Annotated in this window: 101 protein-coding genes, 1 tRNA gene, 4 pseudogenes and 1 riboswitch (2 of these 107 cut by a window edge); of the genes and pseudogenes, 36 read left to right on the top strand and 70 right to left on the bottom strand. The window is 64.9% G+C overall.

What is annotated here, in order from left to right:
* From trbE to ACYVB7_RS13445, 8 genes are all read left to right on the top strand, one after another.
* Positions 1 to 298 carry the final stretch of a conjugal transfer protein TrbE gene (trbE, locus tag ACYVB7_RS13410; protein WP_460508481.1) on the top strand. The gene continues 2,153 nt to the left of window position 1, outside the view, so only the last 298 of its 2,451 coding nucleotides appear in the window; the start codon falls outside the window, past its left edge; it ends in the stop codon at positions 296 to 298.
* A complete protein-coding gene (gene trbJ, locus ACYVB7_RS13415) occupies positions 295 to 1,023 on the top strand; it encodes a TrbJ/VirB5 family protein (protein ID WP_460508483.1) in 729 nt (242 codons plus the stop codon). Before trbE ends, trbJ begins: the two co-directional genes overlap by 4 nt.
* 11 nt (positions 1,024 to 1,034) lie before the next feature.
* Positions 1,035 to 2,414: a P-type conjugative transfer protein TrbL gene (trbL, locus tag ACYVB7_RS13420; protein ID WP_460508486.1), complete on the top strand. Its 1,380-nt coding sequence runs from the start codon at positions 1,035 to 1,037 to the stop codon at positions 2,412 to 2,414.
* A gap of 24 nt (positions 2,415 to 2,438) precedes the next feature.
* The gene (gene trbF, locus ACYVB7_RS13425) at positions 2,439 to 3,143 is read left to right on the top strand and encodes a VirB8 family type IV secretion system protein (protein ID WP_460508488.1); all 705 of its coding nucleotides are present in this window, start codon (positions 2,439 to 2,441) and stop codon (positions 3,141 to 3,143) included.
* Positions 3,140 to 4,165, top strand: a complete 1,026-nt coding sequence (gene trbG / locus ACYVB7_RS13430) for a TrbG/VirB9 family P-type conjugative transfer protein (RefSeq protein ID WP_460508490.1) — start codon at positions 3,140 to 3,142, stop codon at positions 4,163 to 4,165. Before trbF ends, trbG begins: the two co-directional genes overlap by 4 nt.
* Before the next feature lie 2 nt (positions 4,166 to 4,167).
* Positions 4,168 to 5,457, top strand: a complete 1,290-nt coding sequence (locus ACYVB7_RS13435; protein ID WP_460508492.1) for a TraB/TrbI/VirB10 family type IV secretion system protein — start codon at positions 4,168 to 4,170, stop codon at positions 5,455 to 5,457.
* Positions 5,454 to 5,723 carry a DUF2274 domain-containing protein gene (locus ACYVB7_RS13440; RefSeq protein ID WP_460508494.1) on the top strand — a complete coding sequence of 90 codons (270 nt, stop codon included), beginning with the start codon at positions 5,454 to 5,456 and terminating at the stop codon, positions 5,721 to 5,723. Before ACYVB7_RS13435 ends, ACYVB7_RS13440 begins: the two co-directional genes overlap by 4 nt.
* A 105-nt stretch (positions 5,724 to 5,828) precedes the next feature.
* Positions 5,829 to 6,179 carry a helix-turn-helix transcriptional regulator gene (locus ACYVB7_RS13445; RefSeq protein WP_460508496.1) on the top strand — a complete coding sequence of 117 codons (351 nt, stop codon included), beginning with the start codon at positions 5,829 to 5,831 and terminating at the stop codon, positions 6,177 to 6,179.
* On the opposite strand, the gene ACYVB7_RS13450 is transcribed toward ACYVB7_RS13445, so the two are convergent.
* The 3 genes from ACYVB7_RS13450 to guaB form a co-directional block, all read right to left on the bottom strand.
* Positions 6,157 to 7,410, bottom strand: a complete 1,254-nt coding sequence (locus tag ACYVB7_RS13450; protein WP_460508498.1) for a tyrosine-type recombinase/integrase — start codon at positions 7,408 to 7,410, stop codon at positions 6,157 to 6,159. The two genes, ACYVB7_RS13445 and ACYVB7_RS13450, sit on opposite strands and share 23 nt — an antisense overlap.
* A gap of 296 nt (positions 7,411 to 7,706) precedes the next feature.
* The gene (gene guaA, locus ACYVB7_RS13455) at positions 7,707 to 9,317 is read right to left on the bottom strand and encodes a glutamine-hydrolyzing GMP synthase (protein WP_460508500.1); all 1,611 of its coding nucleotides are present in this window, start codon (positions 9,315 to 9,317) and stop codon (positions 7,707 to 7,709) included.
* Positions 9,318 to 9,392: 75 nt separating this feature from the next.
* Entirely contained in the window at positions 9,393 to 10,865 is a 1,473-nt protein-coding gene (gene guaB, locus ACYVB7_RS13460; protein ID WP_460508503.1) for an IMP dehydrogenase, read from the bottom strand.
* A gap of 130 nt (positions 10,866 to 10,995) precedes the next feature.
* Here guaB and ACYVB7_RS13465 point away from each other — a divergent pair, with 130 nt between their 5' ends.
* Positions 10,996 to 11,487, top strand: coding sequence for a DUF4124 domain-containing protein (locus tag ACYVB7_RS13465; protein ID WP_460508505.1), 492 nt, complete (start codon positions 10,996 to 10,998; stop codon positions 11,485 to 11,487).
* 13 nt (positions 11,488 to 11,500) lie between these two features.
* Here ACYVB7_RS13465 and ACYVB7_RS13470 read toward each other — a convergent pair whose 3' ends face one another.
* Both ACYVB7_RS13470 and ACYVB7_RS13475 read right to left on the bottom strand, forming a co-directional pair.
* Entirely contained in the window at positions 11,501 to 11,845 is a 345-nt protein-coding gene (locus tag ACYVB7_RS13470; protein ID WP_460508507.1) for an RnfH family protein, read from the bottom strand.
* Positions 11,842 to 12,285 (bottom strand): type II toxin-antitoxin system RatA family toxin, encoded by a 444-nt coding sequence (locus ACYVB7_RS13475; protein ID WP_460508509.1) that lies wholly within the window; start codon positions 12,283 to 12,285, stop codon positions 11,842 to 11,844. The genes ACYVB7_RS13470 and ACYVB7_RS13475 overlap by 4 nt, the downstream gene beginning before the upstream one ends.
* 101 nt (positions 12,286 to 12,386) lie before the next feature.
* Here ACYVB7_RS13475 and smpB point away from each other — a divergent pair, with 101 nt between their 5' ends.
* Entirely contained in the window at positions 12,387 to 12,899 is a 513-nt protein-coding gene (gene smpB, locus ACYVB7_RS13480; RefSeq protein ID WP_460508512.1) for an SsrA-binding protein, read from the top strand.
* Positions 12,900 to 12,918: 19 nt separating this feature from the next.
* On the opposite strand, the gene ACYVB7_RS13485 is transcribed toward smpB, so the two are convergent.
* The 21 genes and pseudogenes from ACYVB7_RS13485 to ACYVB7_RS13585 all read right to left on the bottom strand — a co-directional run bounded on the left by ACYVB7_RS13485 (position 12,919) and on the right by ACYVB7_RS13585 (position 39,984).
* The gene (locus ACYVB7_RS13485; RefSeq protein WP_460508514.1) at positions 12,919 to 14,046 is read right to left on the bottom strand and encodes an enoyl-CoA hydratase/isomerase family protein; all 1,128 of its coding nucleotides are present in this window, start codon (positions 14,044 to 14,046) and stop codon (positions 12,919 to 12,921) included.
* Positions 14,047 to 14,079: 33 nt separating this feature from the next.
* On the bottom strand, positions 14,080 to 14,976 hold the full coding sequence (locus ACYVB7_RS13490; protein WP_460508864.1) for a DMT family transporter: 897 nt from the start codon (positions 14,974 to 14,976) through the stop codon (positions 14,080 to 14,082).
* 43 nt (positions 14,977 to 15,019) lie between these two features.
* Positions 15,020 to 16,849, bottom strand: coding sequence for a GTP-binding protein TypA/BipA (gene typA, locus ACYVB7_RS13495; protein WP_460508517.1), 1,830 nt, complete (start codon positions 16,847 to 16,849; stop codon positions 15,020 to 15,022).
* A gap of 28 nt (positions 16,850 to 16,877) precedes the next feature.
* Positions 16,878 to 17,861 carry a tRNA pseudouridine synthase B gene (gene truB, locus ACYVB7_RS13500; protein WP_460508520.1) on the bottom strand — a complete coding sequence of 328 codons (984 nt, stop codon included), beginning with the start codon at positions 17,859 to 17,861 and terminating at the stop codon, positions 16,878 to 16,880.
* Positions 17,862 to 17,863: 2 nt separating this feature from the next.
* Positions 17,864 to 18,238, bottom strand: coding sequence for a ribosome-binding factor A (gene rbfA / locus ACYVB7_RS13505; protein ID WP_460508522.1), 375 nt, complete (start codon positions 18,236 to 18,238; stop codon positions 17,864 to 17,866).
* Between the two features lie 12 nt (positions 18,239 to 18,250).
* The gene (gene lepB / locus ACYVB7_RS13510; protein WP_460508525.1) at positions 18,251 to 18,943 is read right to left on the bottom strand and encodes a S26 family signal peptidase; all 693 of its coding nucleotides are present in this window, start codon (positions 18,941 to 18,943) and stop codon (positions 18,251 to 18,253) included.
* Positions 18,944 to 18,966: 23 nt separating this feature from the next.
* Complete coding sequence (gene infB, locus ACYVB7_RS13515) at positions 18,967 to 21,954, bottom strand: translation initiation factor IF-2 (protein WP_460508527.1); 2,988 nt, start codon at positions 21,952 to 21,954, stop codon at positions 18,967 to 18,969.
* 26 nt (positions 21,955 to 21,980) lie between these two features.
* Positions 21,981 to 23,474 carry a transcription termination/antitermination protein NusA gene (gene nusA, locus ACYVB7_RS13520; RefSeq protein WP_460508529.1) on the bottom strand — a complete coding sequence of 498 codons (1,494 nt, stop codon included), beginning with the start codon at positions 23,472 to 23,474 and terminating at the stop codon, positions 21,981 to 21,983.
* A 54-nt stretch (positions 23,475 to 23,528) separates the two neighbouring features.
* Entirely contained in the window at positions 23,529 to 24,113 is a 585-nt protein-coding gene (gene rimP, locus ACYVB7_RS13525) for an LSm family protein (protein WP_460508532.1), read from the bottom strand.
* 176 nt (positions 24,114 to 24,289) lie between these two features.
* Positions 24,290 to 24,511, bottom strand: coding sequence for a DUF2788 domain-containing protein (locus ACYVB7_RS13530; RefSeq protein ID WP_460508535.1), 222 nt, complete (start codon positions 24,509 to 24,511; stop codon positions 24,290 to 24,292).
* 57 nt (positions 24,512 to 24,568) lie between these two features.
* Positions 24,569 to 25,312 carry a DUF2189 domain-containing protein gene (locus ACYVB7_RS13535; RefSeq protein WP_460508538.1) on the bottom strand — a complete coding sequence of 248 codons (744 nt, stop codon included), beginning with the start codon at positions 25,310 to 25,312 and terminating at the stop codon, positions 24,569 to 24,571.
* A gap of 116 nt (positions 25,313 to 25,428) precedes the next feature.
* Positions 25,429 to 27,108, bottom strand: coding sequence for a dipeptide ABC transporter ATP-binding protein (locus tag ACYVB7_RS13540; protein WP_460508865.1), 1,680 nt, complete (start codon positions 27,106 to 27,108; stop codon positions 25,429 to 25,431).
* A gap of 108 nt (positions 27,109 to 27,216) precedes the next feature.
* Positions 27,217 to 28,245, bottom strand: a pseudogene (locus ACYVB7_RS13545) (ABC transporter permease); the annotation flags it as partial.
* Positions 28,246 to 28,256: 11 nt separating this feature from the next.
* Complete coding sequence (locus ACYVB7_RS13550) at positions 28,257 to 29,291, bottom strand: microcin C ABC transporter permease YejB (protein WP_460508540.1); 1,035 nt, start codon at positions 29,289 to 29,291, stop codon at positions 28,257 to 28,259.
* Positions 29,292 to 29,355: 64 nt separating this feature from the next.
* A complete protein-coding gene (locus tag ACYVB7_RS13555) occupies positions 29,356 to 31,185 on the bottom strand; it encodes an extracellular solute-binding protein (RefSeq protein WP_460508543.1) in 1,830 nt (609 codons plus the stop codon).
* A 166-nt stretch (positions 31,186 to 31,351) separates the two neighbouring features.
* Positions 31,352 to 33,640 carry an Orn/Lys/Arg family decarboxylase gene (locus tag ACYVB7_RS13560; RefSeq protein WP_460508546.1) on the bottom strand — a complete coding sequence of 763 codons (2,289 nt, stop codon included), beginning with the start codon at positions 33,638 to 33,640 and terminating at the stop codon, positions 31,352 to 31,354.
* A gap of 139 nt (positions 33,641 to 33,779) precedes the next feature.
* Positions 33,780 to 33,869, bottom strand: a tRNA-Ser gene (locus tag ACYVB7_RS13565).
* 44 nt (positions 33,870 to 33,913) lie between these two features.
* Positions 33,914 to 35,236, bottom strand: a complete 1,323-nt coding sequence (locus ACYVB7_RS13570; RefSeq protein WP_460508548.1) for a sugar transferase — start codon at positions 35,234 to 35,236, stop codon at positions 33,914 to 33,916.
* A gap of 178 nt (positions 35,237 to 35,414) precedes the next feature.
* Positions 35,415 to 36,611: a branched-chain amino acid ABC transporter substrate-binding protein gene (locus ACYVB7_RS13575; RefSeq protein ID WP_460508550.1), complete on the bottom strand. Its 1,197-nt coding sequence runs from the start codon at positions 36,609 to 36,611 to the stop codon at positions 35,415 to 35,417.
* A gap of 131 nt (positions 36,612 to 36,742) precedes the next feature.
* Positions 36,743 to 39,019 carry a RelA/SpoT family protein gene (locus tag ACYVB7_RS13580; protein WP_460508867.1) on the bottom strand — a complete coding sequence of 759 codons (2,277 nt, stop codon included), beginning with the start codon at positions 39,017 to 39,019 and terminating at the stop codon, positions 36,743 to 36,745.
* 35 nt (positions 39,020 to 39,054) lie between these two features.
* Positions 39,055 to 39,984, bottom strand: coding sequence for an alpha/beta fold hydrolase (locus ACYVB7_RS13585; RefSeq protein WP_460508869.1), 930 nt, complete (start codon positions 39,982 to 39,984; stop codon positions 39,055 to 39,057).
* A 144-nt stretch (positions 39,985 to 40,128) separates the two neighbouring features.
* Between ACYVB7_RS13585 and ACYVB7_RS13590 the strand changes: the two genes are divergently transcribed.
* The 3 genes from ACYVB7_RS13590 (at position 40,129) to ACYVB7_RS13600 (ending at position 43,146) form a co-directional block, all read left to right on the top strand.
* On the top strand, positions 40,129 to 40,899 hold the full coding sequence (locus ACYVB7_RS13590; protein ID WP_460508871.1) for a 3-hydroxybutyrate dehydrogenase: 771 nt from the start codon (positions 40,129 to 40,131) through the stop codon (positions 40,897 to 40,899).
* A 140-nt stretch (positions 40,900 to 41,039) separates the two neighbouring features.
* Positions 41,040 to 41,798, top strand: a complete 759-nt coding sequence (ompR, locus tag ACYVB7_RS13595; RefSeq protein ID WP_460508552.1) for a response regulator transcription factor family protein — start codon at positions 41,040 to 41,042, stop codon at positions 41,796 to 41,798.
* Positions 41,791 to 43,146, top strand: coding sequence for an ATP-binding protein (locus ACYVB7_RS13600; RefSeq protein ID WP_460508554.1), 1,356 nt, complete (start codon positions 41,791 to 41,793; stop codon positions 43,144 to 43,146). Before ompR ends, ACYVB7_RS13600 begins: the two co-directional genes overlap by 8 nt.
* Positions 43,147 to 43,162: 16 nt before the next feature.
* On the opposite strand, the gene ispF is transcribed toward ACYVB7_RS13600, so the two are convergent.
* Entirely contained in the window at positions 43,163 to 43,690 is a 528-nt protein-coding gene (gene ispF / locus ACYVB7_RS13605; protein ID WP_460508556.1) for a 2-C-methyl-D-erythritol 2,4-cyclodiphosphate synthase, read from the bottom strand.
* Positions 43,687 to 44,463 carry a 2-C-methyl-D-erythritol 4-phosphate cytidylyltransferase gene (gene ispD, locus ACYVB7_RS13610; RefSeq protein WP_460508558.1) on the bottom strand — a complete coding sequence of 259 codons (777 nt, stop codon included), beginning with the start codon at positions 44,461 to 44,463 and terminating at the stop codon, positions 43,687 to 43,689. Before ispD ends, ispF begins: the two co-directional genes overlap by 4 nt.
* A 46-nt stretch (positions 44,464 to 44,509) precedes the next feature.
* Between ispD and ACYVB7_RS13615 the strand changes: the two are divergent.
* Positions 44,510 to 45,292 (top strand): annotated as a pseudogene (locus ACYVB7_RS13615) (cyanophycinase); the annotation flags it as partial.
* A 165-nt stretch (positions 45,293 to 45,457) separates the two neighbouring features.
* Here ACYVB7_RS13615 and ACYVB7_RS13620 read toward each other — a convergent pair.
* On the bottom strand, positions 45,458 to 46,597 hold the full coding sequence (locus ACYVB7_RS13620) for a branched-chain amino acid ABC transporter substrate-binding protein (RefSeq protein ID WP_460508560.1): 1,140 nt from the start codon (positions 46,595 to 46,597) through the stop codon (positions 45,458 to 45,460).
* A gap of 167 nt (positions 46,598 to 46,764) precedes the next feature.
* Here ACYVB7_RS13620 and mfd point away from each other — a divergent pair, with 167 nt between their 5' ends.
* Complete coding sequence (gene mfd, locus ACYVB7_RS13625) at positions 46,765 to 50,286, top strand: transcription-repair coupling factor (protein ID WP_460508563.1); 3,522 nt, start codon at positions 46,765 to 46,767, stop codon at positions 50,284 to 50,286.
* A 32-nt stretch (positions 50,287 to 50,318) separates the two neighbouring features.
* Here mfd and ACYVB7_RS13630 read toward each other — a convergent pair whose 3' ends face one another.
* Positions 50,319 to 51,317, bottom strand: a complete 999-nt coding sequence (locus ACYVB7_RS13630; RefSeq protein WP_460508565.1) for a ParA family protein — start codon at positions 51,315 to 51,317, stop codon at positions 50,319 to 50,321.
* Positions 51,314 to 52,552 (bottom strand): ATP-binding protein, encoded by a 1,239-nt coding sequence (locus tag ACYVB7_RS13635; RefSeq protein WP_460508567.1) that lies wholly within the window; start codon positions 52,550 to 52,552, stop codon positions 51,314 to 51,316. Before ACYVB7_RS13635 ends, ACYVB7_RS13630 begins: the two co-directional genes overlap by 4 nt.
* Positions 52,553 to 52,695: 143 nt before the next feature.
* On the opposite strand from ACYVB7_RS13635, the gene ACYVB7_RS13640 reads away from it, so the two are divergent.
* The 4 genes from ACYVB7_RS13640 (at position 52,696) to ACYVB7_RS13655 (ending at position 55,433) form a co-directional block, all read left to right on the top strand.
* Positions 52,696 to 52,839 (top strand): hypothetical protein, encoded by a 144-nt coding sequence (locus tag ACYVB7_RS13640; RefSeq protein ID WP_460508891.1) that lies wholly within the window; start codon positions 52,696 to 52,698, stop codon positions 52,837 to 52,839.
* 218 nt (positions 52,840 to 53,057) lie between these two features.
* Positions 53,058 to 53,975 (top strand): hypothetical protein, encoded by a 918-nt coding sequence (locus tag ACYVB7_RS13645; RefSeq protein WP_460508569.1) that lies wholly within the window; start codon positions 53,058 to 53,060, stop codon positions 53,973 to 53,975.
* Positions 53,976 to 54,036: 61 nt separating this feature from the next.
* Positions 54,037 to 54,777, top strand: coding sequence for a phosphoserine phosphatase SerB (gene serB / locus ACYVB7_RS13650; protein ID WP_460508571.1), 741 nt, complete (start codon positions 54,037 to 54,039; stop codon positions 54,775 to 54,777).
* Positions 54,774 to 55,433 carry a thioredoxin domain-containing protein gene (locus tag ACYVB7_RS13655; RefSeq protein WP_460508573.1) on the top strand — a complete coding sequence of 220 codons (660 nt, stop codon included), beginning with the start codon at positions 54,774 to 54,776 and terminating at the stop codon, positions 55,431 to 55,433. Before serB ends, ACYVB7_RS13655 begins: the two co-directional genes overlap by 4 nt.
* A 47-nt stretch (positions 55,434 to 55,480) precedes the next feature.
* Here ACYVB7_RS13655 and ACYVB7_RS13660 read toward each other — a convergent pair whose 3' ends face one another.
* Together ACYVB7_RS13660 and ACYVB7_RS13665 are read right to left on the bottom strand one after the other, a co-directional pair.
* Positions 55,481 to 55,651 carry a LiaI-LiaF-like domain-containing protein gene (locus tag ACYVB7_RS13660; RefSeq protein WP_460508575.1) on the bottom strand — a complete coding sequence of 57 codons (171 nt, stop codon included), beginning with the start codon at positions 55,649 to 55,651 and terminating at the stop codon, positions 55,481 to 55,483.
* Between the two features lie 17 nt (positions 55,652 to 55,668).
* Positions 55,669 to 56,907 (bottom strand): aminotransferase-like domain-containing protein, encoded by a 1,239-nt coding sequence (locus tag ACYVB7_RS13665; RefSeq protein WP_460508576.1) that lies wholly within the window; start codon positions 56,905 to 56,907, stop codon positions 55,669 to 55,671.
* A 79-nt stretch (positions 56,908 to 56,986) separates the two neighbouring features.
* Here ACYVB7_RS13665 and nth point away from each other — a divergent pair, with 79 nt between their 5' ends.
* From nth to ACYVB7_RS13695, 6 genes are read left to right on the top strand one after another with little or no spacing between them, the layout of a single operon-like run.
* Positions 56,987 to 57,640: an endonuclease III domain-containing protein gene (gene nth, locus ACYVB7_RS13670; protein WP_460508578.1), complete on the top strand. Its 654-nt coding sequence runs from the start codon at positions 56,987 to 56,989 to the stop codon at positions 57,638 to 57,640.
* A 51-nt stretch (positions 57,641 to 57,691) separates the two neighbouring features.
* Entirely contained in the window at positions 57,692 to 58,777 is a 1,086-nt protein-coding gene (locus ACYVB7_RS13675) for an SLBB domain-containing protein (protein WP_460508580.1), read from the top strand.
* 22 nt (positions 58,778 to 58,799) lie between these two features.
* Positions 58,800 to 60,173 carry a Wzz/FepE/Etk N-terminal domain-containing protein gene (locus ACYVB7_RS13680; protein WP_460508582.1) on the top strand — a complete coding sequence of 458 codons (1,374 nt, stop codon included), beginning with the start codon at positions 58,800 to 58,802 and terminating at the stop codon, positions 60,171 to 60,173.
* Positions 60,170 to 61,240: a polysaccharide biosynthesis tyrosine autokinase gene (locus ACYVB7_RS13685; protein ID WP_460508584.1), complete on the top strand. Its 1,071-nt coding sequence runs from the start codon at positions 60,170 to 60,172 to the stop codon at positions 61,238 to 61,240. The genes ACYVB7_RS13680 and ACYVB7_RS13685 overlap by 4 nt, the downstream gene beginning before the upstream one ends.
* Entirely contained in the window at positions 61,237 to 63,567 is a 2,331-nt protein-coding gene (locus tag ACYVB7_RS13690) for a capsular biosynthesis protein (protein ID WP_460508586.1), read from the top strand. Before ACYVB7_RS13685 ends, ACYVB7_RS13690 begins: the two co-directional genes overlap by 4 nt.
* Positions 63,564 to 64,859: a hypothetical protein gene (locus tag ACYVB7_RS13695; RefSeq protein ID WP_460508588.1), complete on the top strand. Its 1,296-nt coding sequence runs from the start codon at positions 63,564 to 63,566 to the stop codon at positions 64,857 to 64,859. The genes ACYVB7_RS13690 and ACYVB7_RS13695 overlap by 4 nt, the downstream gene beginning before the upstream one ends.
* A 27-nt stretch (positions 64,860 to 64,886) precedes the next feature.
* On the opposite strand, the gene ACYVB7_RS13700 is transcribed toward ACYVB7_RS13695, so the two are convergent.
* From ACYVB7_RS13700 to ACYVB7_RS13720, 5 genes are read right to left on the bottom strand one after another with little or no spacing between them, the layout of a single operon-like run.
* Entirely contained in the window at positions 64,887 to 66,080 is a 1,194-nt protein-coding gene (locus tag ACYVB7_RS13700) for a glycosyltransferase family 2 protein (protein ID WP_460508591.1), read from the bottom strand.
* The gene (locus ACYVB7_RS13705; RefSeq protein ID WP_460508594.1) at positions 66,071 to 67,414 is read right to left on the bottom strand and encodes an O-antigen ligase family protein; all 1,344 of its coding nucleotides are present in this window, start codon (positions 67,412 to 67,414) and stop codon (positions 66,071 to 66,073) included. The genes ACYVB7_RS13700 and ACYVB7_RS13705 overlap by 10 nt, the downstream gene beginning before the upstream one ends.
* 7 nt (positions 67,415 to 67,421) lie before the next feature.
* Complete coding sequence (locus tag ACYVB7_RS13710) at positions 67,422 to 68,681, bottom strand: MATE family efflux transporter (protein ID WP_460508596.1); 1,260 nt, start codon at positions 68,679 to 68,681, stop codon at positions 67,422 to 67,424.
* Positions 68,681 to 69,811, bottom strand: coding sequence for a UDP-N-acetyl glucosamine 2-epimerase (gene wecB / locus ACYVB7_RS13715; RefSeq protein WP_460508598.1), 1,131 nt, complete (start codon positions 69,809 to 69,811; stop codon positions 68,681 to 68,683). The genes ACYVB7_RS13710 and wecB overlap by 1 nt, the downstream gene beginning before the upstream one ends.
* Positions 69,812 to 70,579, bottom strand: a complete 768-nt coding sequence (locus tag ACYVB7_RS13720) for a WecB/TagA/CpsF family glycosyltransferase (RefSeq protein ID WP_460508600.1) — start codon at positions 70,577 to 70,579, stop codon at positions 69,812 to 69,814.
* A 145-nt stretch (positions 70,580 to 70,724) separates the two neighbouring features.
* Between ACYVB7_RS13720 and ACYVB7_RS13725 the strand changes: the two genes are divergently transcribed.
* Both ACYVB7_RS13725 and ACYVB7_RS13730 read left to right on the top strand, forming a co-directional pair.
* Complete coding sequence (locus ACYVB7_RS13725; protein ID WP_460508602.1) at positions 70,725 to 71,699, top strand: NAD-dependent epimerase/dehydratase family protein; 975 nt, start codon at positions 70,725 to 70,727, stop codon at positions 71,697 to 71,699.
* Positions 71,696 to 72,631 (top strand): glycosyltransferase family 2 protein, encoded by a 936-nt coding sequence (locus tag ACYVB7_RS13730; protein WP_460508604.1) that lies wholly within the window; start codon positions 71,696 to 71,698, stop codon positions 72,629 to 72,631. The genes ACYVB7_RS13725 and ACYVB7_RS13730 overlap by 4 nt, the downstream gene beginning before the upstream one ends.
* On the opposite strand, the gene ACYVB7_RS13735 is transcribed toward ACYVB7_RS13730, so the two are convergent.
* The 16 genes from ACYVB7_RS13735 to ACYVB7_RS13810 are packed head-to-tail and all read right to left on the bottom strand — an operon-like array spanning position 72,610 to position 88,631.
* On the bottom strand, positions 72,610 to 74,280 hold the full coding sequence (locus tag ACYVB7_RS13735) for a GMC family oxidoreductase (protein ID WP_460508606.1): 1,671 nt from the start codon (positions 74,278 to 74,280) through the stop codon (positions 72,610 to 72,612). The two genes, ACYVB7_RS13730 and ACYVB7_RS13735, sit on opposite strands and share 22 nt — an antisense overlap.
* Before the next feature lie 19 nt (positions 74,281 to 74,299).
* Positions 74,300 to 75,781, bottom strand: a complete 1,482-nt coding sequence (locus ACYVB7_RS13740; protein WP_460508873.1) for a cobyric acid synthase — start codon at positions 75,779 to 75,781, stop codon at positions 74,300 to 74,302.
* Between the two features lie 47 nt (positions 75,782 to 75,828).
* Positions 75,829 to 76,872, bottom strand: a complete 1,044-nt coding sequence (locus ACYVB7_RS13745) for an aminotransferase class I/II-fold pyridoxal phosphate-dependent enzyme (RefSeq protein ID WP_460508875.1) — start codon at positions 76,870 to 76,872, stop codon at positions 75,829 to 75,831.
* A 1-nt stretch (position 76,873) separates the two neighbouring features.
* A complete protein-coding gene (gene cbiB, locus ACYVB7_RS13750; protein WP_460508877.1) occupies positions 76,874 to 77,878 on the bottom strand; it encodes an adenosylcobinamide-phosphate synthase CbiB in 1,005 nt (334 codons plus the stop codon).
* 38 nt (positions 77,879 to 77,916) lie between these two features.
* On the bottom strand, positions 77,917 to 78,150 hold the full coding sequence (locus ACYVB7_RS13755) for a toxin-antitoxin system HicB family antitoxin (protein WP_460508609.1): 234 nt from the start codon (positions 78,148 to 78,150) through the stop codon (positions 77,917 to 77,919).
* Positions 78,147 to 78,572, bottom strand: a complete 426-nt coding sequence (locus ACYVB7_RS13760) for a PIN domain-containing protein (RefSeq protein ID WP_460508611.1) — start codon at positions 78,570 to 78,572, stop codon at positions 78,147 to 78,149. The genes ACYVB7_RS13755 and ACYVB7_RS13760 overlap by 4 nt, the downstream gene beginning before the upstream one ends.
* Positions 78,573 to 78,605: 33 nt before the next feature.
* The gene (bioB, locus tag ACYVB7_RS13765) at positions 78,606 to 79,673 is read right to left on the bottom strand and encodes a biotin synthase BioB (protein ID WP_460508613.1); all 1,068 of its coding nucleotides are present in this window, start codon (positions 79,671 to 79,673) and stop codon (positions 78,606 to 78,608) included.
* Positions 79,674 to 80,378: a nitroreductase family protein gene (gene bluB / locus ACYVB7_RS13770; protein WP_460508616.1), complete on the bottom strand. Its 705-nt coding sequence runs from the start codon at positions 80,376 to 80,378 to the stop codon at positions 79,674 to 79,676. It lies immediately after the preceding gene.
* Between the two features lie 11 nt (positions 80,379 to 80,389).
* Positions 80,390 to 80,959 carry a cob(I)yrinic acid a,c-diamide adenosyltransferase gene (gene cobO, locus ACYVB7_RS13775; RefSeq protein ID WP_460508618.1) on the bottom strand — a complete coding sequence of 190 codons (570 nt, stop codon included), beginning with the start codon at positions 80,957 to 80,959 and terminating at the stop codon, positions 80,390 to 80,392.
* A gap of 23 nt (positions 80,960 to 80,982) precedes the next feature.
* A complete protein-coding gene (locus ACYVB7_RS13780) occupies positions 80,983 to 81,801 on the bottom strand; it encodes an ABC transporter ATP-binding protein (protein WP_460508620.1) in 819 nt (272 codons plus the stop codon).
* 5 nt (positions 81,802 to 81,806) lie between these two features.
* Entirely contained in the window at positions 81,807 to 82,898 is a 1,092-nt protein-coding gene (locus ACYVB7_RS13785) for a FecCD family ABC transporter permease (RefSeq protein WP_460508623.1), read from the bottom strand.
* A complete protein-coding gene (locus tag ACYVB7_RS13790) occupies positions 82,895 to 83,878 on the bottom strand; it encodes an ABC transporter substrate-binding protein (RefSeq protein ID WP_460508626.1) in 984 nt (327 codons plus the stop codon). The genes ACYVB7_RS13785 and ACYVB7_RS13790 overlap by 4 nt, the downstream gene beginning before the upstream one ends.
* Positions 83,875 to 84,495 (bottom strand): bifunctional adenosylcobinamide kinase/adenosylcobinamide-phosphate guanylyltransferase, encoded by a 621-nt coding sequence (locus ACYVB7_RS13795; RefSeq protein ID WP_460508628.1) that lies wholly within the window; start codon positions 84,493 to 84,495, stop codon positions 83,875 to 83,877. The genes ACYVB7_RS13790 and ACYVB7_RS13795 overlap by 4 nt, the downstream gene beginning before the upstream one ends.
* Positions 84,488 to 85,348, bottom strand: coding sequence for a TroA family protein (locus ACYVB7_RS13800; protein WP_460508630.1), 861 nt, complete (start codon positions 85,346 to 85,348; stop codon positions 84,488 to 84,490). The genes ACYVB7_RS13795 and ACYVB7_RS13800 overlap by 8 nt, the downstream gene beginning before the upstream one ends.
* Positions 85,345 to 86,742: a cobyrinate a,c-diamide synthase gene (locus tag ACYVB7_RS13805; protein ID WP_460508632.1), complete on the bottom strand. Its 1,398-nt coding sequence runs from the start codon at positions 86,740 to 86,742 to the stop codon at positions 85,345 to 85,347. The genes ACYVB7_RS13800 and ACYVB7_RS13805 overlap by 4 nt, the downstream gene beginning before the upstream one ends.
* Positions 86,742 to 88,631 carry a TonB-dependent receptor family protein gene (locus ACYVB7_RS13810; RefSeq protein ID WP_460508635.1) on the bottom strand — a complete coding sequence of 630 codons (1,890 nt, stop codon included), beginning with the start codon at positions 88,629 to 88,631 and terminating at the stop codon, positions 86,742 to 86,744. Before ACYVB7_RS13810 ends, ACYVB7_RS13805 begins: the two co-directional genes overlap by 1 nt.
* Before the next feature lie 75 nt (positions 88,632 to 88,706).
* Positions 88,707 to 88,989, bottom strand: a riboswitch (cobalamin riboswitch).
* A gap of 26 nt (positions 88,990 to 89,015) precedes the next feature.
* Between ACYVB7_RS13810 and ACYVB7_RS13815 the strand changes: the two genes are divergently transcribed.
* The 3 genes from ACYVB7_RS13815 (at position 89,016) to ACYVB7_RS13825 (ending at position 90,669) form a co-directional block, all read left to right on the top strand.
* Positions 89,016 to 89,261, top strand: coding sequence for a DUF904 domain-containing protein (locus ACYVB7_RS13815; RefSeq protein WP_460508638.1), 246 nt, complete (start codon positions 89,016 to 89,018; stop codon positions 89,259 to 89,261).
* Positions 89,258 to 89,623 carry a cell division protein ZapA gene (locus tag ACYVB7_RS13820; protein WP_460508641.1) on the top strand — a complete coding sequence of 122 codons (366 nt, stop codon included), beginning with the start codon at positions 89,258 to 89,260 and terminating at the stop codon, positions 89,621 to 89,623. Before ACYVB7_RS13815 ends, ACYVB7_RS13820 begins: the two co-directional genes overlap by 4 nt.
* A gap of 230 nt (positions 89,624 to 89,853) precedes the next feature.
* Positions 89,854 to 90,669 (top strand): sulfite exporter TauE/SafE family protein, encoded by an 816-nt coding sequence (locus tag ACYVB7_RS13825; protein ID WP_460508644.1) that lies wholly within the window; start codon positions 89,854 to 89,856, stop codon positions 90,667 to 90,669.
* 47 nt (positions 90,670 to 90,716) lie between these two features.
* On the opposite strand, the gene rraA is transcribed toward ACYVB7_RS13825, so the two are convergent.
* Positions 90,717 to 91,241, bottom strand: coding sequence for a ribonuclease E activity regulator RraA (rraA, locus tag ACYVB7_RS13830; RefSeq protein WP_460508647.1), 525 nt, complete (start codon positions 91,239 to 91,241; stop codon positions 90,717 to 90,719).
* A 264-nt stretch (positions 91,242 to 91,505) separates the two neighbouring features.
* On the opposite strand from rraA, the gene ACYVB7_RS13835 reads away from it, so the two are divergent.
* Together ACYVB7_RS13835 and ACYVB7_RS13840 are read left to right on the top strand one after the other, a co-directional pair.
* Entirely contained in the window at positions 91,506 to 91,985 is a 480-nt protein-coding gene (locus tag ACYVB7_RS13835) for an SWIB/MDM2 domain-containing protein (protein WP_460508650.1), read from the top strand.
* A 92-nt stretch (positions 91,986 to 92,077) separates the two neighbouring features.
* Positions 92,078 to 93,289: a GGDEF domain-containing protein gene (locus ACYVB7_RS13840; protein ID WP_460508652.1), complete on the top strand. Its 1,212-nt coding sequence runs from the start codon at positions 92,078 to 92,080 to the stop codon at positions 93,287 to 93,289.
* Here the strand turns inward: ACYVB7_RS13840 and ACYVB7_RS13845 are convergent.
* The 4 genes from ACYVB7_RS13845 to ACYVB7_RS13860 all read right to left on the bottom strand — a co-directional run bounded on the left by ACYVB7_RS13845 (position 93,258) and on the right by ACYVB7_RS13860 (position 97,677).
* Positions 93,258 to 93,836, bottom strand: coding sequence for a histidine phosphatase family protein (locus ACYVB7_RS13845; RefSeq protein WP_460508655.1), 579 nt, complete (start codon positions 93,834 to 93,836; stop codon positions 93,258 to 93,260). The genes ACYVB7_RS13840 and ACYVB7_RS13845 overlap by 32 nt on opposite strands.
* Positions 93,833 to 94,795 carry an adenosylcobinamide-GDP ribazoletransferase gene (locus ACYVB7_RS13850; protein ID WP_460508657.1) on the bottom strand — a complete coding sequence of 321 codons (963 nt, stop codon included), beginning with the start codon at positions 94,793 to 94,795 and terminating at the stop codon, positions 93,833 to 93,835. The genes ACYVB7_RS13845 and ACYVB7_RS13850 overlap by 4 nt, the downstream gene beginning before the upstream one ends.
* A gap of 17 nt (positions 94,796 to 94,812) precedes the next feature.
* Complete coding sequence (cobT, locus tag ACYVB7_RS13855) at positions 94,813 to 95,871, bottom strand: nicotinate-nucleotide--dimethylbenzimidazole phosphoribosyltransferase (RefSeq protein WP_460508660.1); 1,059 nt, start codon at positions 95,869 to 95,871, stop codon at positions 94,813 to 94,815.
* Positions 95,872 to 95,949: 78 nt separating this feature from the next.
* Positions 95,950 to 97,677, bottom strand: a complete 1,728-nt coding sequence (locus ACYVB7_RS13860) for a thiamine pyrophosphate-binding protein (protein WP_460508662.1) — start codon at positions 97,675 to 97,677, stop codon at positions 95,950 to 95,952.
* A gap of 141 nt (positions 97,678 to 97,818) precedes the next feature.
* On the opposite strand from ACYVB7_RS13860, the gene ACYVB7_RS13865 reads away from it, so the two are divergent.
* Positions 97,819 to 98,076 (top strand): type II toxin-antitoxin system Phd/YefM family antitoxin, encoded by a 258-nt coding sequence (locus tag ACYVB7_RS13865; RefSeq protein ID WP_460508664.1) that lies wholly within the window; start codon positions 97,819 to 97,821, stop codon positions 98,074 to 98,076.
* Entirely contained in the window at positions 98,073 to 98,489 is a 417-nt protein-coding gene (locus ACYVB7_RS13870) for a type II toxin-antitoxin system VapC family toxin (RefSeq protein ID WP_460508667.1), read from the top strand. The genes ACYVB7_RS13865 and ACYVB7_RS13870 overlap by 4 nt, the downstream gene beginning before the upstream one ends.
* Before the next feature lie 102 nt (positions 98,490 to 98,591).
* On the opposite strand, the gene ACYVB7_RS13875 is transcribed toward ACYVB7_RS13870, so the two are convergent.
* On the bottom strand, positions 98,592 to 99,905 hold the full coding sequence (locus ACYVB7_RS13875; RefSeq protein WP_460508880.1) for an IS4 family transposase: 1,314 nt from the start codon (positions 99,903 to 99,905) through the stop codon (positions 98,592 to 98,594).
* Between the two features lie 97 nt (positions 99,906 to 100,002).
* Positions 100,003 to 100,797, bottom strand: a complete 795-nt coding sequence (locus ACYVB7_RS13880; RefSeq protein ID WP_460508670.1) for a hypothetical protein — start codon at positions 100,795 to 100,797, stop codon at positions 100,003 to 100,005.
* A 131-nt stretch (positions 100,798 to 100,928) separates the two neighbouring features.
* On the opposite strand from ACYVB7_RS13880, the pseudogene ACYVB7_RS13885 reads away from it, so the two are divergent.
* Positions 100,929 to 101,477 (top strand): annotated as a pseudogene (locus tag ACYVB7_RS13885) (IS110 family RNA-guided transposase); the annotation flags it as partial.
* Positions 101,478 to 101,944: 467 nt separating this feature from the next.
* Here the strand turns inward: ACYVB7_RS13885 and ACYVB7_RS13890 are convergent.
* The 7 genes and pseudogenes from ACYVB7_RS13890 to hppD all read right to left on the bottom strand — a co-directional run bounded on the left by ACYVB7_RS13890 (position 101,945) and on the right by hppD (position 108,471).
* Positions 101,945 to 103,414 (bottom strand): hypothetical protein, encoded by a 1,470-nt coding sequence (locus ACYVB7_RS13890; RefSeq protein ID WP_460508672.1) that lies wholly within the window; start codon positions 103,412 to 103,414, stop codon positions 101,945 to 101,947.
* Between the two features lie 51 nt (positions 103,415 to 103,465).
* Complete coding sequence (locus ACYVB7_RS13895) at positions 103,466 to 104,281, bottom strand: hypothetical protein (protein WP_460508675.1); 816 nt, start codon at positions 104,279 to 104,281, stop codon at positions 103,466 to 103,468.
* A gap of 904 nt (positions 104,282 to 105,185) precedes the next feature.
* A pseudogene (locus ACYVB7_RS13900) lies at positions 105,186 to 105,377 on the bottom strand (DUF4287 domain-containing protein); the annotation flags it as partial.
* Positions 105,378 to 105,383: 6 nt separating this feature from the next.
* Positions 105,384 to 106,139 (bottom strand): Rossmann-fold NAD(P)-binding domain-containing protein, encoded by a 756-nt coding sequence (locus ACYVB7_RS13905; protein WP_460508678.1) that lies wholly within the window; start codon positions 106,137 to 106,139, stop codon positions 105,384 to 105,386.
* Positions 106,136 to 107,038: a phenylalanine 4-monooxygenase gene (gene phhA / locus ACYVB7_RS13910; protein WP_460508680.1), complete on the bottom strand. Its 903-nt coding sequence runs from the start codon at positions 107,036 to 107,038 to the stop codon at positions 106,136 to 106,138. The genes ACYVB7_RS13905 and phhA overlap by 4 nt, the downstream gene beginning before the upstream one ends.
* The gene (locus ACYVB7_RS13915) at positions 107,035 to 107,355 is read right to left on the bottom strand and encodes a 4a-hydroxytetrahydrobiopterin dehydratase (RefSeq protein WP_460508683.1); all 321 of its coding nucleotides are present in this window, start codon (positions 107,353 to 107,355) and stop codon (positions 107,035 to 107,037) included. Before ACYVB7_RS13915 ends, phhA begins: the two co-directional genes overlap by 4 nt.
* Before the next feature lie 3 nt (positions 107,356 to 107,358).
* Positions 107,359 to 108,471 (bottom strand): 4-hydroxyphenylpyruvate dioxygenase family protein, encoded by a 1,113-nt coding sequence (gene hppD, locus ACYVB7_RS13920; RefSeq protein ID WP_460508686.1) that lies wholly within the window; start codon positions 108,469 to 108,471, stop codon positions 107,359 to 107,361.
* Positions 108,472 to 108,578: 107 nt separating this feature from the next.
* Between hppD and ACYVB7_RS13925 the strand changes: the two genes are divergently transcribed.
* The gene (locus tag ACYVB7_RS13925) at positions 108,579 to 109,115 is read left to right on the top strand and encodes an Lrp/AsnC family transcriptional regulator (RefSeq protein WP_460508689.1); all 537 of its coding nucleotides are present in this window, start codon (positions 108,579 to 108,581) and stop codon (positions 109,113 to 109,115) included.
* Positions 109,116 to 109,156: 41 nt separating this feature from the next.
* On the opposite strand, the gene ACYVB7_RS13930 is transcribed toward ACYVB7_RS13925, so the two are convergent.
* Together ACYVB7_RS13930 and ACYVB7_RS13935 are read right to left on the bottom strand one after the other, a co-directional pair.
* A complete protein-coding gene (locus ACYVB7_RS13930) occupies positions 109,157 to 110,689 on the bottom strand; it encodes a periplasmic substrate-binding domain-containing protein (protein ID WP_460508690.1) in 1,533 nt (510 codons plus the stop codon).
* A 9-nt stretch (positions 110,690 to 110,698) separates the two neighbouring features.
* A protein-coding gene (locus tag ACYVB7_RS13935; RefSeq protein WP_460508693.1) for a GGDEF domain-containing protein crosses the window boundary here: on the bottom strand, positions 110,699 to 111,698 show its 3' portion. Its footprint extends 416 nt past the window's final position; the window shows 1,000 of its 1,416 coding nt (coding positions 417-1,416); its start codon lies beyond the right edge, outside the window; it ends in the stop codon at positions 110,699 to 110,701.

Genomic DNA, 111,698 nt, shown 5'->3' on the forward strand with positions numbered 1-111,698 from the left:
TGCCCGGCAAATCGAGATCGTCGCCACCGCCCAACCCAAGCGCGACTACTACTACCAGTCGCGTCTCGGCAATCGCCTGTTCGATCTGGACCTCGGGCCGGTCACGCTCGCCTTTGCAGGAGCTTCGACACCCCAGGACCAACGCACCATCGACAACGTGCTGCGCGATGCCGGAACACCGGGCTTCGCAGGTGCCTGGCTGCGCCATCGCGGCCTCGATTGGGCGGCCGACCTGTTGCCGTCCGCTCCCTCGGCCGCGTCCTTCCTTGCTTCTCAACTTCCGGAGGTTTCACCATGAAAAAACGTCTTCTTGCCGTCGCTGTCGCTGCCCTGATCGGCGCCGTGCCGGTCGCCCAAGCGCAATGGGTCGTCATCGACCCCACGAATCTGGCCCAGAACATCCTGACTGCCGCGCACACGCTGGAGCAGATCAACAACCAGATCAAGCAACTCCAGAACGAAGCGCAGTCCTTGATGAACGAGGCGCGCAACCTTGCGAGCCTGCCGTTCAACGTGGTCAATCGCCTGCGGGCCAATCTGGACACGACACGGCAACTGATCGCCCAAGCGCGCGGGCTGGCCTTCGACATCCAGAACATGGACCAGCAGTTCGCGCAACTGTACCCGGAGCAATACGCCGCCAGCGTGAGCGGCAACCAGATGTTCCAGGACGCGCACCAGCGCTGGCAGAACACCCTCCATGGCTTGCAGACCGCCATGCGCATGCAAGCTCAGGTGTCGCAGAACCTGAACCAGGATGAGGGTGTGCTGGCCGATCTGGTCGACCAGAGTCAATCGGCCACCGGTGCCTTGCAGGCGATGCAGGCCACCAATCAGCTCCTGGCCCTGCAAGCCAAGCAGTCCATCCAGACACAGCAGCTCCAGCTCACGCAGGGTCGCGCGGCCTCGCTGGAACTGGCTCGGCAAGCCGCAGCCGTCGAGCGTGGACGCGAGGTGACGCGCCGCTTCATCGGCAGTGGCACGGCGTACACGCCGCAGTCCGTGAACTTCTACGGCAACTGACGGATGCGGCCATGAACGACGTCTCCGTCATCGACCGTTTCCTCAACGTCTTTTCCACGTACATCGATTCGGGGTTCGGCCTGCTGCACGGTGAAGTCGCCTTTCTGACCGCGACGCTGGTGGCGATCGACATGACCCTGGCCGGCCTCTACTGGGCATTAGGGCACGCCACCGGCCAGGGCGAAGACGTGATGGCCAAGCTCCTGCGCAAGGTGCTTTACGTGGGCGCCTTCGCCTACATCATCGGCAATTTCAACTGGCTGGCGAGCATCGTGTTCCGATCGTTCGCCGGCCTGGGCCTGACGGCTTCCGGTTCGACGTTGACCATGGCGACCTTCCTGCAGCCGGGGCGTCTGGCCAAGACCGGCATCGACGCCGCTGCGCCCATCCTGCAGCAGATCAGCGAGATGGCCGGCTTCCCGGAGGTGTTCATCAACATCGCGCCCATCGTCGTGATGTTCCTCGCCTGGCTGATCGTCATCATCAGCTTCTTCGTGCTGGCGGTGCAGCTCTTCGTCACGCTGATCGAGTTCAAGCTGACCACGCTCGCCGGCTTCGTGCTGGTGCCTTTTGCGCTCTGGAACAAGACCGCGTTCCTCGCCGAAAAGGTGCTCGGCAACGTAGTGTCCTCGGGCATCAAGGTGCTGGTGTTGGCTGTGATCGTGGGCATCGGCACAGGGCTGTTCGCCGAGTTCCAGGTCACGCCCAGTGAACCCTCCGTGGATCATGCGCTGGTGGTGATGCTGGCCTCGCTCGCCATGCTCGCACTCGGCATCTTCGGCCCCGGCATCGCCACCGGTCTGGTATCCGGTGCGCCGCAGCTTGGCGCGGGCGCGATGGCCGGTGCCGCGATGGGCGCAGCCGGTACGGCCGTCGCGCTCGGTGCTGCCGCGACCGGCTTGGGTAGCGCGGTAGCGGCCGGGGCGCGCATGGCACCCGCCGCCGCCAAGATGGCTGGCGATGGTGCACGTGCTGCCGCTTCGACTGCTAGCAGTGCGCGGTCGGCCTATCGAGCTGGTTCCGCAGCAGCCGGCGGTGGTTTCAAGGGTGCCGCTGCCGGTGTGGGCAACGTCGCCAAGACCGGTGCGCAGGCTGTCGGCCAAAAGGCCGCCGCCGGGATGCGCTCGCTCAAGGAGCGCGCGGCATCCGCCTTCCGTTCCGACGAGGCGGAGCCGGCATCAGGAGGCACCGCCGCATCAGGCCAATCCACTGCCAGCGAAGCCAATTCCAGCGCTTCCGACCCACAGCAACAGGCACAGCCCGCCTGGGCCAAGCGCCTGCACCGCCGCCAGCAGCTCAGCCATGCCGCCACGACCGCTGCCCACACGCTGCGCGGAGGCGACGGCGGTGGTTCAAGCAGCGGTCCGAGCTTGCACAGTTCCGACGATTGAACCGATTCATAAGGAGAACAAGCCATGCGATTCAAACGACTGCAGGTGCGCTACGCCGATACGCCGCAGCCTGCCACTCCCTACCAAGCTGCCGCCCAGGTGTGGGATGAGCGCATCGGCTCGGCCCGCGTGCAGGCCAAGAACTGGCGGCTCATGGCCTTCGGCTGCTTGTCGCTCGCGTTGCTGATGGCGGGCGGACTAGTCTGGCGCTCGGCGCAGTCCATCGTCACGCCCTACGTGGTGGAAGTGGATCAGGCCGGTCAGGTTCGGGCGGTCGGTGAGGCCGCCACGCCGCACCGACCGAACGATGCGCAGATCGCCTATCACCTGGCGCACTTCGTCGTGTTGGTTCGTTCACTGTCCATCGATCCCATCGTCGTGCGGCAGAACTGGCTCGACGCCTACGACTACACCACTGATCGCGGCGCGGGCGTGCTCAACGAGTATGCGCGCACGCATGACCCGTTCGCGCGCGTCGGCAAGGAGTCGGTCACGGTGCAGATCACCAGCGTTGTGCGCGCCAGCGACGCGTCTTTCAACGTGCGCTGGACCGAGCAGCGCTTCGTCAACGGTGCGCCGGCCGGAACCGAGCGCTGGAACGCCGTGATTTCCACCGTCCTGCAAACCCCGCGCACCGAGCAGCGGTTGCGCAAGAACCCATTGGGCATCTACGTCAATGGACTGTCGTGGAGCCGCGAACTCGATGCCGCCGAAGGAGCCAAACCATGAACCCGTCTTTCCGCTTTTACGCTTTTGTGTTGACGCTTGCAGCGTCAGTTCTGTCGTTGCAGGGCTGCGCCACGAAGGGCACACCGCCGCCGGCCATCTCGCTCGATGAGCCGGTGCAGGCCCAGCCGCTGCCCGAACCGCCCAAGCCGGTCGAAGTGGTGGAGGTGCCCAAGGTGCTGCCGATGCCGGCGCAGATGAAACCGCTGCCCGAGACCATCGAGGCCAAGACAGCCCCCGAACCCGCCGATGAAAAGCTCCGGGTCTCGCGTGCCAATGCCGAGGCGCGCATTGCGCCCACGCGCGAGGGCTACGTCAACGCCATCCAGGTCTGGCCCTTCACCGATGGGGCGCTGTACCAGGTCTATGCGGCCCCTGGGCGGGTAACGGTGATTTCTCTTCAACCCGGCGAGGAACTGGTGACGGTCGCCGCCGGCGATACGGTGCGCTGGATCGTCGGTGACACGTCCAGCGGCAGTGGCGATGCGTTGCGCGTCAGCGTGCTGGTCAAGCCGATCCGCTCGGGTCTCAAGACCAATCTGGTCATCACCACCAGTCGGCGCACCTACTTGATCGAGCTGACCTCGACCGAACGTGCCTGGATGGCTTCGGTGTCGTGGGAGTACCCGAAAGATCGGATGCTGGCCCTGCAACGCCAGGCACAGGCCGCGCAGGCGACGGCGCCGGTCGATACCGGCCTGTCGCTGGAGAAGATTCGCTTCCGCTACGCCATCAGCGGCAGCACGCCGCCATGGAAGCCGCTGCGCGCCTTCGATGACGGCGAGAAGGTCTATATCCAGTTCCCGCCGGGCATCGCGCAGGGCGAACTGCCGCCACTTTTCGTGATTGGTGCGCAGGGCGATGGACAACTAGTGAACTACCGTTTCCGTCCGCCGTATTACATCGTGGATCGGCTGTTCGGCGCGGCCGAGCTACGCTTGGGTGGTGGAAAGGGAAGTGATGGGGGCGAAGCGGTGCGCATCGAGCGCACGGATGGGATTGTGGGCGCAGCGCGGGGGAACTGACCATGAGCCAGAACGACACCCTGGACATTCCTGTTCCCGACGCCGCCCCGAAGGTCGCGCCAGAGAACGTGGCGCTGCGCGCGCAGCCGCGCCCGGTGACTCGCTTGAATCGGCGCACGTTGGCGATCCTGGTCGGTGGCCTCGCCGTAGCCGTGCTGGGCGCAACCGTGTGGTCGCTGCAACCGCGCAAACGCAGCGCAGGCGAACAGGCCGAGCTATTTAACGTGGATCGCGTTTCGCGCTCGGAAGGACTGGATCAGCTTCCGACCGATTACTCCAAGCTGCCGCGGGCGTTGCCAGCCCAAGTACCCGAGCTGGGGCCGCCGTTGCCGGGTGACTTGGGGCCAGCCATTGTGAAATCGCAGCAGCCAGTAACACCCACCTACGCGCCGCCTGGCCATGCTCCAGCTAACGCCGAGCACGACGCACGGCGCAAGGAAGCGGAAGTGGCGGCAGGCGCATCGGTATTCTTCCGTTCCAGCAACCAGCGCGCCGCCGCACCAACTCAGGTGGCCACGGCCAGTCCTGCGTCCGGCCTGTCGGGCTTCGACCCGATGGCCGCCGGGCCAGCCTCGATGGCCGCCCAACCCGCCGACCCGACTGCCGTGCAGAACCGGCAGGACCAGAAAGAGGCGTTCCTGAAAGCCGGAACTACGGAAACCCGCAATTCCGGGAACCTGAAAATGCCGACTTCACCATACCAGGTGATGGCCGGAACGGTGATCGCTGGTGCCCTGGTTACGGGCATCAAGTCCGATCTGCCGGGTGACGTGATCGCCACGGTGACGGAGCCGGTCTATGACACGGCCACGGGCAAGTTTGTACTGATCCCGCAAGGCTCGCGCATCCTCGGGCGCTACAACAGCCAAGTGAGCTACGGGCAGAGCCGGGTGCAGGTGGTGTGGAACCGGATCATCCTGCCCGACACGTCTTCGCTGACACTGGACAACCTGGCGGGTGCCGACCCGGCCGGCAACTCCGGCCTGGAGGACGGCGTCGATTGGCATTGGGATCGCATCTTCGCGGGTGCTGCGCTGACGACGCTGCTGGGCGTCGGTGCCGAACTGGCCGCACCGGAGAACCGCCAGAATGGCGATCGCGTCATCAACGCTGGGCGCAACAGCTTGCAGGACAGCGTGAACCAGGTCGGCCAAGAGATGACCCGACGCAACCTCAATATCCAGCCCACCTTGACGGAGCGGCCAGGCCTGCCGGTGCGCATCATCGTCAATCGGGATCTTGTGCTGCTGCCGTATCAGCCGCTGTTCTTCAATCGGGGGACTTCACGATGAGCACTACGCGCAAGCTGCGGCTGGGGCCGCTGCCCAAGACCGAGAGCATCAAGCTGACCTTCACCTGTCCGACCAGCCTCAAGGCGGACCTCGACCGCTACGCCGCGCTGCATGCGCAGACCTATGGCGAGACGGTTGATGCAGCGACGCTGATCCCGCACATGCTGGAGGCATTCATGGCAAGAGATCGTGCGTTCAAGTCGTCGCAAGCACGCCCCCAGTCCCCTTCACTCCAAAAAACTGAAAGGCCTGAAAATCAGGCGTAACTACGCCCTGACGCGACCGTGCAAGTTTTCGATAGACGCTGGTACGTGCACCATGTAGGCAACAAGTCGCCAACCACAGGACGGTGACTGCATGGGGAGCCGATTATGAATCGCGACGTCAGAACGAGTAAAACCTCTTCCAACTCAGAACACTGTGATACTTCCGTACGACAGCCATTGCCTGTCTCGGCCCAATATCGGCGCACAGTTCGCCGTAGCGAGCTGCGCCAAATGGTGCCGCTGGCAGACACCACCATTTATGAGATGGAGCGTCGCGGTGATTTCCCGAGGCGATTCAATTTGACGGCTCGCTGCGTTGTCTGGGATTTGGCCGAGGTGGAGACCTGGTTGGCCGAACGCCGCCTAGCATCCGAGCAGGCGCAGATCAAACGAGCGCCCTCCCCTGATGTGCGCCAGCGAAAAACTCGCCCCGTCAAATCGCTTGTGTCGTCATGACCGGCATTAAGGGCGGTAGCAGCGTCGGCGTGTGAGGCTTGCCCGCGACCCAAGCATCGATCATGTCAGCCCACTCCTGAAGCATGTGGCGCCGCTGCTCGGCATACTCGGCTTTGTTGTAGATGCCGCGCGAGGAGCGGCCGTCTTCGTGAGCCAGACACTTCTCGATCCAGTCGCTATTGAAGCCCAATTCATTGAGGATCGTCGAACCAGTGCGCCGGAGGTCGTGCACCGTGAAGGGATCAAGAGCCAGTCCGTTGGCCTTGGCCCTTTCGGCAATCAATTGCGTGACGCGGTTGAGCGTGGCATTGGACATGCACTTATCTGCGTCGTAGCGCGATGGGATCAGGTAGCGTGATCCGCCGGCACAGGTTCGCAAAGCCACCATGATGTCGAGGGCTTGCTGCGAGAGATAGATGTTGTGCGGCTTGGATGTCTTCATGCGCTCCTTGGGAATGCTCCAGACAGCCTTTTCGAAATCCACTTCATCCCACGTCGCATGGATCAGTTCGCCTTTGCGCACCAGCGTCAGCAGTATCAGGCGCAGACCAAGTTTGATCGTCGGATAGGACGCAACGTGCTCCATCTGCGAGAACATGATTCGAATCTCACTGGGTGAAAGCGCGCGATCTTTCGGCACGAAGGTGGCTATCGACGACGGCCCGACATCGTCCGCAGGGTTGGCCACTTTCTCACCATGCAGTATGGCAAAGCCGTAGACTTGTTTGACAATGTCGCGCACATGAACAGCCGTAGCCGGTGCCCCCCGTGCCTTGACCTTGTTGCATAGGTCACGCAGATCGTTTGCAGTGATTTCGGTCAGCAGTCGATTCTGAAAGACGGGGAGGATGTCGCGATCCAAGATGCTCTGACGCATCGAACGCGTACTGTCGGCCATACGCGCCTCCTCCGCCCACCTGACGGTAAATTCTCCGAAGGTTTTTGCTTCAGCTACGCGACGCTTCTGTCGCTGCTTCTCCTGCGAGGGAGACGCCCCCTCGGAAACCGCACGGCGAGCCTCAATGCAACGTTCCCGCGCCTTGGCCAGGGAAATGCCACTTGGCCCGTAGCGCCCGATTGTGAGCGTTTCCCGGCGGCCGTTGAGCCGGTAGTCGTAGCGAAAAGTGATGGTTCCGGCCGGGGAAACAGTGACGTACATCCCGTCCCGGTCGGCCACCTTGTACATGGCTTCCTGAGGCTTGAGGTTCTTCAGCGCGGTATCGGTAAGCATGGCGTTCTCCTGTACGGGAACGTTTTTACCGTCACCCGCGATTCAGACTACACACCCGCTTGAAACCCGCATGAAATCTAGCGTTCCGCCAGAATTTTTACCGTCACACGTCAAGAACGGGCTGACGGTAAAAATTGTAGTACATCAGGAGGCCTTCTGGCTACCGTCAGATTTACCGTTATCTTGATCCGCTTACCAGCGATAGATAATGATAGCCATTGATACATTTTATGTTTATTTTCAATACGTTACACAAGACTACCAATAGATGCCGATAGACCACGAAGGCATAGGAATTATTCCCACTCGATGGTGGCCGGGGGTTTGCTGCTCACGTCATAGGTCACGCGGTTGATGCCACGCACCTCGTTGATGATGCGGCTGCTCACCTTCTTCAGCAGGCTGTAGGGCAGCTCGGCCCAGTCGGCCGTCATGAAGTCGCTGGTCTGCACCGCGCGCAGGGCCACCACGTAGTCGTAGGTGCGGCCATCGCCCATCACGCCCACGCTCTTCACGGGCAGGAACACCGTGAAGGCCTGGCTGGTCAGGTCGTACCAGCTCTTGCCGCTGATGGGGTCGATGGTTGAGCGCAACTCTTCGATGAAGATGGCGTCGGCGCGGCGCAACAGGTCGGCGTACTCTTTCTTCACCTCCCCCAGGATGCGCACCCCCAGGCCGGGCCCCGGGAAGGGATGGCGGTACACCATGTCGTGCGGCAGGCCCAGCGCCACGCCCAGCTCGCGCACCTCGTCCTTGAACAGGTCACGCAGTGGCTCCAGCAGCTTCAGGCCCAGTTGCTCGGGCAGGCCACCCACGTTGTGGTGGCTCTTGATGGTGACGGCCTTCTTGCTCTTGGCACCGCCGGACTCGATCACGTCCGGGTAGATGGTGCCCTGGGCCAGCCACTTGGCCCCCTTGGCCCCATCGCCTTTGAGCTTGGCGGCCTCGGCCTTGAAGACGTCCACGAACAGGCCACCGATGATCTTGCGCTTCTTCTCGGGGTCGGTCACCCCGGCCAACTGTCCTAGGAACAGCTCGGATGCATCCACCCGGATCACCTTGGCGTGCAGCTTTCCCTCGAACATGTCCATGACCATGTCGCCTTCGTTCAGACGCAACAGACCGTGGTCCACAAACACGCAGGTGAGCTGGTCGCCAATGGCGCGGTGGATCAGGGCTGCGGCCACCGAGGAATCGACGCCGCCGGACAGGCCCAGGATGACTTCTTCGTCGCCCACCTGTGCGCGGATTTTCTGCACCGCTTCTTCGATGTGGTCGCGCATGATCCAGTCAGGTCGCGTGCCGCAAATCTCCAGCACAAAGCGCTCCAGCAGCGCCCTGCCCTGCACGGTGTGGGTCACTTCGGGGTGGAACTGCACGGCGTAGTAGCCGCGGGACTCGTCCGCCATGCCGGCGATGGGGCAGGCATCGGTGCTGGCCATCAGCTTGAAGCCCGGGGGCATTTCAGTGACCTTGTCCCCATGGCTCATCCACACCTTGAGCATGCCGTGCCCTTCCGGGGTGTGGAAGTCCTCAATGCCCTTGAGCAACGCCGTGTGGCCCCGGGCACGCACTTCGGCGTAGCCGAACTCGCGGGTGTGCCCCGCTTCCACCTTGCCGCCCAGCTGCTGCGCCATGGTCTGCATGCCGTAGCAAATGCCCAGCACCGGCACCCCCAGCTCGAACACGGCGTCTGGGGCCTTGTCGTCCACCTCGTACACGCTGGCGTGGCTGCCCGACAGGATGACGCCTTTGAGCTGGCCGTCAGCCGCATATTCACGGACCCAGTCGCTGCTCACGTCGCAAGGGTGCACTTCGCAGTACACATGGGCCTCCCGCACGCGACGGGCGATGAGTTGGGTGACCTGAGAGCCGAAATCGAGGATGAGGATTTTCTGGTGCTGCATGGCGGTGCGGTGTGGGGCGGTCAGAAAGAAAAAAGCCGTCTCCCGGTTGGGAGGCGGCTTGAAGGGCCATCAGGCTCACTCGGCCCGGTAGTTGGGGGCTTCCTTGGTGATCTGCACGTCGTGGACGTGGCTTTCGCGAATGCCTGCCGTGGTGATCTGCACGAACTCGGCCTTGTCGTGCATGTCGGCAATGGTGGCGCAACCACAGTAGCCCATGCTGGCCTTCAGTCCACCCGCCATCTGGTACAGGATGGAGACAACGGACCCCTTGTAAGGCACTCGCCCCTCAATCCCCTCGGGCACCAGCTTGTCGGCGTTGGGGTTGGTGGTTTCGTCGTTTTCCTGGAAGTAACGGTCGGCAGAGCCCGCTTTCATGGCGCCGATGGAGCCCATGCCACGGTAGCTCTTGTAGCTGCGGCCCTGGAACAGGATGACTTCGCCCGGGGCTTCTTCGGTCCCGGCGAACATGCCGCCCATCATCACGGTGCCAGCGCCTGCGGCAATGGCTTTGGAGATATCACCGCTGTAGCGGATGCCGCCGTCGGCAATCAAAGGCACGCCCGTGCCCTTGAGGGCGGTGGCCACGTTGTCGATGGCGGTGATTTGAGGCACGCCCACGCCCGCCACGATGCGGGTGGTGCAGATGGAGCCGGGGCCAATGCCCACCTTGACGGCATCAGCACCGGCCTCAGCCAGCGCCAGAGCCGCAGCCCCGGTGGCGATGTTGCCGCCAATCACTTCCACTTGCGGGAAGTTCTGTTTGACCCAGCGCACGCGGTCGATCACGCCCTTGCTGTGCCCGTGCGCCGTGTCCACCACCAAGGCATCCACACCCGCTTTGACCAGAGCCGCCACGCGCTCCTCGGTACCCTCCCCCACGCCCACCGCAGCCCCCACCCGCAGGCGGCCCGCGGCATCCCGGGCGGCATTGGGGAAGTTCAGCTGTTTGGTGATGTCTTTGACGGTGATCAAGCCCTTCAGCTCGAACGCTTCGTTGACCACCAGCAAGCGCTCCAGCTTGTGTTTGTTGAGCAGTGCTTTGGCCGCCTCGGGGGTGGTTCCGTCGGGCACCGTGACCAGCCGCTCACGCGGGGTCATGATTTCGGAAACCTTGGCTTCCATGCGGGTTTCAAACCGCAGGTCACGCCCGGTGACGATGCCCACGACACGGCCGGCATCCACCACCGGAAAACCGGACACGCCCAGTTCGTCGGACAACTTCATGACCTGACGCACGGTGGTGTCGGGGCTGATGACCACAGGGTCCCGCAACAGACCCGACTCGTACCGCTTGACCTTGGCCACATGTGCAGCCTGTTCAGCGATGGTCAGGTTTTTGTGGACGATGCCGATGCCGCCTTCCTGCGCAATGGCGATGGCCAACCGCGCTTCGGTGACGGTGTCCATGGCCGCAGACACCAACGGCAAATTGAGCCGGATGTTGCGGGTGAACTGGGTGGCGAGGGAGGTGTCCTTGGGCAGGACTTGCGAGTAGGCGGGCACCAACAACACATCGTCGAAGGTGAGCGCGTTGCCGAGTAAACGCATGCGATAGCTCCAAAAACCGGATTGTACTCATCTGCTGGCTCCCACCGAAGCGGCAGGCGGCGCTACACTGCGGCGCATGCGCACCCTAAGTCCTTCGTCTCTCGTGTTGTGCCTCACAGCGGCGCTGTGCATGGCCGGTTCTGTCAATGCCTGGGCTCAGTGGGGCTGGACGGACAACAGCGGCAAAAAGGTGTTCAGTGACATGCCGCCACCGTCCGATGTGCCGGACCAGCGGGTGTTCTCTCGACCCGCAGGCAGCCGTCGCCCGGCGTCACCGCCTGCAACCCCGGACGCAACCGGTTCACAAGGAACAGCAGCAACTCCGGCTGCCACTGGCTCGTCGCCAGACAAGGCGGCTGCGGAATTGGAAGCCAAGAAGAAACAAGCCGAAGACGCACAACAGGCCAAGGAAGAAGCCAAGGCCAAGGCCGATGTGGCTCAGCAGGCCAAAGCCCGTGCAGACAACTGCCAACGGGCACGATCGGGCGTGGCCACACTGGACACGGGCGCGCCGTTGCGGCAGATGAACGACAAAGGCGAACGCGTGTTCATGGACGAAGCCCAGCGAGCCGCCGAGAAGCGTCGCCTGCAGGCCATCATCCAAAGCGACTGTTCGCGTTGAGCCCCTCAAATACTCAGTAACCGGGCTTGGCCCCTGCTCGCCGCTGGGCAAACAATCCTGCGGCCTTGCTGCCCTGTTTGTGAAAGCGTTCCCGCCGGGCAACCTTGGGGTCCACCTTGAGGTCGCGGTACAGCTCCACCCGGTCGTGGGGGCGCAGTTCGGTCTGCAGCGATGCCACCCGCCCCCAGATGCCATAGGTGAATGTCGCGTGGAACTCCAGTCCGAACCGATCGCGCCAGCCGCTGAGGGTCAGAACCGCCGCCAGGGTGGTTCCTTCGGGCACCACGATGTCCTGCTCCAGGACCTCCCGGGGTCCCGTGGCGCAGACGAGCGTGACGGGAAACGTTCGCTGGCTCATGAACCGTAGACAGCGTCAGCGCGTTTGACAAAAGCGTCAACCAGGCTGGCGGCAATCTTGTCGAACACCGGCCCCACCAAGCTGCCCAGCGTGGCACTGGAAAAGCCGTACTGGAGGCGAAAATCCACCTTGCAGGCCCGTTGGGAGCCATCACCCAGCGGGGTGAACTCCCAGGTGCCATCAAGCAGGGAAAACGGGCCGTCCACCAGTTTCATGGCCACGCGGCGGTCGGGCTCATGCGTGTTGCGGGTGGTGAAACTCTGCTTCAGGCCGGAGAGGGCCATGCCAATGCGAGCGGTCATGCCTGCGTCGGTGTGATCCAGCACACTGGCGTGGTCACACCAAGGCAAAAACTGCGGATAGCTTGCCACATCGGTCACCAGCGTGAACATTTCATGGGCGCTGTGCCACAGCAGGACGGACTTGTGAATGCTTTTCATACAATCGCTCGGACGTCGGGCATTGTATTCATCCCCTGTGCGGCCCGTGGGGTCGCGTCTTGACTCCCCATTCGCTCCCGTTGCTTCGCCGTCCTTTTTGCATGACCGCTTCCAAAAACCCTTCCAAAACAGCCTCCCATTCCGGCGCTCCCGCGACGGCCACCGTGCGCATCGCTGAGAACCGCAAGGCGCTGTTCGACTACCACATCGAAGAGCGCTACGAAGCAGGCATGGTGCTGCAAGGCTGGGAGGTCAAAGCGCTGCGCCAGGGCAAGGTGCAGCTGACCGACGGTTATGTGGTGATTCGCGATGGCGAGCTGTTCATCATCGGCTGCCAGATCAACCCCATCCGCTCCACCTCCACCCATGTGCCAGCAGAAGCCGCACGCACGCGCAAGCTGTTGCTGAACAAGGATGAGATTCGCCGCCTGGTGGGCAAGGTGGAGCAAAAGGGCTTCACCCTGGTTCCGCTGAACCTGCATTGGAAAGGCGGTCGGGTGAAATGCGACATTGCCTTGGCCAAGGGCAAGGCTGAGCACGACAAGCGCGACACCATCAAGGACCGCGAAGGCAAGCGCGAAGTCGAGCGCGCCATGAAACACCGCCAGCGCTGAGACGCTGACGAGGGGCCACTCAGCTCAGCGCGGCCAGCGGGTGCGCATGGGGCGGCCAGGGGCTCGCGAAAAACGGCTCCACCATGGCCGGGGTCACCCCGGACACCTGGGGAGGGTTCCAGCGCGGGGCGTGGTCTTTGTCGACGGCCAACGCACGGATGCCTTCCGCGGTTTCACTGTCGGCCCCTTGGCGTTGCAGGTGGGCGGTGTGGAAGCAGTGACGCACCATGTCGCGCTCCATGCGCAAATCGTCAGCCAGGCTCATGGTGCGGGCCCGGCGAATCTGCTCCAACACCACATGCAGCATCAGTGGGGAACGCCGGGAGAGCGCTTGCAATGCCTCTTGGGCAAACGGGCTGCTGTCCGCCGCCAACGAGGCCATGATGTCGGCCACGCTGGTCTTGGAAAAATGTTGATCTATTTGCGCCCTGGCGCTTTTAAATACTGGCGTTTGCGCTACAAATTTTGAAGAGACCAAGTGTTCTACCGCATTGGCCGATTCAAAAGGGGTGTTCCCCAACTCAGCCCACACCACGTTCAGTCGCGCGGCGTCGAAAAAGCCATCGGCCAGTCCAAACGCCACGGCATCGGCCGCTCCGATGACCTGTCCGGTGAGCGCCAGCCACTCGCCCACGCGCCCCGGGCAGCGGCTGAGGAAGAACCCTCCGCCCACATCCGGGAACAGGCCAATGCCGGTTTCAGGCATGGCCATCTTGGTGCGTTGGGTGACCACGCGCAGGCTGCCGCCCTGGCTGATGCCCATGCCGCCGCCCATGACCACACCGTCCATGAAGGCGATGTAGGGCTTGGGGTAGGTGTGGATGAGGTGGTTGAGGCGGTACTCTTCGGTGAAGAAATCTTCCAGCGCCGGATCGCCCGCCAAGGCCGCTTGGTGAAAGAAGCGAATGTCCCCGCCCGCACAAAAACTGTGGAATGGCCCTTCTTTGCCCATGCCGCGGATGGCCACCGCCAAGACCTGCGGGTCATCGCGCCACGCCAGCAACGTGGCCGTCAGTGCCCGAACCATGCCCAACGACAACGCGTTGAGGGCCTTGGGGCGGTTCAGTGTGATGAACCCCACACGCCCCTGGCACTCAGCCAGAACGTGATCGGCGTCGGGGGGCAAGTGGGGCTTCTCTGCAGTCATGGGGTGTGGGCGATCAGCAAACGGGTGTCCTGATCATGCCACGATGCCCGAATCGGCGCTGTTCTTTGCGGGCGCACGCTGTCGCCAGGCCAGCCATTCGTTGGTCACCAATGCACCGATGACCAAGGCCCCGCCCGTCAACACATCGCCCCCTGGGGCTTCGCCTGCCCCCACCCACGCGAGCAAGGTGCCAAACAGCACCTCCAGCAAGGCCAGCAGGGACACTTCTGGCGCACTCAAGACACGGGCGCACAGGACAGACAGCACGCAAGGAATGGCCAGCTGAAACAGGCCCAGCCCGCCCAGCAACAGCAGGTCGTGGCCGCTGGCGGCAAACGGCCAAGCCAACGGCAAGGTCACCATCGTGGACAGCACCGCCCCGAGCATGACCGCGGGCACCAGGTCAATGGCCGGAGCCCCGCCCTGCCCTGCACTGGCCCGCAGCCGATTGCGTTGCACCAGCGTCCAGTTGGTGGCTGCCGCAATGGGCACGCAAAACGCGACCAAAAAACCCAGGACACTGCCCCCCGCCAGTTGGCTGACAAACATCCAGGCAATGCCCATTCCCGCCACCACGATGGCCGCCCAGGTGCGGCGCGGCAGACGTTGGCCGGTGACCACCCGCGACACCACCGCCGTCAGCAGGGGCCCAGCCGCCAGCGTGACCAGCACGTTGGCCACGGTGGTGAGGGTCAGGGCCACCATGAAGGCGGTGAACATCACCGACCAGCACAGGCCCGACAGCCACAACATGCCACCCGCACGGCGGATCTTGGTCCACACCTCGGCGCCCTGCCACCACGGCAGGATGACGGCCAGGCTGAGCGCCGTGAAGGCGCTGCGCCAGAACGTGATTTCAAACGCCCGCGCAGCTTCCAGGTGACGGGTCACCACCCCGGCGGTGGACCACATCAAGGCCACCAGCACCATCAGGCCCACAGCCTTGCCGTGGGTCAGCTTGGACCCAGGCACTTCAGGCCTCGCGGCTGGCGCGCTTGCGTTCGTGTTCCTTCAGGTGACGCTTGCGCAGGCGAATGCTCTTGGGGGTGATTTCCACCAGCTCGTCGTCCTCGATGAACTCGACACCGTATTCCAGCGTCAGGTCGATGGGCGGGGTGATCTTGATGGCGTCTTCCTTGCCGCTGACGCGGAAGTTGGTCAACTGCTTGGTGCGGGTGGCGTTGACCACCAGATCGTTGTCGCGGCTGTGGATGCCGACGATCATGCCCTCGTACACCGGGTCGTTGGCGCGCACGAACATGCGGCCGCGGTCGTCCAGCTTGCCCAGGGCGTAGGTGAAGATCTCACCGTCGTCCATGGAGATCAGCACACCATTCTTGCGGCTGGCGATGTCGCCCTTGTGCGGCTCGTAGCTGTCGAAGATGTTGCTGATGAGGCCGGAACCACGGGTCAGGTTCAGGAACTCGTTGGAGAAGCCGATCAGGCCCCGTGCGGGAATGCGGTATTCCAGGCGGACACGGCCACGGCCATCGGGGTCCATGTTGACCAGCTCGCCCTTGCGCTCGCCCAGGGCCTGCATCACGCCGCCTTGGTGCTGTTCCTCGATGTCGGCGGTCACCAGCTCAATGGGCTCGCAACGCTCGCCATTGATTTCCTTGAACACCACGCGTGGTTTGGACACCGCCAGTTCGTAACCTTCGCGGCGCATGTTTTCCAGCAGGATGGTCAGGTGCAGTTCGCCACGGCCCGACACTTCAAAAATGCCGTCTTCGTCGGTTTCACGCACGCGCAGGGCCACGTTGTGTTGCAGCTCTTTTTGCAGGCGATCCCACAGCTGGCGGCTGGTGACGAACTTGCCTTCACGGCCAGCCAGCGGGCTGGTGTTGACGCAGAAGTTCATGGTCAGCGTGGGTTCGTCCACCTTGAGCATGGGCAGCGGCTGCGGGTTGGCCACGTCGGTCACGGTCACGCCAATGCCGATGTCGGCAATGCCGTTGATCAGCACGATGTTGCCGGGACCGGCTTCCGTCACTTGCACACGGTCCAGACCGTGGAACGTCAGCACCTGGTTGATGCGGCCTTTGACGCTCTTGCCATCCGGGCCTTCCATCACGACCACGTCCATGCCGGGCTTGATGGTGCCCTGGCTGATGCGGCCCACGCCGATGCGGCCCACGAAGGTGGAGAAGTCCAACGCGGAAATTTGCAGTTGCAGCGGAGCCGCCGGATCGCCTTTTTGTGCGGGCACGTGCTTCAGCACGGTGTCGAACAGGGCCGACATGTCCGGGCCCCACTGGGCACCTGGCTCGCCCTCTTCCAGCGAAGACCAGCCGTTGATGCCAGAGGCATACACCACGGGGAAGTCCAACTGTTCGTCGGTGGCACCCAGTTTGTCGAACAGGTCGAACGCAGCGTTGACCACCTTGTCGGGGTTGGCACCGGGCTTGTCCACCTTGTTGACCACCACGATGGGCTTGAGGCCCAGCGCCAGGGCCTTCTTGGTCACAAAGCGGGTTTGAGGCATGGGGCCTTCTTGGGCGTCGATCAGCAGCACCACACCGTCCACCATGGACAGGGCCCGCTCCACCTCGCCACCAAAGTCCGCGTGTCCAGGGGTGTCCACGATGTTGATGTGGGTGCCTTGCCAGCTCACGGCACAGTTCTTGGCCAGGATGGTGATGCCGCGTTCACGTTCGATGGCGTTGTTGTCCATCACGGTGTCCACCACTTTTTCGTGGTCGGCAAAGGTGCCGGACTGGCGCAGCAGCTGGTCCACCATGGTGGTTTTGCCATGGTCAACGTGGGCAATGATGGCGATGTTGCGGATTTGGGTTTGGCTCATGGTCGACGCTCGGGAATCAAGGAAAAAATCAAGACAGGGAAGGCAGAACGCACTGGGCGGCGATCTGCTCGATTTCGGGAGGGTTGAGCAGGCGCGTGGGCACCAGCTCGCCGGATTCAATGTGGGCCGTGCCCAGCAGGGCCGGGGTGCGTCCGTTCAGCGCAGGGCCGTACACCGACACCGCCGACGCATTGGGCAGCGCGGTGCGGCGGCGCAAGCCACTCAGAAAGCGCCCAGCATCCTCCGCGGCCAGCATGACCGGGTCATGACCGACCAGCAAGTCGTCCACCGGGCGAAGGGCGTTGAGGCGAGCGGATTCGTCCATGGCCTCCAGGTCGGCCAAGGTCATGCATTGGCCCTCGCCAAACCCGCCGGTTTGGGTGCGGCGCAAAAACACCAAGTGACCCACGGTGCCCAAGGCCCGTGCCACATCCTCACCCAAGGTGCGGATGTAGGTGCCTTTGCTGCACAAAACATCAATTTCAATAGCAACAAAGTCAGGGCAATCAAGCGAGACAGCCAGTTTCAGATCATGAATTTCAATGACCCGAGCCTCGCGCTCCACCACCTCACCGGCCCGGGCGTACTCGTACAAGGCCTTGCCGTCCTTCTTGAGGGCCGAGTACATGGGCGGCACCTGGGTCTGGGTGCCTGACAACTGGGCCGTCACCCGCTGCAAATCGGCCAGTTGAATGGCAGGGACTGGGGCGGTCTGGATCACCTCGCCTTCGCCGTCTCCTGTGCTGGTGGCCTGGCCCAGCCGCACCACGGCACGGTACCGCTTGTTGGCATCCAGGTGCAGCTGGCTGAACTTGGTGGCGGCACCAAAACACAACGGCAGCACACCGGTGGCCAAAGGGTCCAGGGTGCCGGTGTGCCCGGCCTTGTCGGCGCGCAGCAACCACTTGGCCTTCTGCAAGGCCTGATTGCTGGACAGTCCCAGCGGTTTGTCGAGCAGCAACACCCCGTGAACAGGGCGGCGCTGCACCCTGTTGCGGGGTTCAACGCTCATGGTCAGTCGCTGTCTTTGGCACGCGACGACACGGCCTTGGCAATCAAGGCGTTCATGTCGGCAGCGCGTTCGGTGGTGCGGTCAAAGTGGAAGTGCAAGGTTGGCACGGTGTGGATGTGCAAACGCTTGAACAGGCCGTTGCGCAAGAAACCGGCAGCCTGGTTCAAGGCCACCTCGGTTTCTTCCGGGTTGCCCACCAGCAGGCTGAAATAGACCTTGGCGTGGGCGTAATCAGGGGTGACCTCCACCGCATTGACGGTGACCATGCCCACCCGCGGGTCTTTCAACTCGCGGGCAATCAGTTCGGTCAGGTCGCGCTGGATCTGGTCCGCGACGCGGTAGCCCCGGTTGGGTGCAGACGATGGTTTGCGTGCCATGGTGTCCGCCTTTCAAGACCTGGAGGCGTCGGCCGCCGACATGGGCAGCCACCAACGATCCGCCCGCGGCACGTACAGCGCCTGGGGGTCGTGGGACATGAGCACGCGAACCGCCTGCCCCGTCACCCGCCACTCATCCACGAAACCGATGTAACGCGAGTCGGCACTGTTGTCGCGCGAGTCGCCCAACACCAGCAACTGTCCAGCGGGAACCTCCACAGGCCCAAAACGGCTGGCGGATGGCACGCCGGGCAGCTGGGCCACGTCCACCACCACCGGGCCCAAGTCCTCGCGCCAGATCTGCTCGTGCAACAGACCATGCTCGGAAGGCACGTCGCGTTCACCCAGCCAGCGCCGATCGGCCACCTTGCCGTTGATGTACAGCACGTTGTCACGCATCTCCACTTGATCGCCTGCCACACCCACCACACGCTTGATGAGGTTGACCTCGTCGCGCGGAGAGTCGAAGGTGATGACGTCGCCCCGTGCGGGATGAGACCAGCGAGCCACGTGGGTCAGCGTGAAGGGCAGACGCAGGCTGTACGCCAGCTTGTTGACCACCACGCGGTCCCCGGCCCACAGCGTGGGGTTCATGGACGAGGAAGGCACGTAGTTCCAGTCCGCCACGGCCGAGCGGAACACGAACATCAGCGACAGGAAGGCGATCAGCCCCCTGTGTTCCTTCCACCATCCACGGATCGACATGCGGTTGACTCCAGTTCCAGCGATCACAGCGTACGAGCAACTTCCTTGACTTCAAAGAATTCGAGCTGGTCGCCCTCTTTGATGTCGTTGTAGTTCTTGAGTTTCACGCCACACTCGAAGCCTTCCTTGACTTCGCGGACATCGTCCTTGAAGCGCTTGAGAGATTCCAGCTCGCCGGTGTAGATGACCACGTTTTCGCGCAGCAGACGGAAGTGCGCGGAACGCACCACCTGGCCAGACGTGACCATACAGCCCGCAATCGTGCCGATCTTGGTGGCCACGATGACGTTGCGGATCTCGGCCATGCCGATGATTTCCTCGCGCTTGTCCGGCGTCAGCATGCCCGACATGGCCGCCTTCACATCGTCCACGGCGTCGTAAATGATGTTGTAGTAGCGGATGTCCACGTCGTTGCCTTCGGCCACCTTGCGGGCGTTGGCGTCGGCGCGGGTGTTGAACCCAATGATGACGGCCTTGGACGCAATCGCCAGGTTGACGTCGGACTCGCTGATGCCCCCCACCCCGGCATACACCATCTGCACACGCACTTCGGCGGTGGACAGCTTGAGCAACGAGGCGGCCAGGGCTTCTTGCGAGCCTTGCACGTCGGCTTTGAGGATGATGGGCAGGGTCTTGACCTCGCCCGCGGTCATCTCGTTGAACACGTTCTCCAGCTTGGCCGCCTGCTGCTTGGCCAGCTTGGTGGTGCGGTACTTGCCCGCACGGTAGGTGGCGATTTCGCGGGCACGGCGCTCGTCCACCATGACCATGAACTCGTCGCCCGCCTGGGGCACTTCGGTCAGTCCCTGGATTTCCACCGGGATGGACGGACCCGCTGCCTTGGTGGCATGGCCGTTTTCGTCCAACATGGCCCGAACACGGCCATAGGTCTGGCCTGCCAGCACCACGTCACCGGTTTTGAGCGTGCCGGATTGCACCAGCACCGTGGCCACGGGGCCCCGCCCCTTGTCCAACTTGGCTTCGATCACCAGGCCCTTGGCCGACACATCCACCGGTGCCTTCAGTTCCAGCACTTCGGCTTGCAGCAGCACCTGCTCCAGCAGTTCGTCGATGCCCATGCCCGTCTTGGAAGACACGGCCACGAACGGAGAGTCACCACCGTATTCCTCGGGCACCACCTCTTCACCCACCAGTTCCTGCTTGACGCGCTCGGGGTTGGAGTCGGGCTTGTCGGCCTTGGTGATGGCCACCACGACGGGCACTTTGGCCGCCTTGGCGTGTTTGATGGCTTCCTTGGTCTGGGGCATCACGCCGTCATCGGCCGCCACCACCAGAATCACCACGTCGGTGGCCTGGGCGCCGCGGGCACGCATGGCGGTGAACGCCTCGTGGCCGGGGGTGTCGAGGAAGGTGAGCATGCCGCGCGGGGTTTCCACGTGGTAGGCCCCAATGTGCTGGGTGATGCCACCGGCTTCGCCCGCCGCCACTTTGGCGCGGCGGATGTAGTCCAGCAACGAGGTCTTGCCATGGTCCACGTGGCCCATGACGGTGACCACCGGGGCACGCCACACCGCTTCGGCGGCGTGTGCGGCCTGAACTTCTTCTTCGGTGAAGGCTTCGGGGTCGTCCAGCGCGGCTTGAACCGCCTTGTGGCCCAGTTCTTCCACCACGATCATCGCCGTGTCCTGGTCCAGCGACTGGTTGATGGTGACCAATTGACCCAGCTTCATCAGCTGCTTGATGACCTCGGACGACTTCAATGCCATCTTGTGGGCCAGTTCGGCCACGGTGATGGTTTCCGGCACGTGGATTTCCAACACCTTGGCTTCGGTCGGCGCCGCGAACGACGAGGTGTTGTCACGCTGGTCGCGGTCACCCTTGCGACCACCCTTGGGACCTCCCCGCCAATTGGTGCGCCCGCTGGACGTGTCACCACGGGTTTTGATTTCCTTCTTCTTGGAGGAATCGTCTTTCCATGTCGAAGACAGGTTTTCGGATTTGACTTCCTTCTTGCCGCCAGCCCCTACCGTGGCGACGGCCGGACGGGCAGCACCAGGAGCCCCCGGAGCGGCCGCGGGTTTGTGCAACGTGCCCTTGAGCGCCGCTTTGGCATCGGCCGGTTTGGCTTCGGGTTCAGGCTTCTTGGCCACCAGCACCTTCTTGGGTGCGGACATCATTTCGCGGATGGCGGCCGCTTCAGCCTCGGCCTTGCGACGACGCTCTTGCAGTTCTTTGGCCCGGGCTTCTTCCGCAGCCTTTTCGGCAGCCATCTTGGCTTGTTGGGCCTTGCGAAGGTCCTCTGCGCTGGGGGCTGCAGGAGCGGGAGCGGGGGCAGGAGCGGCAAGCACAGGCTTCTCCTCCACCGGGGCAGATGCGGTTGGAGCCACAGGCGCAGGCACCTCCACCGGGGCCGGCGCAGGGCGACGTTCGTTCGACGCACGGGCCGCCGCTGACAGCATGGCGGCTTCGGCTTGTGCCGCGGCACGAGCGGCCTCACGGTCGCGCTGGGCCTGGGTCACTTGGCTGGCCGCGGCTTGTTGCGCAGCCAGGGCGGCCTCTGCTGCGGCCTGTTCGGCGGCGGCTTCGCGGGCTTCCTGCTCCTCGCGCTCTTTGCGCTTGCGAGCCAGCTCTTCCTCTTGCTGGCGCAGCTGCTCGGCCTGATGCCGGGCCTCTTCTTCACGGCGCGCCAATTCGGCGGCTTCAGCCGCTTCGGCAGCGGCCCGTGCGGTGGCCTCGGGAGAGGGCTCGTCGTCGCGCTGGATGAAGGTGCGCTTCTTGCGCACTTCCACCTGAATCGTGCGGGCACGCCCCGTGGCGTCGGCCTGCTTGATTTCGGTGGTGGACTTCTTGGTCAACGTGATCTTCTTGCGTTCAGCGCTGGCGGTGCCATGGCTGCTTTGCAGGAAAGAAAGCAATTTCTGCTTGTCGGCCTCGGACACCAAGTCAGTGCCCGAAGACTTGGGCACACCGGCGCTGGTCAGTTGTTCCAGCAGGGTGTGGGTGGATTTATGCAATTCGGCGGCCAGGTCTGCAACGCTGATGCTCGTCATGGGTGATTTCTCCGTTTCAGCGTGTTTCAGGCCTGTGCTTCGTCACCGCTGAACCAGTGGGCACGTGCTTGCATGATGAGGGCCGTGGCTTCTTCCGCGGTTTGCCCCGTGATGTCCGACAACTCATCGGTGGCCAAGTCGGCCAGTTCGTCACGGGTGTGCACACCCGCGTCAGCCAGTTTGGTGATGAGCTCAGCCGTCAGTCCTTCCAGCGAGCGCAGGTCCTGGGTGACCTCTTCCACGCTCTCCTCACGGGCCAACTCTTGGGTCAGCAGTGCGTCTTTGGCACGGCTGCGCAGTTCGTTGACGGTGTCTTCGTCGAACGACTCGATGTCCAGCATTTCCTGCAGCGGCACATAGGCCACTTCTTCCAGGCTGGTGAAACCTTCTTCGATGAGGATGTCGGCGATTTCCTGGTCCACGTCGAGCTTGGACATGAACAGCTTGCGCACGGTGTCGGCCTCTTCGGCCTGCTTCTGCGCAGACTCGTCGGCGGTCATGATGTTGATGCGCCAGCCGGTCAACTCAGACGCCAGGCGCACGTTCTGGCCACCTCGGCCAATGGCGATGGCCAGGTTTTCTTCGTCCACCACCACGTCCATGGCGTGACGCTCTTCGTCCACCACAATGGATTGCACGTTGGCCGGGGCCAGCGCACCAATGACAAACTGCGCCGGGTCTTCACTCCACAGCACGATGTCGACGCGCTCACCCGCCAGTTCGTTGGTCACACCGTTGACGCGGGAGCCGCGCACACCGACGCAGGTGCCGATGGGGTCCACCCGCTTGTCGTGCGACAGCACGGCAATCTTGGCGCGGGAACCGGGGTCACGGGCGCAGTTCTTGATTTCGAGCAGACCCTGCTCGATCTCAGGCACTTCCTGACGGAACAGCTCGATCATGAAGGCAGGAGCCGAACGCGACAGCAGGATGGGGGCGCCGCGCAGCGTCAGGTCCACTTCCATGATCATGGCGCGCACACGGTCGCCCGTGCGGAAATTTTCCTTGGGGATCATTTCGTTGCGCTTGAGGCGGCCTTCAACCCGACCGCTTTCCACGATCAGGTCACCCTTGTCCATGCGCTTGACGGTGCCGACAAAAATCTTCTCGCCGCGCGACATGAAGTCGTTGAGCAGCATTTCGCGCTCGGCGTCGCGGATCTTTTGCAGGATGACCTGCTTGGCCGCCATGGCACCAATGCGGCCAATGGGCAGGCTTTCGATCGGCTTTTCGATGTAGTCGCCCACTTCAATGTCTTCGATCTCGTCGCGGGCATCGGTCAGCAACTCTTCGGCGTCGGGGTTTTGCAGGCCCGCTTCGTCGGGCACCACCAACCAGCGGCGGAAGGTTTCGTACTGGCCACTGTCACGGTCGATGACCACGCGAATGTCCACTTCGCCTTGGTACAGCTTCTTGGTGGCGGAGGCCAGGGCCAACTCGACCGCACCGAACACCACATCACGCTCCACGTTCTTTTCACGGGAGATGGCGTCTACCAGCATCAGGAGTTCACGGTTCATGTCAGTGGCCAGCCTTTCTTTGTTCTGTCGTCAAAATGTCGGGGTTGATGGGGTTCACTGTGCGGAATTGTCTGCAGGAGAAGCGGAATTGGCTTTGCGCCCCTTGAAGTCCACCACCGGGGCCAAACGGGCTTCGCGAATGTCATCCAGCGTGAATTGCAGGGCTTGCAAGGGAGCGGGCGCCCGCTTTTTGCTGACGCGCTGCCCGGGCTTGACGGCGGGGGCATCGGACCACACCACCTGCCAGTGCCCCTCGGTTTCTGCGGCTTCCAGCGTGCCGCGAAATTTCTTGCGGTTGGCGGCCACGTCGGACCCGGTGACCCCAATCGGCTGCTTGAGCGTGATGTCGACGGTTTCACCCACAAAACGGGCAAAGTCAGCGGCATGCCGCAACGGGCGGTCAATGCCGGGCGAGCCCACTTCGAGCCGCTTGTAGTCAACCTGCTCGACTTCGAGCAGGTATTGCAGTTGGCGGGTCACGACTTCACAGTCCTCCACCGTCACAAACTGCTGCGCTTGTCCGGCGGTGTAGGGCATGTCGATGGTGATCCGGAGCAAACCGCCTGCAGAACGTTCAATCTCGACCAGGTCATACCCAAGTCCAACGACCGTTTGTTCAACCGAGTTTTGCCACGCCATGGATGGATGCGCCGTTCCTACAACAAAAACTTCACAAGTGAATTGACCAAAAAAAACGGGCGGTGATTACCCGCCCGTTTGGTCGTGAAGTTCGTATTGTAGCGCGAGGCGCGGCACCAAGCAACACCTGGGATGTGTTTTTACCCGCCATCTGGCGCCACACCAGCACCGAACGCTCACATGTTCAACACCCACTGGATGATGTTCTTGGCCACAAAGCCCAACATGCCGAACGACAGCACCAGAAAAAGAATGAAAGTGCCGAACTTGCCTGCCTTGGCCTCAATGGCCAGATTGGCCACGATGAACAGCATGTACAAGATGAACGCGGTGACGCCCACCGAAAGACCAAACTGCGCAATTTGGCTTTCGGTGTACCCGAAGATGGTGTTTTCCATGGTTTGAACTGACGCATCGGCACCGTTGCCAATGCAAGGCAAGAGCGCGAGTATCGCTCAAGCCGCGTCAGTCAGTTCCACGTAAGCGTGCCAGCTGGCATGGCCCAGCACCGGAACCGCCACCAGCAAACCCACCAAGGCCGTGGCCATGGCTGCGGCGGTGATCACCATGATCAACACCGCCCACAGGGCCAAGGGCAAGGGCGACAGACCCACGGCGTTCCAGCTGGCCAGCACCGCATCGCGCACACCCACAGGCCGATCCACCAGCATGGGAATGGCCACCACGCTGGAGGCAAACATGGGTGCCGCCAAGATACCCCCCAGAAACAACCAGGTTTCGAACAGGCCCACGGCGGGGCTCAGGACGATGTGCCGCAAAAAATCAGCAGGGCTTTGGATGGGCACCGGCGACAACGCCGTGATGAGCGAGGCGGAGGTCATGACCCAGCCCGTGCCCGCCAACCCCAGCAACAGGCCGAAAACGATCAAGCGCCCGTCGAGCGAGCGCCACACCTTCACCACCTCCCCCATGCCCACACATTGCCCCTTGGCACATTCGCGGCTGACAAGGTAGAGACCGGTGGACAGGATGGGCGCCACGATCATGAAGCCCGAAAACGCCCCTGCCAACAGCCAGAAGCGATGGCCAGCCAAGACAATCAGCAGCCAGCCAAACAACGCCAACAAGCCTCCGTGCACCAAGCCCGGCACCGGGTTGCGAACAAAGTCTTTCCACCCCAGCGCAAGCCAACGGAACGGGGCGTTCATGTCCACGCTGCGAGCGGGCAAAGGAGGCATGGTGTTGATGAAGCTCATTGACTGGTCAGTTTAATCCGGGTAGGAAATTTGAATCCCCGGGTAAACGCTGACACCCCTGCCCCCGCTGGGGACAAGCCCATGCCCCTGCCCCGTGGTCAAGCGCCCAGGGCCGCGGCAATCAAACGCTGGGTGTACGGCTGCTGCGCTTGCTCAAACACCTCGTGCACGGAACCCGACTCCACCACCTGGCCCGCCTGCAACACCATCACCCGGTGGGCCATGGCCTGGACCACCGCCATGTCGTGGGTGATGAGCAAATAACTCAGGCCGCGTTCACGCTGCAAGCGCTGCAGCAAGGTCAGCACCTGCTTTTGCACGGTCACGTCCAGGGCACTGGTGGGTTCGTCCAGCACCAGCACGACCGGGTCCACCACCAGGGCACGGGCAATGGCCAGCCGCTGGCGCTGCCCCCCGGAGAATTGGTGTGGGTAACGCTGCAATAGGGCCTGTGCCTGAGGCGGCAACGCCCCGGCGGCGGCAGGCGCACCAACCCCTTGCGCCCACGGGGGCAGCAGCCCCACCTCGGCCAGGGCTTGGGCCACGCGCCAGCGGCGCTGGGTGGCGTCCCACTGGGGCTGGTGGAGTTCCAGTCCTTCGCCCACGATTTGCTCCACCGTCATGCGCGGCGAGAGCGACGAAAACGGGTCCTGGAACACCACCTGCACCCGCTGACGCTGACGCCGCAGCGCCAACGCGGACGCGGCCCAAGGCTGCCCCTCCAGCCACACCCGCCCGTCCACCCGGGCCACGCCCGACAGCAGGTTCAGCGCGGCCAACGCCAAGGTGGACTTGCCGGAACCCGATTCGCCCACCACCGCCAGGGTCTGCCCGGGCAGCAGCGCGAAATCGGTGGCCTGGAGCACGCACCGGTGGTCGTGCCCCCACCCCGCGCGCCAACCGGCGCGGCGCACCGGGTAGGCCACGCTGAGGCCCTGCCCCTGCAACACCGGGACGCAGGCACCCAGGTCCGTCACGGGCGGGGCTTGCGGGTCACGTTCGGGGCGGCTGTCGAGCAGTTTGCGGGTGTAGGGGTGTTGGGGATGCGCGAACACCTGGGCCACCGGGCCTTGCTCCACCAGCACACCCCGCTCCATCACCGCCACGCGGTCGGCGTGCTGGCGCACCAGTTGCAGGTCGTGGGTGATGAGCAGCAAGGCCATGCCCCGCTGCTTTTGCTGGGTGGCCAGCAACTCCAGCACCTGACCGCGCAGGCTCACGTCCAAGGCGGTGGTGGGCTCGTCGGCCAGCAGCAGCTTGGGGTTGCCCGCCAGGGCCATGGCGATCAGCACCCGCTGCCGCTGCCCGCCGCTGAGCTGGTGCGGGTAGGCGCGGGCTTGCTGCGCAGGTTCGGGCAGGCCCACGGAAGCCAACAAATCAATACCACCCTTCACAGCCACATCAAGCGATAGAGCCATTTTTTGCTGAAAAACTTCAGCAATCTGCTCACCCACCGTCATGAGGGGGTTGAGGGCGGTCATGGGCTCCTGGAACACCATGGCCACATCGCCACCGCGCACGCCTTGCCATTCGGGTTCCGACAGCGCCAACAGCTGGCGCCCGTCCAACTCAACCTGCCCCGTGACCGTGCCGCCGGGCACCAGGCCCAGCAGCGCCAGGGCGGTGAGGGTTTTGCCGGAACCCGACTCGCCCACCAGCGCCAGGCGTTCGCCCGCGTGCAGCTCGAAGTCCACCCCGCGCACCACGGCCTGGGGGCCGAAGGCGATGCCCAAGCCACTCACCCGCAGCAAGGGGGCGGACGCAGCGGACGGCGGCACGTCAGACCGCGCCGGGGGAATGGCAGTGGCGGTGGCAGCGAGCGCTGGGGCCGGGGCTGCAGCACGCCCATCCTCCGTGGGGGTGGAAGGCTCGGCATCGGCGTCGCTGGCCTTGCGCGGGTCCAGCGCGTCGCGCAGGGCATCGCCCATGAAAGTGAGCAGCAGCAACGTGACCACCAGCACGCCAAAGGTGCTGAGGGAAATCCACCAAGCGTCGATGTTGTTCTTGCCTTGCGACAGCAGCTCGCCCAGGCTGGGGGTGCCGGGTGGCACGCCCAGGCCCAGAAAGTCCAGGCTGGTCAGCGCCAGAATGGCCCCGCTCATGCGAAACGGCAGGAAGGTGACCACGGGCGTCAGGCTGTTGGGCAGGATGTGCCGGGTGATGATGTGCCAGTGCCCCACGCCCATGGCGCGGGCGGCGCGCACGTAGTCCATCTGCCGATTGCGCAGGAATTCGGCGCGCACGTAGTCGCTCAGGCCCATCCACCCGAACAGGCTCAGCAGCACCAGCAGCAAGGCCACGCTGGGGGCCAGCACCGCCGAAAAGATGATGAGCAGGTACAGCTCGGGCATGGAGCCCCAAATTTCCATGAAGCGCTGGAAGGCCAGGTCCGTCTTGCCGCCAAAGTAGCCTTGAATCGCCCCCGTGATCACGCCCAGGGCCACGCCGCTGGCGGTGAGGGCCAGCGCAAACAACACACTCACCCGAAAGCCGTAGAGCAGCTGGGCCAGCAGGTCTCGCCCGCGGTCGTCGGTGCCCAGCCAGTTGGCGGTGCTGGGCGGGGCCGGGTTGGGCTGCGTGGCAAAGTAGTTGAGGGTTTTGGCCCCATAGCGGTTGGGGGCGTACAGCGCCCAGCTGCCGGGCTGGTTCAGCTGCTGCTGGATGAAGGGGTCCAGGTAGTCGGCGGGGGTGGGAAAGTCGCCCCCGAAGGTGGTTTCCGGGTAGTCCACCCACAGCGGGGTGTACCACTGGCCCTGGTGGCGGACCAGCAGCGGGCGGTCGTTGCTGACCAGTTCGGCCATCAGGCTCAAGGCCACCAGCAGGCCAAAGACCAGCAGGCTCCAGTAGCCCAGGCGGTTGTGTTTGAAGCGCTGCCAGGCGCGGCGGGTGGGCGATGGGGAGGCCATGGACGTCATGCAGCGGCCCCTCAATCGAACTTGACGCGGGGGTCCACCCACACGTAACAGAGGTCGCTGACGAGCTTGGTGACCAGCCCGATCAGCGTGAACAGGTACAGCGTGCCCAGCACCACGGGATAGTCGCGGCGGATGACGCTTTCAAAACTCAGCAGGCCCAGCCCGTCCAGCGAAAACAGCGTTTCGATCAGCAGGCTGCCGGTGAAAAACGCCCCGATGAAGGCCGCTGGAAAACCGGTGACGATGGGGATGAGCGCATTGCGGAACACATGCCGCCACAGCACCTGGCGCTCGCTCAGGCCCTTGGCCCGGGCGGTCAACACGTATTGCTTGCGGATTTCCTCCAGGAAGGCGTTTTTGGTCAGCATGGCGGTCACCGCAAAGCTGCCCAGCACCATGGCGGTGACGGGCAAGGCGATGTGCCACAGGTAGTCCACCACGCGGGCACCCCAGCTCAGCTCCTCCCAGTTGGGCGAGGTGAGTCCCCGCAGCGGAAACCACTGCAACTGCCCGCCAAAAATCACCAGCAGGGCCACGCCCAGCACAAAGCCGGGAATGGCATAACCCGCCAGCAGCACCAGGGTGGTGACCAGGTCAAACCGGCTGCCCGCCCGCACCGCCTTGGCCACGCCCAGGGGCACGGCCACCGCGTAGCTGATGACAAAGGTCCACAGCCCCAGGCTGATGGAGACCGGCAGCTTGTCCAGCACCAGGGTCCACACGTCCTTGTTCTGGAAGAAGCTGCGACCCAGGTCAAACCGGGCGAACTGGCCCAGCATCTGCACAAAACGCTCGTGCGCGGGTTTGTCAAAGCCGTAGAGCGCCTTGATCTGCTCCAGCCGCTTGGGGTCCACGCCCTGACCACCGCGGTAGCTCAGGCCACCGCCCTCCCCGCCCGTGGCCCCCGGGGCCGCGGCCTTGGCTTCGGCCAGGTACTGCTCCACCGGCCCGCCGGGCACAAACTGGATGACCACAAAGGTGAGCAACAGCACCCCCAGCAGCGTAGGCACCATCAGCAGCAGGCGCTTGGCAATGTAGGTCCACATGGTCATTCACTCACAAAACAATAGCTGCTTGCGCTTGTATAAAAAGCGCTGGATGCCATTTTGATCATTGATTCTTGCTCCACCAGGTGTCGATCACCCAGGACTCCACCTGCGAGGTGTGCGCGGGCATCTGGGCCGGGCGTTCCAGCCGGTGCGGGTTGTAGACCAGCCGGTGGGTGGTGGACGACCATTGCGGAATCAGCACATGCTGGTGCACCACCGCCCGCTCCAGCGCCCGGCAGGCGGGCAGCAGCTGGTCGCGGGTCTTGGCCTCGGTCATGGCACGGACCAGGGTGTCAACCGCCGGATTTTTCAGCCCCGGCAGGTTGCCCGAGCCTTCGGTGTCAGCCGCCTTGCTGCCGAACAGGTCGGCAAACTCCTGGCCGGGGTTGGCGGTGCCGGGGTAGGCAATGCTGGTGATGTCGAACTCGAACTTGTCCAGCCGCTGCTGGTACAGCGCAAAGTCCACCGGGCGGAACTGCAGGCGAATGCCCAGCTTTTCGAGGTTGCGCATCCACGGGGTCACCACCCGGGCACCGGTCTCGGCGCTGTCCAGGTACTCCAGCTCCAGGGCCTGGCCTTGGGCGTTGCGCAGGGCACCGTCGCGGTAGGTCCACCCGGCATCGGCCAGCAACTGGCGGGCCTGGCGCAGGTTGTCGCGCAGGCTGTGGGCGCCGTCGGTGCGGGGCGGCTCGGCCATGGGGCCAAAGACGGTGGATGGCAGTTGCGCACGCCACGGATTCAGCAAGGTCAACTCCGCGGCGCTCGGTTCCCCCGTGGCCTGGCAATCGGTGTTGCCGAACAGGCCCTTCACCCGCTGGTAGGCGCCGTAGAACATCTGGCGGTTCATCCACTCGTAGTCCAGCGCCAGGCCCAGGGCCTGACGCACCCGCACATCGGCCAACCACGGTTTGCGGGTGTTGAGCACGTAGCTCTGAAAACCGGTGGGCAGGCGGTGGGGCAGTTCCAGCTTGACCAAATCGCCGCGGTCAAAGGGGCGGCCGGTGACACGCCGCGCCCAGTCGCCCGCCGAGAAAAAGCGCTGCACGTCAAACTCACCGGCCTTCAGCGCCTCCAGCCGGGCGGTGTTGTCCTTGTAGATCTTGACGGTGACGCGCTCGAAGTTGCCCGTGCCTTGGCGCACGTTGAGCTTCTGGCCCCAGTACCGGGGGTCGCGCACGTAGGTGATGTCCTTGCCAAAGCGCACCGGGCCAACGCGGTACGGGCCACTGCCCACGGGCTCTTCGGTCACCACCTCGCTGAAGGGTTTGCCCTCGCCCCAACGGTGGCTGAACACGGGCAGAGCACCCACGGTCAGCGGCAGCTCGCGGTTGGCGCGTTTGAAGCGAAAGCGCACCTCGCGGCTCTGGGCCGGGTTGCCCAGCACCTCCACCCCGACCACGTCGTCCAGCAGGGTTTTGTAGGCGGGTGAGGTGTGCGGGCCCAGCAGCGTGTCCACGCTGTGTTTCACGTCGCGGGCCAGCACCGGGTCGCCGTTGTGGAAACGCGCCTCGGGCCGCAGCCGGAAGGTGGCCGACAAGCCATCGGGGGCCACGCTCACGTCTTCGGCCAGCAGGCCGTAGGCCGAGGCGGTTTCGTCCAAGGAACCGATCAGCAGGCTTTCGAACAGCAGCTCCGACAGGTAAGCAGGCGCCGCGCCCTTGAGGGTGAAGGGGTTGTACTTGTCGAAGGTGGACGTTCGCTGGTTGCTGACCAGCCGGATTTCGCCACCCTTGGGGGCCTGCGGGTTGACGTAGTCGAAATGGGCGAAACCTGCCGGGTACTTCAGGTCGCCCCACAGGGCATAGCCGTGGGCGGCCCAGGCTGGCGGGGCGGCGGCGGTGGCCCCCAGAACGGCCAGGGCGGTGGCGGTGACAAGCTGCAAAAGTCGCATGGCGGCATTGTGCATGCTCCACCCGGGCACACGGGTTTTGGGGCCCTTTGCGAGGACCTCAGAAGCTACATATAAAAATAGCCTCTAGCGCTTTATCAATAAGCGCAAGAAGCTATGTTTTCAGGAGTAAACCCAGCGCCGTGTGCGGGTGCTGGCCCCGGGGCCGTCAGGCCCGCTTCACGCAGTCGGCGAAGTAGGTCTTGATGCCATCGGCGTTGGTGGTCTCCACCAGGCCGTGGATGTCGGTCTCGAAGCCGGGGCAGGCCTTGGCAAACTCGCGGTTGAACTTGAGGTAGTCCACGATCTTCTTGTTGAACACCTCGCCCGGGATCAGCAGCGGGATGCCCGGCGGGTACGGCGTGATGAGGCTGGTGGCCACGCGGCCTTCCAGCTCGTCAATGCCCACACGCTCGGTGGTGCGGTGCGCAATGTGGGCAAAGGCGTCGCTGGGCTTCATGGCCGGGGTCAGCTCGCTCAGGTACATGTCCGTGGTCAGGCGGGCAATGTCGTGCTTGGCGTACAGCGCGTGCACGTGCTGGCACAGGTCGCGCAGGCCCATCTGCTCGTAGCGCGGGTGCTTCTGGCAGAACTCCGGCATGGTGCGCCACATGGGCTGGTTCTTGGCGTAGTCGTCCTTGAACTGTTGCAGCGCGGTCAGCAGCGTGTTCCAGCGGCCCTTGGTGATGCCGATGGTGAACATGATGAAGAAGCTGTAGAGCCCCGTCTTTTCCACCACCACACCGTGTTCGGCCAGGAACTTGGTGACGATGCTGGCCGGAATGCCGGTGTCGGCAAAGCTGCCGTCCAGGTCCAGGCCGGGCGTGACGATGGTGGCCTTGATCGGGTCCAGCATGTTGAAGCCCGGGGCCATGTCGCCAAAGCCGTGCCAGGTCTTGCTGGTGGCGGCTTCGCTCATGCCCTCGGTGCCTTTGAGCACCCAGTCGCTGGCGCGGCCAATGCCTTCGTCGGCCAGCACCTCGGGGCCCCAGACCTGGAACCACCATTCGTCGGCCCCGAACTCGTCGTCCACCTTGCGCATGGCGCGGCGGAAGTCCAGCGCCTCCAGCAGGCTTTCCTCCACCAGGGCACGCCCGCCGGGCGGCTCCATCATGGCGGCGGCCACGTCGCAGCTGGCGATGATGGCGTACTGCGGGCTGGTGCTGGTGTGCATCAGGTACGACTCGTTGAACAGATGACGGTCCAACTTGGTGGCCTGGGAGTCCTGCACCAGCACGTGGCTGGCCTGGCTGATGCCCGCCAGCAGCTTGTGGATGGACTGGGTGGAGTACACCACCGACTCCTTGGGACGCGCCCGCTTCTTGCCCATGGCGTGGAAGCTGCCATAGAAGGGGTGGAAGCCCGCATGGGGCAACCAGGCCTCGTCAAAGTGCAGGTTGCTGACGTAGCCGTCCAGCATCTCCTTGATGGTTTCGGTGTTGTACAGCACCCCGTCGTAGGTGGACTGCGTGAGCGTCAGGATGCGGGGCTTGACCGCATCGGCATCCACCCCGGCCAGCAGCGGGTTGGAGCGGATCTTGGCCTTGATGGCGTCGATCTCGAACTCGCTTTGCGGAATCGGGCCGATGATGCCCCAGTGGTTGCGCGTGGGCTTGAGGAAGACCGGAATCGCGCCGGTCATGATGATGGCGTGCAGGTTGCTTTTGTGGCAATTGCGGTCCACCACCACCACGTCGCCCGGTGCCACCGTGTGGTGCCACACGATCTTGTTGCTGGTGCTGGTGCCGTTGGTCACAAAGAAGCAATGGTCCGCATTGAAGATGCGGGCGGCGTTGCGTTCGCTGGCGCCGATGGCGCCGTTGTGGTCCAGCAGCTGGCCCAGTTCTTCCACGGCGTTGCACACGTCGGCGCGCAGCATGTTTTCACCGTAGAACTGGTGGTACATCTGACCGATGGGGCTCTTGAGAAAGGCCACGCCACCGGAGTGCCCGGGGCAGTGCCACGAGTAGGAACCGTCTTCGGCGTAGTCGAGCAGCGCCTTGAAGAACGGCGGCTGGATGCTTTCCAGGTAGCTTTTCGCCTCACGGATGATGTGACGCGCCACAAATTCGGGCGTGTCCTCAAACATGTGGATGAAACCGTGCAGCTCGCGCAGGATGTCGTTGGGCAGGTGGCGGCTGGTCTTGGTTTCGCCGTGGATGTAGATGGGCACATCGGCGTTTTTCCAGCGCACTTCCTCGATGAAGTTGCGCAGGTTCAGCACCGCGGGGTCCAGGTCCGGGCCGGGGGTAAATTCTTCGTCGTCGATCGACAGGATGAAGGCGCTGGCGCGGCTTTGCTGCTGGGCAAACTGGCTCAGGTCACCGTAGGTGGTCACACCCACCACCTCGAAGCCCTCGGCTTCGATGGCCTGGGCCAAGGCGCGGATGCCCAGGCCTGAGGTGTTTTCAGAGCGGTAGTCTTCGTCGATGATGACGATGGGGAAGCGAAATTTCATGTCCGGGCCTCAGAGCGAAAAGGCGACAACGCGCATGCCATGGAACGGAAAACGACATGCACAGACAACAAAAAAGCCACTGATCTTGACTCCAGTGGCTTTCAATTTCGTGAAACTTGTTTATTTTGCAAACAAGCCCTGGCGGAGAGGGCGGGATTCGAACCCGCGGTGAGTTTTACCCCACACACGCTTTCCAGGCGTGCGACTTAAACCGCTCATCCACCTCTCCGCGAAGCCTCAAATTATAGCCACATTTTGGCGATGTTTTGAAGCTCAGTAGGCATTTTCGCCGGTGAACCCTTTGAACACCGTCATGAAGATGATGCGAAGGTCAAACCACAACGACCAGTGCTCGATGTAATAGATGTCGGCACGCACCCGCGCCTCCATCTTCTCCAGCGTGTCGGTTTCACCGCGAAGTCCATTGACCTGTGCCCACCCCGTGATGCCGGGCTTGACCTTGTGGCGCAGCATGTAGCGGGGAATCAGTTCGCGGTACTCCATGTTGTGGGCAATGGCATGGGGGCGTGGCCCCACGATGCTCATGCTGCCTTGCAGCACGTTGATGAACTGGGGCAGCTCATCCAGGCTGGTGGCCCGCAAGAAGCGCCCCAGCGGGGTGATGCGGCTGTCGCCCCGGGTGGCCTGGGTCACACCCAGGTCTTCCTGGTGCACGTACATGCTGCGGAATTTGTAGACGTCAATGGTCTCGCTGTTCCAGCCCAGCCGCTTTTGCTTGAAGATGACCGGACCGCTGGACGTGAGCTTGACCGCCGCCGCAATCACCAGCAACAACGGCGAAATGAGGGTGAGGATGAGCAAGCCCAGGATCTTGTCCTCCAACCACTTGACCAGCTGGTTGCCCCCCTCCATGGGGGAGCTGGAAATGTCCAGCATGGGCACCCCCACCACAATGGACACCCCGTGGTTGACCAACTGCAACATGGTCAGGTCGGGCACCAGGCGGATGTTGGCCGTGCTGTGGCGAAGTGTGTGCAACACGTTCTCGGCCGCTTTCATGTCGCCCGGCTGCTGGCAGATCCAGACTTCGTCGGGGTTGAGTTTGGCCACCACCTCTTCCAACATCTTGGTGCTGTCGCCAAGCGTAACCCCCACCACCTTGTAGCCAGTCCAGGCCGAGGCCTTGACCCGCCGCCGGATGTCCTGGATGGAGCGGCCTGAGCCCACCAGCAACACCCGCAACTCGTTCACGCCCGTGCCCTGCAGCCAGGACATGAAGAAATACAAGGACACCCGCCCCAACCAGGTGAGCAACAGCCCTCCCAGGGCCCAGGTTCCCAGCCAAATCCGCGAGTAGTCCTCGCTGGTCTTGGTCAGCACCAGCCAGGTCATGACCATGCCCCAGGTGATGATCCACGCCAAGGCCACCCGCCCAAGCATGGCCGGCAATTGCCCGCCGCGCCATGCGCGGTACACCAGCGATGACGTCAGCATCATCAGAAAAGACGATGCAAGCAACAGCTGGATGACCGAGCCCGGGGCCTCAGCAAACGATTCCCGAAACCGCCACATGTAGGCGAGCACGCCCGCCAAAGCAAAAGCGGTCCAGTCGGACCACTGAACCGCAAAACCCATGAAGGAGGCGCTTTTTCGCAGCCTGAACGTACCCAACTGACGACCTTTCGTCCAACGTTGACTCCCCTGCCGAACCATTATGGTGGCTTGTCATTGCAGCTTCCTGTGGGTTTCCGCAACACCAACAAAAAAGCCACCTTCCGGTGGCTTTTTTGAGAACTAAGTCAGGGATGTGGGGTCAGCGAACCACAGCCAGGGACTCACGCACGCCCTTCTTATAGGTGAACAGGGTGAGTGCACCGTTCTTGATGTCGCCCTTTTCGTCAAAGGCGATGGTGCCAGTCACGCCCTTGTAGCCATTGGTGGCGGCCAATGCGGGGAGGTATTTCTCAGGGGCAGCCGAACCTGCACGCACCATGGCGTCAACCATCACCTTCACGGCGTCATAAACATACGGGGCATACACCTGAACATCGGACCCGAACTTGGCCTTGAAGTCGGTACGGAACTTCTCCATGCCCGCTTTTTCTTCGCCTTCCACACCACCGGCTTCGGCGCAGTAGACCTGCTCGTCACCCAAGCCGTCACCGGCCAGCTTGGGCAATTCGCCGGAGCAAATGCCGTCACCGCCCATGAACTTGGCTTTGACGCCCAGTTGCTTCATCTGCTTGAGCATGGGGCCGGCCACCGCGTCCATGCCGCCAAAGAACACCACATCGGGCTTCTTGCCCTTCAAGGTGGTCAGGATCGCATTGAAGTCGGTGGCCTTGTCGTTGGTGAACTCGCGGCCCACCACCTTGCCACCCGCCGCCGCAACCGCCTTCTCAAACTCGTCGGCCACCCCTTGGCCATAAGCGGTGCGGTCGTCGATCACCGCCACGTTCTTGGCCTTGAGGGTTTCAATCGCGTAACGCCCCAGCGTGGAGCCCAGGTGCACGTCATCCGCCACCACCCGGAAGGTGGTCTTGAAGCCCTGGCGCGTGTATTTGGGGTTGGTGGCCGACGGAGAAATCTGCGGCAACCCGGCTTGGCTGTAGAGCGACGAGGCGGGGATGGTGGTGCCTGAGTTCAGGTGGCCCACCACGCCATTGACCTTGGCGTCGATCAGCTTTTGGGCTGCGGCCGTACCCTGCTTGGGGTCAGAGGCATCGTCTTCGGCCAGCAGCTCAAACTTGGCGACCTTGTCACCAATCTTGATGCCAGCGGCATTGAGCTCGTCGACCGCCATGCGGGCACCGTTTTCATTGTCTTTGCCCAAGTGGGCAATCGCCCCACTGGTGGGGCCCACATGGCCAATTTTCACCACCAGTCCAGCACCGCTGGAAGCGGACGCTGCGCCAGCGGAAGCACCGGTGGCCGGAGCCTCATCCTTCTTGCCGCAAGCGGCCAATGCGACAGCCGCAGCAATCACGGCAAGTTTCAATGTTGGGTGCATAAGAATCCTCAAATGAAGTGAGCCAAAACCGCCAATGGACAGGGCATGCGACGCGGTGGATCGCATGGTTGTGCACCTTACTCGAAAATCAATGGGCGGCTTGGGAGTGAAGAAGACTTGCGACTCCAAAATCACTTGCGGCGTGCGGTTTGAACACCTTCCACGTCCTTGAGGCTTTGCAACACACGCTTGACCCGGGATGAGTCGGACACTTCCGCGGTGAACGTCATGGAAGCCATTCCCCTCATCGACTGCGTTTGCACCCCGATCACATTGATTTTCTCCTTGGAAAAGACTTCGGAGATGTCCCGCAGCAAGCCCTGCCGGTCCCTGGCCTCCACGGCAACATCCACCGGGTAAAACACCCCGTGGCCTGCACCTGGCGCACGTTGCTGGCGCCATTGCACGGAGATCACCCGATCGGGATGCGTCCGGACCAAATAACGGAAGTCATGGCAATCCGCTCGGTGAATGCTCACCCCTTTTCCACGGGTGACAAACCCCCCAATGGCGTCCGGCGGCACGGGTTTGCAACACTTGGCCAGCTGCGTGAGCATGCTGTCCACACCCACCACCAGGACCTGCCCACCCGACTGCGAGGTGCTCTTGCGCGCCTGGACCACGGGCACGGCATCTTCAGGCAATGAGGCCTCGGGCGGCGACAACTGGCTCTCCACCGCCTTGAGCGACAGCTCGTCCTTGCCCACCACCTCAAACAACTGCTGACTGCTGGAAAACCCCATTTGCAGCGCCAAGTCATCCAGCGCCAGCGAGGTCTTTCCTTCGCGCTGAAGCAGCTTTTCAACCGCCTCCCTGCCGCGTGCAATGGTGGATTCCAACGCCAATGAGTTGAACCAGGCGCGCACCTTGGCGCGGGCACGCGGGCTGGCAAGGTAGCCCAGGTCGGCGTTGATCCAGTCGCGAGACGGTCCGCCTTCCTTGGCTGCCAGGATTTCCACGGTTTGCCCACTTTTGAGCGGGGTGTTCAACGGAACCATGACCCCGTCCACCTTGGCTCCACGGCAACGGTGCCCCAGTTGGGTGTGAACGGTGTAGGCGAAATCCACCGGCGTTCCTCCCGCAGGAAGCTCGACGATGGATGCGTCCGGGGTGAACACGTATATCCGGTCGTCAAACAACGCCGACGTGGTGCCACTGATGTCCTGCTCCCACGCCAGCAACTGCCTCAACACCGCAATTTTGTTGTCGTACTCCGACGACGCCGAGACACCGGCATAACCCTTGGCCCCAGCTTCCTTGTAAGCCCAATGGGCCGCAACCCCATGTTCGGCATGGTCGTGCATGTCCTGCGTTCGAATCTGGACTTCAATGGCACGCCCCTGCCCGTCTCTCACGACCGTGTGCAGCGACTGGTAGCCATTGGGCTTGGGTTGCGCAATGTAGTCGTCAAACTCTTCCGCGATGGGGGTGAAGCGGTCGTGCACCCAGGCCAGCACGGCATAACAATCGGCCACCGTGCTCACCACCACGCGCACGGCCCGGATGTCGAACACCCGCCCAAAGTCCAGCGACTTGCCGCGCATTTTCTTGGCAATGCTGTAGATGTGCTTGGGCCGCCCTTGGACCTGTGCATCGATGTGTTGCGCCGCCAGTTCAGATTCAAACTGCGCACGCAAGCCCATCATGTAGGTTTCCCGCTCTGTGCGCTTTTCGTCCAGCATGCGGGCAATCTGCTTGTAGTTCTCCGGCTCCAGGAACCGGAATGCCAAATCCTCCAACTCCCACTTGATCTGCCAAATCCCCAGCCGGTTGGCCAAAGGGGCAAACACGTGCAAGGCTTCCCACGCCAACTCATGAGGGGGAAGGCGCTTGCTGGCCGCGAAATACCGCAGCGTTTGCAGGCGCGATGCCAGGCGCAGCATCACCACCCGCAGGTCTCGCGAAAACGCCAGCAACATCTTTCGGATGTTTTCGGTCTGACTGGCCGCCAACTCGGACACCGGCGGCTTGGGGGCAGGGTGGGCGTCCAGGGAAACCGATTCCGTTCGGTCCTGTCGAGCCTGCTTGGCCATCAAGCGGGCCTGGCGCTGCAATTGGATCAAACGGGAGGCTTCATCGGCCAGGTCGGCGTAGCCCGTGCCAAACGCTTTCGCGATGACGTCCCGCGGACGGTTCAGGTGCTCCCAGGCGTAGACCAGGTAGCACGACGTTTTCATGGCCTCCGAGCCGCCAATGACCTCCAGGATGCCCACCACGGCATCGGCGTGCGCCAGGATGTTTTCACCCGTGTCCAGCTCGGCATTGGCCAGCAGTGGTTCCGCAAAGGCCCGCGCCCGGGCGGCCGGCACCGACAGTTCACCGTCCTTGTCGGCGGTGGCGGTCAAGATCAGGCTGGGCGTTTCACCGGATTCGGTCGGGCCAGACCATCCTGCGGTCGATGCCTTCAGGATGCCATGCTGCTCGGTTTCGTGGCTGATGCTTTTCATGCAGACAACAAGAACGCTTGTACCAGAGCCAATTGGGGCTCTGCGACCAGTGTGGGGGCGTGTCCCACACCTTCAATGTCCACCCGGGTGGCTCGCGGCCCGGTGATGGACATCCGATGTGCCGTTTCCTCGCTGAGCAAGTCCGACTCGGCCCCCCTGAGCAGCAACACCGATTGACGCAATGTCTCGTAAACCTGCCAAAGCAATGCCTGCCCTTCCTGGGCCGCCTGCGCCGCAGTGTGTGCCGTGTGCACCTTGAACGGCGCCGCAATGGCGGGGTCGTAATGCAACACCCACTGAGCCCCTTGGCGGCGAAACATGGGTTCGGACAGCCCCTTCCATTGCTCCGGCGTGTGCGGACCAAAAGAGCGGGAGATGGACCACAGGTAGTCAGCCCCCTCCTCCAAACGGTCAAACGCCGGGGCCTTGCCCAGGTACTCGCCAATGCGCAACAGCGCGTCCGGCTCAATCGCGGGCCCCACGTCGTTCAGCACCAGACGACGAAGCGGCAGCTCGGACTGCGCCGCCACCAGCATGCCAATGAGCCCGCCCATGCTGGTCCCCACCCAATCGAAAGTGGTCACCCCTTGTGCCGCCAGACGGTGCAGCAGCGCCATCATGTCGGCCACGTACACCGGCATTTGATAAGCCATGGGATCTTCCAGCCAATCGCTCTGGCCTCGCCCTGGGGCATCCACGCAGATGACCCGGACATGCGGACTCAACCGACGGGCCAGGGTGTCAAAGTCCCGCCCCTGCCGACTCAGGCCGTGCACACAAACCACGGCATGGGACAGGTCTGACGAGGGCGTCACCCAATCCCAATAAGCCAACCGCCTCACAGGCGAAGAAGACGTCTGTCCTGTCTGGGGCCGGGCCGCGGGTGGACCAAGCCGTTCGAGGTACGAAAGAACGGGCTGATTCAAAGACATTCGCCGACGGTAACACGATCAGGCTTTCAAATCCGCCGGGTCGTCAGCGTCGGGCCGGGTGATATTCGGAATAATCGGACCTGCAGGACACCCTCGCGCTCACCCCTTTTGCACGCCCTCAATCAGGAGTCATTCATGATGTTGAAAAACAAAACCGCCCTCGTCACAGGATCCACCAGTGGCATCGGCTTGGGCATCGCCAAAGCCCTGGCACGCCAAGGAGCCAACATCATGCTCAATGGCTTTGGTGACATCGAAACCGCCAAGGCGGAAGTGGCCTCGTTGGGCGTGCGTGTCGGGTACCACGGTGCGGACATGAGCAAACCCGCAGACATCGAAGCCATGATGGCCGCCGCCGCCCAGGAGTTTGGCCAGGTGGATATCCTGGTCAACAACGCTGGCATCCAGCACGTGGCCAGCGTGCAAGATTTCCCCGTCGAGCGTTGGGACGCCATCATCGCCATCAACCTGTCCAGTGCGTTTCACACCACACGCCTGGCCCTACCCTCCATGCTCCAGGCCGGATGGGGACGCATCATCAACGTCGCGTCGGTCCATGGCCTGGTGGCGTCGGCACAGAAGGCGGCTTACGTGGCGGCCAAGCACGGCATCTTGGGATTGACCAAGGTCACCGCCCTGGAGACTGCCACCACCGGCGTGACCTGCAACGCCATTTGTCCGGGTTGGGTGTTGACGCCCCTGGTGCAAAAGCAAGTGGATGCCAAAGCGGCCGCCTTGGGGCTCTCGAACGAGGAAGCCAAGCGCCAGTTGCTGGCTGAAAAAGAGCCTTCACTGCAGTTCACCACGCCCGAAGAACTGGGGGAGTTGGCGGTGTTCTTCTGCTCGGGTGCCGCCAACAACGTCCGCGGGGTGGCTTGGCAAATGGATGGAGCCTGGACCGCGCAGTGACCCACCTGTTGGCGTATCAAACGCCAATACAAAACACCGGCCGACCACCTGTGCGCAACTGTAAGCAGGTGTGACAGCCATTCATCAGGGCATGAAAAGCCCACAGAATCGGGGCTGAAGCTGACCCACCTTTCAACACCATGAGTACCGCACCTTCTGTGGCCGACACCCCCAAAAACCGGGCCGACAAAATCCTGGTGGTCGATGACGACGAGCGCATCCGAGACCTGCTGCGCCGTTACCTGACCCAGCAAGGCTACGTGGCCATCGTGGCCGATGGGGGGGCCAGCATGACCCGGGTGATGCAACGAGAAGGGGTGGACCTGATCGTGCTGGACCTCATGATGCCCGGGGAAGACGGCTTGTCGGTCTGCAAACGACTCCGCAATGCTGGGAACAGAACCCCCATCATCATGCTCACGGCCAAGGGCGACGAAAACGACCGAATCGTGGGGCTGGAGCTGGGGGCGGACGACTACCTGCCCAAACCCTTCAATCCCCGTGAGCTGCTCGCCCGCATCCATGCCGTGCTGCGACGCCGCCCCATGCCCGAAGCCCCCGGAGGCCCGGCGGCGGACGATGGCGTGGTGACGTTTGGTGACTTTGAGCTGGACCTGAGCCGCAGAACCTTGCTCAAGGACGGCAACCTCATCTCCCTGACGACAGGCGAATTTGCCATGCTCAAGGCACTGGTTCGGCACCCCCGAATCACCCTGAGCCGGGAACGGTTGGCTCAGTTGGCCAGGGGACGGGAGCTAGAAGCTTATGACCGCAGCCTGGACGTGCAGGTCAGCCGCCTGCGCAAGATGATCGAGGACGACCCCACCAACCCGCGCCACATCCAGACCGTGTGGGGCGTGGGTTATGTGTTCATCCCGGACCCCGCCGTCCATGGCTGAACGCGTGGGGTGGTTGCGCCTGAGCCTCTTTTGGCGCACTTTCCTGGCGCAAGTGGCGCTGATCGCCATTTGTTTGCTGGCTTGGGTGCAAACCTTCGTGGCACTGGAGTTTGAACCGCAGACCCTGCAAAGCGCCAGTCAGATTGCGTCACTGGTCAACCTGACGCGGGCCGCCCTTCAGCACGCCGACCCGATTGCACGCGTGTCGTTGGTCAAGACGCTGGCCGACGAGGAGCGTCTGAAGATTTCCCCGCGCGAACGCACCGACACCTACGTGGGCTATGGCACATCACCCTTCACACGCAGCCTGTCCACCGCGCTGGCTGAACGGCTGGGGCCGGGCTCCATCGTGGCGGGTGAAGTCAATGGGGATGAAGGTCTGTGGGTGGCCTTCAACATGGACAGCGACAGCTACTGGTTGCTGCTGGATCCTCGGCGGGTCAACGCCATTCATGGGCACACCTGGTTGATCTGGCTGACGGTGGCGGCGGTGGTCGCGTTGGCCGGGGCGGCGCTCATTGCCCGCATGGTCAGCCACCCCCTGCAGGCCTTGTCAGACGCCACCGCGCTGGTGGGTCAGGGGCGACTGGGCGAGGTCCGCTTGGACGAAGAGGCCAACACCGCCGAAATACAGCAGGTCAACCGGGGCTTCAATCACATGGTGAAGCAACTGGATGCACTGGAGCGCGACCGCCGACTCATGCTGGCCGGCATCTCACACGATGTCCGTACGCCCTTGGCCAGACTTCGGTTGGAAGCGGAAATGAGCGTGCCAGACGAACAGGCCCGGCAAGACATGGTGGCGGACATGACACAAATCGAGTCCATCGTTCAACAGTTCATGGACTATGCGCGCCCCGATGCACTGGCGGCCCAGGAGTCATTGGAAACCCTCGACGTTCACGCATTCACCGAGCAGTTGGTCGCCGAATTGCCCGACGCCCTGCCGGTTGCCGTTCACACCCAGCCATCGGCATCGCCGCTGCACGTTCGTGTTCATCCGCTGGACCTCAAACGCGCCCTGTTCAACCTGATTGAAAACGCGGGCAAGTATGGCCGCACGACCCACGAGGCCACCGCCCGCATCGACCTGTCCATGCAACGCAAGGACGCCTGGGTGTGTGTGACGCTGCAAGACCACGGCCCGGGAGTTGCCCCGGACATGCTGGAGCGCCTGACCCAGCCGTTTTACCGCACGGACACCGCCCGCAGCCAAGCCAGCGGAGCTGGGCTGGGGTTGGCCATTGTGGACAAGCTGCTCCAGCGCATGGGCGGCAAACTGGTGTTGGAAAGCCCCCCGGGCCACGGACTGAAGGCCACGCTCTGGCTGCGAGCGGCACCAGCCTGATCCGCCCCCGCGGCGTTCAAACCCGGGGCGTCTTCACCAACATGGCGATGGCCCGGGCTTCCATGCTCAAGCCCTGCCCGACCGGACCCAACCGCTCCGCGGTCTTGGCTTTGAGGTTGACCTGATCTGCCCGCACCCCCAACGCCGAGGCCACACTGTCCGTCATGGCCGCCATGTGCGGCGCCAACTTGGGGGCCTGGGCCACCACCGTGGCATCCACGTTCACCAACGCATACCCCGCTTCCCGCACCCGGCGCATGGCTTCCGCCAGCAAGCGACCGGAGTCGGCTCCGCGAAAGCGCTCGTCGGTGTCGGGAAAATGTCGGCCAATGTCCCCCAGCGCGGCAGCGCCCAGCACGGCATCCGTGATGGCATGCAACAGCACATCGGCGTCCGAGTGCCCCAGCAGTCCATGGCTGTGCGGGATGGTGACCCCGCCCAGCACCAGCCGACGTCCGGGCACCAAGGCATGGCAATCCCACCCCTCCCCCACGCGCCAAGGCGGAAGCAGGTTGTGGTCAACACGGTCAGGCGAGTGGGTCATGGTGAAACGGGACGTTCATGGGTGGATGTGCCCACGCCCCGCGCTTGCAGAATGGCCTCGGCCATGGCGAAGTCTGCGGGGTAGGTGAGCTTGAAATTTTCAGCGCCGCTTTCCACCAGCAACGGCGACAGGCCCACGGCCTCCATGGCACTGGCTTCGTCGGTGATGTGGGCATGGTCTGACAACTGGGACACCGACAACGCACGGCTCAGGTCACCCAAGCGGAACATCTGCGGGGTTTGCGCCAACCACTTGTCCTCCCTGGGCACGGTGGATGCCACGCGGCCATCACGGCAGGTCTTCAGGGTGTCGGGCAATTTGTGCGCCAGCAGTCCGCCGATGGCATCGGGCAGGCAAGCGTCCATCAACCGGTTCACCTGGTCTGACGTGACCAGGCAGCGCGCAGCGTCATGGACCAGCACCCAGTCCTGGGGTTGGGCACCCTGCGCCGACAACCACGCCAAGCCATTGGCCACCGTGTGCGCCCGGGTCGGCCCCGCACAACGGGCCACCACACACTGGGGCCCCGCATCCGAGGTTCCCTCCAGCGGAAAGCGGTCAATGTGGGCATCGTCCGGGGACACCAGCACCACCACTTGCGCCAAGCGCATGACACCCGTCAAGGCCGCCAGTGAATGCGCCAGCACAGACCGACCGGCCACCCTGCGGTACTGCTTGGGCACCCCCACCCCGGCTCGGGACCCGGTGCCGCCGCACGGAACCAAGGCATGGCAACGGGGTTGCAATGAAGAAAGCATATTCTTGGAACTCATTCTGGGGTCGATTGTCGTATGCCCCGTTCTGCTTTGAATACGCCCCATGGCTCTTTCTCCCTCTCGCCCGTCCCCTGGGCGAAAGCAAGGCCATCTGGTGGTCGTCGGTGGGGCTGAAGACCGGCTCCAGGACCGCGCGGTCTGGCATCGGTTTGATGAACTGTGTGGAGGTCCGCAAGCGCACATCGTGTTGTGCACGGCCGCCAGCGGTGATCCCGATGGGGCATGGGAAGGCTACCAACCCCTGTTGCAATCCCTGGGCTTGACGCAGGTTCAGCACCTGCGCATCACGTCCGTCGAAGAAGCCAACGCCGCTGCCGTGGCCGACCAGATCCTGACCGCCGATGGCGTGTTCCCGACGGGCGGGGATCAGCGCCGCCTCATGGAGTGCCTGTGGGAGACGTCGGCGGCTCGGGCCATCCACCTGGCCTTTCATTTGCGGGGATGCACCATCGGTGGCACGAGCGCAGGGGCGGCGGTGATGTCCCGGGCCATGCTGGCCATTGGTGAAGCAACCCCGCGCCCGGAGAAGGATGTGATCAGCCTGGAGATTGGGCCGGGGCTGGTGCCCCGGGCCATCGTGGACCAGCACTTCAACGAACGCGGACGCCTGGCTCGACTGATGTCGGCCATTGCCCAACGCCCCGACCTGCTGGGCGTGGGCATCGATGAAGACACGGCATTGGTCATCACCCGCGACCAGGGCATTGAAGTGGTGGGACACGGCAACGTCACGCTGGTGGATGGTCGGCGCATGGAAACCAACGTCCGCGATCTGGGACCCGATGAACCATTGGAAATGCTGGGTTTGCAACTCCATGCATTGCCTTGCGGTCACCGTTACACCGCCGTGCCCGAAGGTGAACCACGTCCCACTGGCGCAAGGCGACTGCCCCAGGGTCTGCACGAAGCCATCCGTCTGTTGGAACAGGCGCATGCACAAAAAAAGGGACCCGAAGGCCCCTTTTTGATGCGGTCAGAATCCTTGTGGGAATCAACGAACCACAGCGATTTGCTCGCGCTTGCCACCCTTGTAGGTGTACAGGGTCAGGGCGCCGTTCTTGATGTCGCCCTTGCTGTCGAAAGCGATGTTGCCGGTCACGCCCTTGTATTCGATGGCGGCCAGAGCAGGCAGGTACTTGGCGGGTTCGGCGGAACCGGCCTTGACCATGGCGGCCACCATGGTGTTCAGAGCGTCATAGACGTACGGAGCGTACACCTGGACGTCAAGGCCGAAGCGCTTCTTGTAAGCGGCGTAGAAGTCTTCCATGCCCTTCTTGGCGGCGCCTTCGACACCACCGGCTTCAGCGCAAACCACTTGGCCGTCGGCCATGGCACCAGCGGCCAGCTTGGGCAGCTCGCCCGAGCAGATGCCGTCGCCGCCCATGAACTTGGCAGCAATGCCCAGGGACTTCATCTGACGGATCATGGGGCCGGCCACAGCGTCCATGCCACCGAAGAAGATCACGTCAGGCTTCTTGCCCTTGATGTTGGTCAGGATGGCGTTGAAGTCCACAGCCTTGTCGCTGGTGAATTCGCGGCCCACGATGGTGGCGCCAGCGGCCTTGGCGGCCTTTTCGAACTCGTCAGCCACGCCTTGACCGTAAGCGGTACGGTCGTCGATCACGGCAATGTTCTTGCCCTTGAGTTCGTTCACAGCGTACTTGCCCAGGGAGCCGCCCAGAGCCACGTCGTCAGCCACCACGCGGAAGGTGGTCTTGTAACCTTGACGGGTGTACTTGGGGTTGGTGGCGGAGGGGCTGACTTGGGGGATGCCAGCGTCAGCGTACAGCTTGGAAGCGGGGATGGTGGTGCCAGAGTTCAGGTGACCCACAACGCCGTTGACGTTGCTGTCGACCAGTTTCTGAGCAGCGGCGGTGCCTTGCTTGGGGTCACCTGCGTCGTCTTCAGCGACCAGCACGAACTTGGCCTTCTTGCCGCCGATGGTCACGCCCTTGGCGTTGAGCTCTTCAACAGCCATGATGGCACCGTTTTCGTTGTCCTTGCCCAAGTGGGCAATGGCACCGCTGGTAGGACCGACGTGGCCGATTTTGACGACCAGTTCCTGAGCGTAAACAGTACCGCCCAGGATAAGAGCGGCAGCACCCAGGATCACATTTGCTTTGAATTGCATGTTCGATTGACTCCAATAAAAAAGGTCCCGGCCGGTAGCTTGGGATCCTGCCGAGTAGGCGGAGCGGATTGTATGGACGAAAAACCGCTTTGACCCCCCCCCTGGTGAAAACCATGAGGCACACCGACCAGTGGCAAACTAGCAAGTTCTGTACCCGATTCGATCCGATGAACCTCCCCAAGCTGAACCCCGGCAAACGCCACACCCTGCCCTTTCCACCGGCCTCGGCCGATGCATTGCTGCTGGCCCACCTGGGGCAGCAGCAAGCCGCACAGGGGCAGTGCATGGCCATCGTCACCGCTGACGCCATCGATGCACAGCGCCTGATCGACGAGATGGCGTTTTTTGCGCCCGAATTGCGCTGCGCCCTGTTTCCCGACTGGGAAACCCTGCCCTACGACACCTTCAGCCCCCACCAGGACCTGATCTCCGAGCGCCTGGCCACCCTGTGGCGCATCCACCACAGGGGCCATGGCGGAGCCGATGCCGACGGCGCCGACGTGGTGGTGGTGCCCGCCACCACCGCCTTGTACCGCCTGGCCCCACCCAGCTTTTTGGCGGGGTACACCTTCCACTTCAAGGTCAAGCAAAAGCTGGACGAATCCCGGCTCAAGGCCCAGCTCACCTTGGCGGGCTACAACCACGTCACACAGGTGGTGAGCCCGGGCGAATACGCCGTGCGCGGCGGCCTGATCGACTTGTTCCCCATGGGCAGCCCCGTGCCCTACCGGGTGGACTTGTTCGATGACGAAATCGACAGCATCCGCACCTTCGACCCCGACAGCCAGCGCAGCCTCTACCCCGTCAATGAGGTGCGGCTGCTGCCCGGGCGCGAATTCCCCATGGATGACGATGCCCGCGCCAAATTCCGCAGCCGCTGGCGCGAACGGCTCGATGGCGACCCCACCAAAAGCCGCATCTACAAGGACATGGGCAACGGCGTGGCCACCGCGGGCATCGAGTACTACCTGCCCCTGTTTTTTGACGACACCGCCACCGTGTTCGACTACCTGGGCGAACGCACCACCGTGGTGCTGCACGGCGACCTGGAGGCCGCCTTCCAGCGCTTCTGGCAAGACACCCGGGACCGCCACCGCCTGCTGCAAGGCGACCCCGAGCGCCCCGTGCTCCCCCCCGACACGCTGTTTTTGAGCGCCGAACAGTTCTACACCCGGGCCAAGCCCCACCCGCAGTTGGCCTTGCGGGTGCCTTCCGGCGTGGCAGATGCTTCAGAAAAAATAGCTGCCAGCGCTTCATCTGAAAGCGCATGGGCCGAATTTTCTGCATTAAATTCCATGACCGTGGTGCGGGGTGCGCCCGACCCGCTGGAGCGCCTCAAGGCCCACCTTCGCAGCAGCCCCCACCGCGCCCTGGTGCTGGCCGAGAGCGACGGCCGCCGGGAAAGCCTGCTGGACTTCCTGCGCGCCAGCGGCTTGAACCCGCCCGCCTTCGACAGCCTGGCCGAGTTCCAGGCCAGCGACGAACCTGTGGGCATTGCCACCGCAGCCCTGACCGTGGGTTTTGCCTGGAACGACGCGGGCATTGACCTCGTCACCGAAACCGAACTGTTTGCCGCCGGCCCCACCACCCGCCGCCGCAAGAAGCAGGAGCAGGTCAGCGACGTGGAGGCCCTCATCAAGGACCTGAGCGAGCTGAACGTGGGCGACCCCGTGGTGCACAGCCAGCACGGCATCGGTCGTTATCAGGGCCTCATCCACATGGATCTGGGCGAAAAGAACGCCGACGGCAGCCCTGCCCTGCAAGAGTTCCTGCACCTGCAATACGCCGACAACGCCACGCTGTACGTGCCGGTGAGCCAGTTGCAGCTCATCAGCCGCTACACCGGCGTGAGCGCCGACGAAGCCCCGCTGCACAAACTGGGCAGCGGCCAGTGGGAAAAAGCCAAACGCAAGGCCGCCGAGCAGGTGCGCGACAGCGCGGCGGAGCTGCTCAACATCTACGCCCGCCGCGCCGCGCGGGTGGGCCATGCCTTCCGCTACAGCGCCGCCGATTACGAACAGTTCGCCAACGACTTCGGGTTTGAAGAAACCGCCGACCAGAAGGCCGCCATCCACGCCGTCATCCAGGACATGATTTCGCCCCGCCCCATGGACCGCCTGGTGTGCGGCGACGTGGGCTTTGGCAAGACCGAGGTGGCCCTGCGCGCGGCCTTTGTGGCCGTGACTGGGGGTATGCAGGTGGCCTTTTTGGCCCCCACCACCCTGCTGGCCGAGCAGCACTACCAGACGCTGGTGGACCGCTTTGCCAAATGGCCGGTGAAGATCGCCGAAATGAGCCGCTTCCGCTCGGCCAAGGAAATCACCGCCGCCATGAAAGGCATTGCCGACGGCACGGTGGACATCGTGGTGGGCACCCACAAGCTGCTGAGCGAAAAGGCCCAGTTCAAGAACCTCGGCCTGCTCATCATCGACGAAGAGCACCGTTTTGGTGTGCGCCACAAAGAGGCCATGAAGCAGTTCCGCGCCGAAGTGGACGTGCTCACCCTCACCGCCACCCCCATCCCCCGCACCATGGGCATGGCGCTGGAAGGCCTGCGTGACCTGTCGGTCATTGCCACCGCCCCGCAACGCCGCCTGGCCATCAAGACCTTTGTGCGCAACGAAAGCCAGGGCGTGATCCGCGAGGCGGTGCTGCGTGAGCTCAAACGCGGCGGGCAGGTGTACTTCCTGCACAACGAGGTGGAAACCATCGAAAACCGCCGCCAGAAGTTGGAAGAATTTTTGCCCGAAGCCCGCATTGCCATTGCCCACGGCCAAATGCCCGAGCGCGAGCTGGAGCGGGTGATGCGCGACTTTGTGGCCCAGCGCTTCAACGTGCTGCTGTGCTCCACCATCATCGAAACTGGCATTGACGTGCCCACGGCCAACACCATCATCATGGCGCGGGCGGACAAGTTCGGGCTGGCCCAGCTGCACCAGTTGCGCGGGCGCGTGGGCCGCAGCCACCACCAAGCCTACGCCTACCTGCTGGTGCCCGACATCGACGGCCTGACCAAACAGGCCCAGCAGCGGCTGGAGGCCATCCAGGCCATGGAAGAACTGGGCAGCGGCTTCTACCTGGCCATGCACGACCTGGAAATCCGCGGTGCGGGCGAGGTGCTGGGCGAAAACCAGAGCGGCAACATGCTGGAAGTGGGCTTCCAGCTCTACAACGAGATGCTGAGCGAAGCCGTGGCCAGCCTCAAGGCCGGGCGCGAGCCCGACCTGCTCAAACCCCTGAGCGCCGCCACCGACATCAACCTGCACGCCCCCGCCCTGCTGCCCAACGACTACTGCGGTGACGTGCACCTGCGCCTGAGCTTTTACAAAAAGCTGGCCACGGCCAAAAACGCCGACCAGATCGACCGGCTGCTGGAGGAAATCGTGGACCGCTTCGGCAAGCTGCCGCCGCAGGCGCAAACCCTGATCGACGTGCACCGCCTGCGCGTGCTGAGTGCGCCCTACGGTGTGGTGAAGGTGGATGCCACACCGGGCGTCATCCTCATCACCTTCAAGCCCAACCCGCCCATCGACCCCATGGCCATCATCCAGATGATCCAGAAGAACAAACACATCAAGCTGGCGGGCAACGAGAAGCTGCGCATCGAACGCGCCCTGCCCGACGCCAAGGACCGGGCGCAGCTGGTGCGCGACGTGTTGCGGGGCTTGGGCGCGCCATTGGCGGCCTGATCCACCGGTGGCGCGGGATGGCCTTTTTCAAGTCACAAAGGCCAGATCCGATCTTCGATGGCCACGGCCAATGCCTTGAAGTCACTCCAAGCAGCGCGCACTGCTTGCGAGTGGCTGCCGATTGCGCCATCGGCAGAACTGAGGTGAAAAATGGGCTTGTGCACCTCCTGGGCCATGGGCACCAAGCTTCGGTAGTGCTTGAGGCGAGCCAGACAATTGCCATCGTTGGCCATGCTGCCAACCGATTGCCGCAGCACACTGTCCCGATAGGTGACAGGAATACGGTCCCCCCACTTCTTGTACGCCTTGACTGGGCGGGACAGGCGCTCCATGTGCTGCATCAGGATGTAGCCCTCGGGTTTCATGGCACCGCTGGGCAAATCAAAGTCGGGTTGTGCCCAATTGCTCGTTCGCCGGGCCCAATCAGCACGCCAACCTGCAAGCGTTGGCCCCAGGTTGCGCAGCCCTTGCAGCGAAAACAAATCAGCTGCCAGGGGAATGACAACATGGTCACTGCCAATCAATGCGGAGCGGTTGATGGCACCGAGGTTGGGGCCCACGTCCGCCAGAATCAACTCCGCGCTGTGCTGCTGCGCCGCCATTTGAGCCACTTGCCAAAAGGCTGTGAGCAATCGGAAAGGTCGGTACAGGTTGTGGGGGTTGGAATCCATGGCCGCCGTCCATGCACCCGAAAGCTGGTCTTCAAACCCTGCCAATGCCAAGTCTCCAGGTACCACATGCAACCGCGAGTTGATGGTTTGAGTCACAGGCCGTCGGATGTCCCCAACCTTGGTCAACGGCTCCAAGCATCGGAAGATGGTGGTTCCGTCCGTGGCAGGGCTGGGTGGGTCCCACAGCTCTTCCAGGGTTTCTTCGGGCAAAAAGGCAGAAGTCAGGTTGGCTTGAGGGTCAAGGTCAATGGCCACCACGCGCTTGCCCATCTCCGAGAACATCCAGGCAAGGTGAAACACCAGCGATGTCTTGCCCACACCGCCTTTGTTGTTGAAAAAGGTCAGGACTGGAACGCTCACTGCACACCTCCGACTGAAGCCAGTCTGAGAATGACGAGCACATGGGAGGGTTCAACTTGGAACTCTGGCATCGGGTTTCCGTTGGCGGCCATCGCCCGCCGCGCCTCTGCAATGCCGAAGCCAAAGCGCTGCACAAAGCCCATGTTCTTGAGCGCACCAGCCAACACAGGGTTGCGGTAGTCGCTTGCCCCCGGGCGACCAAAATTCTCTCGCGTCACCGAGCCATACGGTCCGCCGGGATTGGTGATCTCGATTCGGTCGTCAAACCAGTAAATGCGCACCGGAGCATTCGTTCCTTCGTAAGTGCGGTGCATGACCGCATTGCGCGCAATCTGCTGCAACGCAGAAAACGGGTAAGGCGTTGCACGCACCTCGGTGGTGGTTCCCGATGTGAAATCAACCGACACCGACAGTGTCGCCTTCAACTTGTCATCCAGCCTGCGAAGCATGGTGTCCAGATTGCCGTCGATTTCGGGGTCATCCACCACCGGGTCGCCAAACTGTGTGCCACGGATGCGCAGGAACTGGATATAGGCAGACGGCACCCAGGTACGCGGGCTCTTGCCCAGCGTCAGCAACCCCACCACGGTAGGTGTCGGATCGTCCACGCTCGCAATCATGCCCAGAGAGGCCAGCCGTTCCTCGTAACTGCGGCCATTGGCCTCCAGGACATCCCGAGCCACGGCCTGGGGCAGATACTCGTTTTCAAAGTAGGAACGACTCAGGTCATCCAGAGTGCTTCCCCCCACCGGGTGGGTGTCGAAACTTTGATCGCGGTAGCGGCGCTTCTCGTTCAGCACTCGCTCGTCCTGTGCCGATGCGAGGCCACGGCGCGGCCCAGTGCGTATCCAAATACGTCCGTCCAGCCGCGCCGGTGGCGCATCGGAGGGCCACACCGTCACCACCGCCACATCGCGCCCCAGCAAGTGCCGTTTGGCCACGGTCAACGTCGGTGGAGGCACGATCTTGCCGTCCGTTTTGATGTCGGCCAAAGTCATCAGCAAATCGTCGGTCACAACGAATTCAGGCCCCATGGGCGAACCATCGTCTTTGATGCCGACAAACAGCACACCGGGCAAACGGTGGTTCGGCAAATCGTTCGCAAACGCACACACGGCCTGACGGCCTTTTTCAGGTGCATCGCCTTTCCAGGTCTGTTTGCGCTCCGCTCGGTCGCTTTCAAGATCTTGGATGAGCGCCAGCAGTTCTTCGTCGGTCAAGGGGTTCACGGTCATGTCTTATTCTCGCCCTCAAACCACGCTCTCGGGTATCAACGTCATGGCATCGTTGCCAAAAACAGCGGCCAGGGCATTCGCAAACCTTCAGCATACTGTGGCCTGCCCCCCGCAAACTTCGAGTAACCAGCGCCAACATCCAGATGATCCAGAAGAACAAACACATCAAGCTGGCGGGCAACGAGAAGCTGCGCATCGAACGCGCCCTGCCCGACGCCAAGGACCGGCGCAGCTGGTGCGCGACGTGTTGCGAGGGTTGGGCGCGCCATTGGCCTGATGGCTTTTGAAACCTCTTGCAGGCGTCGGGGCCATGCTATAAGAGAATGAGTAACGGTTCGCCATGGACCTGTGGCAGGCCGCTCGTTGAAACGGGCTCAAAACAGGGCATGGCCCACCACAACGGGCCTGCTGGGTATTGCGGTCGAAAGGGCTGTAGATGAGTGTGTTGATTTCCCTTGTGCTTTTGGTCGGCTTGGCAGCGCTGGTCTGGTTGGTCTGGTCCTACATGCAGCAGAACGCCAAACGGCTGCAGACCCGCACGGTCAAGGTTGCCGGCGGCGTGCGTTTTGAAGCGCACGCGTTTTCAGTGGAAATGCAACAAGCCGCCAAATGCGTCAAGGTCAGCGCACAACCCGGGATCATCAAGGTCACGGCGATGCAAGGCGGTATTCAGCAAAACCACGACGGTGCTTCGGACTTTTGCCTGCCCGCCGCAGGGTTGCAGGTCAGCGTGGCACGCACCCCGGTCGCATCAGACGGGCACTCAGCAAGTCAGGCCTCCAACACCTTTGACATTGCCTTCCACACCCCCGGCGCACTCGGCAATGAGCCCAAGGCCAGTGACCATGCGTCGGTTCTGTTGCAGGGTTTGCCTGAACCGGTGGCAACGAGCTTTCAGGCCTTCGCCACCCGACTCACCCTGTGGGCCGACAAACTGAAAAAATTCGCTGAACAGGAACAAGCACAAGCCTTGCAAGCCGAGCAAGAGGCGGCCGCCGCCCTTGAAGCCCAAGCCCTCGAAGAAGCCGCACGGGCAGCCCAAGCCGAGGAGGCGACCAATTCTCTGGACTTGGCTGGGCAGATTGCCAAGTGGCGAGAAGCCGCGGGGTTCTCGGGCAAGTACAGCGAAGTCGGCACCCATGACAAGGGTGGCATCAACTGGTTCATCGACTTGGACCCCGAAGGAAGAATCACGCTTCACAGCCACAAACGCACCGTGTTCACGACGTTGCATGGCGCGTCCATCAGGGCGTTGCCCAAGTCGATTGAAATTGGCGTGCGCGACGAATACTGGTCCGAAGGGGACCCGCTGCTGATGTTTGAAGTGCTGCAAGGCACTCCGCCCAACGAACGCCGCACGTGGAAAGAATGGCTGGAGGCGGCACAGAATCGCATCGACATCAGCCAGCGCAAGGGCTACTGAACCAAGTGCCGCCACGGAAGCGGCAACTGCCATTTTCAACCTCTGATTTTTTGTCAACAACATGAGCACCCCATTCACCCCCGCACCCGGTCTGGTGGTCCAGGACTTCACCCCCCCGCTGCGCCTGAGCGACTTCAAGCTGGTGGCCTTCGACATGGACTCCACCCTGATCAACATCGAGTGTGTGGACGAGATTGCCGATGCCGCTGGCCGCAAGGCCGAAGTGGCCGCCATCACCGAAGCGGCCATGCGTGGCGAAATCACCGACTACAAGGACAGCCTGCGCCAACGCGTGGCCCTGCTCAAGGGCGTGACCGTGGCGCACATGGAAGAGGTGTACACCCGCCGCCTGCAACTCAACCCCGGGGCCGAAACCCTGGTGGCCGCCTGCAAGGCCGCTGGGCTGAAGGTGCTGCTGGTGTCGGGCGGCTTCACCTTTTTCACCAACCGCATCAAGGCCCGCCTGGGCATGGACTTTGCCCGCTCCAACGTGCTGGAGGTGGAAGCCGGCCCCAGCTGTGGGGTGCTGACGGGCCGCATGGTCGACCAGCCCTGGGGCGACATCTGCGACGGTGCCGAAAAGCGCCGCACCCTGCTGGAAGTGGCCACGCTGATGGGCGTGCCGCTGTCGCAGTGCATGGCCGTGGGCGATGGCGCCAACGACCTGCCCATGATGAAAGCCTGCTCGGAGGCTGGTGGCCTGTCGGTGGCCTACCACGCCAAACCCGCGGTGCGGGAGCAGGCCCGGGTGGCCATCAACGAAGGGGGCCTGGACCGGTTGCTGGAGGTGGTGCAGCCTTGACGCTGCGCCAGCCCGTCCGGTCGCCGTTGCCCGGGTCGGGCCTGCGAGCCCGTTGGCGGCAGGTGAACTGGTGCAGCCACGGGGTCACGGCCCTGACGGCGGTGGTGGCCTGGGTGGCGGTGCAGCTGTGGCAGACCCGGGATGTCCCGGCAGGGCCTGCGCCCGATTTCCGCTTGCCCTTGCTGCCCCAGGCCGGGAGCGCTGCCCACCCCGCAGGGCAGGCAACGCTGGGGCTCAACGCAGTGACGGCGACGGTGACCGCAGAGGGGCGTGGCCCGGCGTCCATCAGCCTGGCCAAGTGGCGGGCGGCCCACCCGGGGCGGGCGGTGGCTGTGCACCTGTGGTCGGACTGGTGCCCGTTTTGCAAGGCCGAAGCCTCGTCCGTGTCCCGCGTGGCTGCCGACTGGCCGGTGCTGACCGTGGCCAGCCGCTCGGGCGATGCGGCCCGGGTGGCACGGTACATGGCCCAACAAGGGTGGACCTGGACCACCGCGGTGGACCCCCACGGCGACGTGGCCCGCCGCTACGGGCTGCCCATGGTGCCCGTGTGGCTGGTGGTGGACCCGCAGGGCCGCATCAGCAGCGTGGCCACGGGCTACACCACCGAGCTGGGCATGCGTGCCCGCCTGTGGTGGGCCCAACAAAATCCAATGTAAAAACAGCCTCTAGCGCTTTATATATAAGCGTATACTGCTATTGTTTTTCAACCTTTTCCTTTGTGGGTGAACAGCATGCTCACGCCCAAGGCAATCAGGATGGCGGGCCACCAGGTGGCGATGATTTCCCGCATGCTGATGTTCAGCAGCCCCAGGTTGGACAGCAGGAAATAGCTGCCCACCAGGATGAGGACGATGGCGGCAAAGTTGCCTTTCATGGGGACTCCTTGGGGGTTCAGGCCAGTGCCGCGGCCAGGCGCTTGACGCCTTCGACGATGCGGTCGGTGCCAACGGTGGCAAAACTCAGGCGGAAGGTGGCCGCATCGGCGTTGGAGGCAAAAAACGGCGAGCCCGGCACAAAGGCCACGCCCTGGTCAATGGCCTTCTTGGCCAACACGTTGCCGTCGGCCAGCTTGCCGTTCGCCCCCGTCAGCCGCGCCCACACGAACAAGCCGCCTTGCGGGGCCACGAAGCTCACGGCATCGCCCAGTTCGCGGGTGAGGGACTCGGTCATGACCTGGGCGCGTTCGGCGTACACGGCACGCACCTTGGCCAGCGTGGCGGGCATGCGCCCGGCCTTCAGGTACTGGGCGGCGGTGGCCTGGGCAAAGGTGCTGGTGTGGGCGTCGCTGAACTGCTTGCACATGGTGGCCTTGGCCAGCAGCTCGGGCGGGGCAATCATCCAGCCCACGCGCAGGCCGGGCGACAGCACCTTGCTCAGGGAGCCGCAGTGCACCAGCCACTCGCGGCTGCCCGGCACGCTGTCGGCCAGGGCCAGCAGGCTGGGGGGCGGGGCGGCGTCAAAGTACAGGTCGCCATAGGGGTCGTCCTCCACCACCAGCACCTGGTGCTGGGCGGCCAGTTCCAGCACGCGCAGGCGACGCTCCAGCGTCAGGGTGGCACCGCTGGGGTTGCCGAAGGTGGGGATCAGGTAGACCAGCTTGGGCTTGTGCTCCACGATCAGGCGCTCCAACGCCTCTACGTCCACGCCCTGCCCGTCCACCGGCGCGGTGACCAATTGGGCGCCGTACAGGCGGAAGCATTGGATGGTGGCGAGGAAGGTGGGGCCTTCCACAATGACCTTGTCGCCGGGGCTGATCATGGTCTTGCCGATCAGGTCCAGCGCCTGCTGGCTGCCGGTGGTGACGATGAGTTGGTCTGCCGCCAGCGCAGTCGCTTCTTTTTTGATAGCTGTTTGCGCTTGATTTGAAAGCGATGCAGCCATTTTTTGATTCATGAACTGGGCCAACTGCTCCTTCAGCGGACCGTGGCCCTCCGTGGCACCGTACTGCAAGGCGGCACCGGGTTCCTCAGCCAGCGCGGCCAGGGTGGCTTCGCGGATGCCGTCCACATCAAACAGCGCGGCGTCGGGGAAGCCCCCGGCAAAGCTGATGATGCCGGGCTTGCCCAGGAGCTTGAACAGCTCCCGGATGGCGGAGGTTTCGACGTTGTTCAGACGATCGGCAAACTGCATGGTTGATACTTTCAGGCCTGAGGCCACTGAGGCGCACCGAGACGGACACGCCGGTTGATTTGGAGGGAATTGAAGTCCCATGAAAAAAGAGCATATCGCACCCTTCTTCACCACCCTGCGGGCCGCCAACCCCGCCCCGCAAACCGAGCTGGAATTCACCTCGGTGTTCGAGCTGCTCACCGCCGTGTTGCTGTCGGCCCAGGCCACCGACGTGGGCGTGAACAAGGCCACGCGCCTGCTGTTCCCGGTGGCCAACACCCCGGCGGCCATCCTGGCGCTGGGGCAGCAGGGCCTGGAGTCGTACATCCAGACCATTGGCCTGTACCGCAGCAAGGCCAAACACCTGCTGCAGACCTGCCAGATCCTGCTCGAAAGGCACGGCGGCCAGGTGCCCCGCACCCGCGAAGCGCTGGAAGCCCTGCCCGGCGTGGGCCGCAAGACCGCCAACGTGGTGCTGAACTGCGCCTTTGGCGAACCCACCATGGCGGTGGACACGCACATCTTCCGCGTCAGCAACCGCACGGGGCTGGCCCCCGGCAAAACACCGCTGGCGGTGGAGCTGAAGCTGCTCAAGCGCGTGCCCGCGGAATTTCTCAAGGACGCCCACCATTGGCTCATCCTGCACGGGCGGTATGTGTGCAAAGCCCGTGCCCCGCAATGCAACAGCTGCCAGGTGGCCGCGTGGTGCGACGCCGCGCCCCCCAACCCCACCAGCCCGGGGTGTAACCCCTAGAATGCAGCACGTCGGCTGCTCCACGCCCCCACCCCCACCGCCCTTTTGTTCATGACGTCCAGCAACGCCTCCTCCGTCTTCAAGCGCCTGCTGTGGTCGCTGGTGTTGACGTCGTTCTGGATGGTGCAGTCGCTGTCGGTCTGGGCCTGGGACCTGAAACTGGCCTACGCGCTGGAAAATCCCCCGGCGCCGGGCGCGGTACCCCGCGGTCCAGCCCCGGTGTGGGAAGACCCCCTGAACGACTTCATCCTGGCCCTGGACCAGCCCCAGGTTCGACTGCAACCGGCCGCCGAGGTGCCAGCGCCAGCCCCGGTGGCTGCTCCTGCTCCCGCGCCTGTGGCTGACGCTGTGCTCACCCCCACCGCCGCCCCCGCTGCACGCCCCAACCGCGAACAGGAAGCGCCCTTGGGCGTGGGCGACCAGATCGCCATCACCGTCTTCGGCCAACCCGATTTGTCGGCCGAAGTCACCGTGGGCGAAACCGGCTTCATCATGGTGCCGCTCATTGGCACGCTCAACGTGCTCAACCTGTCGGCGGCCCAGTTGGAAACGCTGGTGGCCCGTCGGCTGAAGGAAGGTGGCTACCTCAAGAACCCGGGCGTGTCGGTGCAGATTCGGCAGCTGCGCAGCCAGCAGGTTTCGGTCATGGGCGAGGTGCAACGCCCCGGGCGCTACCCCCTGCAAGGCCGCATGACGGTGCTGGAGGCCCTGGCCACCGCGGGGGGCCTGACCCAGCGGGCCGACCGCCAGGTGATGCTGCTGCGCAAACCGGACACCCCGGCGTCGGGTGATCTGGGCGTGCGTGAGGAAATCCGCATCCAGCTCGACACCACGGGCGGCGGTTTGCGGGGTCAGCTCGACGCCACGCTCAAGAACGACGACGTGGTGTTTGTGGGCGTCCAGAAACAGTTTTATGTGCTGGGCGAAGTCCGGCGTCCGGGGGCCTACCCCATGGAGCCGGGCATGAACGTGATGAAGGCCCTGTCCATTGGCGGTGGCATCACCGAACGCGGCTCCAGCCGACGCATCAAGATCCACCGGACCGATGAGCAAAAGGTGTCGCACGAACAGCCCGCCACCCTGACCACCCCCGTGGAACCCGACGACGTCATCCACGTGGACGAACGCCTGTTCTGAAACCCAACGCCCCACGCCGCGCATGCAGAACACCCTTCATGACCCAGGCATCTCGCTGACACAGATCGGCGCGATGCTGGCTGCCCGCAAAACGCTCATGGGCGTGGTGTCGATGGTCACGGTGGTGGCCGCCATCGGCATTTCGCTGGCGCTGCCCAAGACCTACACCGCCAAAGCGGAGATCTACATCGAATACCGCGGGGCCGACCCCATCCTGGGGCGCCAGTTTTCGGCCATGCAGGACGAAAGCTACATGGCCACGCAGGTGGACATCATCCGCAGCGACGACGTGGTGCGCCACATCATCGACAGCACCCGGGCCATGGAACAACCGGCCATGCGTGAGCTGGCCAACGGCAAGGACGAAGCCGTGGTGCGCAACACCCTGCTCAAGGCCATTTCCGCCGACCTGGAAGTGGTGCCCCGGCGCAACAGCCGTGTGCTGGAGTTGCAGTTTTCGGCCAAAGACCCTGCGTTTGCCCGCGACGCCCTGAACGCCGCCATCAAGGGTTACATGGACATCACCAGCAAGATCCACACGGCCCCGGCCAAGACCCGGCAGGAGCAGTACAGCGCCCAGCTGCTGGCCCTGCAAACCGAGGTGGACCGCATCCAGGGTGAAATCACCGCCTACCAACAGCGCGAAGGCATTCTGGACGCCGACGAGCGGCTGGACACCGGCGCCCGCCAGTTCGCCGACCTCAATGGCCGCTTGCTGGGCATCCAGGCCTCCATGGCCGAGGCCGGCACCCGCAAGCGGGCCGTGCAAAGCCTGGTGGCGGGCGGCACCAAGGTGTCGGACGTGCCCGAAATCTCCCGCCTGGAAGGGGTGAGGGACATTCGGTTGCGGCTCATCGACGTGGACAGTCGCCTCAGTGAAGCCTCGGGGGTGCTGGGACCCAACCACCCCAAGTACAAGGCCCTGCTCGCCGACCGCGACGCCCTGGTGTCCCAGCTGGAGCGGGCCGCCAGCAGCGCGCTGCAGTCCATCGAGCAAGAAGAGCGCCGTTTTGCCGATCAGGCCGGGCAGTTGCAAAGGGACATTGCGGCGCGGCAGCAGCAAATGCTGGAGATGAAGAAGCACCGCGACGTCATCGCCTCGTACCAGCGCCAACTGGCCAGTGCCCAGCAGGTGTACAACGCCGCCGTGGCCCGTTACGACGAAATCCTGATTCAAAGCAACGTCAACACCCCCACCATTGCCGTGCTGCAGTGGGCTGAGCGGCCGGTGCGCCACTCCAAGCCCAACATCGTCAACAACATCATCGTCAGCGTCCCGGGCGGGCTGATCCTGGGCTTGCTGTGTGCTCTGCTGCTGGAGCTGAGCTACCGCCGGGTCCGCTGCGCGGAAGACCTGCAGGGCGGCCTGCCCGTGCCTGTGTTGGGGGCGTCATGACCGAGCGCGACAAACCTGGCCATGCGCCCGAGGGGGTTTCGCCCTTGTTCCGACACTCGGAATCCGACGAGTCCATCCAGACCAGCCAGTTCCGCGACAGCGAGCTGGTGTCCATGATCGGAGAAGGCTCTGGCGATGTCTCGCCCGACGACCTGGCCGGACGCATGGGCCAGGCGTTTGTCAACGCCAAGAAGCTCACCCAGGACGAAGTGGTCCGCATCGTGCGCTTGCAACGGCGCAAGCGCATCCGGTTTGGCGAGGCCGCCATCCGCATGGGCCTGCTCACCGAAGAAGACGTGCACGAGGTGCTGGCCCGGCAGTTCAACTACCAGACCATTGCCAGGCACAGTGGTGGCTCGCAACGCAAGATCAGCAGCCGCCTGCTGATTTCCCACAGCCCCTACAGCGCGGAGGCCGAGGCCATTCGGCGCTTCCGCTCCGAAATCCTGCTGCGCACGGGCGAGCAAGACTGCTTGGTGATCACGCTGGTCAGCCCCAACTCGCGTGAAGGCAAGAGCCACCTGGCCGCCAGCCTGGCCATTGCCTTTGCCCAGCTCAACCTGAAAACGCTGCTGATCGACGCCAACCTGCGCAAACCCGCGCAGCACCAGTTCTTCGACCTGAGCAACAAGACCGGCCTGTCCACCATGCTGGTGGGGCGCACCCTGCCCACGCTGGACCTGTCGCACACCGTCACCGACCACCTGAACGTCATCACCGCGGGGCCCAAACCCCCCAACCCCAGCGAAATCCTCAGCCAGCCCGCGCTGTCCGAACTGCTGGACAAGTTCAGGCCCGACGTGAAAGTCATCATCATCGACACCCCGCCCACCCGGGTGGGGCCGGATGCCCAGATCATTGCGCCACAGGCCGGCAACGTCATCATGGTGTGCCGCAAGGACTCGACCAGCATCACGGCCCTGCAAAAGGCCTACCGCGACATGGAAACCACATCCGTTCGCATCCTGGGCTCGTTCTTCAACACCGTTCCCGCCCCTGCGGGCATGTCGGTGGGCCTGTTGCGGCGGTGGCTGGGGCGCATGGGACGCAGCACGGACTCCGAATGAAACGGGCCGTGGCATGGTGGCTGGTCTGCATGGGCTGGGTCCTGCCGTCCGTTCAGGCCCAAACCTGGGTTCCGTTCACCCCAAGCTGGGGCCCCATGGTGCAGGCCGCCGACGCCAGTGCACTGAACAAACCCCTGGAGGCCGCCGATGCCCTCAGTGTGGTGGGCGCACAGTTCAAGCGCGTGGGGCGGGACCTGCGCCCGGGCACCGCGGACGACACCCGGGTGCGCCTCTTTGGCGTGAACCTCACCCACGAAGCCGCCTTTCCCGCCCCTGAACAGGCCCGGGAAGTGGCCCAGACCCTGCGCAGCATGGGGTTCAATGCGGTGCGGCTTCACCATTTGGACACCCTGCCGACGTCCGACCCGGCGGTGTTCCGCTCCACCCTCACCGAAGCGGCCTACCCCAGCCTGCACGCCGGAGCCGTGGCCCGGCTGAAGACCTTCATCGACGAACTGAAGCAGCAAGGCCTGTACATCAACCTCAACCTGATGGTGGGTTACGCCTTCCGGCCCCAGATCGACGGCGTCCCGGCGCTGGACGACGCTGGCACCTCGCCTGGCCTGGGCTCGGCGGTGCATGTGTTTCACCCCGTGCTGGTGGCGCGGCAAATCGAGCACGCACGCAAGCTCCTGGCGGCGTTGGGGCTCAAGGACAACCCTGCGCTGGCGCAGGTTGAAATCATCAACGAATCCTCTCTGGCGGGCACCTGGCTGGATTGGGACCGAAACACCTGGACGCGCCAGATCCGCGGCCCCTATGCGGTGGAACTGGAACGGCAATGGCAGCAATGGTTGAAACAGCGGCATGGCTCCCTCGCGGTGGCCTGTCAGCACTGGCAGACCCGCACCTGTGACGTGACCGACCTGGCGCTGCTCACACCGGAAGAAGCGGACAAGCTGCAAGGCGGAGCCACTCCTGGGCTGTGGCGCAAACTCACCCAAAAGGGGCGGGAGTGGCTGGCCAAAACCTGGCCTGCGTCGCGTGCAGACGCGTCGGCCGCCCTCCCTGACCTGACCGCCATCCACCCCAAGGTGCTGGACACCTTGCAGTTTGTGGCCGAGGTGGACCGCCGTTTTGTGCAGACCCTGCGCCAAACCGTGCACGACGCCACCCGCCCCACCCTGCCGGTGACCGGCACACAAGTCAACTTTGGGGCACCGCTGACCTTTGTGTCCCATGCGGGCATGGACTATGTGGACGCCCACTTTTACGTGGACCACCCGGAGTTCCCGGGCGGCACGTGGTCCGACACCGATTGGCGCATCCGCAATCGCCCCATGTCCGGCGGTGAACTGGAGAACCTGCTGGCGCTGGCCACCCATCGGGATCCGCAACGGCCCTTTGTGGTCAGCGAGTTCAATCAACCCTACCCGTCCACCTGGGGGCACGAAGTGCTGGCCCTCACCGCGGCGGTGGCGGCGTTGCAAGACTGGGATGGCTTGTACTTTTTCGACTACACCCTGCGCCACGACGCCCGGGTGACCCCGCACAACTTCAACCTCCAGGGCGACTGGCCCAAACTCAGCACGGTGGGCATGGCCGCCCACCTGTTTCGCGATGGCCGATTGGCCCCGCTGACACCCAACTTGGCACTTCCAGCCCCCGACGCGGCGCTGTGGTTCAGTGCCGCCACCGATCGGCGGCCCGACACCTGGGTGCGTCATGTGCAGCAGCGGCTGCATGTGCCCTTGGAGACCGCGGTGCGGCAGCGGGTGGGGCTGCAACCCAAGGGGCCGTCGGTGACGTCCGGGGCGGGCGGGGGCAGCCCCCTCACCTACGCGCCCGCGGACCGACTCACCACGTTGAACACACCCACACACCAGCTCATCCTGGGGCAGTCATCGGGAGCGGCGCACACCACGGTTGGCAGCGTGACCCTCGACACCCCGCAACCGGACGAGCCCCTGGCGTTGTGGCTGATGTCACTCGACGGTTTGCCCGTGCCCGAATCCAAACACCTGCTGCTGGCCCTGCCGACCCCGGTGGTGGGCAGCCTGCCCGGAGCCCGACCGGCCCGGCCCGTGGCGCTGGTGCCCTACCGGCACGCGACGGACTGGAGCACGCTGGAGCCCGCCGTGGGCAGCGGCAATGTGCCCTCCGGCTCCCGCACGGCCCAAGGCCCCTTGTGGTTGCGGCGCGACGTGCGGCAACTGCACCTGAGCCACCCGGCAGCGCAACTGGTGGTGTACCCCCTCCAGCCCAATGGCAGCCGCCGTGCGCCGCTGCCGCCCGAAATGGTGTCGTCCGCCGCTGGGCAGCATCACATCCGGCTGAACGCCACACCGGCCCAGACGGCCCTTTGGTTTGAATTGACCGCACCATGACCGACTCACCCCGCCCCACCCCTTGTTCAAGGCATGCCCACCAGACCACCAGCCACCCCATTCGCGTGGCGTGTGCACTGCTGGCCCTGTTGGGCAGCGGCGCCACCCACGCCACCGTGGATTTGAGCCTCAAGCTGGAAACCAGCCTGGGGCACAACAGCAACCTGTTCAAGGATGACACCGAAGGCTCGACCCCGCCCCTGCATGCGCCCCTGGGCACCTCCACCCGGACGCATGCCGTGGACCTGGGCGTGGGCATTCCATTGGTGTCCGATGACACCAAGCTGGTGCTGAGCACCCGCCTGGCATCGGTTCACTTTGGCGGTGCGGGGGATGTCAGCCACCAGACCCACGACACCCAAGCCCGCCTGACGTGGCGTTACTCGGACCTGGTGCGGGGCGAGTGGGCCGTCGGACAGTCGCGAACCCCCTACCCGTTTGACGACACCTACCCCAAGCTGGACCCCATCACCCGCCAGTGGCACATGGGCGGGGTGACGCTGCACATCACCCCGGAACTGTCGGTCCCCTTGCTGATTGGCGGTGAAAACACCCAACACCAGGATCAGCTCACCCATGGTCGCCTGGATGTGGACCGGGTGCACGGCTCTGCGGGGGTCTTGTACAAGTCACCCACCGGAAGTGCCCTGCAGGTGGGCGTGGCCCGCACCCGGAACACCTACCCCGAACGGCTGGCCAGCCCTTCGGGCCCGAACGCATTCACCGAGCGGAACACCGACTGGTTTGCCGATGCGGTCTGGGTCATCAGCCCGCTCACCCAGGTGGGAGGGCGCGTCGCATCACGCCAGCGCCGAGACAACCTGGGCACCCCGGACGCCGGGCGAACCACCCTGTACCGTCTGTGGGCCGGGTACGCCCTGTCCCCCATGTGGCGGGCCGATGGCCAATGGTGGCACCAGCCCATTGACGTGACCGACCCCACGGTGGCCTCGTCCAGCCTGCAAGGCAGCTCCATCGGGGTGACGTGGACGCCCAGCCACAAGCTGACCGCGGCGCTGCAACTCCAGCGGGATCGGCAGTCCGACCGGCTCCTGCCCGGCGCTGGGGTGGGCAGCCCGCTCAATGCCCGGAGCCAGCGCAGCCTGCTGCGGGTGCAGTACCAGCTGGACTCGGGTTTGAACCTGTTTGCCGAGGCCGCCCGCGAACAGCGCACGCGGCGCGTGGATGACAAGGCGCACCAGTCGGTGTTCCGGCTGGGGGTGGACTACACCTACGAAAACCTCAGCGGGGCCACGACCCGCAACGCCCGACCCGCCTGGCCGTTCCAGTGACCGAAGGGGGTGGTGGGGGCCGAGGTCTTACTCTCGGTCCGCCCGTTTCCAGTCTTGCTCGCGCTGCCGCACAAAACGGCGGTAGATGTCGAGCTTGGCCCAGATGAAACGCGGAATCTGCCACAGCTCGCGCACCGTCAGAATTTGCCGCCCGGCACTCGCCCAGGCCGACAGCACGGCACCGCCCATCAACACCCCCAGCCCCAGCGCCCATGGTGCCAGCCACCGGGCGGGTTCGAACCACCAAGCCAGCGCGGTGATGACCCCGCCCAGTGCCATCACCAGCACCACCAGCAAGGACAACGGGGGCACCAGCATGTCCAAGGCCAGACCAGCCCGTCGCCAGTCCCCCGTTTTCAGGGCCTGCACCAACAACCGGGGGCACGCACTCAGGATCATGGACAAGTGGCCATGTTCCCAGCGGCGGCTTTGCTGTGCACGGGACGCGTCGGACGTGGGGAACTCGCTGTCCACCCGGGCACTGGGCATGAAGCGCACAAACACACCGTCGTGCGCCAACTCGGTGGTGAGCTTCAAGTCTTCCACGATGTGCCCGGTGGCCAAGGACCGCTGCGACAACACTGCCCACGGAAAGGCCATCCCCGATCCCAACAACTGACAGCACCCCACCATGCGCGCCAGCCCCGATTGACGCACGCTGGTTTTCACCAGCCAGGCGAATTCCGAAATCTTGGCCCCCACCGGGGACCCCGGGCGGGCATGCATCAGGTAGCGCCCCTGCACCGGGGTGGCACTGTGTTGCGATTCGTGGGCCAGCCGCTGCACGTCGGTGCCAGACACCGTGCAATCGGCGTCGATCACCACCACCGTGGCGGGGGCAAGGGCTTTCAGGTGGTCCACGCCAAACTGCAAGGCATACCCTTTGCCCCGCCGATCCGGGTCGTGGCGCTCCACCACCTCCACACCCAGGGAGCGTGCCACCACCGCGGTGTCGTCGGTGCAGTTGTCGGCCACCACCAGCACCCGCCGCATGGGATCGGGGGTGGCCAGCAGAAACTGGAGGGTGTGGCGCAGGTGGGTCCCTTCGTTGTGGGCGGGCACCAGCACGGCGTAGGCCTGCAACGGCACCTGGGGGCCGGACACTGGGGACTGGCGGCGGGGCAGCAATGCCATCAGGATTTCAGCCACAAACACCGCCACCGGCACGCTCAACACCGCCAGCCAGGCACTGCCCAACCACTCCACCCAACTCAAGCCCATGAACGTGTCCCCTGTCCTGCCACCGCGGGATGCCAATGCCGGTAGACCGCGTGGTGCACCATCAACATGGACATGAAAAACAGAAACTGCAGGAACGATGTCACCCGCAACGCCGTGCTTTCAGACAGGTTGGACACCAGGAAAATGATGAACAAGCCGCTGTGAAACGCAAACTCCTGCCGCCGCAGCGACGCCAACACCACCAGGTTGCGCAAATGGAACAACAGCTGCAAGGCAAACAGCGCCAGGCCCAACAGCCCCAGTTCATTCAGAACGTCCAGGTACCCATTGTGAGCAGAGGGCACATTCCAGCGAAGCGCATCCGCAATGAACTGGGAAGGCCCACCCGGCCCCAGCCAGAACGACGCATAGCCCGAACCCAGCCACCAGTGGCTTTCGATGGACTGCCACATGTACACCCAGATGTCGCCCCGTCCGGTCAGGTCGGCCGATTTGCCAAACAACGCCGAGAACGGACCAAGGATGTCCGCGGCCCCCGGAAAGCGGTCGTTGACGAGGAAGAACCCCACCAAGGTCGACACCAGCAACAGCCCCATCATCACCACCACGCGCACCAGGAAGGCCGGGGCCCGCACGTGCTGCCGAAACAGCGCCAGGTAGAGAGTGCACGCCAGGATTCCGAAGAACAGGCTGGACGAGCTGCGTGATTTCAGCAGGCACAAAAAAATCAGCCCCAAGGTGGCTCCCGCCCGCCACCACCCCATGGGCCGCTGCGTCTGGACATACACCCACAACAACATGCTGATGCCACAGGCAATGCCCAGGATGTTCTTCTGCTCCAGGATGCCGCGCCAGGCCCCTTCAATGCCCACCTCGGTTTCCAGGGCCACCGTCGGGTTGATGAGCACCATGAGGGCGGACACCAGCAACACCGCCATCAGCACCGCAAAAAGGCCCTGAACCAAGGAAAGCAGGCGGTCGCCCAACGCGTGCGCCAGCACAAAGCCGATCAGCAGCACACCGCCGTACTGCACCATCTGCCGAACGACCAGGGCCGGGAACGGGCTCCAGAACGCCGACGCGGCGGCATACAGCATCAGCAACCACAGAAAGGGGTTGACCCAGACGTAACGAAACAGGTCCTTGAAGCCCGTGCGCCAGGCCAACAGGGCCGCCACCCCAAACAGGCCGCTCCATTGCAGCTTGCGCACCCACGAACCTTCGAGCATCTCGGGGTTGGGCTCGAAGTTCCACGACAAGCCGGTGGGCAGCACGGCAAAACCGGCGGCCACCAGGAACAGCCACAGGGCCAGCCGCTGGTCCATGCGGAGTGCCGGGGTCACGGCTTGGGGCGTCTGGTGTTGGGCAGGCATGGACGCCTCAAGGCTGACGACGGCCCATGCGGGCCTTGAGCACCTTGGGCAGGAGAAAGCCCCACACGGTGGTCAGTTCCAGCAGCTCCGAGGCCATCATGCACCACACCACCGACGCCGCACCATGCTGGGCCGGAACCCAGGCCAGCAGCATCAGCTGCAACGACATGGACGCCACGCTCATGGTCAGCAACGGCTTGTAAGCCTCCATGCCCACCAGGGCACAGGTGCCCACGAACTTCACCGCGTACATGGCCGCATAACACGTCCACCAGACCAGCAGCTCACGCGCCAAGTGGTATTTTTGGAAGGGGCCCAAGGCCAACACCCCATCGATGGAAACGGCCAGCACCGAGACGTACACGGTGATGACCACGGCCATCAGGCCCAGCGACTTGTTCAAGTACCACCGCAAGGCCCGGGGTTCCCCGGCCTGAACCAGGTGGGCAATGTCCGCACGGCTCATTTGCTGCCAGGCCACGGTCACCAGCGTCACCGGCATCAACAACAGCCGCGAGGCATTCAGTTCGGCGGTGGCCGCCAACCCCAGGGCCAAACCCGTGATGTACAGGAACGCGTTGTTTCCCACCCAGCCCGTGGCCAGTCCCGGCAACGCCCATCGGGTGATGGCCCAATACCCCTCCAGCCAAGACCACAGCCGTTGCCCCGTGGTGGGACCGGCGTCATCCACCGCGCGCGGGGTGACCCACACGGCCAAGGCATTGGCTCCAGCCAGCACCCCCAGCGCCGTGACCACATCCAGCGCCCCCCACCACCGCAGGGCTGCCCCTCCCGCCAGGGTCAACAGGCCAAACAGCCCATCCAGCTGAAACACCCGTTCAGGTCGTTGCTGCAGGTGAAAGCTGGAGCGTTTGAAGTCCCGCACCATCAGGCTGAACACATAGGCGGCAAAGGCCGCCGACAGCCCCATGGAATGCCCCAAGGGGTGGTCGGTCAGAACCAACAGCGCGGCCACCACCAACGAAGCCACCAGACCCAACACCAGGGCCAAGCGCCGCGCCACCGACTGGGCTTGCCCCAGCAACACCGCCACCCGCTCGCCATGGCCCCGGGACATGGTGTTGGCCACGGCATTGGTCACCAACGCGTCGATGCCACCGCACAGCAGCACCCCCGCGGCAAACAGCTGCACATACAGCCCGTACTCCTGCTTGCTGACCGTGCCCATCAGCGTCAGGCCCACCGCAAAGTTCAAGGCACTGAGCATGCCCTGATCCACCGCGGAGATGAGCGAGCGTTTGATCATCAGCGACCGGAGGCGCGCCGCAGGGCATCCAGCACCCGGGGGGCTGCCTGGCCATCCCCATAGGGGTTGATGGCCTGGGCCATGCGGGCGTATTCGGCGGAATCGGACAGCAGCAGCGACGCCTCGTGCAGGATGCGCTCTTGCGATGCGCCCACCAGCTTGGCCGTGCCGGCCTGCACGGCTTCGGGGCGCTCGGTGCTTTCGCGCATGACCAGCACGGGCATGCCGAGCGAGGGGGCCTCTTCCTGCACACCGCCTGAATCGGTCAGGATCAGGTGCGAGTCCATCATGGCGGCCACAAAGTCCGGGTAGTCCAGCGGCTCGGTCAGCTTCACCCGTGGATGGCCCGACAGCGCGGGCATGACCACCTCACGCACCTTGGGGCTGAGGTGCACGGGGAAATGCACGGTCACGTCGTCGAACCGCTCCAGGATGCCCAGGATGGCGGCACACAGCTGGCGCATGGGGTCGCCGTGGTTCTCGCGTCGGTGGGCCGTGACCAGGATTTGCCGCCCTCGGGGACGCTCGTGCGCCTGGGTCGCCATCAGCTTGTGACGGGTCCACAGCAGGGCGTCGATGCCGGTGTTGCCGGTGACCAGGATGCGGCCGTCTGCAATGCCTTCACGCAGCAGGTTGGCGCGGGCCCCTTCGGTGGGGGGAAAGTGCATGGACGACAGGTGCCCCGTCATCACTCGATTGGCCTCTTCGGGGAAGGGGCTGTACAGGTCGTGGGTGCGCAGCCCCGCCTCGACGTGGGCCACCGGAATCTGGTGGTAGAAGGCCGCCAACGCGCCCACAAACGTGGTGGTGGTGTCGCCTTGCACCACCACCCAGTCGGGGCGGTGGGTCTTGAGCCGCTGGTTGATGCCGTCCAGGCTGGCCATGGTGATGTGGGCCAGGTCCTGGTTCTCACGCATGATGTTGAGCGACACTGCAGGCTCGATGCCAAACCACGCCAGCATGCTGGCCAGCATTTCGCGGTGCTGACCGGTGCTGATCACATCCACCTCGAACAGGTCGGGGCGGGCCTGGGCGGCCAGCACCAGGGGAGCAAGTTTGACCGCCTCGGGGCGCGTGCCCAGCACCACGGCCAGACGCAGGGGCTGGCCCCCGGGTTGTGTTGTGTTCATTCAACGGTTCCTGTACGAAGGCAGCAGCAGCGCCCGCAACACCAGCGCACCAAACTGCATGCCGGTCACCATGTAGCGTTTCCACAGCCGCCCGGGCTCCTGGATGAGCCGGAACACCCATTCCAGCCCCACCTTCTGCATCCACAGCGGCGCCCGCTGGCGCAAACCCGCCAGCACGTCAAAGCTGCCACCCACGCCCACCGCCAGGTTGACGTTCAGCACAGGCCATTGTTCTTCGATGAATTGCTCCTGGCGCGGCACCCCCATGCCCACCAGCAACATCTTGGCGCCGCTGGCCGCCACCGCCTGGGCACGGGCCGCTGCCTCGTCGGACTTGAAATAGCCGTCGGCCCCGGTGATGCTCAACCCCGGGTGGCGCTCGCGCAGGCGCGCCATCATGCCCTGCACCACGTCCTGGGTGGCCCCCAGGCAATAAATGGTTTCGTGCCGCTGCACAGCCCGTTCACACAGGCATTCGACCAGATCGACCCCCGTGACCCGCTCGGGCAACGGGCGACGGAACCAGCGACTGGCCCACACCAGGGGTTGCCCATCGGCCACCGTCCAGGTGGCACGGTCCACAAAGGATTGGAGCCGGGGGCTTTCGCGCATCATCATCAGGATGGCGACGTTCACCGTGGCCAACCAGCCACGCCGACCGTGATCCATGTCCGAAAACAACTGATCGACACATTGCGACAGGGTGACGGCGTCGAACACCCCATTGAACAATGGCACTTTGGCGGTGGAGGGGATGGGCTGGCTCATGGACGGGGTAGTTTATGCTGACGCCCCGTGATTGGCGCTGCACGGCGTGGCCAATCCCGCGGGTTTGGTCACACTTTGCCGTGACTTGTGTCCCCCACTCCACAGCCCACCGTTTGAACCCCGGCCCGCCCTTCACATCGCCCCCATGGACATCGCACTCACCGGAGCCACCGGGCAATTGGGACACGCCCTGGTCCCCGCGCTGCTGCAGGCCGGGCACCGGGTACGGCTGCTGCACCGCCACTTGCCGGGCCGCACGCTGCCCCCAGCCCCACCGGGCGTCACCCACCACGCGATCAACCCGCTGGACGTGGCCTCGGTCTCGCAGGCCCTGCGCGGGGCCCAGGCCGTGGTGCACGCCGCGGCGGCGCTGACCGGCGACGAAGCAACCCAGCACCAGGCCACGGTCACCGGCACCGAGGTGGTGCTGCTGGCCATGCGAAACGCGGGCGTGTCCCGGCTGGTGGGCATCAGCTCGCTGTCGGTGTACGACTACGCCGCCCTGCCCCCCGGCAGCAGCCTCAACGAACAATCGCCCTTGGAAGCCCGGCCCCAGGAACGCGACGTGTACACCCGCTGCAAACTGGCCCAGGATGGCCTGTTCCGGCAGTTTGCCCACACCGGTTCGCCTGTGGTGGTGCTGCGCCCCGGCATCTTCCACGCCACCCCCTGCCCTTGGCCCTTCAGCCTGGGGCGGGCCCTGCCCGGCGGGCGCTGGCTGCTGATGGGCCCCTTGAGCCCACACGCGGAAGTCCCCCTGGTGCATGTGGCCGACGTGGCCTTGTCCATCGTGTGCGCCTTGAACCGGCTGCAACAACCCCCAACACCTGCCTTGCAGGTGTTCAACATCGTCCCCCCCCCGGCCCCCAGGGCCACAGAGCTGCTGGCCTGGCTGCAACAACGCCCCGATGCGCCCACCTGTGTGCGCTTGCCGTGGGCGTTGCACCAGACGCTGGCCCAACTGGCCCAGGGCCTGGACCACCTGAGCGGACACCGCCTGCCACTGCCCGGGCTGCTGCGCCCGCGCTGGCTGTGCGCCCGTTTCACCCAGGTCCACTACGACAGCCGCCTGGCCCTGGAGGGGCTGGGCTGGCAACCCCTTCACCCTTGGAATCCATGAACTTTCCCCGCATCAGCGTCTGCCTTGCCACCTACCGCCGTCCCCAGCGCCTGGGGCTGGTGCTGCGTGACCTGGCCCGACAGACCCTCAGACCCACCCAGATCGTGGTGGTGGACAACGACGCCGATCGCAGCGGCGAACCCGCCGTGCACGCCTTCAAGGCCGAACTCGACGCCGTGGGCGCCCCCCTCGACGTGGTGTACGACACCCAGTTCGAACGCAACATCAGCCTCACCCGCAACCGCACCGTGGCCCTGGCCGACGGCGACTGGCTGGCCTTCATCGACGACGACGAACGCGCCCCCGCCGACTGGCTGCAACGCCTGTACGACACCGCCCGGCAGTTCCAGGCCGAAGCGGTGCTGGCCCCCGTGGTGCCGCAGGTGCCCGAACACGCACCCGAGTGGATCCGCAAGGGCGACTTCTACAGCTTCCCGCGCCTGGCCACGGGGCAGACCGTGCCCCTCAACCAGCTGCGCTTTGGCAACGCGCTGTTGCGCGCCGAGCCCGTGCGCACCCTGCCCGGCCCGTTCGACCCGGCGTTCCAACTGTCCACGGGTGAAGACGCCGACATGCTGCTGCGCTTCATCCGCCAGGGGTGCACGGTGATCTGGGACGACAACGCCTGCGTGACCGAACCCGTGGAACCCGCCCGCCTGCGGTTTGACTGGCTGCTGCAACGCGCCTACAGCGGGGGCCAGGAATATGCGCGCAAGGCCCTCACCGGCGCCTATGGCCCCATGGACCGCCGCCAACGCCTGAAGCTGGCCGCCAACGCCTGCGCCAAGCTGGTGTCGGCCCTGGTGCTGGCCCTGCTGACCCTGCCCATGGGCCGCCACCGCGCAGCCCATTGGCTGATCCGCGCCAAGGCCAACCAGGGCAAGCTCAGCGCCTTTCGGGGCGTTCGGTATCAGGAATACGCCGCGAACTGAGTGCTTTTGAGGTGCTGGGCCAGGCGAAAGGCCAGCGCCACCACCGTCAACGTGGGGTTGGCGTGCCCACTGGTGGGCATGCACGACGCGGCGCACACGCTCAGGTTGGCCACGCCGTGCACCTTGAGGTGGGCATCCACCACGCTGGTGGGGTCGGTGTCGTGTCCCATGCGTGTGGTGCCCATGTGGTGCCCGCCCACCGCAGGCGAGGCTTGCAGCGCCTCGCGCAGGTGGGCCAGGTCCAGCACCAGCTCGGCCTGGGTGTGCGTCTTCAGCACCGCTGCCAGGCTGCGAAACCCTTCCAGGGCCGAGTCCACGTCCTGCGGCGTGATCCGCCAGCGGATGTCCACCCGCGGCATGCCCAGCGCATCCACCTGCTCCAGCAACCCAATGGCATTGCCCGCGTCGGGAATCTGCTCGCCATTGAACTCGATGGGGTAGCTCCCGTTGCGGTTGGGCACCAGGGTGTAGGGCAGCTTGCGGTGCGCCAGCTTGTTGCGAACCGTCCAATCAAAGCCAAAGCGGGCGATGTCAGGCAGGCCCAGCAGCACGTTGCGGGCGTGGCCGAACCAGTCGGTCTGTGGCGACGCCACCTGCCGCCCGTGGTTGAGCAGGCGCTGGTGTTCACCCGGCAGGATGCTTTTGAGGAAAAAGATGGTGGACAGCACCCCGCTGCCGTGGCGGGCGTCGGCATAGGCGGGAAAGTGCAGCCGGAAGGTGCCGTTCAGCAAGCCGTGCCGCGCCTGGTGCGCCGCGGTGAACTGCAACTTGCGCCGGGCGTACACCCCGTCGGTGGTGCGTTCGAAGGCAAATGGGGGCCTGACCTTGCCGGTGCGCAATTCGCCCACGATGGCGTCGAAATGGCAGGTGTAGAACTTGCCCAGCCCGCCATCAAACCGCTGCCACGAGGCTCGACGCCGCTGCACCGCCAACAGCAGGCGCGTGGCTTCAATGCCGCCACCGGCCAGCACCACCTGCCGCCCGCTCAGCGTGAGCTTGGCCCGGTCCTTCACATGGGTCACCTCCACCCCCGCCACCCGCTCGTGCGGGGCGTCGCCTTCCAGCACCAGGTGGGTGGCCCGCGCATGCAGCAGCACATGCAGCGTGCGGGACTCCAGCACCCGTTGCCGGTGGGCGCGGCCCACGTCCGTGGGCAGGCTGTAGCGTTCGATGCGTTCCATCAGCACCCCGTCCGCCGCCGCCAGGCCTTGCAGCAAGGGGCGCGGCTGGCGCAGGGACTGCACGGAAAAATCCGCCGTGCCCGCGTCCAGCCACTGGCATGCGGGCTCGTAAAACGGCTCCAACGCCGACCAGGGCATGGGCCAGCCGCTGTGCGGCACCTGCGGGCGCACGTCCAGGTCCAGCGGGTCCATGGGCACACAACGCCCGCCCCACAAATGACTGGTACCACCAAAACGCTGGCGCCGGAACTCCCAGGCCTGGGGGTGTTGCCCCTGCACCGAGCCCTCGTACAGGCCCTGCAGCGCGGGCTGTTCGTCCCAGCCGCCGCCGTCCACCAACAACACCTGCAAACCCGATCCGTCCAGGGCGGTGGCCAGGGCCAACCCGGCCATGCCACTGCCCACAATGATCACGTCGAAGGTCGTGGCCTTCAGGAAGTCGTTGGCGTGTTGAAAGTCGTGCAGCATGCTGCCATTGTCAACCCGTTCAGCGGGCCCACTGGCGCAGCCAGGCGGTGTCAAAGTGCTGCGTCACCACCTCGGCCAGCCGCTCGAACACCGGCTCCAGCCCGGCCTGCGGCACGCCCAGCAGCGCGTGCAGCACCGCCGGGTCTTCCAGCAGCCCGTGCACGTACACCCCCAGCACCCGACCACCATGCCCGGCGGCGGTGGATTGCCAGCCCAGGGCCTGGCCGTCGGCGGCGGTCAACACCGTGTGCAACCGGTCGCCTTTGGCGGCCATGGCCGGGTGTTCCAACGTCTGGCCGTGGTGGATTTCGTAACCGCCCACACCCACCCCGTTCAGGGCCTGCCAGGGACCGGGCTGCACCCCGCTGAAACGGCCCTGGCTGCGACACACCGTCTTGTGCGGGCCAAAGGCGGTGACCAGGGGCAGCAGGCCCAGGCCGGGGGCGTCACCGCCCAGGCCTTCCACACCTTCGGGGTCCACCACGGCTTCACCCAGCATTTGCAGCCCGCCGCAAATGCCCAGCACCGCCCCACCCCGGCGGGCATGGTCGGCCACCGCCGCGTCCAGCCCCTGCTGGCGCAGCCAGGCCAGGTCGGCCAGCGTGGCTTTGCTGCCGGGCAGGATGACCCAGTCGGCCCCCGCCAGCTCCGCCGGGGTGCGGGCCCACACCAGGCGCACGCCGGGGGCGTTCTTCAGCGGCTGGAACTCGTCCAAGTTGCTGATGCGCGGGTAGGCCACCACCGCCACCGTCAGGCGAACAGCCCCTGCGGCTGAGGTGCGGTCATCAAAAACACCGTCTTCCTCTGGCAGGCCGTGGTGGCGCAGCATGGGGATGGTGGCCACCGTGGGCACGCCGGTCAGGTCTTGCAGCATCTGCGGGGCCGGGGCCAGCAGGCTGGCATCGCCGCGGAAGCGGTTGAGCACAAAGCCTTTGAACAGCGCCCGGTCGGCCTCGGGCAGCAGCGCCCAGGTGCCGTACAGGTGGGCAAAGGCACCGCCGCGGTCGATGTCGGTCACCAGCAGGCAGGCCGCGCCGCAGTGGCGTGCCACGCGCATGTTGACCACGTCGCTGTCGTACAGGTTGATTTCGGCGGGCGAACCCGCGCCTTCGATCACCACCACATCGTTTTCGGCACGCAGGGCGTCCAGCGCGGCGGCAATGTGGGGCCACACCCGTTCGCTGCGGCCCCGCCAGGGGGCTTCGGTCAGCTCACGGTCCACCTCGCCCATCAGCACCACCTGGCTGCGGGTGTCGGCCTCGGGCTTGAGCAGCAGCGGGTTCATGCGCACCTCGGGCTCGGCCCGGGCGGCCAGGGCCTGAAAGTACTGCGCACTGCCGATTTCGCCCATGCGGCCACCGGGGGCGGGCACCACGCGGGCGTTGTTGCTCATGTTCTGGGCCTTGAAGGGCGCGACCTTGAAGCCCTGGTTGGCATACCACCGGCACAGCGCGGTGGTGAGCCAGCTTTTGCCTGCCCCGCTGGTGGTGCCCAGCACCATGACGCAACGCGCCAAGGCGGGGGAGGAAGGGGACGTGGCGGGTGGGTTCAGGGGCATGACAGGGTTTCCCAAATGCAGGGCGTGGTGGGCGGGCGCACGCCCACGCGCACCCAACCGGGGTGGCCGAAGGAGGTGGCGTCACGCAGCTTGACGCCGTGGGCCGTGCGCCAGTGGGCCAGCAGGTTGGCCAGGGGGTGGCGCTGCAACCAGGCTTCGGGCGGGCGGGCCAGCAGGAAGTTGGCGTCGCTGGGCACCGTGATCCAGCCGCGGGCATGCAGGGCGGCCAGCTGCGTGCGCTTCCATTCGGTGAGCTGGCCCAGGCTGGTGTGGACCCAGGCCTGCACCTCGGGGCGGCACCAGGCGTCCAGCAGGGCCACGGCGTGTGCGCCCAGGGGCCAGGACGGGGCCAGCGCCGCCAGCGCCGCCAACCAGGTTTGGCGCTGTGGCGTGGCCTGCGCCGGGGCCAGCAGGTAGGCACCGCGCACGCCCGTCAGGCCCAGGGCCTTGTTGGGAGACCATAGCTGCCACACCCGCGCCAGGGCCTGCGGGTCCAGCGACGCTTGGCCACTGAGCCGCAAGGGGGTGTAGGCGCAGTCCAGCACCAGGGTTTGTGTGGGCTTGAGCCCTTGCACCTGCTCGGCCAGCCTGGCGTGGGCCGCCCCGCTGGGCGTGGCGGGTTCGCAGGCCCACAACACGGCGGCCTGCTCGGGCTGCGGGGTGCGCACCAGGCCCCAGGCGGTGCAAGCCCGGGCCACATCGGCGTAGTGGGCGTCGGGCATCCAGGTGAGCAACTCGCCGCTTGGGTCCGGGTGGCATCGGCGGGCCGTGGCCGCCAGGCGGAACATTGCCTCGCTGGCGCTGGTGGCCAGCACCACGCGATCGGGGGCCACGCCATGCAGTGCGGCCAATTGCTGGCGCAGCATGGTGTAGGCGGGGTCGGGGTAGGTGGAGGCATCGGCCTGCTGAACCGCGGCCAGCGCCTGCGGGCACGGACCTGCGGCGTTGCTGTTGGTGGAAAAGTCGTGCAACGGCACGCCCTGCGCATCGGGGCCGCCGTGTTCGGGAACCGGCCCCACCGGGCCAAGAGACACTTCAGTCAACAACCATCACTCCCAAAAACATAGCTGCCAACGCAAACATAAAAAGCGCTAGAGTCATTTTTTTTGCAACATCCACCGCCTGTTGCACCTGGCTGGCCATGGGTGCGGCGGCGGGTGCGTTCAGGGTGTACACGCCGGGTTTGCCCAGGCGCACACCCAGGCGCAAGGCCATGGCGGCCATGGGCCAGCCGCTGTTGGGTGACGGGGTGCGCCGCGCCTCGGCCCACAGGCGGCGGGCATGGGCAAAGCCCCCGCCGGGGTTCAACACCACGGGCCACAGCAACAGCGCGGTCAGCCGGGCGGGCACCCAGCCCAGCACGTCGTCGGCCCGGGCGGCCCACTGGCCGGCCCAGGTCCACACCCGGCCCCCGCGTTCGCCGGGGTAGCCCCACATGGCGTCGGCGGTGTTGGCCAGACGAAACACGGCGGCGGCGGGCAAGCCGCCCAGCACAAACCAGAACAGCGGGGCCACCACCGAGTCGTTGAGGTTTTCAGCCAGGCTTTCGATGGCGCTTTCGCGCACCTGCTCGGGCGTGAGGGCGCTCACGTCGCGGCTGACCAGCCAGGCCAGGCGGGCGCGCCCTTCGGGCAGGCTGCGCTGCAAGGCGGCCTCCACCGCCCTCACCTCGTCCACCAACATGCGGTGGGCCAGCAGCGGTTTGAGCAGCACCCCCAGTGCCAGGGCCTGCAGCAGGGCCGACACCCAGGCCCCATGGTGGGGGGCCAGGCCCAAGCCCTCGGCCACCCGCGCCACCAGCGCCCCGCCCGCCCCACTCGCCTCTTGCAAGGCCCAGGCCACGGCCACGCACAACAAGGCCAGGCCCCACCAGGCGCACAGGCCCAGGCCCCAGGCCCGAGCGTCAAAACCCGCCGGGGCCACCGCGGGCCGCGGAGCGATGCGCTCGCCCGCCCAGCCCAGCGCCCGGCCCATCCACACCACCGGGTGGAGGCGGGCCGGGGGTTCGCCCCACAGGCGATCCACGGCCAGCGCCACCATCACCGCGGCGGGCAGAACAACGGCGTGGAAATCCACGGTTACTGGTCGCCCTCGGCAGGGGGAAGGTTCGGAACCAGGGACAGATAGCGCTCAAAGTCTTCGCGTTTGGCCAACGCGGCTTCACGCCGCAGGTGCTCCACGGTTTGAAATGCGGCCATCTTTTCTGCCGCCGCGCTGGCGATGAACTGGTTGACGGAAATGCCGTCCTTGCGGGCCAGTTGCTTGATGCTCTCGTGCACCGAATTGGGAAGCCTGATGGTCAGGGCCGTCATGGTTTCAACTCCTTGAGGATGTGCAAAAACCGACTGGGGGTGATGGCGCTCACGCCCAGCTGTTCGGAACCTTTGAAGTCTTTGACGTTGTGCGTCACGATGTACGGGCAGCCCCCGGCCACCGCACACTCCAACACCATGTCGTCATCGGGATCACGCAGAAAGGGCCGCCACAGGTAGTGGATGTCCTGCAAATGCGCCTGACTGGCCAGGTAGCGCACAAAACCCAGCGCCAGCTCCGGGCTGGCACCAGGCGGCAGGTGCTCGGTGCGCGTCATCACCGATTGCCACTCGGTGTAAATGCCGACCGACACGCACAGCTGAAACAACGGACTGGGCACCGACGCCACCAAGGCAAAGCTGGCCCCCAAGCGGGAACGCGCCGCAGCCACCAGCACGGAGGTGTCCAGAACAATCTTCATGGTTTCACGGGTATAACCACTATTTTAAGTACCTCACCCCCGCCCTTGCAAACCCACGGCCTTCATCCCCAGACGAGCCAGCAGGGCGCGGTCGGCGTCCACGTCGGGGTTGCCGGTGATGAGCAGCTTGTCGCCGTAGAAGATGGAGTTGGCCCCGGCGGCGAAACACAGGGCCTGGGTTTCGTCGCTCATCTGCCGCCGACCGGCCGACAGGCGCACCCGCGCCGTGGGCATGGTGATGCGGGCCACGGCGATGGTGCGCACGAACTCCAGCGGGTCCAGGTCAGGCTGGTCGGCCAGGGGGGTGCCGGGTACCTTCACCAGGTGGTTGATGGGCACCGACTCGGGGTGCGGGCTGAGGTTGGCCAGCTGCGCGATCAGCCCAGCACGCTGCAGGCGGCTTTCGCCCATGCCCACGATGCCGCCGCTGCACACCTTCACGCCCACCTGGCGCACGTGGGCCAGGGTGTCCAGGCGGTCTTGGTAGTCGCGGGTGGTGATCACGTCGCCGTAGAAATCGGGCGCGGTGTCCAGGTTGTGGTTGTAGTAGTCCAGCCCCGCCTGTTGCAGGGCCTGGGCGTGGTGGGGCTCCAGCATGCCCAGCGTGGCGCAGGCTTCCAGGCCTTCTTGCTTGACCACGCGCACCAGCTCGGCCACGGCGTCGATGTCGCGGTCTTTGGGCGCACGCCAGGCCGCGCCCATGCAGAAACGGGTGGCCCCCGCGGCCTTGGCGCCCAGCACGGCTTCGCGCACAGCCTCGGGCGTCATCATCTTGGTGGCCGCCACGCCCGTGGGGTGGTGGGCCGACTGCGGGCAGTAGCCACAGTCTTCGGGGCAGCCGCCGGTCTTGACCGACAGCAGCGTGGCCAGCTCCACCTCGGTGGGGTCGAAGTGCTGGCGGTGCACGGTCTGGGCGCGGAACAGCAGCTCAGAAAAAGGAAGTTCGAACAGCTCGGCCACGGCTTGCACCGACCAGGGGCCGTCGGCGGGGGCCGCAGTGCCAACCCCGCGAGGGGCAGCAGTGTCCGTGGTGGACAGCGGCCGGTGCAGGCGCACGGGTTGCTCGGTGGTGGTGTGGTCTGGGGTGGCCAGGGTCGTCATTCAAAGGTCTCCTTCATTGTCGGGATGCTGCGGGGCAAACAGGTCGCTGGGCTGGTGCCAGCGGTTGTCGAACACCAGCTCAGCCAGCGGCTGACGCTGTGCCCAACGTTCGGCTTGCAGCATGGGCTGATCATAAAAACGGTGCACGGGCCCCAGGCACAGCAGGGCGATGGGCTCGGCACCCGGGGGCAGGTTCAGTTCGGCGGCCACGGCCTGGGGGTCGAACAGCGACACCCAGCCCATGCCCAGGCCCTCGGCCCGGGCGGCCAGCCACAGGTTCTGGATGGCGCAGGCGGCGGACGCCAGGTCCATCTGCGGCAAGGTGCGACGCCCGAACACATGCTGCTCGCGGCCATCGGCCAAGGCCACCACCAGCAGTTCGGCGGCGTCCAGCAGCCCTTCCACCTTCAGGCGCATGAAGGCCTGGCCGCGCTCGCCCAGCGCGTGGGCGGTGCGGCTGCGCTCCTCGTCCACCAGGCCGTGCAGGCGCTGGCGCAGGGCGGGATCGGTCACGCGGATGAAGCGCCAGGGCTGCATGAAGCCCACGCTGGGCGCGTGGTGGGCGGCGTCCAGCAGGCGGCGCAGCACCTCGGGTGCCACCTGCCCACCGCTGAAATGGCGCATGTCGCGCCGCTCGAAAATGGCGCGGTACACCCCGCGTTGCTCGGCGTGGGCGAAAGTGGGGTCGGAGGCCGGGGCGTCCATGGCCGTGGCGCTCAATCTTCAATGCCCCGCTGCGCCGGCACCCCGGCCTGGAAGGCGTGTTTCACCAGCGTCATCTCGGTCACGGTGTCGGCCAGGGAGATGATTTCGGGCGGGCAGCGCCGCCCGGTCAGGCACACGTGCACGTGGCTGGGGCGGGTGCGCAGGGTGTGCAGCACGTCGTCCAGCGGCAGCCAGCCGTAGATCAGCGGGTAGGTGATTTCGTCCAGCACCACCAGAAACTGCTCGCCGCTCAGGATGCTGGCCTTGGCGGTTTCCCAGCCGTCGCGGGCGAGTTGCGCGGAATGCTCCAGGTCCTGGCTTTTCCAGCTGAAGCCGTCGCCCAGCCCCACGATGGGGATGCCCAGTTGTTCGAACATGCGGTGCTCGCCAAAGCGGGCGCTGGGCACCTTCATGAACTGGTAGACCTGCACCGCCTTGCCCCGGCCATGGGCGCGCAGCGCCAGCCCGAAGGCGGCGGTGCTTTTGCCCTTGCCGTCGCCGGTGTTGACGATGACGATGCCGCGGCGCTCGCCCTCGGGCTTGTCGTAGGGTTTGGCGGTGGGTGGGGTTTCAATCTGCATGGTGGGTGGGTGGGGGCAAGGGGTTACTTCAATTTGGGTAGCGCAACCCACTGGTCCTGAAAGCGGTGGATGCCAATTTGATGCTCAAAAACCTGGTGCAGTGCGTCGTGCACCACCGGGCTGCCGGGTGCGCCTTGGGCCACCGCCCGGCCCGCCTGCAACACCAGCACCTGGTCGGCGGCCAGGGCCTGCGTCAGCTCGTGCAGCACGCTCACCACCGTGTGGCCCTGGGCCACCAGCTCGCGCACCAGGCGCAGCCAGTCGGCCTGGTGCGGCGGGTCGAGGTTGGTGAGGGGTTCGTCCATCAGCAGCACCTGGGCCTCGACCGCCAGGGCACGCGCCAGCAGCACGCGCTGGCGCTCGCCGCCCGACAGCTGGCCCAGCGGTTTGCAGGCCCAGTCCCAGGCCTGGGTGCGCTTCAAGGCCCGCTCCACGGCGGCATGGTCGGCGGGGCCGGGCGGGCTCCACCAGCCGTGGTGCGGCAGGCGGCCCAGCAGGGCAATGTCGTAGGCGGTGAGGTCGTCGGCCCCCGCGTCCAGCCCGCCCCCGGCACTGGCCGCCGCCCCGCCCTGCCCCAGCCAGGCCAGGGTGCGGGCCCGGTCGCGGGCAGGCCATTGGGCCAAGGGGCGGCCCAGCAGTTCGATGCTGCCGCTGCACGGCAACAGGCCGCCCAGGCAGCGCAGCAGGGTGGACTTGCCCGCGCCGTTGGGGCCCACGATGGACAGCCACTGCCCGGCGGGCACGTCCACGCTCACGCCGTGCAGCACGGGCTGGGCATGGCGGCCATGGCCCAGGTGGGCGTGCAGGTTGCGGGCTTTCAGCGCCAAGGTGTTCATCGCCATCGCCATCACCCCACCCGCCTGTGCATCAGCCACAGCAGGTAGCCACCGCCCAGCACGGCGGTCAGCACGCCCACCGGCAGTTCCTGCGGGGCCAGCACCCAGCGGGCCAGCGTGTCGGCCAGCAGCAGCAGGGTGCCACCCATCAGGCTGGCCAGCAGCAGCAAGGCCCCGTGGGTGCAGCGCACCGCCGAGCGCACCAGGTGCGGCGCGGCCAGGCCCACAAAGGCAATCAGCCCCGTCTGGGCCACGGCGGTGCCGGTGGCCAGGGCCAGCACGGCCACCAGCGCGGCCCGCAGCGGGGCCAGCGGCAGGCCCAGGCTGGCGGCGGTGGTTTCGCCCAGGCTGAGGCCGTCGAGCAGGCGCGACAGCGTCAGCGCCGCACCCAGGCACGGCAGGCCCACGGCGGCCATGACGCCCACCGAGGTCCAGCCCACAAACCCCGTGCTGCCCAGCATGAAGCCCTGCATGGCCTGCAGGATGTCCGGGGCCAGCAGCGTGACCAGCGAGCTGATGGCCCCCAGCACCACGCCCACCACCACCCCGGCCAGCAGCAGGCGCAGGGTGTGCTGCACCCCACGCGCCAGCGCCAGCGTGAGCAGCACCGCCCCCACCGACCCGGCAAACGCCGCGCCGGTGAGCCCCAGGCGCACGGCCCAGCCACCCGCGCCCAGGCTGCTGGCGGCGTGCAGGCCGGGGGTGAGCCCGCCCATGACCGCCAAGGCCGTTGCCACGCCCAGCGTGGCGCCTGAGGCGCTGCCCAGCAAGAACGGATCGGCCAGCGGGTTGCGGAACAGGCCCTGGGCCACCGCCCCGGCCAGCCCCAGCAAGGCCCCGGCGGCAAACGCCCCCAGGGTGCGCGGGGCGCGGATGTCCCACACGATTTGGGCGTTCAGCGCGGCGTCGGCCAAGTCGGTGCCCTCCTCGGCACCCGCCAGCAGCGACCACACCGGCGTCCAGCCAGTGCTGCCCACGCTCAGGCCCACCACGGCCAGCACGGCGCACAGCAGCAGCAGGCCCGCGCCCAGCACCCAGGCGCGGCGGCGCTGGCGCTGCCAGTCGTGGGGCACGGCGGCGGTGTGCAAGCTGGCGTGGCTCACATGCCCCCCCGGGGGAAGGGACCCACGGTGTCCACACCGGGCGGCACCACGGGGCGTTGGCCGTTGAGGCAATCGGCCATCAGCCGGGCCGCCTCGGGCATGCGCGGGCCGGGGCGCACCAGCACGTCGGACTCGTCCAGCGAAAACACGCACAGACCGCCCTGCTCGCGCCGCTGCGTGGTGCGCAGGGCCTTGATCTGGCCCCAGCCCGGGCGCTCGGTCATGCCGTCGAAATTGCGGGCACCCACCATGATGACGTCGGGGTTGGCGCGCACCACAAACTCGGGGTTGATCTTGGGAAACGGCCCCTGCGCCGCCGGGATGATGTTGCGTGCGCCCAGCCGCGCCAGCGTCTCGCCGATGAACGACGTGGGCCCGGCGGCATAGGGTGCGCGGTTGACCTCGAAGTACACCCGCTGCCCCCGCCGCTCGGGGCGGATGGACTGGGTGGCGGCCTGCACCCCGGCGTCGATGTAGCGCCAGATGCGCTGCGCCTCGGCCTCGGGCTGGGGCAGGCCCAGCGCCTGCGCCACCTTCAGCAGCACGCGCTGCACGTCGGCATGGCTTTTGGGCTCCAGCACCACCACCTTCAGGCCCAGGGCCTCCAGCCGGTCGGCGGCGCGGGACGAGGCGGACACCAGCACCAGGTCGGGCCGACGCGCCACCACGGCTTCGATGTTGGGGTCCAGCCCGCCGCCCAGTTGCGGCAGGCGCTGCACCGCGGCGGGAAAGTTGGAATACCGGTCCACCCCCACCAACCGGGCACATTGGCCCAGTTCACACACGGTTTCGGTGAGCGAAGGCAACAGGCTGACCACGCGCTGCGGCGGCGCGGGCAGCGTCAGGGTGTGGCCACGGTCGTCGGTGACCTGAACGGGCGCAGACGATGCGGCGGGGGCCGACGCCGCATGGGCCGGCGCGGACACCCCGCTCCACGCCAACGCCACGCCCAGCAAGGCCGTGCTCAAGCGCGGGCTCATGGCCGACCTCCCGCAGGTTTCACCACCAGCGGCTGGCCCGCCACCATCAGCACCACGCGCTGCGCCACCTCGGCCACCTGTTGGTTGAGCAGGCCCAGCGCGTCCACAAAGGCCCGCACCTCGCGCCCCAGCGGGATCACGCCCAGCCCGATTTCGTTGCCCACCAGCACCACCGGGCCGGGGGCCTGGCGCAATGCTTCCAAAAAGTGAGCTGTTTGCGCTTTTACATCAAGCGCCAGAGGCATTTTTTGCATTGAATTTTCAGCCTCCATGGGCACCTCCATGGGCATCAGCGCCCGGGTCAACCACAGCGTGAGGCAGTCCACCACCAGCAGGTGGTTCGGTGCCGACAGGCGGGCAATGGCCTCGCCCAGGTCGGGCACGGTGCCGGGGGCAAATTCTTGCGTGACCAGGCCGGGCACGCGCTCGCGGCGGTCGGCCTGGTGGCGGGCAATGCGCTGGCGCATCTCGTCGTCCCAGGCTTCGGCGGTGGCCAGCAGCGTGGCCTGGCGGGGCGCGGCGGGCGTGCCCGCGGCCAGCCAGCGGGCGGCCAGCGCCTCGGCGCGGCGGGACTTGCCGCTTTTCTGGCCGCCCAGGATCAGTTCGACCTCAGCCATGGCCCCCTCCCCAACGTTCGCTCCACGCCTGGATGAAGGCCGCCAGTTGGGCCACGCCGTCGGTCAGCGCGGCGGGGCCGGGTTGCAGGATGTCGGCGGACTTGATTTCGTGCAGCTCGCCATGGCGCACGGCGGGCACGTCGGCCCAGCCGGGCCGGGCGGCCACTTTTTCGGGGCGGAACTTCTTGCCGCACCAACTGCCCACCACCATGTCGGGCTGGCGACGCACGATCTCCAGCGAGTCGGCCACGATGCGGTGTTTGCCCAGCGGCTGCGTGGCCAGCTCGGGGAAGATGTCGTCGCCCCCGGCCAGCCCGATCAGCTCGGACACCCAGCGGATGCCGCTGATGGCGGGGTCGTCCCACTCCTCGAAGTACACACGCGGGCGGCGATGGCCTGCCGCCTCACGTGCCGCGGCGGCCTGCTGGATGCGGTGCAGGTCGGCGCGGATGGCGTCGATCTGGCGCTGGCCTTCGTCCTGCGCGTCCACCAGCGAGGCCACCTGAAACAGCATGTCCAGGATCTGCGCCACGCTGCGCTGGTTGTACACCGTGACCTGCACCCCGGCACGGATGAGCTGGGCGGCCACGTCGGCCTGCAGGTCAGAGAAGCCCAGCACGCAGTCGGGCTCCAGCGCCAGGATCTTGTCGATCTTGGCGCTCAGGAAGGCGCTGACCTTGGGCTTTTCCTCCCGCGCCTGACGGGGGCGCACGGTGTAGCCGCTGATGCCCACGATGCGGTCCTGCCGCCCCAGGCGGTAGAGCCATTCGGTGGTTTCCTCGGTGAGGCAGACGATGCGTTGCGGGCCGCGGCTGCCGGGCTGCGGGGCGCTGGGCATGGCGGCGGCGTTCATGCGGGCAGCTCCAGGGGTTGGGGGCTCAGCAGCGCGGCGGCGGCGGCGGTGGCCGACGGCATCCAGGCGTGGAAGTAGCTGGCACGCACCGCGCCATGCACGTACAGGGCCTCGCCGGTGCCGCCATCGGCCACGGGCTGGGGTGTGCGGCCCGGCGGCTGGGTGCGGGTGACGGCGGGCAGTGGCGTGTCGGCCAGCGACCAGTGGAAGGTGTGGCCGCGCAGGCTGCCAGCGCCCAGGGCCAGTTGCTGCGGCCCCAAGGCGGCCAACCGGGCCTGCAGGCGCACGGTGCCGGGCAGCAGGCCCCACATGGCATGGCTGACGCCGGCTTTGTCCACCAGGGTATCGAACAGCAGCATCATGCCGCCGCACTCGGCCCACACGGGTTTGCCCTGCGCCGCATGGGTCCGCAGGGCGTCGCGCAGCGCGTGGTTGGCCGACAGGGTGGCGGCGTGCAACTCGGGGTAGCCGCCGGGCAGCCACACCGCGTCGCACGGGGGCAGCGCGGCGTCGGCCAGCGGCGAGAAGAAGGCCAACTCGGCCCCCAGCTGGCGCAGGGTGTCCAGGTTGGCGTCGTAGATGAAGCACAGCGCCGCGTCGCGGGCCACGGCCACGGTGCGCCCGGCCAGGGGCTGGTTTTCTGCATCAAATTGGCCTCCAGCGCTTTCAGAAAAAGCGCAAGCAGCTCCTGTTTTGATACCCACCCCATGGGGAAAACGCTGGGCCAGTTCCGCCGGGCTCATGCGCCCCAGCGGGGTGGACAGCAGGCGGTCGGCGGCGGCGTCCAGGCGGGCCAGGGCGTCGGGCAGTTCGTGGGCGGCCACCAGGCCCAGGTGGCGTTCGGGCAAGGCCAGTTCGGTGCTGCGCATGAGGGCGCCCAGCCAGTCTTCGGGGGCCACCGCCTGTTGCAGCATGTCGGCATGGCGCTCGCTGCCCACGCGGTTGGCCAGCACCCCGGCCCAGGGCAGCGGGCCGTGGCTGGCCGCCTGGTAGTGGCGCAGGCCGTGGGCCAGGGCCCCGAAGGTCTGCGCCATGGACGAGGCGTCCACCACCGCCAGCACGGGCACGCCAAAGCGGCGGGCCAGTTCGGCGGCACTGGGGTCGCCGTCGTACAGGCCCATGACGCCCTCCAGCAGCACCAGGTCGGCCTCTTGTGTGGCGGCGTGCAGGCGCTGGCGGATGTCGGCTTCGCCGGTCATCCACAGGTCGATCTGGTGCACCGGAGCCCCGCTGGCCAGGCGGTGCCAGTAGGGGTCCAAAAAGTCGGGGCCACACTTGAACACCCGCACCCGTCGCCCGGCGCGGGCGTGCAGCCGCGCCAACGCCGCGGTGACGGTGGTCTTGCCCTGACCCGACGCCGGGGCGGCGACCATGAGCACGGCGGCGCTGCGCATCACAGGCCCGTCCAGCTCACGCCCAGGTAGGCGGTCCGGCCCGGGGTGGCATAGCCACGGGCGGTCTGGTAGGCCTTGTCGCCCAGGTTGTCCACCCGGGCCACCAGCGTCCACTGCGGCGCAAGGCGGGTGCTGGCCGACAGGTTGACCACGCCGTACCCGGCCAGGCGGGCGGTGCCGCTGGGCTGGTCGAAGCGGCTGCTGTGCCATTGGGTTTCGGCCCCCAGGGTCCAACCGGCCACGCGCAGGTCGGCCCCCAACTTGGCCACACGTTTGGAGCGGCGGGCCAGGGTGCGGCCCGTGGTGTCGTCGCGCGGGTTTTGCAGGTCGATCGAAGCGTTCAGCCCCACCCCACCCGGCACCCCAGCGGCCACGCGGGTGGCGGCGGCCAGCGTCACGCCTTGCAGCGTGGCCTTGCCCACGTTGCCATAACAGCCGGGGAAGGCCCCCACGCCGTTGGCACAGCTGCCAGGGCCAGACACGTAGTTGATGAGGTTGGTCAGCCGGTTGCGGTAGGCGGTGACCGACACGCTGCTGCCCTGCGCGGCGTACTTCAGGGCCAGCTCCAGGTTGCGCGACTCTTCGGGACGCAGGCTGGGCATGCCGTAGATGCTGAAACGGTGGAACAGCGTGGGCGCCCGGAAAGCGGTGCCTGCCGACGCGGTCACCCGCCAGTGCGGGGCCAGCGCCAGGGCATAGGCCAGGCTGCCGGTGGTGTGGCGCCCAAACTCGCTGTCGTCGTCGTGGCGCAGGTTGGCCTGCACGGCGTGGTCACCCTGCTTGAAGCCATAGCCCAGGGCCAGCGCGTTCTGGCTGCGGTCGTTGAGCTGCGGGGTGGTGGAGCCGTTGAGCAGCCGGTCTTGCCGCCGCTCCAGCGCCGCCGTGAGCTGGTGGCCCCCCTGCTGCCATTGGTTGTGCCACAACCAGGTGTCCACCTGGGTGTCGGTCACATAGGCCGAAGGGGTGGTTTCGTAGCGGTCCAGCCCGCGGGTGAAACCGACCCGGCTGGTCCACACGTCGGACCAGCGGGCCTGCCACGACAGCGCCAGGGTGCGCAGGTCTTGCAGGGCGCGGTCGTCCACCTTGGAGGCATAGGCGTCGTAGCCGGTGTTGGCTTCGCTGCTGGTCCACAGGGCTTCGAAGCGGTGGTCGGCATTGGCTTGCAGGCCCAGGCGGGCCAGGCCGTTGGTCTTGCGGTAGCCATCGCGGTCGGGGTTGCCGCTGGGCTGGATGTTGAAGCCGTCGCTGGTTTCACGCGTGAGGCCCAGGGCGTAGTCCCAGGCCCCTTGCGCCCCCGACAACTGGGCACTGGCGTTGCGCGTGCCGTGGCTGCCCACACCCACGCTGACGTTGGGGTGGAAGCCCGCCTCCCCCTTGCGGGTGAACACCTGCACCACGCCACCAATGGCGTCAGAGCCATAAATGGCCGCCGCGGGGCCGCGCAGCACCTCGATGTGGTCGATGTGCTCCAGCGCCAGGGCCTGCCAGGCCGCGCCGCCGGTGGACTGGGAATCCACCCGCACACCGTCGATCAGCAGCACGGTGTGGCGGGTGTCGGCCCCGCGCACAAACAGGCTGGTGGTGGCCGTGGGGCCGCCGTTGCGGCTGAGCTCCACGCCCGGCAGGGTGGACAGCACATCGCCCAGGCTGGCGTTGGCAAAGCGGTCCAGCGTGTCGCGGTCGATCAGGCTGACGTCGGACACCACATCGGTCAGCGGCTGGGCGGTGCGGGCGGCGGTCACCACCACCGGGGCCAACACCCCTGATTGAGCCAGCGCCAACGGGGACAAGCCCCCGGCCACAGCCGCGCACACGGTGCAGCGGGTCAACAGGCTGAGCACAGCCACGGAAGAAGGGGTGCGGCGCACCCCCGACAAGACAGACAACATGGAAAAGAATCCAACACAAGACACCCTTCCCGCCTTCCCCGACGGTACTTGGGCTTCATGGCGGCACGCCTGGGGCGCACCACCGCCTTGTTGGCCGGTATCCGGGCTGGTGGAACAACCTTCATCGCCTTCCCAGGGGGTGCTGTGTCAGGCACAACACCCACCCAGTGGCCGGTGGATGAAAGCGGGAGCGGGGCCAGCCATCAGGCCAGCACACGGTCCGTCCACTTACCGTTGCGGGGGCAGCGCTGGTTAGGCCTGAGCAGCGCGTGCGTGATGCACGGCCTTCGGCCCCCCAGCTTCCCGTTGAACTGCCGCCCCTGAACGAGGCCGCGAGCACCAACACCCGGCATTCTAGGCGGACGCACCTACAATCGCGGCACCATGTCCGACACCCACACTTTTGCCCAACTGGCCGACCGCATCGACCGGTTGCTGCTGCGGCATGAGGAGCTTCAACGCACCAACGAGCTGCTCAGGACCGAGGTCGATTCCCTGCAGGCCGAACGCGACCTGCTGCGCTCCAAACTGGCCGCCGCCCGTGCCCGCATCGTCACCCTGCTGGAGCGCCTCACCGCGGCCTCTGAGACCGGGGTGAGCCCCTCGTCATCCGATCCGTCCTCTTCATGAAGCAAATCGAAGTCCAGATCATGGGCCAGGGCTACCTGCTGTCCTGCCCCGAAGGGGGCGAGGCCCTGATGATGCAGGCCGTCAGCAAGGTGGACGCGGCCATGTGCAAGATCCGCGACGCGGGCAAGGTCAAGGCCCGCGACCGCATTGCCGTGCTGGCCTCGCTCAACCTCGCGTTCGAGTTGAGCGATCTGCAACAGCAGGTTCGGACCCAGGCCGAGGCCAGTGCCCAGCGCGTTGTGGCCCCAAGCCCCACCTCGCCCGTGCCCCAGGTGGACCTGGGTGACACCGCGGAAAAGGTCATGACCGAACTCATCGGCCGCATCGACCGCGCCATGGATGCCGACGGACGGCTGCTCTGACGCACCGGCAGAACACGGTTTGCATCGCTACAATGCGAACCGTCTGCAGGCTGTCGGGTTTTAATGTCCTTGAACCAATGCTCTTAGAGCACGGGCTTGGAACATCGTCGGGCTGGTGTGATCATCTCGCGTCAGATGAACCCGAAGCCCCTCTGACCTCGCCCACCTGAACCCCCGGTTCAGGCTGCGACCCGGCCCCTGCAGACACCCTCCCCCTCCTCTTTTCCCCCATGATGATCGAACCCATGCTGGTCCTCGAACTGGTGGCACTGGGCCTGTGCACCGGCTTTCTGGCGGGCCTGCTGGGCATTGGGGGCGGCATGCTGATGGTGCCGTTCATCACCTTCATTTTGGGTTCGCGCGGCGTGGGGGCCGATCTGGCCGTCAAGATGGCCATCGCCACCTCCATGGCCACCATCGTGTTCACCTCCATCTCCAGCGTGCGGGCGCACCACAAGCGCGGCGCCGTGCGCTGGGACATCGTCAAGGGCCTGGCCCCCGGCATCGTGCTGGGCGCCATGCTGGCCAGCATGGGGGTGTTTGCCGTGCTCAAAGGCTCGTGGCTGGCCCTGTTCTTTGCAGCTTTTGTGAGCTTTTCCGCCACGCAGATGCTGATCGACAAAAAACCCGCCGCCTCGCGCACCCTGCCCGGCACCGGCGGCCTGCTGGGGGCCGGTGGGGCCATTGGTTTCCTGTCCGGCCTGGTGGGGGCCGGTGGCGGTTTTGTCAGCGTGCCCTTCATGACCTGGTGCAACGTGGCCATGCACAACGCCGTGGCCACCAGCGCCGCGCTGGGCTTTCCGATTGCGCTGGCCAATGCCGTGGGTTACGTGGTGTCGGGTCAGTCGGTGCAAGGGCTGCCCGAGGGCTCGCTGGGCTACGTTTACCTGCCCGCGCTGGTGGTCATTGCCAGTGCCAGCGTGCTGATGGCCCCGCTGGGCGTCAAGGCTGCCCACGCGCTGCCGGTGAAGCAGCTCAAGCGGGTGTTTGCCAGCGTGCTGTACCTGCTGGCCGCGTACATGTGCTGGCGCGGCCTCACGGGCTGAGCCGCGCAGCCGCCCAGCCCCCCTGCGGCGCCTCCCCCGCAGGGGTTTCAGTCCGCCAACAGGTTGTGGTCGGACACCACCATGCCGTCCTCGTCGGCATACAGCCAGTCGCCTGGGTGCACCCACACGCCTTGGATTTGCACCCCCACGTTGCTCAGCCCCGGTTGCTTGCGGTCGGTGGGCATGGGGTTGAGGGCCAGGGCACGGATGCCGGTGTTCGCCGCACGCAGCTCGGCCAGGTCACGCACACAACCGTCCACCACCACGCCCGCCCAGCCGTTGCGGGCTGCAGCAGCGGCCAGGTTACCGCCCAGCAGTGCACGGCGCAATGAACCGCCGCCATCGACCACCAGCACGCGGCCCTGGCCTTCGCTTTCCACCGCGGCCTTGACGGGCGTGTTGTCTTCATGGCACTTGACGGTGACCACCGGACCGCAGAAGCGCGACAACGCGCCGTAGCTGTGGAACACCGGTGGCAACACGCGAAAACGCCCCGACACATCGGCCTTGTGGGCATCACAGATATCGCAGGTGGAAAACGCCGTGTTCAGTGGAGAAGTGGCTGTGGACATGCCGAGAAACCCCTGTGCAAATGCAGATGAAAAGGTGATGAGGAAGAACATTTTCCCCTGCACCCCCACGCACCTGGGCAGGGCATGGCGTGCAAAGTGTTGTTTTCACCTGCACAGCAAGGGCGCACAGAGGGAAAAATGAGGCTCCGCCTGACGCATTCGGCTTGGAATGGCCTTTGTTCTGAATTAGCATGGCCGGCAGCCAGTGACACCAGACGTGCGAGGCACTGGTTGAACACCAACACTTAACGAGGATCGACGACCATGGCAACTGCTAAAAAGGCCCCTGCAAAGACCGCCGCTGCACCCGCCAAAAAGGCGGCTGCACCCGCCAAAAAAGCGGCAGCTCCTGCAGTGAAGAAAGCGGCCGCTCCGGCCACGAAGGCTGCAGCACCCGCAGCAAAGAAAGCCGCTGCACCCGCAGCCAAGAAGGCCGCAGCCCCCGCCAAGAAGGCCGCTGCTCCTGCCAAGAAGGCCGCAGCCCCCGCCGCCAAGCGCACCCCCAACGCCGCCTTCATGAAGCCGCTGACCCCCAGCGCCAAGCTGGCCGCCATCATCGGCAAGGACGCCCTGCCCCGCACCGAAGTCACCAAGAAGGTGTGGGAATACATCAAGAAGAACAAGCTGCAAGACGCGGTCAACAAGCGCATGATCAACGCCGACGCCAAGCTGAAGGAAATCTTCGGCAAGGCCCAGGCCTCCATGTTCGAAATGACCAAGATGATCAGCAGCCACCTGAAGTGACCTGCCGCCTGGGACCCCTTGTGTTCCCATGCAACCAAAGAAGGACCCCGGTGGGTCCTTTTTTTTCAACCTGAAACCTCCTCTGCACTGCGATGAGCCCTGAAACCGCGTTTGCCCTGGGGGCACTCATGGTCCTCGCCAATGGCGGGGTGCTGGGCCTGATGCACAGCGACATCCTCCCCGCCCTGCAACCCAGCGCCAAGACCTGGCGCATCAGCTCCCTGCTGATTGCGGGCAGCGCCCTCACCCTCCTCACCCTGGGCCAGTTGCCCGACGGGTTTGTGCTGCCCGTGGCCAACGGGCTCACGCTGCTGGGCTTCACCGGCTACTGGCGTTCGCTGCGGCAGTTTGACGGCCTGCCCGACCGCTGGTGGATGCTGCTGCCCTTTGGCCTGGGGCTTGGGGTGGTGCTGTGGTTCACACTGGTGCAACCCATCATTGGGGTGCGGGTGGTGGCCATCACCCTGTGCTGGTTGTTCCTGTTTGCCGCGTGCTGCCTCACGCTGCTGAAGGCCCGGCATGAGCAGGCCATCAGCCGCCGCGTGCTGGCCGCCATCTTCGGGGTAGCAGCGGCGTTTGTGGCCGTGCGCGGGGTGGTGTTTGTGGCCCTGGGTGGGCAGACCATTCCCACCGTCATGACCGACACCAGCTGGGTCAACCTGGCCACCCCCATGCTGCTGGGCGTGTTGCCGGTGGTGGGCACCACCGCCTTTTTGCTGATGTGCTCGGAACGGGTGCGCCGACAGTGGGAACATGCCGCCAGCACCGACCACCTGACCGGCCTGGCCAACCGCCGCACCCTGGCCCAGGCGGGCGAGCAGCGCTTTCGCCGTGCCCAGCAAGGCACCATGGCGCTGGCCGTGGCGGTGGCGGACATCGACCATTTCAAGGCCATCAACGACACCCACGGCCACGACGTGGGCGACCAGGCGCTCAAACACGTGGCCAGCGCCTTGGCCGGTGCCTGCCGCGCCACCGAACTGCCGGGCCGCCAAGGCGGGGAAGAATTCCTGGTGGTGCTGGACGTGCAAACACCTGCCGAAGCCCTGGCCGCGGGAGAGCGCCTGCGCCAGGCCGTGGCCGCCACCCCCTACCAGGGCGAGGGGCTGCACCTCCCCATCACCGTGTCCATTGGCGCGGCGCTGCTGAACGCCTCCGACCGCTCGTTCGACCGGCTGGTGATGCGTGCCGACTCCGCGCTGTACGCCGCCAAGGCCGGGGGCCGCAACCGGGTGGAACTGGCCGAAGAGCCCGCGGCCACACCGGCCCCCGCTACGGGCGCGGGGGCTGCCAGTCCAGGCTGATCCACTCGCCCGGCTCGGGGCCTTGGCGCGGCCACTGGTCGGCCCGAACCGTGGCGCTGCCGCCCAGCGCCATCACCAGTTGCACGGCGCGGATCACCCCGCCGTGGGTGACCCACAACACGTCAGCCGTTTCGCTGCCCAGGGCGGCCCAGGCGTCGGCCACACGGTGCAGCAGTTCGCGCACACACTCGCCCCCCCCGGCACGGTGGTGGGTGAAATCGGCGCTCCAGGCGGTCAGCTCAGTTTCGGCGATGTCGGCCCACGGCTGGCCTTCCCAAGCGCCAAAGTCCATTTCAGCCAGGCGCTCGTCCAGCTGCACCGGGGCGCTCAGGCCCACCGCCTGCAAGGCGCTGGCCAACTGGCGGGTGCGCTGGCGGGGTGAGCACCACACCACCTGCGGCACGGGCTGGCCGTTGCTGCGCCAGTGGTCCCACAGCGTTTGCGCGGCCTGGGCGGTGTGTTCGGGGTCGGCGGCCACATCGGCCTTGCCGTAACAAAGGCCCGGGGCCACCAGCGGGCGGCCATGGCGCAGCAGCCACACCTTCATGCGGCCACCCAGCGCCAGGTCAACAAAGCGCCCAACACAAACGCCAGTTCGGCCACCTGTTGCGCGGCCCCCAGGCCGTCGCCGGTGAAGCCTTGCAGGCGGCGGCGCAGCAGGCGGCGCATCCACGCCGCCGCCAGGGCCGAGGCCAGCAGGGGCAGTCCAAGCGCGGGCAGTTGGGCGGGAAGTTGGGCGGTCAGTTGTACGGCCAACGCAGGCCACGCGCCACCCGTCACGCCCACATCGCCAGAGCCCAACGCTCCATCGGCCACAGCGCCCACATCCCACGTGCCCCACACACGCCACCCCGCGGCCACCCCCACCGCCGCCACCAGCCAGACCAGGCCCACGGCCAGTGCACCCACGCTGATCTGGTCGGCCAGCGGTTTGGATTTGGAGCCCGCCGCATCACCCACATGCGCCAGCGTGCGGATGATGAACAGCGGCCAGGTGCGCGAGGCCACCTGGGCCAGCCACAGCAGCGGCAAGGCGGCATGCAGGCCCATCAGACCGAACAGCGCGGCCCACAACACCACCCTCCCGCCCAGGGCCAGCACCAGGGCCATGGCCCCGTAGGCTCCGATGCGTGAGTCCTTCATGATCTCCAGCGCCCGCTGGCGGTCGAAGCTGCCGCCCAGGCCATCGGCCAGGTCGGCCAGCCCGTCTTCGTGGAAGCCGCCGGTGATCCACACCCCGCCCAGCGCCACGGCCCACGCGGCCACCCAGGGCGCAACGCCGCTCCCTGCAACACCCGCCCCGCCCGCCCCACCCGGCAAAGCCCAGGCGATGACCGCCACCAGGGCGCACAGCAGCGCCCCCACCAGCCAGCCCACGCCGGGAAAATGCGCCGCGCTGGCGCGCAGCATGGCCGGGCTGTAGCCCACCCACGCCGCCAGCCGCCCGGTGACCGGAATGCGGGTGAAAAACTGCACCGCCAGCAGCAGGTTGCGCAAGCCTTGCATGGGTGTTCCAGCCGCGTTCAGGCGGACTTTTGCGACACGCCCGCCGAGTCGAAGCTGGCCATCTCGTTCAGGATGGCGCAGGCCGACACCAGCAGCGGCCAGGCCAGCACCGCGCCCGAGCCCTCGCCCAGGCGCAGGCCCAGATCCAGCAGCGCGTCGGCCTTCAGGGCCTCCAGCATCAGGCGGTGGCCGCGCTCGTTGGAGCGGTGGGCAAACACGCAGCGCTCCAGCACGGTGGGGTGCAGGCGGCTGGCCACCAGCACCGCGGCGCTGGCAATGAAGCCGTCCACCACCACCACACGCCGCTCTTGCGCGGCTTGCAGCACCGCGCCCACCAGGGTGGCGATTTCGAAGCCGCCAAAGGCTTGCAGCACCTGCCAGGGCGTGGTGGCGTCGGCATGGCGGGCCAGCACGGCCTGCAACACCTCGGTCTTGCGGCGAATGCCGGCATCGTCCAGCCCCGTGCCCGCGCCGGTGCACTCGGCCACGTCCAGCCCCGCCAAGCGGGCCAGGATGAGCGAGGCGGCAGACGTGTTGCCAATGCCCATTTCACCGATCAGCAGCGCGTTGCCCGGCAACTGGCGCACGATGTCCATGCCGTTGGCCACGGCCTGCTGGGCCTGGGCCGCGGTCATGGCCGGGCCTTCCAGCGTGTCTGCCGTGCCGGGGGCCACCTTGCACTGCACCAGGCCGGGCCGGGGCGCAAAGTCGTGGCGCACGCCGCAATCGGCCACCGTCAGGCCCACGCCGTGCTGGCGCGACAGCACGCTGACCGCCGCCCCACCGGCCAGGAAGTTTTCGACCATCTGCCACGTCACGTCGCTGGGGTAGGCCGACACACCGCGGGCCGCCAGCCCGTGGTCGCCCGCGCACACCAGCATTTGCGGCTGCACCAGTTGGGGTGCGGTGCTGTTCTGGATGAGCCCCAGCTGCAGGGCCAGTGACTCCAACCGCCCCAGCGAGCCCAGCGGCTTGGTCTTGTGGTCCAGCAGGCGCTGGAGTTCAGCCGCCAACGTGGGGTTGGCGATGCTGGGGATGGACAGGGACGACAGGTTTGGGGTGGCTTGAAGGTTCATTTTGTAAGAAAAATTGGCCTCTAGCGCTTTATTCAAAAGCGCAAGCAGCTATCAAAACAGAAGTACGTTGAGCAAGCGTCAGCGCTTGGCCAGCGCCGCCGCGGTGATGGCCGCGAGCGTACCTCGGGTGGTGATGACGTCGGGGCTGAGCATCAGCTCGATCACCGTGCCCTGCGGCGCGGCCAGGGCGCGCTGGAAGGCGGGCTCGAACTCGTCGGTGGTGGTCACCTTCTCCGCCGCGTAGCCGTAGGCGCGGGCCAGGGCGCAGAAGTCGGGGTTGACCAGGGTGGAGCCGCTGACGTGCTGCGGGTACTCGCGCTCCTGGTGCATGCGGATGGTGCCGTAGGTGCCGTTGTTCACCAGCACGATGATGGTCTTGGCCCCGAACTGCGCGGCGGTGGCCAGCTCTTGCCCGTTCATCAAGAAGTCGCCATCGCCTGCGATGGTGAACACCGTGCGCCCCGGCTGGACGATGGCCGCGCCAATGCCCGCGGGCACGCCGTAGCCCATGGCCCCGTTGGTGGGGGCCAGCTGCGTCTTGTGGCCCTTGGCCAGCCCGTGGTAGGGGTGGAAACGGTGCAGCCAGCTGGCAAAGTTGCCCGCGCCGTTGGTCAGCACGGCGTCGGCGGGCAGCAGGCGGCGCACCACGTCCATCACCCGGGGCATGTCCACCGGGCCGGGCAGCACCACGCCGCCGTTGGCCGCGTCGATGTTGGCGCGGTAGTCGGCCTGCGCGGCGGCGGCCCAGGCCGTCCAGGCCACTTGGGGCGGTGCGGTCAGCACCTCCAGGCTGCGGGCCGCAGCGTTCATGGTGGCGCAAATGGCCAGCGTGGGGTGGTAGACGCGGCCCAGCTCTTCGGCGCTGGCGTGGATGTGCACCAGCTTTTGTTTGGGCAGCGGCGCGTCGATCAGCGTGTAGCTGCCCGTGGTGGCCTCGCCCAGGCGGGCGCCCAGCACCAGCAGCAGGTCGGCCTCGCGGATGCGGGCGGCCAGCTTGGGGTTGATGCCCAGCCCCACGTCGCCCGCGTAGAGCGGGTGGTGGTTGTCAAACGTGTCCTGAAAGCGGAAGGCGTTGGCCACCGGCAGTTGCCAGTTTTCGGCAAAGCGTTGCAGCGCCTGGGCGGCCTGCGGCGTCCACCCGCCCCCACCGGCAATCACCAGCGGGCGCTGGGCCTCCAGCAGCAGTTGGCGCAGGTCGCGCAGGGCACCGGGGTCGCTCCAGGCCTGCACCGCCTCCACGCGCGGCAGCGGGCGGGTGGACACGGTGTGGGTCAGCATGTCTTCGGGCAGCACCAGCACCACCGGGCCGGGGCGGCCGTTCATGGCCGTGGCAAAGGCGCGGGCAATGTACTCGGGGATGCGGCTGGCGTCGTCAATGCGCTCCACCCGCTTGGCCAGCGGGCCGAAGTAGCTGAAGAAGTCCACCTCCTGAAAAGCCTCGCGGTCGCGGCAATCGCTGGCCACGTCGCCCACCAGCAGCACCATGGGCGTGGAATCTTGAAACGCGGTGTGCACGCCAATGCTGGCGTTGGTGGCCCCCGGCCCGCGGGTGACAAAACACACACCGGGCCGCCCGGTCAGCTTGCCATGCGCCTCGGCCATGAAGGCCGCCCCACCCTCCTGCCGCGTGTGGATGAAGCGGATGCGGTCGGCATGGCGGTGAAAACCGTCCAGCACCGCCAAATAACTTTCGCCCGGCACCCCAAAGGCGTGGGTAACGCCCTGGGCGATGAGGCATTCCACCAGCAGGTGGCCGGCGAGTTGGGGGGAAGCGGTTTCGGTGGAGGTGGCAGAGGGGTGCGTCATGCCAAAGATGGTAGCTGCACCTGCTGGGGGTGGTGTTGATGGGTGGCAGGCGGGGGACAGGCGTGTGACACAGGCGGTTTGACGCACACCACCAACCCTGACAGACTAGTTATCTGACCAGTTTAAAAACAGGAGGTAACGATGCAGACATGGCCCGTACAAGACGCCAAAGCGCGGTTCAGCGAGTTTTTGGAAGCCTGCCTGACAGAGGGCCCGCAGATGGTGACCCGGCGCGGCACCGAAGCCGCCGTGCTGGTGCCCGTGCAGGAATGGCACCGCTTGCAATCGGCTGCGCGCCCCTCGTTGAAGCAACTGCTGTTGGCAGACCAAGCCCGAGCCGACATGCTGGTGCCCGAGCGTGGACAAGCCAACCGCCGCAACGTTGAGCCCCTGCTGTGACCCGCGCCTACCTGCTGGACACGAATGTGGTGTCCGAACTCAGAAAACCCCGCCCCCACGGCGGCGTGGTGGCGTGGCTGGAATCTGTGGACGACACCCAATTGCACCTGTCCGCCGTGACCGTGGGTGAAATTCAGGCAGGCATTGAATTGACGCGAGAGCAAGACCCCAAAAGGGCAGAAGAAATTGAAACGTGGCTGGAATTGGTTTCAACCACCTACAACCTGCTGCCCATGGATGCAAAGACCTTTCGCGCCTGGGCCCGGTTGATGCACAGAAAGTCCAACACGCTGTATGAAGACGCCATGATCGCCGCCACCGCCAAAGTGCACGGGCTGACGGTGGTGACGCGGAATGTGGCGGATTTCAATGCACTGGGATTGGATGTTTTCAATCCGTTTAAATCTGTGTAGGTGTTGGGGTGAGTATTTTGGGATAACGTCTGAATTCACCGGCCTGCGCGGCTTTTCGCGCAGGTCCGGTCGAATGATGGGTTGGGCCGCAATCCACCGAACTTAAGCCGCCCGCTTGTAAGCCTGTGAGGGATGAGGCTTGTGGCGGATGTTCTGTCGAGGCTGACTTCGGCCCGGCAAATGGCGCACGAGCGAACGGCCCATCATGGCCGCCCAGTCACGGATGAGCGCAGGCAACTCATGAACGTGCAGCAGCAACACACGCACACAGCGCGACAGCGCCTTGGACGCCGTGGCGCGGTTGACCTTTCGGATCACGGGCGAGGCATCGCTGCCCCGGGCATCCACGTTCACCGAACGGTTGAGCAGCGAAGCCAGGTTGTCGGCCAACACCTTCATGGCCACATCCACCAGCAAGGCATGCTGACTCAAGCCGCTGACACTCTCCAGCCCCAAACGGTGCTTGAGGCGTTTGAAGGCCTCCTCGATGCGCCAACGCCCGTGGTAAAGATCACCCAACTCAGCGGCTGTGGCCTGAGCCTCGTCCAGCGACGTGATCAGCACCCGCACCCGCCCCGAGCTGCTGACGTGGCGCACCAGGCGAAGACGCATCTGCGCGGCTCCATCCAACTCCCAGCAGGCCACCTTGTCCGCCGCGGTCGTGGCCAGACAAGCCCAGCATTCATCGTCCGACGGGTGCTGTGCCGCGCTGCGCAGCAAATCACGTGCAGCCCTCCAGCTGTGCGTGCTGTCACAGCGGATCACGAACGCAATGCCCTTGGTGTGCAGCAGCTGCACCAGCCAAGTGGCCGGGTACCCCCGATCCAGCACCAGCACATCACCAGGGCGCAACACATCGAGCTGGTCAAACAGCATCTGACGTTCACCCTCGCTCTCGGGCCCCACGGCCACATGCAGCATCACCTCATTGCCCGGCAGGTACAAGCCCAAGGCCCGCTGCACAGGAGCCGCCAGCGAACGCGTGCGATGACACGCCCGTTGGGCCGGAGCCAGCACGGTGGCATCAGCACAGACCAGGCGGCGGCCTTTCCACAACGACAGCAGACCCTGCTCATGCATGTCCTGAATCAAGCGCGCATTCAATGCCCACAGGGCCGGTACATGCAGCTTGGAGCGGGCCTTGGCCAATGCCCGGTCGGTGACATGGCGCAACAGACCGGCGCCAACACATTCACCGTGCTGGTGGGCAAAGAAGGAATCGAGTTCACTTTGCACACTGCCACCCCGAAAGCCGCACAGCGCGGCCACCAGAGTGGGCAAGGGCAACTTGCGCGTACGGGTGAACGCCGTGGGGAAATCGGGGTGACGTGCCTCAGCCAGGAAAGCAGGGCTTTGGATGTGCTGGGCAAACCGAGTCAGAACAGACTGGATGGAAACACAGTTTTGAGGCGGAATTCATGCCAGCCTCTCGAAAATATTCAATCAAATCAACAGCTTGTGTATTTTAACAGCTTAAGTTCGGTGGATTGGGTTGGGCCGCATGTCGAGGCGCTCACAAACCCGCGTCCTTCCTGGACACGAGGCGCAAGAGAGCATTCGGGGGAATCTCGTCTGGACGGAGGTGCCAATCGTGCTTCTTTAACGAATACTCAGCGAATGCGATTGTGTTCTCCCAATAAAGGGAAAACCGAGGGTCCGTGTTCAGTTCGCGCAGTTTCGCTGTCGGGCATTGACCAAACTTGTCACGCCATTTCCTTGGCCAATCGAGAACGATCGGTGACGCGAATTCGCGCAAGTGCTCCTTTGTAGGTGGATCGTATTCAATGATGGAGGTGCCATGCATCTGGACCAGGAACGACGACCACACCGCCGTATTTCCGAAAGTGAGCCCCATCCAGTTCTGGGCCTTCTCCAACTTCGTTGCCTCAACGATGGGTTCGCCGAGGTAAAAGTCGGCATCGGAGCTTAAGACGGCATCGCCAAGCGTGAGAGCGCCACGGAGCGGAATGTTCATGGCAAGTGCTTCACAAACCAGATCTCCACATCTGCCAATGAAGTCATCAACGAACGGCGGAACAAGGGGATGCCAAAGCAGGATCGTGTCCGAGAAGTACGCGTATCCAGGCGGGCCTGTCACCGCAAAGATGGCACCTTCTGAAGTCTGTACCGCGCTGAGCCCTCCATTTTCGCTGGTCGGCACTACCACTTTCTCGATCAGTTGGTGGTATGCGTCAAGCACGGCCGGAAGCCCCGCGGTCTTCAGCCAATTGGAGAAGCCAAGCACATCGAACATGGCGAACATGTATCGACTGATCTCTGGCTTCGAAACGGTGCGAGGCTGTTTCATGAGGCACAACGAATGAAAGGGACTTCCCCGTCCCGAGTGCGCCGCGCAGTTGCGGCAATCGGCATCCAAGTGCCACGATGGGAAGTGCGAAATCTCATCAACTCACTCGTTTGTGTGGAAAGGGGAAGTCCATGGCCATTGTCACCATCGGTATCGATCTCGCCAAGAACGTCTTCGCCGTGCATGGCGTGGACGCCACAGGCAAAGCCGTGTTGGTTCGGCCCAGCGTGGCCCGGGCCAAACTGCTTGAACTGATTGCAGCTATCCCCGCCTGCCTCATCGGCATGGAGGCGTGTTCCGGTGCCCACCACTGGGCGCGTGAGTTCGCGAAGTTCGGCCACACCGTGCGCCTGATGGCACCGAAGTTCGTCGTGCCCTACCGCCTCTCTGGCAAGCACGGCAAGAACGACGCCGCCGATGCCGCCGCCATCTGTGAAGCCGTCACCCGGCCCCACATGCGCTTTGTTCCCGTCAAGCCCCTGGAGCAACAAGGTCAGTTGGCGGTGCACCGTGCCCGCCAGGGGTTTGTGGAGCAGCGCACCGCCACCCTCAACCGCATCCGCGGTCTGCTGGCCGAGTTCGGTGTAGTCTTGCCGTTGAAAGCCGCCGTGGTGCGCCGTGAAGCCTTGCAGCATCTGGAGGAATTGCCCGGCATGGGCCCCACCACGGCCAGTGCGCTGAAGAGCACCATCCTGAACAAAGGTGAGGCGTTTCGTCTGCCTGCCTGAGCGGCAAAGGGAAAGAGACCGGGAAAGATCAACTTCCACCGTGTGAAAGCCAGCGTTGATGAGCAAAGGTTGGGACCTGCGCGGGCGGTGACCGTTTAATTCAAGGAGGCGCATGGCTGCGTCCTCGGCTAACGAATGGGTTGCCCGCGTGCGTCTTTCATCAGGGTCCGCAGACAAACAACCGTCTGCATTCATGACCGTTTGTAGTTTCTCTGTCCGCATTCTTTGCATGGGGTTCGGCGCTGGATTTGGCACGAAGTGGAAGGCAAGTGGGTCAGGGAAACAGAATTCCGCCATCAATCGCCATGCGATTCATGGCGGCGGGAATTTGTTTGACTTTGGAGGGGAAGCCCTTGTAGTTCGAGTTAACCGATCTGCGCGGCTTTTCGCGCAGGCCGGTGGAATGAATTTTTAGAGTTTCAAGGTGCCGTAACAAAACCCTTTACTAAGTTGTACTCACCTTTATCCAAATCAATCCTTCGTGGGGCTTGGGTGATACTTACGAAGCCGGTTGTTTTTGATATGCCGGTAGGTGACATAGCTTTGAACCGCACCTCAATCGTTCCAGTCCCATAAAGCCTTTTTCCCGTAAAAGCCCCGTCCTGAACTTGCTGTACATCCTGTCCTTCTAGTACATAGCTAATCCAGTCTGAATCTTTAACGGAATCCCCAAATGCAATCCAGTATCCAGCATCGGCAATTGTTTTTGGATTCGCGGCGATTGAAGCCAGCCAAGGGCTTACCTTTAAAATTAGTTGGGAATCATCATCGGCCATTTTCTGATATTGATCTTTTTGCTTGTTTGCATCGTCAATCTCAGACCTTAACGGATCGGCTTTTGCGGCGCATGACTTTCTCTCTGCTTCCGATTTCTTTTCATCCTCGGCACAAGTGGTGTACTTGCTAAGCAGTGCCGTCTTGTCGCTCATGAGCCTTTGAGTAGCCGCAACAACACGCAGTGAATCATTCTTCCTTACGGTAAGATCGTAAACGTTTTTGTCGATCTTGCCGATGTCATCAGCAATAGATTTTACTTCATCCCAACCTCGGTTTATTCGATCCATATTGGTGTTGGCAGTGGCAAACACCTCATTGCCGCACGACGTAGGAAGTACCCATTCGAATAGCTGCCGCCGGGTTAAGACAAAATCGTCTTTTGTGGTTAGAGCACGATCTGCGCGAACAAGCTTGGAGAAATCCTGAGCAACACCAATAAGATACTTTGCTGCTACTGCGACCGTTGCGACTTCTGCGACAAATGCGGTTTTCGGTTGAGAATTAATAGAGTCATTAGTTGACTTGAGATTGGCGGCAACGACAGATTTTAGCCAGCGAGCTTCAATCAGCTTGCTCTGCAAATCATCTGGTACGACTACGGCTTTAGTCACTTTTGCTGCTTTTAGGTTCGCGCATATTTGTTCTGCGGCTTCAATTGTGGATGAGGCAGATGAAGATCTTGTCGCCAATAGAACTGGATCCGTGCTTCCGATGGTTAAATTTCCTGTTTTTCCTATCTCCGGAAGAGTCCCAAAGACCGCTTTTAACGCCTGAAACTTGGCATATTCAGTATTTGCTTCTTGTGTTGCCAAGCTAGCATCACTTGCGAGTTGCGAAACGGACGCATCAGCAACCGCCTTCTTAAGATCAGATTCAGCCTTAATTCTCTTTGCTTCAGCGGTGTACGCTTCAGTGCGCGCATCGTCTAATTTTTTCTTCGCCTGCAAGTCTTCAAGTTCGTCTGCTCTAGCTGTTTGAAAAGCAGTGAAAACAGCAAGCACAATCAATAGGCCAGTTCTGTTCATTTCATTTTCCTTCCATTCCGACAGCAGGTGATAAGGAAACTCTAACGTAGAAGTGAGCGGCCTGCGCGGCTTTTCGCGCAGGTCCACTCGACTGCCGGGTTGGGCGTCACGGTGATGGAAGTGACTGCCGACACCGCGCTACTTCGTAAAGAGGAAATAGTGCATCTCTGATGGTTTACCAGTGTGAGTTGCGCTCTTGATGCCAGAGAACTCGGCCTTTGTCACATAGTTCTGATTGGGGACGAGTCCTTGTTTTGGCTGAGGGCAACCAGCATTTGTGGAGGTTACAGTAACCGTATCCTTTTCGCTGATGCCGACGTTGGGAAACGTGAATTTCTCGTTTGTCTTCTTGTTTGTAAGTACCGGCGGATTAATCCACCCAGCGACATAGGCGTCCTTGTTTGAAAAGATGCAGTCTGCGGTGCTGACATCCCATACTACGAGCTGGGCAGCCGAGTCAGGAGTAGGGATAGGCAACGGGATTGGTGGAGGGGGTTGCTTTAGCGCAACCCTCATCGCGATGCTGGTCGCTGCGTCAGCGACAACAAGATATGGATCTTCCGTTGTGACGAAGATAATAAAGCCGCGGCCAATTACTTGTTCAATGAAGGGCCGGTCTTCAGGTGAAACATAGATATTTGCTGCGGTCCCACACGCGATGCAGCTATTGACGATGGCGCCGCCTATTGCATTGGATAGTTCGTTAACGTTCCCGTGTACAACCGTACCGGCAATGTTCAGGATGTCAGGCAAAGGGTTTGCGGCGGATCCAGCAGCTTTAGCGGCTGACTTGAATACGGTTCCACTGTCCGGCACGCAGATACATCCCGCCTTGATGCAGCCGCCAAGCGCGCATGCTTGCGCGCATTGCTCATATTGCCCGTCAGGACAGGCAAAAACAGGGGCCGAGATGCTTTGTATTAGTAGGAAAGCGAAAAACAATAACTTCTTCATTTGAACTCTCCTGAGTTAAAAAACGCCTAGTCAATTACATCTTGATACCTTCGCCTACGAAGAAAACGGGGATTGCTGATGCCCAACGTAATGTATCCCGCAGAACCTGCGGGATAAAACGGACGGTGCGGGATATTCTGGTCACAGTTTCCTCCTGAAAGTGGCTTGCAGCCTTGGTTTGGTGTCGATGTGCTGGGCAAAAACACAGGTGTAAACAAGCCGTGAAACCCGGCACGCCTGTTATGCGCTTCACACGGTCTCTGGACCAACTGCGGGAGCGGATTCGATACATTCACTACAGCCTCAGCACCGAGAAGGCTTACTTCCAATGGGTGGCTTTTTTTTCGGTGGCATGGTCGCCATGGCGAAATGCGGCATCCGCGCGACATGGGCGCGGCAGAGGTTGAGGCGTTTCTGAACATGCTGGCCAATTCCGCATCCACCCACAACCAAGCCCAATGTGATCCGGGCCAAACTGCTTGAACTGATTGCATCGCACCCCGCCATGTCTCATTTGCATGAAAGCGCGTACCGGTGCTTGCTCAGACAGCAACACCTCGGGCACAACCCGAACCAAAGGACCTGAGCGAAAGGCGACATTGGTCACGGCATCCTCCCCACTGCTGCGCGAACTTGCGATTGGTGCGGCTCTTTGTCCGCTTGTTGGGGAAATTTGATACCGGAACGACCCATCCCATGGCTAGGACTTGCCCTGATGACGGAGCGGCCTGTTGGGCTTAAAGAAAAACAAAGGAAGCAAGGTGCTTCTTCTTGAAAACGGTGGTCGCCCCTCTAAAAATACACCAAATTCAATAGCAAACAAGCCTTATGAATAAAGCGGCAGAGGCCATTTAGGACCAGAACCCTGCACTGCCCACGCATGCAGCCATTCACTCGTCATGCTTCAAAGCCCCTGCTGTGCCTTGAACCACGCCACCAGCGCGTTGGCGTGGCCGTGGCCCATTCCATGGGTGGTTTTCAGCAGGGCCACCAGCTCCATGTGCTTGAGGTCGCCCGCGCTGGCCAACACCGTCATCCAGTGCGCGATGGGCTGGCCGTATTTCTTTTCGATGGACGGAAAGTACGAGGCGGGTCCGGTGGGCTACCCCACCACCGGCACACAAGCCCCCTGCACCGCCCGCGCAGCGGGCGATGCCAGAAAACCAATCACTTCGGCCAGGGCGTCCGGGGCCACCCAGTGGCTGGGGTTGGCGCTGGGCATGGCGGCGCGGTTGTCGGGGGTGTCGATGATGGAGGGCAGCACGGCATTGACCCGAATGCCTTGTCCGTTCTCGCCCTGCCCCTTCACCTCGGCGGCCAGCGATTCGGTCACCCTTGCCAGGGCGGCCTTGGATGCCGCGTAGGCGCCCATGTGGGCCAGCCCTTGGGCGGCGGATGCCGCGCCCACGTTCACCACCGCACCACTGCCTTGGCGTTGCATGACGGGCAGCACCGCGGCCACGCTGTGCAGCACGGTTCGCAGGTTGAGGTCCAGCATCTGGTTCAGGGCGGCTTCAAACCCGTCGCTGGCCACGGTCTGGCCCATGGTGAAGCCACCGGCCAGGTGCACGGCCACGTCGATGCGGCCCCAGCGGGCCAGCACCGCGTCGCGGGCGGTGGCCACGGCCTGGGGGTTGAGCAGGTCGGTGGGCAGGGGCAGCAGCTGTTCGGGCGCGGTGGCCGCGCCAGTGGCAACCAGGCTTTGGGCCAGGGCCTGCAAGCCCGCGGGTTGGCGGGCCAGCAGGGCCAGGCGTGCGCCCTGGCGGGCGAAGTGGGCGCACACGGCCTGGCCCAGGGCTCCGCTGGCCCCGGTGATCCACACCACGGGTGGGGTGGCGGTGGCAGCGGTGGCGCTCATGCGGCTTCCTCATTGGTCATCTGCTGCTTTGCGGCGTGGTAGCGACCGGTGCCGTGGTGCAGCACGCGGTCGGTGGCGGTCAGGTCGCCGGGTTGCAGGCTGGCTTGCTGGGCCACGCGCTGGTACAGGGGGGCAAAGTCCACGCGGGCGAGTTGCAACAGGTCGTCCAGGTGGTTGAGCACGAAATACACCTCCTGAAAGTCGTCGATGCGGTAGTGCGTGCGCATGACGCGCTCCACCTCAAAGGCCACGCGGTTGGGGCTGGGGTCATCCAGGCAGAACACGCTTTCGGTGCGGCTGGAGGCAATGCCCGCGCCGTAGATGCGCAGGCCGTCGGCCTGTTGCACCAGGCCGAATTCCACCGTGTACCAGTACACCCGGGCCAGCAGGGGCAAGGTGCCCAGCTTCTGGGCGCGCAGGCCGCCTTCGCCGTAGGCCTGGATGAAGTCGGCCATGACCGGGTTCATCAGCATGGGGGCGTGGCCGAACACGTCGTGGAACACGTCGGGCTCTTGCAGGTAATCCAGCTGGCTGGCCTGGCGGATGAACTGGCCGGACGGAAAGCGGCGGTGGGCCAGGTGGTCGAAGAACACGTCGTCGGGCACCAGGCCGGGCACGGCCACGATTTCCCAGCCGGTGCGGGGTTTGAGCACCTCGTTCAGCTCGCCAAAGTGGGGGATGCGGTCGGGGCGGATGGGCAGGTCGCGCATGCCGGCCACAAAGTCGTCGCAGGCGCGCCCGGGCAGCAGCGCGGTCTGGCGCTGGAACAGGGTTTGCCAGACGGCGTGTTCTTCGGCGGTGTAGTCGTCCCAGCGCTGGGGAATGGTCCAGTCGGCGCTGGCGGGGCGACCAGCGTCGCCCGCGGCCAGGCCGTGCAGGGGGATGGCGGCGGCGCTCATGCAGCCTCCCCTGCCAGGGCAGCCCCCAGGGCCTGGGCGGCGGCGTCGGCCACGGTGGCCAGGGCAAAGTCGCGTTCGGTCAGGCCGCTGGCGTCGTGGGTGGTGAGGCGCACGTCCACCCGGTTGTAGACATTGAACCACTCGGGGTGGTGGTCGGCTTTTTCGGCGGCCAGGGCCACGCGGGTCATGAACGCGAAGGCGTTGCAGAAGTCGGCAAAGCGGTAGCTGCGGGTGATGGCTTGGCCATCGTCGCTCAGCGCCCAGCCGGGCAGTTGGCGCAGGCGTTGCTGCGCCTCGTTTTGGGAGAGGGCCTGCATGGCTCAGGCCTCAGCGGCTTCTTTGCTTGCTTCAGGTGCGGCCACGCCTTGGATGGCACCGCGGCGCAGCTGGTCGCGCTCCATGGAATCGAACAGGGCTTTGAAGTTGCCTTCGCCAAAGCCTTCGTCGTTCTTGCGTTCGATGAACTCGAAGAACACCGGGCCCAGCAGGCATTGCGAGAAGATTTGCAGCAGCAGGCGCTTGTCGCCGTTGGCGGTGCTGCCGTCCAGCAGGATGCCGCGGGCTTGCAGTTCACCCACGGGTTCGCCGTGGCCGGGCAGGCGCTCGGCCAGCATGTCGTAGTACACGTCGTTGGGCGCGGTCATGAGGGGGATGCCGGCCATTTGCAGCTTGTCCACGGCGTCCAGCAGGTTGTTGCACGACAGGGCGATGTGCTGGATGCCTTCGCCGTTGAACTGCATCAGGAATTCTTCAATCTGCCCGCCGTTGCCGCCGCGCTCTTCGTTCAGCGGGATGCGGATGAGGCCGTCGGGCGCGGTCATGGCGCGGCTGGTGAGACCGGTGTATTCGCCCTTGATGTCGAAGTAGCGGATTTCGCGGAAGCCGAAGATGCGCTCGTAGAACCCGCCCCAGAAGGCCATGCGGCCCTTGTACACGTTGTGGGTGAGGTGGTCGATCATCTGGAAGCCGTGGCCCACGGGGTGGCGGTCCACACCATCGATGAACTCGAAGTCGATGTCATAAATGCTCTTGCCGTCTTCAAAACGGTCAATGAGGTACAGCGGCGCGCCACCAATGCCTTTGACGGCAGGCAGGCGCAGCTCCATGGGACCGGTGGGGATGTCGATGGGCTGTGCGCCCAGTTCCAGGGCGCGGTGGTACGCCTTGTGGGCGTCACGCACCCGGAAGGCCAGGCCGCAGGCGCTGGGGCCGTGTTCGGCGGCGAAGTAACCGGCCTGGCTCTTGGCCTCGCGGTTGACGATGAAGTTGATGCTGCCCTGGCGGTACAGCAGCACGTCTTTGCTGCGGTGCTTGGCCACCAGGCTGAAGCCCAGCTTTTCCATCAGCGGTTCGATGACGCCGGGGGTGGGCGATGCGAACTCCACAAATTCAAAGCCGCACAGGCCCATGGGGTTGTCGAACAGGTCAGGCATGGTTGTCTCCAGTGTTGGTTGGGAAAGTGCCGAAATTGTGCGAAACAAGCCCTGCAAGGTGTGCGCAATTGGGGTTTGACTTTCGTCAAACAATGCACAATCCATGCATGAACACGCCATCCAACGACGATTTACTGCTTGACCGCTACGATCTGAGCCTGCTGGCCGCGCTGCAGACCAACGCGCACGCCACCCACCAGGCGCTGGGCGAGGCCATTCACCTGTCGGCGTCGCAGGTGAGTCGGCGCATCCAGCGGCTGGAGGCCACGGGCTTGATCCAGCGGCATGTGGCCCTGCTGAACCCGGCGTTGCTGGGGCTGGGGGTCACGGCCATCAGCTACGTGACCATGACGCGCCACGGCACCACCGAGGGCAACCAGTTCGAGAAGGATGTGGCCTCCATCCCGGCGGTGCTGGAGTGTTTTGCCGTCACGGGCGAGTCGGACTACATCCTGAAGCTGGTGGCCGCCGACCTGACCGAGCTGGCCGACTCGGTGCTGAAGCAGCTGACCCACCTGCCCGGGGTGGCCAGCATCCGCTCCAACATCGTGCTGAACTGCGTGAAAACCACCACCGAGCTGCCGCTGGGCCACCTGGGCCGCCAGACGCGGCGCAAGCGGCAGGCGCGCTTCATGGAGCGTTGAGGCCCGGTGAAGGCCGGTAAGGACCGGTGAGGGCCGCAGCGTCAGTTGGCCCAGCGCACGTCTTCCAGCACGGTGGTGGGCAAGGGGGTGTTGACCCAGAAGCCTTGCAGCTTGCGGTTGAGCACAAAGGTCTGCGGCACCATGAACAGGAACACGTTGACCGCGTCGTCGGCAATGCGGCGTTGGGCCTGGCCCAGCAGGCGGTTCAGCTCGGCCTCGTTGGGGGCGTCCATGGTCTGGTCCCACAGCTTTTTGAAGGCGGCGTTGTCGTAGTTGAAGTAGTAACCGTCGCGGGCGTAGATGTTGAGGTCCATGGGCTCCACGTGGGCAATGATGGACAGCGCATAGTCCTTCTTGTTGAACACCTGGGCCAGCCAGTCTTTCCAGCCCAGGTTTTGCACCTCCACCTGGAAGCCAAGGTTTTCCAGGTCTTCGGTGATGCTGACGCTGCCGATGCGGCCATAGCGGGTGGGCGGGGCCACCAGCGCCACCTTGGTGCCGGGTTTGACCCCGGCGGCCTTCAGCAGGCTGCGGGCCAATGCGGCGTCGTGGGGGTAGCGCTGCACCAGGTCCACGTAGGCGGGATGGGTGGGGGCAAAGTGGCTGCCGATGTAAGCGGGTTGCAGGTCTTCCCCGTAGAACACCTTGAACGGGTCGCGCCGGATGCCGTGTGACAAGGCGCGGCGCACGCGCAGGTCGTTGAACGGGGGGCGTTCGTTGTTGATGGCCAGCAGCACTTTCTGCTCCACCTGGCGGCGCAGCACCTGGATGTCGGGGCGGCCCTGGAAGTTCTGCACCCGGTCGGTCACGCTGATGAGGCCGTCGAGTGCGCCTTCGAGCAGCAGCGACTCGCCCTCGGTGCGTCCCCCCACAAACACAAACTCCACATGGGTGAGCGCGGGTTGTCGGCCCCAGTACAGGGGGTTGTGGTCCAGCACCAGCTTGGCGCCTTTGTCCCAGCGGCTGAAGCGGAACGGACCGGTGCCCACCGGCTGCTGGTCCACAGTGGCGACATGGTCCGGGTGCACCATGACCGCAGCAGGCAGGGCCAGCGCAAAGGGCAGGAAGGGGTCGGGGGCACGCAGGCTCAGGCGCAGGCGGTTGGCGCCCACGGCCTGGGCGGTCTGCACACGTTCAAACCACTTTTTTTGCGGGTTCTTGGAGTCCGCCGCCAGGATGCGTTGGATGGACCAAGCGGCCACCTCGGCGTTGAAGGGCCGCCCGTCGTGGAACCGCACGTTGGCACGCAGGTACAGGTCCAGTTGCAAGCGGTCGGCTGACAGCACCCAACTGGTGGCCAACCGGGGGGCAATGTGCCCTTCGGCGTCCAGCACGGTCAAGCCTTCGAACACGTTGGCGTAGAGCATTTCGCCAATGGAGGCGGCGGCCACGGTGGTGGGGTCGAGCGACGGAGGCTCCAGCGTCAGGCCCAGGCGCAGGTCTTCACGGGCGGCCCAGGCGCTGGTCCACACCAGGGCACTGAGCCACAGCGCCACCAGCTTCAGGAACCAGGTGCTGACGCGGGCCTGGGTGGGGTGCCGGGGCACCGGCTCCGGGGCATGGGTGAAGCTCATGGTTGCACCTCAGGGAAGGGGAAGGTCCGGCACCTGCACCGGCTCGTCGGTGGCACACACGCGGTTGCGCCCAGCCGCCTTGGCCTTGTACAGCGCCACATCGGCCGCTTGAAAGGCTTGTTGCATGAGGGAGGCGGCACGGACATCGTCCGCCGCCAAGGGCAGCCCGGTGATCAACGCCACCCCCACGCTGACGGTGAGCGGCACGGGCTCCTGCGGGCTGTGGAAGATGGGTTGCTGTGCCACGTTCTGGCGCATGCGCTCGCACACCTCCAACGCGGCCTCCAGGCCCGACACGGGCATCAGCACCACAAATTCCTCGCCGCCAAAGCGGGCGAGCACGTCGCGGTCGCGCAGGGCTGCGCCCAGGCTTTGGGCCACATGCACCAGGGCCTGGTCGCCAAAGTCATGGCCAAAGCGGTCGTTGACCTGCTTGAACAGGTCGATGTCCAGCACCGCCACCGCCAAGGGGCTTTTGACGGCCACCAGCATGCGGCGGCTGGCGGCGTCGAAATGCCGCCGGTTGGCCAGGCGGGTCAGGGGGTCGTGTTCGGCCAGGTAGGTGAGGTCTTGGTTGGCCCGCTGAAGCTGGCGTTCGTTGGCCTGGATGCGCTCCACGTAGTTGCGCACGGTGTGGGCCAACCGGGCGATTTCGTCGTGCCCAGGGACGGCCAGGCCTTGCTCGTCCACCGGGTCCTGGCTGACCGCACGCTGCAAATCCACCACCCGGCGGACCACGGTGCGGTGCAAGTAGGTGACCAACACCAACATGAGCACCACCATGAGGCCCGTCAAGCCCCACAGCAGGTTTTGCTGGCGACCCACTTCGGCACTGAGCTGGTCCACGCGGTCGCGCATGCGCGAGCGGGTGTCCGCCGAGAAGTAGCCCATCAACACCGACAGCTCGGCCCCTGTTCCGCGGTTGCGCATGGCCGTCTGGGCGATGCGCTCTTCCAGCTGGGCCATGGCGGCGGTGCCCCGGGCCAAGCCTTGCTCGCGCAGGCGCAAG

The sequence above is a fragment of the Hydrogenophaga soli genome (genome assembly GCF_054777695.1).

What these genes read in the sequence shown, in the direction of transcription:
- trbJ (WP_460508483.1), top strand. Translation starts at nt 295, where the DNA reads ATGAAAAAACGTCTTCTTGCCGTCGCTGTCGCTGCCCTGATCGGCGCC.
- trbL (WP_460508486.1), top strand. Translation starts at nt 1,035, where the DNA reads ATGAACGACGTCTCCGTCATCGACCGTTTCCTCAACGTCTTTTCCACG.
- trbF (WP_460508488.1), top strand. Translation starts at nt 2,439, where the DNA reads ATGCGATTCAAACGACTGCAGGTGCGCTACGCCGATACGCCGCAGCCT.
- trbG (WP_460508490.1), top strand. Translation starts at nt 3,140, where the DNA reads ATGAACCCGTCTTTCCGCTTTTACGCTTTTGTGTTGACGCTTGCAGCG.
- ACYVB7_RS13435 (WP_460508492.1), top strand. Translation starts at nt 4,168, where the DNA reads ATGAGCCAGAACGACACCCTGGACATTCCTGTTCCCGACGCCGCCCCG.
- ACYVB7_RS13440 (WP_460508494.1), top strand. Translation starts at nt 5,454, where the DNA reads ATGAGCACTACGCGCAAGCTGCGGCTGGGGCCGCTGCCCAAGACCGAG.
- ACYVB7_RS13445 (WP_460508496.1), top strand. Translation starts at nt 5,829, where the DNA reads ATGAATCGCGACGTCAGAACGAGTAAAACCTCTTCCAACTCAGAACAC.
- ACYVB7_RS13450 (WP_460508498.1), bottom strand. Translation starts at nt 7,410, where the DNA reads ATGCTTACCGATACCGCGCTGAAGAACCTCAAGCCTCAGGAAGCCATG.
- guaA (WP_460508500.1), bottom strand. Translation starts at nt 9,317, where the DNA reads ATGCAGCACCAGAAAATCCTCATCCTCGATTTCGGCTCTCAGGTCACC.
- guaB (WP_460508503.1), bottom strand. Translation starts at nt 10,865, where the DNA reads ATGCGTTTACTCGGCAACGCGCTCACCTTCGACGATGTGTTGTTGGTG.
- ACYVB7_RS13465 (WP_460508505.1), top strand. Translation starts at nt 10,996, where the DNA reads ATGGCCGGTTCTGTCAATGCCTGGGCTCAGTGGGGCTGGACGGACAAC.
- ACYVB7_RS13470 (WP_460508507.1), bottom strand. Translation starts at nt 11,845, where the DNA reads ATGAGCCAGCGAACGTTTCCCGTCACGCTCGTCTGCGCCACGGGACCC.
- ACYVB7_RS13475 (WP_460508509.1), bottom strand. Translation starts at nt 12,285, where the DNA reads ATGAAAAGCATTCACAAGTCCGTCCTGCTGTGGCACAGCGCCCATGAA.
- smpB (WP_460508512.1), top strand. Translation starts at nt 12,387, where the DNA reads ATGACCGCTTCCAAAAACCCTTCCAAAACAGCCTCCCATTCCGGCGCT.
- ACYVB7_RS13485 (WP_460508514.1), bottom strand. Translation starts at nt 14,046, where the DNA reads ATGACTGCAGAGAAGCCCCACTTGCCCCCCGACGCCGATCACGTTCTG.
- ACYVB7_RS13490 (WP_460508864.1), bottom strand. Translation starts at nt 14,976, where the DNA reads ATGGTGCTGGTGGCCTTGATGTGGTCCACCGCCGGGGTGGTGACCCGT.
- typA (WP_460508517.1), bottom strand. Translation starts at nt 16,849, where the DNA reads ATGAGCCAAACCCAAATCCGCAACATCGCCATCATTGCCCACGTTGAC.
- truB (WP_460508520.1), bottom strand. Translation starts at nt 17,861, where the DNA reads ATGAGCGTTGAACCCCGCAACAGGGTGCAGCGCCGCCCTGTTCACGGG.
- rbfA (WP_460508522.1), bottom strand. Translation starts at nt 18,238, where the DNA reads ATGGCACGCAAACCATCGTCTGCACCCAACCGGGGCTACCGCGTCGCG.
- lepB (WP_460508525.1), bottom strand. Translation starts at nt 18,943, where the DNA reads ATGTCGATCCGTGGATGGTGGAAGGAACACAGGGGGCTGATCGCCTTC.
- infB (WP_460508527.1), bottom strand. Translation starts at nt 21,954, where the DNA reads ATGACGAGCATCAGCGTTGCAGACCTGGCCGCCGAATTGCATAAATCC.
- nusA (WP_460508529.1), bottom strand. Translation starts at nt 23,474, where the DNA reads ATGAACCGTGAACTCCTGATGCTGGTAGACGCCATCTCCCGTGAAAAG.
- rimP (WP_460508532.1), bottom strand. Translation starts at nt 24,113, where the DNA reads ATGGCGTGGCAAAACTCGGTTGAACAAACGGTCGTTGGACTTGGGTAT.
- ACYVB7_RS13530 (WP_460508535.1), bottom strand. Translation starts at nt 24,511, where the DNA reads ATGGAAAACACCATCTTCGGGTACACCGAAAGCCAAATTGCGCAGTTT.
- ACYVB7_RS13535 (WP_460508538.1), bottom strand. Translation starts at nt 25,312, where the DNA reads ATGCCTCCTTTGCCCGCTCGCAGCGTGGACATGAACGCCCCGTTCCGT.
- ACYVB7_RS13550 (WP_460508540.1), bottom strand. Translation starts at nt 29,291, where the DNA reads ATGTGGACCTACATTGCCAAGCGCCTGCTGCTGATGGTGCCTACGCTG.
- ACYVB7_RS13555 (WP_460508543.1), bottom strand. Translation starts at nt 31,185, where the DNA reads ATGCGACTTTTGCAGCTTGTCACCGCCACCGCCCTGGCCGTTCTGGGG.
- ACYVB7_RS13560 (WP_460508546.1), bottom strand. Translation starts at nt 33,640, where the DNA reads ATGAAATTTCGCTTCCCCATCGTCATCATCGACGAAGACTACCGCTCT.
- ACYVB7_RS13570 (WP_460508548.1), bottom strand. Translation starts at nt 35,236, where the DNA reads ATGGGTTTTGCGGTTCAGTGGTCCGACTGGACCGCTTTTGCTTTGGCG.
- ACYVB7_RS13575 (WP_460508550.1), bottom strand. Translation starts at nt 36,611, where the DNA reads ATGCACCCAACATTGAAACTTGCCGTGATTGCTGCGGCTGTCGCATTG.
- ACYVB7_RS13590 (WP_460508871.1), top strand. Translation starts at nt 40,129, where the DNA reads ATGTTGAAAAACAAAACCGCCCTCGTCACAGGATCCACCAGTGGCATC.
- ompR (WP_460508552.1), top strand. Translation starts at nt 41,040, where the DNA reads ATGAGTACCGCACCTTCTGTGGCCGACACCCCCAAAAACCGGGCCGAC.
- ACYVB7_RS13600 (WP_460508554.1), top strand. Translation starts at nt 41,791, where the DNA reads ATGGCTGAACGCGTGGGGTGGTTGCGCCTGAGCCTCTTTTGGCGCACT.
- ispF (WP_460508556.1), bottom strand. Translation starts at nt 43,690, where the DNA reads ATGACCCACTCGCCTGACCGTGTTGACCACAACCTGCTTCCGCCTTGG.
- ispD (WP_460508558.1), bottom strand. Translation starts at nt 44,463, where the DNA reads ATGAGTTCCAAGAATATGCTTTCTTCATTGCAACCCCGTTGCCATGCC.
- ACYVB7_RS13620 (WP_460508560.1), bottom strand. Translation starts at nt 46,597, where the DNA reads ATGCAATTCAAAGCAAATGTGATCCTGGGTGCTGCCGCTCTTATCCTG.
- mfd (WP_460508563.1), top strand. Translation starts at nt 46,765, where the DNA reads ATGAACCTCCCCAAGCTGAACCCCGGCAAACGCCACACCCTGCCCTTT.
- ACYVB7_RS13635 (WP_460508567.1), bottom strand. Translation starts at nt 52,552, where the DNA reads ATGACCGTGAACCCCTTGACCGACGAAGAACTGCTGGCGCTCATCCAA.
- ACYVB7_RS13640 (WP_460508891.1), top strand. Translation starts at nt 52,696, where the DNA reads ATGATCCAGAAGAACAAACACATCAAGCTGGCGGGCAACGAGAAGCTG.
- ACYVB7_RS13645 (WP_460508569.1), top strand. Translation starts at nt 53,058, where the DNA reads ATGCAGCAGAACGCCAAACGGCTGCAGACCCGCACGGTCAAGGTTGCC.
- serB (WP_460508571.1), top strand. Translation starts at nt 54,037, where the DNA reads ATGAGCACCCCATTCACCCCCGCACCCGGTCTGGTGGTCCAGGACTTC.
- ACYVB7_RS13660 (WP_460508575.1), bottom strand. Translation starts at nt 55,651, where the DNA reads ATGAAAGGCAACTTTGCCGCCATCGTCCTCATCCTGGTGGGCAGCTAT.
- ACYVB7_RS13665 (WP_460508576.1), bottom strand. Translation starts at nt 56,907, where the DNA reads ATGCAGTTTGCCGATCGTCTGAACAACGTCGAAACCTCCGCCATCCGG.
- nth (WP_460508578.1), top strand. Translation starts at nt 56,987, where the DNA reads ATGAAAAAAGAGCATATCGCACCCTTCTTCACCACCCTGCGGGCCGCC.
- ACYVB7_RS13675 (WP_460508580.1), top strand. Translation starts at nt 57,692, where the DNA reads ATGACGTCCAGCAACGCCTCCTCCGTCTTCAAGCGCCTGCTGTGGTCG.
- ACYVB7_RS13680 (WP_460508582.1), top strand. Translation starts at nt 58,800, where the DNA reads ATGCAGAACACCCTTCATGACCCAGGCATCTCGCTGACACAGATCGGC.
- ACYVB7_RS13685 (WP_460508584.1), top strand. Translation starts at nt 60,170, where the DNA reads ATGACCGAGCGCGACAAACCTGGCCATGCGCCCGAGGGGGTTTCGCCC.
- ACYVB7_RS13690 (WP_460508586.1), top strand. Translation starts at nt 61,237, where the DNA reads ATGAAACGGGCCGTGGCATGGTGGCTGGTCTGCATGGGCTGGGTCCTG.
- ACYVB7_RS13695 (WP_460508588.1), top strand. Translation starts at nt 63,564, where the DNA reads ATGACCGACTCACCCCGCCCCACCCCTTGTTCAAGGCATGCCCACCAG.
- ACYVB7_RS13700 (WP_460508591.1), bottom strand. Translation starts at nt 66,080, where the DNA reads ATGGGCTTGAGTTGGGTGGAGTGGTTGGGCAGTGCCTGGCTGGCGGTG.
- ACYVB7_RS13705 (WP_460508594.1), bottom strand. Translation starts at nt 67,414, where the DNA reads ATGCCTGCCCAACACCAGACGCCCCAAGCCGTGACCCCGGCACTCCGC.
- ACYVB7_RS13710 (WP_460508596.1), bottom strand. Translation starts at nt 68,681, where the DNA reads ATGATCAAACGCTCGCTCATCTCCGCGGTGGATCAGGGCATGCTCAGT.
- wecB (WP_460508598.1), bottom strand. Translation starts at nt 69,811, where the DNA reads ATGAACACAACACAACCCGGGGGCCAGCCCCTGCGTCTGGCCGTGGTG.
- ACYVB7_RS13720 (WP_460508600.1), bottom strand. Translation starts at nt 70,579, where the DNA reads ATGAGCCAGCCCATCCCCTCCACCGCCAAAGTGCCATTGTTCAATGGG.
- ACYVB7_RS13725 (WP_460508602.1), top strand. Translation starts at nt 70,725, where the DNA reads ATGGACATCGCACTCACCGGAGCCACCGGGCAATTGGGACACGCCCTG.
- ACYVB7_RS13730 (WP_460508604.1), top strand. Translation starts at nt 71,696, where the DNA reads ATGAACTTTCCCCGCATCAGCGTCTGCCTTGCCACCTACCGCCGTCCC.
- ACYVB7_RS13735 (WP_460508606.1), bottom strand. Translation starts at nt 74,280, where the DNA reads ATGCTGCACGACTTTCAACACGCCAACGACTTCCTGAAGGCCACGACC.
- ACYVB7_RS13740 (WP_460508873.1), bottom strand. Translation starts at nt 75,781, where the DNA reads ATGGTGCTGGGCACCACCAGCGGGGCAGGCAAAAGCTGGCTCACCACC.
- cbiB (WP_460508877.1), bottom strand. Translation starts at nt 77,878, where the DNA reads ATGGTGGCGCTGGCCGTGGATCGCCTGTGGGGCGAACCCCCGGCCCGC.
- ACYVB7_RS13755 (WP_460508609.1), bottom strand. Translation starts at nt 78,150, where the DNA reads ATGACGGCCCTGACCATCAGGCTTCCCAATTCGGTGCACGAGAGCATC.
- ACYVB7_RS13760 (WP_460508611.1), bottom strand. Translation starts at nt 78,572, where the DNA reads ATGAAGATTGTTCTGGACACCTCCGTGCTGGTGGCTGCGGCGCGTTCC.
- bioB (WP_460508613.1), bottom strand. Translation starts at nt 79,673, where the DNA reads ATGACGACCCTGGCCACCCCAGACCACACCACCACCGAGCAACCCGTG.
- bluB (WP_460508616.1), bottom strand. Translation starts at nt 80,378, where the DNA reads ATGGACGCCCCGGCCTCCGACCCCACTTTCGCCCACGCCGAGCAACGC.
- cobO (WP_460508618.1), bottom strand. Translation starts at nt 80,959, where the DNA reads ATGCAGATTGAAACCCCACCCACCGCCAAACCCTACGACAAGCCCGAG.
- ACYVB7_RS13780 (WP_460508620.1), bottom strand. Translation starts at nt 81,801, where the DNA reads ATGGCGATGAACACCTTGGCGCTGAAAGCCCGCAACCTGCACGCCCAC.
- ACYVB7_RS13790 (WP_460508626.1), bottom strand. Translation starts at nt 83,878, where the DNA reads ATGAGCCCGCGCTTGAGCACGGCCTTGCTGGGCGTGGCGTTGGCGTGG.
- ACYVB7_RS13795 (WP_460508628.1), bottom strand. Translation starts at nt 84,495, where the DNA reads ATGGCTGAGGTCGAACTGATCCTGGGCGGCCAGAAAAGCGGCAAGTCC.
- ACYVB7_RS13800 (WP_460508630.1), bottom strand. Translation starts at nt 85,348, where the DNA reads ATGAACGCCGCCGCCATGCCCAGCGCCCCGCAGCCCGGCAGCCGCGGC.
- ACYVB7_RS13805 (WP_460508632.1), bottom strand. Translation starts at nt 86,742, where the DNA reads ATGCGCAGCGCCGCCGTGCTCATGGTCGCCGCCCCGGCGTCGGGTCAG.
- ACYVB7_RS13810 (WP_460508635.1), bottom strand. Translation starts at nt 88,631, where the DNA reads ATGTTGTCTGTCTTGTCGGGGGTGCGCCGCACCCCTTCTTCCGTGGCT.
- ACYVB7_RS13815 (WP_460508638.1), top strand. Translation starts at nt 89,016, where the DNA reads ATGTCCGACACCCACACTTTTGCCCAACTGGCCGACCGCATCGACCGG.
- ACYVB7_RS13820 (WP_460508641.1), top strand. Translation starts at nt 89,258, where the DNA reads ATGAAGCAAATCGAAGTCCAGATCATGGGCCAGGGCTACCTGCTGTCC.
- ACYVB7_RS13825 (WP_460508644.1), top strand. Translation starts at nt 89,854, where the DNA reads ATGATGATCGAACCCATGCTGGTCCTCGAACTGGTGGCACTGGGCCTG.
- rraA (WP_460508647.1), bottom strand. Translation starts at nt 91,241, where the DNA reads ATGTCCACAGCCACTTCTCCACTGAACACGGCGTTTTCCACCTGCGAT.
- ACYVB7_RS13835 (WP_460508650.1), top strand. Translation starts at nt 91,506, where the DNA reads ATGGCAACTGCTAAAAAGGCCCCTGCAAAGACCGCCGCTGCACCCGCC.
- ACYVB7_RS13840 (WP_460508652.1), top strand. Translation starts at nt 92,078, where the DNA reads ATGAGCCCTGAAACCGCGTTTGCCCTGGGGGCACTCATGGTCCTCGCC.
- ACYVB7_RS13845 (WP_460508655.1), bottom strand. Translation starts at nt 93,836, where the DNA reads ATGAAGGTGTGGCTGCTGCGCCATGGCCGCCCGCTGGTGGCCCCGGGC.
- ACYVB7_RS13850 (WP_460508657.1), bottom strand. Translation starts at nt 94,795, where the DNA reads ATGCAAGGCTTGCGCAACCTGCTGCTGGCGGTGCAGTTTTTCACCCGC.
- cobT (WP_460508660.1), bottom strand. Translation starts at nt 95,871, where the DNA reads ATGAACCTTCAAGCCACCCCAAACCTGTCGTCCCTGTCCATCCCCAGC.
- ACYVB7_RS13860 (WP_460508662.1), bottom strand. Translation starts at nt 97,677, where the DNA reads ATGACGCACCCCTCTGCCACCTCCACCGAAACCGCTTCCCCCCAACTC.
- ACYVB7_RS13865 (WP_460508664.1), top strand. Translation starts at nt 97,819, where the DNA reads ATGCAGACATGGCCCGTACAAGACGCCAAAGCGCGGTTCAGCGAGTTT.
- ACYVB7_RS13880 (WP_460508670.1), bottom strand. Translation starts at nt 100,797, where the DNA reads ATGAAACAGCCTCGCACCGTTTCGAAGCCAGAGATCAGTCGATACATG.
- ACYVB7_RS13895 (WP_460508675.1), bottom strand. Translation starts at nt 104,281, where the DNA reads ATGAAGAAGTTATTGTTTTTCGCTTTCCTACTAATACAAAGCATCTCG.
- ACYVB7_RS13905 (WP_460508678.1), bottom strand. Translation starts at nt 106,139, where the DNA reads ATGAGCGCCACCGCTGCCACCGCCACCCCACCCGTGGTGTGGATCACC.
- phhA (WP_460508680.1), bottom strand. Translation starts at nt 107,038, where the DNA reads ATGAGCGCCGCCGCCATCCCCCTGCACGGCCTGGCCGCGGGCGACGCT.
- ACYVB7_RS13915 (WP_460508683.1), bottom strand. Translation starts at nt 107,355, where the DNA reads ATGCAGGCCCTCTCCCAAAACGAGGCGCAGCAACGCCTGCGCCAACTG.
- hppD (WP_460508686.1), bottom strand. Translation starts at nt 108,471, where the DNA reads ATGCCTGACCTGTTCGACAACCCCATGGGCCTGTGCGGCTTTGAATTT.
- ACYVB7_RS13925 (WP_460508689.1), top strand. Translation starts at nt 108,579, where the DNA reads ATGAACACGCCATCCAACGACGATTTACTGCTTGACCGCTACGATCTG.
- ACYVB7_RS13930 (WP_460508690.1), bottom strand. Translation starts at nt 110,689, where the DNA reads ATGAGCTTCACCCATGCCCCGGAGCCGGTGCCCCGGCACCCCACCCAG.